The 108,499-nt window shown below is 66.4% G+C and carries 116 protein-coding genes, 1 tRNA gene, 1 rRNA gene, 1 pseudogene and 1 riboswitch; of the genes and pseudogenes, 18 read left to right on the top strand and 101 right to left on the bottom strand.

The window, feature by feature from the left end; genetic code table 11:
- Positions 1 to 483: winged helix-turn-helix domain-containing protein (locus tag M3N53_11345; GenBank protein MDP9068921.1), on the bottom strand; the 483-nt coding region annotated here is incomplete at its 3' end.
- 71 nt (positions 484 to 554) lie between these two features.
- On the opposite strand from M3N53_11345, the gene M3N53_11340 reads away from it, so the two are divergent.
- Entirely contained in the window at positions 555 to 1,556 is a 1,002-nt protein-coding gene (locus M3N53_11340) for an aminoglycoside phosphotransferase family protein (protein ID MDP9068920.1), read from the top strand.
- Between the two features lie 22 nt (positions 1,557 to 1,578).
- Here M3N53_11340 and M3N53_11335 read toward each other — a convergent pair.
- From M3N53_11335 to ftsY, 20 genes and pseudogenes are all read right to left on the bottom strand, one after another.
- Positions 1,579 to 1,942, bottom strand: a pseudogene (locus tag M3N53_11335) (hypothetical protein).
- A tRNA-Leu gene (locus M3N53_11330) sits at positions 1,916 to 1,999 on the bottom strand. The pseudogene M3N53_11335 and the gene M3N53_11330 overlap by 27 nt, the downstream one beginning before the upstream one ends.
- A 46-nt stretch (positions 2,000 to 2,045) precedes the next feature.
- Complete coding sequence (locus M3N53_11325; protein MDP9068919.1) at positions 2,046 to 3,392, bottom strand: ABC transporter substrate-binding protein; 1,347 nt, start codon at positions 3,390 to 3,392, stop codon at positions 2,046 to 2,048.
- Positions 3,389 to 5,062: a peptide ABC transporter substrate-binding protein gene (locus M3N53_11320; GenBank protein MDP9068918.1), complete on the bottom strand. Its 1,674-nt coding sequence runs from the start codon at positions 5,060 to 5,062 to the stop codon at positions 3,389 to 3,391. Before M3N53_11320 ends, M3N53_11325 begins: the two co-directional genes overlap by 4 nt.
- 12 nt (positions 5,063 to 5,074) lie before the next feature.
- Entirely contained in the window at positions 5,075 to 5,251 is a 177-nt protein-coding gene (gene secG / locus M3N53_11315; GenBank protein ID MDP9068917.1) for a preprotein translocase subunit SecG, read from the bottom strand.
- A gap of 121 nt (positions 5,252 to 5,372) precedes the next feature.
- On the bottom strand, positions 5,373 to 6,665 hold the full coding sequence (locus M3N53_11310) for an alkaline phosphatase family protein (GenBank protein ID MDP9068916.1): 1,293 nt from the start codon (positions 6,663 to 6,665) through the stop codon (positions 5,373 to 5,375).
- The gene (tpiA, locus tag M3N53_11305) at positions 6,655 to 7,431 is read right to left on the bottom strand and encodes a triose-phosphate isomerase (GenBank protein ID MDP9068915.1); all 777 of its coding nucleotides are present in this window, start codon (positions 7,429 to 7,431) and stop codon (positions 6,655 to 6,657) included. Before tpiA ends, M3N53_11310 begins: the two co-directional genes overlap by 11 nt.
- Complete coding sequence (locus M3N53_11300; GenBank protein ID MDP9068914.1) at positions 7,431 to 8,624, bottom strand: phosphoglycerate kinase; 1,194 nt, start codon at positions 8,622 to 8,624, stop codon at positions 7,431 to 7,433. Before M3N53_11300 ends, tpiA begins: the two co-directional genes overlap by 1 nt.
- A 79-nt stretch (positions 8,625 to 8,703) precedes the next feature.
- Positions 8,704 to 9,714: a type I glyceraldehyde-3-phosphate dehydrogenase gene (gap, locus tag M3N53_11295; protein MDP9068913.1), complete on the bottom strand. Its 1,011-nt coding sequence runs from the start codon at positions 9,712 to 9,714 to the stop codon at positions 8,704 to 8,706.
- Between the two features lie 45 nt (positions 9,715 to 9,759).
- Positions 9,760 to 10,656, bottom strand: coding sequence for a YvcK family protein (locus M3N53_11290; protein ID MDP9068912.1), 897 nt, complete (start codon positions 10,654 to 10,656; stop codon positions 9,760 to 9,762).
- The gene (gene rapZ, locus M3N53_11285) at positions 10,653 to 11,549 is read right to left on the bottom strand and encodes an RNase adapter RapZ (GenBank protein MDP9068911.1); all 897 of its coding nucleotides are present in this window, start codon (positions 11,547 to 11,549) and stop codon (positions 10,653 to 10,655) included. The genes M3N53_11290 and rapZ overlap by 4 nt, the downstream gene beginning before the upstream one ends.
- Positions 11,546 to 13,420 (bottom strand): excinuclease ABC subunit UvrC, encoded by a 1,875-nt coding sequence (gene uvrC, locus M3N53_11280; protein MDP9068910.1) that lies wholly within the window; start codon positions 13,418 to 13,420, stop codon positions 11,546 to 11,548. Before uvrC ends, rapZ begins: the two co-directional genes overlap by 4 nt.
- Before the next feature lie 64 nt (positions 13,421 to 13,484).
- Positions 13,485 to 14,156, bottom strand: a complete 672-nt coding sequence (gene trmD, locus M3N53_11275) for a tRNA (guanosine(37)-N1)-methyltransferase TrmD (protein MDP9068909.1) — start codon at positions 14,154 to 14,156, stop codon at positions 13,485 to 13,487.
- A 3-nt stretch (positions 14,157 to 14,159) separates the two neighbouring features.
- Positions 14,160 to 14,660 carry a ribosome maturation factor RimM gene (gene rimM, locus M3N53_11270; protein MDP9068908.1) on the bottom strand — a complete coding sequence of 167 codons (501 nt, stop codon included), beginning with the start codon at positions 14,658 to 14,660 and terminating at the stop codon, positions 14,160 to 14,162.
- Positions 14,661 to 14,663: 3 nt separating this feature from the next.
- Positions 14,664 to 14,900 (bottom strand): KH domain-containing protein, encoded by a 237-nt coding sequence (locus M3N53_11265; protein ID MDP9068907.1) that lies wholly within the window; start codon positions 14,898 to 14,900, stop codon positions 14,664 to 14,666.
- Positions 14,897 to 15,349: a 30S ribosomal protein S16 gene (gene rpsP, locus M3N53_11260; protein ID MDP9068906.1), complete on the bottom strand. Its 453-nt coding sequence runs from the start codon at positions 15,347 to 15,349 to the stop codon at positions 14,897 to 14,899. Before rpsP ends, M3N53_11265 begins: the two co-directional genes overlap by 4 nt.
- 85 nt (positions 15,350 to 15,434) lie before the next feature.
- On the bottom strand, positions 15,435 to 16,790 hold the full coding sequence (ffh, locus tag M3N53_11255) for a signal recognition particle protein (GenBank protein MDP9068905.1): 1,356 nt from the start codon (positions 16,788 to 16,790) through the stop codon (positions 15,435 to 15,437).
- A 4-nt stretch (positions 16,791 to 16,794) separates the two neighbouring features.
- Positions 16,795 to 17,100 carry a hypothetical protein gene (locus M3N53_11250; GenBank protein ID MDP9068904.1) on the bottom strand — a complete coding sequence of 102 codons (306 nt, stop codon included), beginning with the start codon at positions 17,098 to 17,100 and terminating at the stop codon, positions 16,795 to 16,797.
- Positions 17,097 to 17,999, bottom strand: coding sequence for an NAD(P)H-binding protein (locus M3N53_11245; GenBank protein ID MDP9068903.1), 903 nt, complete (start codon positions 17,997 to 17,999; stop codon positions 17,097 to 17,099). Before M3N53_11245 ends, M3N53_11250 begins: the two co-directional genes overlap by 4 nt.
- Positions 18,000 to 19,136, bottom strand: a complete 1,137-nt coding sequence (gene ftsY / locus M3N53_11240; GenBank protein MDP9068902.1) for a signal recognition particle-docking protein FtsY — start codon at positions 19,134 to 19,136, stop codon at positions 18,000 to 18,002.
- Positions 19,137 to 19,235: 99 nt separating this feature from the next.
- Here ftsY and M3N53_11235 point away from each other — a divergent pair, with 99 nt between their 5' ends.
- Positions 19,236 to 20,582: a hypothetical protein gene (locus tag M3N53_11235; GenBank protein MDP9068901.1), complete on the top strand. Its 1,347-nt coding sequence runs from the start codon at positions 19,236 to 19,238 to the stop codon at positions 20,580 to 20,582.
- Here M3N53_11235 and M3N53_11230 read toward each other — a convergent pair.
- From M3N53_11230 to rsmD, 9 genes are all read right to left on the bottom strand, one after another.
- Positions 20,572 to 23,646 carry an AAA family ATPase gene (locus M3N53_11230; GenBank protein ID MDP9068900.1) on the bottom strand — a complete coding sequence of 1,025 codons (3,075 nt, stop codon included), beginning with the start codon at positions 23,644 to 23,646 and terminating at the stop codon, positions 20,572 to 20,574. The genes M3N53_11235 and M3N53_11230 overlap by 11 nt on opposite strands.
- Before the next feature lie 66 nt (positions 23,647 to 23,712).
- On the bottom strand, positions 23,713 to 23,988 hold the full coding sequence (locus M3N53_11225) for an acylphosphatase (protein MDP9068899.1): 276 nt from the start codon (positions 23,986 to 23,988) through the stop codon (positions 23,713 to 23,715).
- Between the two features lie 39 nt (positions 23,989 to 24,027).
- Positions 24,028 to 24,873 (bottom strand): hypothetical protein, encoded by an 846-nt coding sequence (locus tag M3N53_11220; GenBank protein ID MDP9068898.1) that lies wholly within the window; start codon positions 24,871 to 24,873, stop codon positions 24,028 to 24,030.
- Positions 24,857 to 25,465, bottom strand: coding sequence for a ribonuclease III (gene rnc, locus M3N53_11215; protein MDP9068897.1), 609 nt, complete (start codon positions 25,463 to 25,465; stop codon positions 24,857 to 24,859). Before rnc ends, M3N53_11220 begins: the two co-directional genes overlap by 17 nt.
- 100 nt (positions 25,466 to 25,565) lie before the next feature.
- Positions 25,566 to 25,742 carry a 50S ribosomal protein L32 gene (gene rpmF / locus M3N53_11210; protein MDP9068896.1) on the bottom strand — a complete coding sequence of 59 codons (177 nt, stop codon included), beginning with the start codon at positions 25,740 to 25,742 and terminating at the stop codon, positions 25,566 to 25,568.
- Between the two features lie 32 nt (positions 25,743 to 25,774).
- Positions 25,775 to 26,290, bottom strand: a complete 516-nt coding sequence (locus M3N53_11205; GenBank protein ID MDP9068895.1) for a DUF177 domain-containing protein — start codon at positions 26,288 to 26,290, stop codon at positions 25,775 to 25,777.
- Positions 26,291 to 26,407: 117 nt separating this feature from the next.
- Positions 26,408 to 26,935: a hypothetical protein gene (locus M3N53_11200; GenBank protein ID MDP9068894.1), complete on the bottom strand. Its 528-nt coding sequence runs from the start codon at positions 26,933 to 26,935 to the stop codon at positions 26,408 to 26,410.
- 73 nt (positions 26,936 to 27,008) lie between these two features.
- Positions 27,009 to 27,491 (bottom strand): pantetheine-phosphate adenylyltransferase, encoded by a 483-nt coding sequence (gene coaD, locus M3N53_11195; protein MDP9068893.1) that lies wholly within the window; start codon positions 27,489 to 27,491, stop codon positions 27,009 to 27,011.
- Positions 27,488 to 28,042, bottom strand: a complete 555-nt coding sequence (gene rsmD / locus M3N53_11190; protein MDP9068892.1) for a 16S rRNA (guanine(966)-N(2))-methyltransferase RsmD — start codon at positions 28,040 to 28,042, stop codon at positions 27,488 to 27,490. Before rsmD ends, coaD begins: the two co-directional genes overlap by 4 nt.
- 232 nt (positions 28,043 to 28,274) lie before the next feature.
- Here rsmD and M3N53_11185 point away from each other — a divergent pair, with 232 nt between their 5' ends.
- A complete protein-coding gene (locus M3N53_11185; protein MDP9068891.1) occupies positions 28,275 to 28,769 on the top strand; it encodes a GNAT family N-acetyltransferase in 495 nt (164 codons plus the stop codon).
- Between the two features lie 85 nt (positions 28,770 to 28,854).
- On the opposite strand, the gene recG is transcribed toward M3N53_11185, so the two are convergent.
- A complete protein-coding gene (gene recG, locus M3N53_11180; GenBank protein ID MDP9068890.1) occupies positions 28,855 to 31,086 on the bottom strand; it encodes an ATP-dependent DNA helicase RecG in 2,232 nt (743 codons plus the stop codon).
- Positions 31,087 to 31,146: 60 nt separating this feature from the next.
- Between recG and rpmB the strand changes: the two genes are divergently transcribed.
- The 5 genes from rpmB (at position 31,147) to M3N53_11155 (ending at position 33,705) form a co-directional block, all read left to right on the top strand.
- The gene (gene rpmB, locus M3N53_11175; protein ID MDP9068889.1) at positions 31,147 to 31,338 is read left to right on the top strand and encodes a 50S ribosomal protein L28; all 192 of its coding nucleotides are present in this window, start codon (positions 31,147 to 31,149) and stop codon (positions 31,336 to 31,338) included.
- Positions 31,339 to 31,381: 43 nt separating this feature from the next.
- Positions 31,382 to 32,314 (top strand): YihY/virulence factor BrkB family protein, encoded by a 933-nt coding sequence (locus M3N53_11170; GenBank protein ID MDP9068888.1) that lies wholly within the window; start codon positions 31,382 to 31,384, stop codon positions 32,312 to 32,314.
- The gene (locus tag M3N53_11165) at positions 32,292 to 32,756 is read left to right on the top strand and encodes a phage holin family protein (protein MDP9068887.1); all 465 of its coding nucleotides are present in this window, start codon (positions 32,292 to 32,294) and stop codon (positions 32,754 to 32,756) included. The genes M3N53_11170 and M3N53_11165 overlap by 23 nt, the downstream gene beginning before the upstream one ends.
- A complete protein-coding gene (locus M3N53_11160) occupies positions 32,729 to 32,920 on the top strand; it encodes a DUF3618 domain-containing protein (protein ID MDP9068886.1) in 192 nt (63 codons plus the stop codon). The genes M3N53_11165 and M3N53_11160 overlap by 28 nt, the downstream gene beginning before the upstream one ends.
- 170 nt (positions 32,921 to 33,090) lie before the next feature.
- The gene (locus tag M3N53_11155) at positions 33,091 to 33,705 is read left to right on the top strand and encodes a hypothetical protein (protein ID MDP9068885.1); all 615 of its coding nucleotides are present in this window, start codon (positions 33,091 to 33,093) and stop codon (positions 33,703 to 33,705) included.
- On the opposite strand, the gene thiD is transcribed toward M3N53_11155, so the two are convergent.
- From thiD to pckA, 3 genes are read right to left on the bottom strand one after another with little or no spacing between them, the layout of a single operon-like run.
- Positions 33,677 to 34,495 carry a bifunctional hydroxymethylpyrimidine kinase/phosphomethylpyrimidine kinase gene (gene thiD / locus M3N53_11150; GenBank protein ID MDP9068884.1) on the bottom strand — a complete coding sequence of 273 codons (819 nt, stop codon included), beginning with the start codon at positions 34,493 to 34,495 and terminating at the stop codon, positions 33,677 to 33,679. The two genes, M3N53_11155 and thiD, sit on opposite strands and share 29 nt — an antisense overlap.
- Positions 34,471 to 35,433, bottom strand: coding sequence for a thiamine-phosphate kinase (thiL, locus tag M3N53_11145; protein MDP9068883.1), 963 nt, complete (start codon positions 35,431 to 35,433; stop codon positions 34,471 to 34,473). The genes thiD and thiL overlap by 25 nt, the downstream gene beginning before the upstream one ends.
- Before the next feature lie 20 nt (positions 35,434 to 35,453).
- Positions 35,454 to 37,034: a phosphoenolpyruvate carboxykinase (ATP) gene (gene pckA, locus M3N53_11140; GenBank protein MDP9068882.1), complete on the bottom strand. Its 1,581-nt coding sequence runs from the start codon at positions 37,032 to 37,034 to the stop codon at positions 35,454 to 35,456.
- Positions 37,035 to 37,145: 111 nt separating this feature from the next.
- Here pckA and M3N53_11135 point away from each other — a divergent pair, with 111 nt between their 5' ends.
- Positions 37,146 to 37,385, top strand: a complete 240-nt coding sequence (locus M3N53_11135; GenBank protein MDP9068881.1) for an Lrp/AsnC ligand binding domain-containing protein — start codon at positions 37,146 to 37,148, stop codon at positions 37,383 to 37,385.
- 102 nt (positions 37,386 to 37,487) lie between these two features.
- Positions 37,488 to 38,591, top strand: coding sequence for an aminotransferase class I/II-fold pyridoxal phosphate-dependent enzyme (locus tag M3N53_11130; GenBank protein MDP9068880.1), 1,104 nt, complete (start codon positions 37,488 to 37,490; stop codon positions 38,589 to 38,591).
- Here M3N53_11130 and M3N53_11125 read toward each other — a convergent pair.
- Together M3N53_11125 and M3N53_11120 are read right to left on the bottom strand one after the other, a co-directional pair.
- Entirely contained in the window at positions 38,588 to 39,628 is a 1,041-nt protein-coding gene (locus tag M3N53_11125) for an NAD(P)-dependent glycerol-3-phosphate dehydrogenase (GenBank protein ID MDP9068879.1), read from the bottom strand. The two genes, M3N53_11130 and M3N53_11125, sit on opposite strands and share 4 nt — an antisense overlap.
- Entirely contained in the window at positions 39,625 to 40,302 is a 678-nt protein-coding gene (locus M3N53_11120; GenBank protein ID MDP9068878.1) for a 1-acyl-sn-glycerol-3-phosphate acyltransferase, read from the bottom strand. Before M3N53_11120 ends, M3N53_11125 begins: the two co-directional genes overlap by 4 nt.
- 157 nt (positions 40,303 to 40,459) lie before the next feature.
- Here M3N53_11120 and M3N53_11115 point away from each other — a divergent pair, with 157 nt between their 5' ends.
- The gene (locus tag M3N53_11115) at positions 40,460 to 40,669 is read left to right on the top strand and encodes a hypothetical protein (GenBank protein ID MDP9068877.1); all 210 of its coding nucleotides are present in this window, start codon (positions 40,460 to 40,462) and stop codon (positions 40,667 to 40,669) included.
- Here M3N53_11115 and M3N53_11110 read toward each other — a convergent pair.
- Positions 40,666 to 41,823, bottom strand: a complete 1,158-nt coding sequence (locus M3N53_11110; protein MDP9068876.1) for a Coenzyme F420 hydrogenase/dehydrogenase, beta subunit C-terminal domain — start codon at positions 41,821 to 41,823, stop codon at positions 40,666 to 40,668. The two genes, M3N53_11115 and M3N53_11110, sit on opposite strands and share 4 nt — an antisense overlap.
- Positions 41,824 to 41,846: 23 nt before the next feature.
- Here M3N53_11110 and cofC point away from each other — a divergent pair, with 23 nt between their 5' ends.
- Positions 41,847 to 42,491: a 2-phospho-L-lactate guanylyltransferase gene (gene cofC / locus M3N53_11105; protein ID MDP9068875.1), complete on the top strand. Its 645-nt coding sequence runs from the start codon at positions 41,847 to 41,849 to the stop codon at positions 42,489 to 42,491.
- Here the strand turns inward: cofC and M3N53_11100 are convergent.
- From M3N53_11100 to M3N53_11080, 5 genes are all read right to left on the bottom strand, one after another.
- Positions 42,488 to 42,877 carry a hypothetical protein gene (locus M3N53_11100; GenBank protein MDP9068874.1) on the bottom strand — a complete coding sequence of 130 codons (390 nt, stop codon included), beginning with the start codon at positions 42,875 to 42,877 and terminating at the stop codon, positions 42,488 to 42,490. The genes cofC and M3N53_11100 overlap by 4 nt on opposite strands.
- Before the next feature lie 150 nt (positions 42,878 to 43,027).
- The gene (locus tag M3N53_11095; GenBank protein ID MDP9068873.1) at positions 43,028 to 43,312 is read right to left on the bottom strand and encodes an HU family DNA-binding protein; all 285 of its coding nucleotides are present in this window, start codon (positions 43,310 to 43,312) and stop codon (positions 43,028 to 43,030) included.
- Positions 43,313 to 43,432: 120 nt separating this feature from the next.
- The gene (locus M3N53_11090) at positions 43,433 to 43,855 is read right to left on the bottom strand and encodes a pilus assembly protein TadG-related protein (GenBank protein MDP9068872.1); all 423 of its coding nucleotides are present in this window, start codon (positions 43,853 to 43,855) and stop codon (positions 43,433 to 43,435) included.
- A complete protein-coding gene (locus tag M3N53_11085; protein ID MDP9068871.1) occupies positions 43,852 to 44,274 on the bottom strand; it encodes a hypothetical protein in 423 nt (140 codons plus the stop codon). The genes M3N53_11090 and M3N53_11085 overlap by 4 nt, the downstream gene beginning before the upstream one ends.
- Positions 44,271 to 44,615, bottom strand: coding sequence for a hypothetical protein (locus M3N53_11080; GenBank protein MDP9068870.1), 345 nt, complete (start codon positions 44,613 to 44,615; stop codon positions 44,271 to 44,273). The genes M3N53_11085 and M3N53_11080 overlap by 4 nt, the downstream gene beginning before the upstream one ends.
- A 158-nt stretch (positions 44,616 to 44,773) precedes the next feature.
- Here M3N53_11080 and M3N53_11075 point away from each other — a divergent pair, with 158 nt between their 5' ends.
- Entirely contained in the window at positions 44,774 to 44,971 is a 198-nt protein-coding gene (locus M3N53_11075; GenBank protein MDP9068869.1) for a helix-turn-helix domain-containing protein, read from the top strand.
- Here the strand turns inward: M3N53_11075 and M3N53_11070 are convergent.
- A complete protein-coding gene (locus M3N53_11070) occupies positions 44,949 to 45,443 on the bottom strand; it encodes a hypothetical protein (GenBank protein MDP9068868.1) in 495 nt (164 codons plus the stop codon). The genes M3N53_11075 and M3N53_11070 overlap by 23 nt on opposite strands.
- Positions 45,444 to 46,122: 679 nt before the next feature.
- Here M3N53_11070 and M3N53_11065 point away from each other — a divergent pair.
- The gene (locus tag M3N53_11065) at positions 46,123 to 46,356 is read left to right on the top strand and encodes a LysM peptidoglycan-binding domain-containing protein (protein MDP9068867.1); all 234 of its coding nucleotides are present in this window, start codon (positions 46,123 to 46,125) and stop codon (positions 46,354 to 46,356) included.
- A 256-nt stretch (positions 46,357 to 46,612) separates the two neighbouring features.
- Positions 46,613 to 46,909, top strand: coding sequence for a hypothetical protein (locus tag M3N53_11060; protein MDP9068866.1), 297 nt, complete (start codon positions 46,613 to 46,615; stop codon positions 46,907 to 46,909).
- Between the two features lie 19 nt (positions 46,910 to 46,928).
- On the opposite strand, the gene M3N53_11055 is transcribed toward M3N53_11060, so the two are convergent.
- From M3N53_11055 to tyrS, 3 genes are all read right to left on the bottom strand, one after another.
- The gene (locus M3N53_11055; GenBank protein MDP9068865.1) at positions 46,929 to 48,161 is read right to left on the bottom strand and encodes a type IV pilus twitching motility protein PilT; all 1,233 of its coding nucleotides are present in this window, start codon (positions 48,159 to 48,161) and stop codon (positions 46,929 to 46,931) included.
- A 366-nt stretch (positions 48,162 to 48,527) separates the two neighbouring features.
- Positions 48,528 to 50,058: ribosomal RNA gene (locus tag M3N53_11050) — 16S ribosomal RNA — on the bottom strand.
- A gap of 545 nt (positions 50,059 to 50,603) precedes the next feature.
- Positions 50,604 to 51,812, bottom strand: coding sequence for a tyrosine--tRNA ligase (gene tyrS / locus M3N53_11045; GenBank protein ID MDP9068864.1), 1,209 nt, complete (start codon positions 51,810 to 51,812; stop codon positions 50,604 to 50,606).
- Between the two features lie 55 nt (positions 51,813 to 51,867).
- Between tyrS and M3N53_11040 the strand changes: the two genes are divergently transcribed.
- Positions 51,868 to 54,459, top strand: a complete 2,592-nt coding sequence (locus M3N53_11040; protein MDP9068863.1) for a transglycosylase domain-containing protein — start codon at positions 51,868 to 51,870, stop codon at positions 54,457 to 54,459.
- 20 nt (positions 54,460 to 54,479) lie between these two features.
- Here the strand turns inward: M3N53_11040 and M3N53_11035 are convergent, their stop codons facing one another.
- The 9 genes from M3N53_11035 to infC form a co-directional block, all read right to left on the bottom strand.
- Positions 54,480 to 55,082, bottom strand: a complete 603-nt coding sequence (locus M3N53_11035; GenBank protein ID MDP9068862.1) for a DNA-3-methyladenine glycosylase — start codon at positions 55,080 to 55,082, stop codon at positions 54,480 to 54,482.
- Between the two features lie 10 nt (positions 55,083 to 55,092).
- Positions 55,093 to 56,007 carry an ornithine carbamoyltransferase gene (argF, locus tag M3N53_11030; protein ID MDP9068861.1) on the bottom strand — a complete coding sequence of 305 codons (915 nt, stop codon included), beginning with the start codon at positions 56,005 to 56,007 and terminating at the stop codon, positions 55,093 to 55,095.
- A 14-nt stretch (positions 56,008 to 56,021) separates the two neighbouring features.
- Positions 56,022 to 58,409, bottom strand: coding sequence for a phenylalanine--tRNA ligase subunit beta (pheT, locus tag M3N53_11025; protein MDP9068860.1), 2,388 nt, complete (start codon positions 58,407 to 58,409; stop codon positions 56,022 to 56,024).
- A complete protein-coding gene (pheS, locus tag M3N53_11020; GenBank protein ID MDP9068859.1) occupies positions 58,406 to 59,461 on the bottom strand; it encodes a phenylalanine--tRNA ligase subunit alpha in 1,056 nt (351 codons plus the stop codon). Before pheS ends, pheT begins: the two co-directional genes overlap by 4 nt.
- Positions 59,454 to 60,143 carry a HAMP domain-containing histidine kinase gene (locus M3N53_11015; GenBank protein MDP9068858.1) on the bottom strand — a complete coding sequence of 230 codons (690 nt, stop codon included), beginning with the start codon at positions 60,141 to 60,143 and terminating at the stop codon, positions 59,454 to 59,456. The genes pheS and M3N53_11015 overlap by 8 nt, the downstream gene beginning before the upstream one ends.
- Complete coding sequence (locus M3N53_11010; GenBank protein ID MDP9068857.1) at positions 60,136 to 60,831, bottom strand: RNA methyltransferase; 696 nt, start codon at positions 60,829 to 60,831, stop codon at positions 60,136 to 60,138. The genes M3N53_11015 and M3N53_11010 overlap by 8 nt, the downstream gene beginning before the upstream one ends.
- A 115-nt stretch (positions 60,832 to 60,946) precedes the next feature.
- A complete protein-coding gene (rplT, locus tag M3N53_11005; protein ID MDP9068856.1) occupies positions 60,947 to 61,312 on the bottom strand; it encodes a 50S ribosomal protein L20 in 366 nt (121 codons plus the stop codon).
- Positions 61,313 to 61,327: 15 nt separating this feature from the next.
- On the bottom strand, positions 61,328 to 61,522 hold the full coding sequence (gene rpmI, locus M3N53_11000; GenBank protein ID MDP9068855.1) for a 50S ribosomal protein L35: 195 nt from the start codon (positions 61,520 to 61,522) through the stop codon (positions 61,328 to 61,330).
- 4 nt (positions 61,523 to 61,526) lie between these two features.
- Positions 61,527 to 62,159, bottom strand: a complete 633-nt coding sequence (gene infC, locus M3N53_10995) for a translation initiation factor IF-3 (protein ID MDP9068854.1) — start codon at positions 62,157 to 62,159, stop codon at positions 61,527 to 61,529.
- Positions 62,160 to 62,395: 236 nt separating this feature from the next.
- On the opposite strand from infC, the gene M3N53_10990 reads away from it, so the two are divergent.
- Entirely contained in the window at positions 62,396 to 62,890 is a 495-nt protein-coding gene (locus M3N53_10990; protein MDP9068853.1) for a hypothetical protein, read from the top strand.
- Positions 62,891 to 62,939: 49 nt separating this feature from the next.
- Here the strand turns inward: M3N53_10990 and M3N53_10985 are convergent, their stop codons facing one another.
- The 26 genes from M3N53_10985 to pyrR form a co-directional block, all read right to left on the bottom strand.
- Positions 62,940 to 63,140 (bottom strand): cold-shock protein, encoded by a 201-nt coding sequence (locus tag M3N53_10985; protein ID MDP9068852.1) that lies wholly within the window; start codon positions 63,138 to 63,140, stop codon positions 62,940 to 62,942.
- Between the two features lie 141 nt (positions 63,141 to 63,281).
- On the bottom strand, positions 63,282 to 64,157 hold the full coding sequence (gene hisG, locus M3N53_10980; protein ID MDP9068851.1) for an ATP phosphoribosyltransferase: 876 nt from the start codon (positions 64,155 to 64,157) through the stop codon (positions 63,282 to 63,284).
- Positions 64,158 to 64,643, bottom strand: a complete 486-nt coding sequence (gene ribE / locus M3N53_10975; protein ID MDP9068850.1) for a 6,7-dimethyl-8-ribityllumazine synthase — start codon at positions 64,641 to 64,643, stop codon at positions 64,158 to 64,160. It abuts the gene before it with no gap.
- Positions 64,643 to 65,890: a bifunctional 3,4-dihydroxy-2-butanone-4-phosphate synthase/GTP cyclohydrolase II gene (locus tag M3N53_10970; GenBank protein MDP9068849.1), complete on the bottom strand. Its 1,248-nt coding sequence runs from the start codon at positions 65,888 to 65,890 to the stop codon at positions 64,643 to 64,645. Before M3N53_10970 ends, ribE begins: the two co-directional genes overlap by 1 nt.
- Positions 65,887 to 66,480, bottom strand: a complete 594-nt coding sequence (locus tag M3N53_10965) for a riboflavin synthase (GenBank protein MDP9068848.1) — start codon at positions 66,478 to 66,480, stop codon at positions 65,887 to 65,889. The genes M3N53_10970 and M3N53_10965 overlap by 4 nt, the downstream gene beginning before the upstream one ends.
- Before the next feature lies 1 nt (position 66,481).
- Positions 66,482 to 67,549, bottom strand: a complete 1,068-nt coding sequence (ribD, locus tag M3N53_10960) for a bifunctional diaminohydroxyphosphoribosylaminopyrimidine deaminase/5-amino-6-(5-phosphoribosylamino)uracil reductase RibD (protein ID MDP9068847.1) — start codon at positions 67,547 to 67,549, stop codon at positions 66,482 to 66,484.
- A 57-nt stretch (positions 67,550 to 67,606) separates the two neighbouring features.
- Entirely contained in the window at positions 67,607 to 68,566 is a 960-nt protein-coding gene (locus tag M3N53_10955) for a response regulator (GenBank protein MDP9068846.1), read from the bottom strand.
- Between the two features lie 5 nt (positions 68,567 to 68,571).
- On the bottom strand, positions 68,572 to 69,252 hold the full coding sequence (gene rpe / locus M3N53_10950; GenBank protein MDP9068845.1) for a ribulose-phosphate 3-epimerase: 681 nt from the start codon (positions 69,250 to 69,252) through the stop codon (positions 68,572 to 68,574).
- A 10-nt stretch (positions 69,253 to 69,262) separates the two neighbouring features.
- Complete coding sequence (gene fmt, locus M3N53_10945; GenBank protein MDP9068844.1) at positions 69,263 to 70,183, bottom strand: methionyl-tRNA formyltransferase; 921 nt, start codon at positions 70,181 to 70,183, stop codon at positions 69,263 to 69,265.
- Complete coding sequence (gene def, locus M3N53_10940) at positions 70,180 to 70,716, bottom strand: peptide deformylase (protein ID MDP9068843.1); 537 nt, start codon at positions 70,714 to 70,716, stop codon at positions 70,180 to 70,182. Before def ends, fmt begins: the two co-directional genes overlap by 4 nt.
- Before the next feature lie 9 nt (positions 70,717 to 70,725).
- On the bottom strand, positions 70,726 to 72,705 hold the full coding sequence (priA, locus tag M3N53_10935; GenBank protein ID MDP9068842.1) for a primosomal protein N': 1,980 nt from the start codon (positions 72,703 to 72,705) through the stop codon (positions 70,726 to 70,728).
- A complete protein-coding gene (metK, locus tag M3N53_10930; GenBank protein ID MDP9068841.1) occupies positions 72,680 to 73,876 on the bottom strand; it encodes a methionine adenosyltransferase in 1,197 nt (398 codons plus the stop codon). The genes priA and metK overlap by 26 nt, the downstream gene beginning before the upstream one ends.
- A gap of 63 nt (positions 73,877 to 73,939) precedes the next feature.
- Positions 73,940 to 75,157 carry a bifunctional phosphopantothenoylcysteine decarboxylase/phosphopantothenate--cysteine ligase CoaBC gene (gene coaBC, locus M3N53_10925; protein MDP9068840.1) on the bottom strand — a complete coding sequence of 406 codons (1,218 nt, stop codon included), beginning with the start codon at positions 75,155 to 75,157 and terminating at the stop codon, positions 73,940 to 73,942.
- 24 nt (positions 75,158 to 75,181) lie between these two features.
- The gene (gene rpoZ / locus M3N53_10920) at positions 75,182 to 75,430 is read right to left on the bottom strand and encodes a DNA-directed RNA polymerase subunit omega (GenBank protein ID MDP9068839.1); all 249 of its coding nucleotides are present in this window, start codon (positions 75,428 to 75,430) and stop codon (positions 75,182 to 75,184) included.
- 16 nt (positions 75,431 to 75,446) lie between these two features.
- Positions 75,447 to 76,025 (bottom strand): guanylate kinase, encoded by a 579-nt coding sequence (gmk, locus tag M3N53_10915; protein MDP9068838.1) that lies wholly within the window; start codon positions 76,023 to 76,025, stop codon positions 75,447 to 75,449.
- Between the two features lie 4 nt (positions 76,026 to 76,029).
- Positions 76,030 to 76,347, bottom strand: coding sequence for an integration host factor (locus M3N53_10910; GenBank protein MDP9068837.1), 318 nt, complete (start codon positions 76,345 to 76,347; stop codon positions 76,030 to 76,032).
- Between the two features lie 157 nt (positions 76,348 to 76,504).
- Positions 76,505 to 77,089: an orotate phosphoribosyltransferase gene (pyrE, locus tag M3N53_10905; protein MDP9068836.1), complete on the bottom strand. Its 585-nt coding sequence runs from the start codon at positions 77,087 to 77,089 to the stop codon at positions 76,505 to 76,507.
- Entirely contained in the window at positions 77,086 to 77,793 is a 708-nt protein-coding gene (pyrF, locus tag M3N53_10900) for an orotidine-5'-phosphate decarboxylase (GenBank protein ID MDP9068835.1), read from the bottom strand. The genes pyrE and pyrF overlap by 4 nt, the downstream gene beginning before the upstream one ends.
- Entirely contained in the window at positions 77,790 to 78,713 is a 924-nt protein-coding gene (locus tag M3N53_10895; GenBank protein ID MDP9068834.1) for a dihydroorotate dehydrogenase, read from the bottom strand. The genes pyrF and M3N53_10895 overlap by 4 nt, the downstream gene beginning before the upstream one ends.
- Positions 78,713 to 79,636 (bottom strand): dihydroorotate dehydrogenase electron transfer subunit, encoded by a 924-nt coding sequence (locus M3N53_10890; protein ID MDP9068833.1) that lies wholly within the window; start codon positions 79,634 to 79,636, stop codon positions 78,713 to 78,715. Before M3N53_10890 ends, M3N53_10895 begins: the two co-directional genes overlap by 1 nt.
- The gene (carB, locus tag M3N53_10885; protein ID MDP9068832.1) at positions 79,633 to 82,899 is read right to left on the bottom strand and encodes a carbamoyl-phosphate synthase large subunit; all 3,267 of its coding nucleotides are present in this window, start codon (positions 82,897 to 82,899) and stop codon (positions 79,633 to 79,635) included. The genes M3N53_10890 and carB overlap by 4 nt, the downstream gene beginning before the upstream one ends.
- 11 nt (positions 82,900 to 82,910) lie before the next feature.
- The gene (locus M3N53_10880) at positions 82,911 to 83,315 is read right to left on the bottom strand and encodes a VOC family protein (GenBank protein ID MDP9068831.1); all 405 of its coding nucleotides are present in this window, start codon (positions 83,313 to 83,315) and stop codon (positions 82,911 to 82,913) included.
- Positions 83,316 to 83,422: 107 nt separating this feature from the next.
- Entirely contained in the window at positions 83,423 to 84,628 is a 1,206-nt protein-coding gene (gene carA, locus M3N53_10875) for a glutamine-hydrolyzing carbamoyl-phosphate synthase small subunit (GenBank protein MDP9068830.1), read from the bottom strand.
- On the bottom strand, positions 84,625 to 85,938 hold the full coding sequence (locus M3N53_10870) for a dihydroorotase (protein ID MDP9068829.1): 1,314 nt from the start codon (positions 85,936 to 85,938) through the stop codon (positions 84,625 to 84,627). The genes carA and M3N53_10870 overlap by 4 nt, the downstream gene beginning before the upstream one ends.
- Positions 85,935 to 86,864, bottom strand: a complete 930-nt coding sequence (locus M3N53_10865; protein MDP9068828.1) for an aspartate carbamoyltransferase catalytic subunit — start codon at positions 86,862 to 86,864, stop codon at positions 85,935 to 85,937. Before M3N53_10865 ends, M3N53_10870 begins: the two co-directional genes overlap by 4 nt.
- Positions 86,864 to 87,379 carry a bifunctional pyr operon transcriptional regulator/uracil phosphoribosyltransferase PyrR gene (pyrR, locus tag M3N53_10860; GenBank protein ID MDP9068827.1) on the bottom strand — a complete coding sequence of 172 codons (516 nt, stop codon included), beginning with the start codon at positions 87,377 to 87,379 and terminating at the stop codon, positions 86,864 to 86,866. Before pyrR ends, M3N53_10865 begins: the two co-directional genes overlap by 1 nt.
- 229 nt (positions 87,380 to 87,608) lie before the next feature.
- On the opposite strand from pyrR, the gene M3N53_10855 reads away from it, so the two are divergent.
- Positions 87,609 to 89,702, top strand: a complete 2,094-nt coding sequence (locus tag M3N53_10855; protein MDP9068826.1) for a hypothetical protein — start codon at positions 87,609 to 87,611, stop codon at positions 89,700 to 89,702.
- Between the two features lie 6 nt (positions 89,703 to 89,708).
- Here M3N53_10855 and nusB read toward each other — a convergent pair whose 3' ends face one another.
- The 20 genes from nusB to gspE all read right to left on the bottom strand — a co-directional run bounded on the left by nusB (position 89,709) and on the right by gspE (position 108,483).
- Positions 89,709 to 90,188, bottom strand: a complete 480-nt coding sequence (gene nusB, locus M3N53_10850; protein MDP9068825.1) for a transcription antitermination factor NusB — start codon at positions 90,186 to 90,188, stop codon at positions 89,709 to 89,711.
- Positions 90,189 to 90,198: 10 nt separating this feature from the next.
- Entirely contained in the window at positions 90,199 to 90,756 is a 558-nt protein-coding gene (gene efp, locus M3N53_10845) for an elongation factor P (protein ID MDP9068824.1), read from the bottom strand.
- Positions 90,757 to 90,766: 10 nt separating this feature from the next.
- The gene (locus tag M3N53_10840) at positions 90,767 to 91,846 is read right to left on the bottom strand and encodes a Xaa-Pro peptidase family protein (GenBank protein ID MDP9068823.1); all 1,080 of its coding nucleotides are present in this window, start codon (positions 91,844 to 91,846) and stop codon (positions 90,767 to 90,769) included.
- Complete coding sequence (locus M3N53_10835) at positions 91,846 to 92,280, bottom strand: 3-dehydroquinate dehydratase (GenBank protein ID MDP9068822.1); 435 nt, start codon at positions 92,278 to 92,280, stop codon at positions 91,846 to 91,848. Before M3N53_10835 ends, M3N53_10840 begins: the two co-directional genes overlap by 1 nt.
- The gene (aroB, locus tag M3N53_10830; protein MDP9068821.1) at positions 92,277 to 93,854 is read right to left on the bottom strand and encodes a 3-dehydroquinate synthase; all 1,578 of its coding nucleotides are present in this window, start codon (positions 93,852 to 93,854) and stop codon (positions 92,277 to 92,279) included. Before aroB ends, M3N53_10835 begins: the two co-directional genes overlap by 4 nt.
- Positions 93,851 to 95,008 (bottom strand): chorismate synthase, encoded by a 1,158-nt coding sequence (aroC, locus tag M3N53_10825; protein MDP9068820.1) that lies wholly within the window; start codon positions 95,006 to 95,008, stop codon positions 93,851 to 93,853. Before aroC ends, aroB begins: the two co-directional genes overlap by 4 nt.
- Before the next feature lie 39 nt (positions 95,009 to 95,047).
- Positions 95,048 to 95,461, bottom strand: coding sequence for a type IV pilin protein (locus tag M3N53_10820; protein ID MDP9068819.1), 414 nt, complete (start codon positions 95,459 to 95,461; stop codon positions 95,048 to 95,050).
- A gap of 96 nt (positions 95,462 to 95,557) precedes the next feature.
- Positions 95,558 to 96,208 (bottom strand): hypothetical protein, encoded by a 651-nt coding sequence (locus tag M3N53_10815; GenBank protein ID MDP9068818.1) that lies wholly within the window; start codon positions 96,206 to 96,208, stop codon positions 95,558 to 95,560.
- An 8-nt stretch (positions 96,209 to 96,216) separates the two neighbouring features.
- Positions 96,217 to 96,840 (bottom strand): type 4a pilus biogenesis protein PilO, encoded by a 624-nt coding sequence (locus M3N53_10810; GenBank protein MDP9068817.1) that lies wholly within the window; start codon positions 96,838 to 96,840, stop codon positions 96,217 to 96,219.
- A complete protein-coding gene (locus M3N53_10805; protein ID MDP9068816.1) occupies positions 96,837 to 97,487 on the bottom strand; it encodes a PilN domain-containing protein in 651 nt (216 codons plus the stop codon). Before M3N53_10805 ends, M3N53_10810 begins: the two co-directional genes overlap by 4 nt.
- Positions 97,484 to 98,545 carry a type IV pilus assembly protein PilM gene (gene pilM / locus M3N53_10800; protein ID MDP9068815.1) on the bottom strand — a complete coding sequence of 354 codons (1,062 nt, stop codon included), beginning with the start codon at positions 98,543 to 98,545 and terminating at the stop codon, positions 97,484 to 97,486. Before pilM ends, M3N53_10805 begins: the two co-directional genes overlap by 4 nt.
- A complete protein-coding gene (locus tag M3N53_10795; GenBank protein MDP9068814.1) occupies positions 98,545 to 98,694 on the bottom strand; it encodes a helix-turn-helix domain-containing protein in 150 nt (49 codons plus the stop codon). Before M3N53_10795 ends, pilM begins: the two co-directional genes overlap by 1 nt.
- A 206-nt stretch (positions 98,695 to 98,900) precedes the next feature.
- Positions 98,901 to 100,412 (bottom strand): pilus assembly PilX N-terminal domain-containing protein, encoded by a 1,512-nt coding sequence (locus M3N53_10790; GenBank protein MDP9068813.1) that lies wholly within the window; start codon positions 100,410 to 100,412, stop codon positions 98,901 to 98,903.
- Positions 100,409 to 101,068 (bottom strand): prepilin-type N-terminal cleavage/methylation domain-containing protein, encoded by a 660-nt coding sequence (locus tag M3N53_10785; GenBank protein MDP9068812.1) that lies wholly within the window; start codon positions 101,066 to 101,068, stop codon positions 100,409 to 100,411. Before M3N53_10785 ends, M3N53_10790 begins: the two co-directional genes overlap by 4 nt.
- Positions 101,065 to 102,867, bottom strand: coding sequence for a type II secretion system GspH family protein (locus M3N53_10780; GenBank protein ID MDP9068811.1), 1,803 nt, complete (start codon positions 102,865 to 102,867; stop codon positions 101,065 to 101,067). The genes M3N53_10785 and M3N53_10780 overlap by 4 nt, the downstream gene beginning before the upstream one ends.
- Positions 102,864 to 103,427 carry a prepilin-type N-terminal cleavage/methylation domain-containing protein gene (locus M3N53_10775; GenBank protein MDP9068810.1) on the bottom strand — a complete coding sequence of 188 codons (564 nt, stop codon included), beginning with the start codon at positions 103,425 to 103,427 and terminating at the stop codon, positions 102,864 to 102,866. Before M3N53_10775 ends, M3N53_10780 begins: the two co-directional genes overlap by 4 nt.
- A 190-nt stretch (positions 103,428 to 103,617) precedes the next feature.
- The gene (locus tag M3N53_10770; GenBank protein ID MDP9068809.1) at positions 103,618 to 104,049 is read right to left on the bottom strand and encodes a type IV pilin protein; all 432 of its coding nucleotides are present in this window, start codon (positions 104,047 to 104,049) and stop codon (positions 103,618 to 103,620) included.
- A gap of 110 nt (positions 104,050 to 104,159) precedes the next feature.
- A riboswitch (cyclic di-GMP riboswitch) is annotated at positions 104,160 to 104,234 on the bottom strand.
- A 68-nt stretch (positions 104,235 to 104,302) separates the two neighbouring features.
- Complete coding sequence (locus M3N53_10765; GenBank protein ID MDP9068808.1) at positions 104,303 to 105,520, bottom strand: type II secretion system F family protein; 1,218 nt, start codon at positions 105,518 to 105,520, stop codon at positions 104,303 to 104,305.
- 3 nt (positions 105,521 to 105,523) lie between these two features.
- Complete coding sequence (locus M3N53_10760; protein MDP9068807.1) at positions 105,524 to 106,852, bottom strand: type IV pilus twitching motility protein PilT; 1,329 nt, start codon at positions 106,850 to 106,852, stop codon at positions 105,524 to 105,526.
- Positions 106,853 to 106,863: 11 nt separating this feature from the next.
- Positions 106,864 to 108,483, bottom strand: a complete 1,620-nt coding sequence (gene gspE, locus M3N53_10755; protein MDP9068806.1) for a type II secretion system ATPase GspE — start codon at positions 108,481 to 108,483, stop codon at positions 106,864 to 106,866.
- Positions 108,484 to 108,499: the final 16 nt, after the last annotated feature.

Below are 108,499 nucleotides of genomic sequence, written 5' to 3'. Positions count from 1 at the left end.
CGCGTCGTCCGCCCAAGCTGCGTCGGGTTCCTCAGCGAGGAGCTCTCCCGCGCCCAGGAGCCGGGTCGCGCGTTCCGCCGCCACGCGCGCCAACGTCGGCTCCGAGCGCGCCAGGCGCGCCTCGCTCTCGGCGGCCAGGCGCTCGGCCTCACCGAGGTCGACCTCCAAGAGCGGTCCGAGCACGAGCGAGTAGGCGTGACGTCCCCCCTCGATCGCGCCGGCCCCGATGACCGCGCGCAGCCGGCTGACGAGGGTCGCGACGTTCTCCTCGGCCCGCGCAGGAGGCGCGCTCGCCCACAGCGCATCGACGATCCGATCCACCGGGACCGAGGTACCTGCATTCACGGCAAGCAGCTTGAGCAGGGTGCGCCCCTTCTTGCTGCCGATCTGCTTCTCGGGCACCGCTTCGCCGTCGCGGAGAAGCTGGAAACGGCCCAGCAGATGGATCCGGAAGCGGGGCGGGCTGGTGCTCGCTACGCGCACGAACGGTCCCTTGGAGCGCGCGGCACGAGCCTGCAACGGCACTGCAATGACCCCCCGCTATCTTGCTGCGTATGAGACAGACTCACGAGAGCCTCACAGCCGAGATCGTAGACCGGCGCCCGTTGGGCGCCGGGGGTGCCTCCGGGAACAAGCTCGAGCGGGTGACCCTGCGCGACGGACGCGAGCTCGTCCTCAAACGGGTGTCGCCCCAATGGGACTGGATTTCTAGGGCGACCAACGACCGCGGCCGCATCGTGTCTATGTGGACCGACGGCATCATCGAGCGCCTGCCGCCGGTCATCGACCACGCCACCGTGGCCGTGGAAGCGGGTGACGACGGCTCCTGGAGCGTCTTCATGACCGATGTGTCCGACGTCTTGATGCACGACGGCGAGCAGCTCGACCGTGCTCGGCTGGAACGGCTGGTGGGCGCCCTCGCCGCGCTGCACGCGACGTTCTGGGAAGAGAGCTTCCCGGCGCTGTGCTCGCTGGAGGAGCGGTACAACCTCCTCTCGCCTGAGACCGGCCGGCGCGAGGCCGAGGAGGGCGATACGTGGGTTGGGAACACCATCGCTGGATGTTGGGAGCTCTTCCCCAAGCTCGTGCCTGCCGACATCGGTGACGCGATCCTGAAGCTGGCCGAGCAGCCTCAGCCTTTGGCAGACGAGTTGAGGAAGTGTTCCCAGACCCTCGTCCACGGGGACGTGAGGCTTGCGAACCTCGGGTTCACCGACGAGCGCGTCGTGCTGGTCGACTGGGGTGAGAGGACGGGGACGGCGCCGGCGGCCGTCGATCTCGCGTCGTTCCTGGTCTTCGAGGGGTCTGTCATCCACGCCCCATACGACGACGTGATCGAATTGTTCCGCGCCTACTCCGGCGACCGCCACGACGAACGCGCGCTGCAGCTCGCCCTCATCGGAGGACTCGTGCAGTTGGGCCCCAACTTCGCTTTGGAGATCGTGATAGCGAGGGACGAGGCGAAACGAGCCGCGGCGCAAGCGGCATCGGAGACAGCCTTGTCCTGGTGGATCCCGACCATCGACAAGGCATTGCAGGCCTGGTCACCGATCTGACATCCCCGGCGGCCTGAGGTCGCTAGCCGTGGAGCGGCTTTCCTGCTAGCTCGAGGAACGTCTCGCCGACCGCCTCCGAAAGCGTCGGGTGCGGGTGGATGATCTCGGCGAGCTCCGCCGGGTACGCCTCCCACGACGTAACCAGCATGGCTTCCGAGATGAGGTCGGAAGCACGCGGCCCGAGGATGTGGATCCTACGATCGCACCGCCTTGTCGGCCACCGTCTTCACGAACCCCCGGCCGCCTCCCAGCATGAGCGCGCGCGCGTTCGCCGAGAACGGATAGAGCTTGGTGAGGACGTCGCGTCCTCGATCGCGCGCCTGCTGCTCGGTCAGCCCGACGGCGCTGGTAATCCTGGGTGTCGGAGGGGGGACTTGAACCCCCACAGCCTTGCGGCCACTAGCCCCTCAAGCTAGCGCGTCTGCCAATTCCGCCACTCCGACGTAAGAAAGGCCCCGGGTGCAGGGCCGGGGCGATTATATCGGGCGCCTATCCTCCGGCCGGCGCCAGGTACCACTCGTGGGCGCGCGACAGCGGCCCCTCAAACGTCGGTACGACGCTGATACCGCCGACGCCGGCGCGCCACGCGATCACCGACTCCACCTGGAACAGGGGGATCGTGTCCAGCGAGCGCACGGCGGCGGCTTCAGAGCCCGCGGCCGGTCCCCCGGCGACCCGGCGGATGGCGATATCGACCGGGTCGTCGCGGCGCCACTCACCGTAGAACGTGCGCGCGTCGAGGTTGATCAACTCGACATCGAAGCCGGCCCGGTCGAGTTGCACCTGAACGAGGCGCTGGATCAACTCGACCAGCTCGTCGCCCGAAGGGGTCCCGATCTGCACCGAGGTCCCGTTGCCGCGGCCCTCGCCGCGGAACACCTCCGCGAATGGGCCGGTGCTCTCGGCGTCACCTGGGTCCGCGTACAGGCTGTCGATGATGTGGCCGTCCCGCCGCAGGAAACCGGTCGCGATGGCGCGGCGATCTATCGCCTCCGCCACCTCCTCGCGCTGAGCAGGAGTGAGATCGCTACCCTCCATGTCGAGCACCACCCGCTCCCATCCCGGGACGTCTGCGTGAAGCAGACCCAGCTCCTCCATCCTTTGATCGAGGTTGATCGACGAGGGGATGACGGCGACGTCGAGATCACCCGCTCGCAGCAACGCGAGCAGGAACTCGACGCCTTCGGTGAAACGAACCGTCACCTCGTCCAGGAGTGGCGCGTCGACTGCCGCCAGGTTGGGGCGCAGAACGACCTCGAGTCCCTCCGTTCGCGACGCGATCGAGAAAGGGCCCGAGTACAAGCCACCGCCCTTCTCGGGAAGGACGAACGAGATCCTCGCGAGCGTCTGCGGCCAGTCCTCCACCCGTCCCGTGAGGACCAGGCGCTGCGGCCCGTGTCGCTGGACGGAATCGATCTCGGTCAATCCGGACGGTGGCGTGGCGCGAGCGATCGTGGCGGCAACGTCTGCTGATGTGATGGGGCTCCCGTCGCTCCACCTCGCGTCCACGAGCGTGACCGTCGCGACCTCACCGGAAACGTCCAGCGACTGGACGAGATCCGGGACGGAGGCCCCCTCTTGATCGAACCGGTACAGACTGCGGTACACGGGCGCCGCCAGCGCGTACGTGAGGTCGGAGGCGACCGGCGAATAAGGGTCGAGAGTGGCGGGCTCGCCGAACACACCGACGACCACCGCTCCTCCGCGCGGAAGCTCCGCCGGGACCGAAGGAGCCGCCGGGACCGGGGCCCCCACCTCTGCGTCCCGGTCGCACGCGACGATCGTGAGAGACAGAAAGAGGCAACCGGTGACAACGCGGTGCCGCCGCCGGATCAACCCTCTTGGTCTTCGGCTTCCAGGAACACGTTCACAGCATCAAAGCCGCCCATCACATCGAAGCGCAGGTCCTTCACCCGAGACTGCGTGGCCCAGTGGGTGACGAACGATCCGATCGGCGCGACGGGCACCTGCTTCAAGATCTCCTTCTCGGCCTGGATGTAGAGCTGCACCCTTCGCCCGTCCGACGGCTCGGCGTGAGCCTTCGTCAACAGCGTGTCGACCTTCTGGGACGAGAACCCGGAGTGGTTGTCGGGAGAGTCGGAACGGAACAGAGGTGACAGGAAGACGTCCGGAACGGGGAACTCAGCTATCCAACCCAGCCTGTAGACGCTCTGTTGCTGATCGCGAAGCCGGCGCAGGTACTTGGAGAAGGGGAAGGACCTCACCTTCACCTGCAGACCCACCTCCTCGAGGTCGCGGCGCACGAGGCGGGCCACGTCGTCGTGTGGATCGCCCTTCGTGAACTCGACGACGACCTTCCTCTCTTTCTTCGACAGCGACTTCACCAGCTTGCGGGAGACGCCCGGGCTGTAGCGGCACATGACCGCGCAGATGTTCTCTTGGAACCCGGGCATCCCCGCGGGAACGATGCCGCGCGGCGGGGTCATGGTGCCCTTGTAGATCGAGGTGCTGATCTCGTTGCGATCGATCGCGCGGTTGATCGCTTTGCGGAGCCGGATGTCGCCGAGCGCCTTCGAGCGGAGGTTGAAGCCGTAGTAGTAGGAGGCCAGGAACGGCTGGAACCCCCCGGTGCCGTATGCCTGCTCGGCGTCTTCTATCTGCCCTGCGGGGACCTCCGCCACGTCGAGCTCCCCGTCCCGGAACCGCAGCCACGACGCGGCGGCGTCCGGGTGAGGGAGGAACCGGATCCCGTCGAGCTCGGGGGTCTCGATGAACCCGGGGAAAGCCTCGAGGATCACCGGCTGTCCCGGCGACCACTCTTCGGCGATCTGGAAGGGGCCGTTCCCTATGGGCGCGGAGAGGAACCGGTCGATCTTGTTCACGATGCGCTGCGACAGCGGCACCAGAGCCGGGTGCGTGAGCAGTGCGGGCAGGTCGTAGAACGGTTCGGAAAGCGTGATCTGGAAGACGAGGTCGCTCGGCGTCCTGAGGCCGGATAGGTGCTGCGACTCCCCTAGCTGGTTGACCTCCGTGAACCCCTCGACCCGGTCCAGCGTGTATGCGAGATCCGAAGCGTTCTCCTTCAGTGCGATGCGATCGAAGGCGTAGCGGAAGTCCCTGGATGTCACCGGCGACCCGTCGTGGAAGGTCATCCCCTGGCGCAGCTTGAACGTGAACGTGCGCCCACCGTTCGAGACCTTCCAACCCTTCGCCGCTGCCGGGCGAACGCGCTCTTCTATCGGGTCCCACCGGGTCAGGCCCTCGTAGAGCTGCCGCGCCACCAAGACCGACCCCGGGTCCTGGATCCGAAGGGGATCGAGGCTCGCCGGCTCGGGGATCGCGACGTTCAACACCTCGTCCGTGGGATCGAACACGGCCGAGGTCGCTTGAGGATCCGGAGGGGTGACGTCGTCTTCGGGCCCTACGCCCGTTTCGCTCTCGGTCGCCTCGGGAACCCGATCACCGCCCGCCTCCGTACATGCGCCGGCGAACAGCACGAACGCGAAGAGCAAGCAGAAGAAGGCGCGCGCGTTCCGGCTCGGCATCGGGGCGTCCGGCTAAGAGAGCCGGGAGGCGAGAAGGATGGTGGTGCCGGCGAAGACGATGGCGGTGATAACGGTGATGCGGTCGAGGTTCTTCTCCATCACGGTGGATCCCATCGCCTGGCTCTGCATGCCGCCACCGAACATCTCGGAGACACCTCCGCCTCGTCCCGCGTGGAGCAGGATCAGCATGATGAGGGCGCCGCAGGCGGCCAGATGGATGACGATCAAGATGTTGGTCAGCACGGGCGAGGCTCCTGTGGGCTAGCGGGTTCAGCCCCTACAGCGTAACGGCCGCGCCGCGCTAACGGGTTCACGACCGGGCAAGCTCGACGAGGTTCGGCATGATCTGGGGGCCGAGCAGGTGCCCGATCGCTCCCCGTCTCGAGGCCGATTCTCCGTATGTGTCGACCGCGTCCGAGCTGACTCCGCCCCCGGAGACCAGCAACGGCACGGGCCCGTCGGTATGAGCCTTCCGGGCGCAACTCGTGGAGTGGTCTGCCGTGACGGCCAGGATCGAGCGATCGAGATCGAGCGACCCCAGCAGCCGCCCGAAGAAGATCGAGTCGATCTCCTCGATGCTGGCGATCTTGGCCTCGTGGTCGCCGTCGTGGGCGGGCACATCCGGGCCTTTGATGTGGATATAGAGACCGTCGTAGCCCTCGTTCGCCTCGAGCGCCAGGTCGGCCCACAGCTCGTACTGCTCGGCGGCAGGGATCCCGGTCGGCGCCTCGACGATGCCCATCCCGGTGAGTCGAGCGATCCCGAGCTCTACCGGCATCTCGACGAAGCAACCCATCTGAGGCCCGAACTTCTCCTTGAACGACATGAGCTTCGGGAGGTGGTCACCGCCGTCCCTGGTCAAGATGAAGTTGCCGGCGAGCTTCCCCGCCTTCCTCCTCCGCCCGTTCACCTCGGATGCATCGAGCACGGCGAATGACCCGCGCAGCCACTCGTTCGTGAGATCGGCGGCCCGGCGGGCGGCGGGATCTCCCTCGTGACCCGACACGGGCGAGACGTGCACGACGTGGTTGTCGAAGGTCTCGCGCGCCACACCCAGCGCCCCTTGGCGGCCATAGGCGGGATCCGAGTTCTCGACCTCGGCCGAGAGCTCGCCTTCGTCGGAGCGCAGGACCACGATCCCGCGGTGCCCGACGGTCGCCTTCAGCTCGAACGTTGCACCGGGTAGCGACACCTTCTCGTTCACCTCGGCCGCCAGCTCGTGAGCCTCCTCGGAAGAGAGATCACGGCCGACGCGGCGGTCGACGATGGCCCACCGGTCCCCCTCGGGCTCCACCGTTGCGAAGTTGACGCGGTAGGCCAGGTCGCCATCGCGCACCTCGACGCCAGCGCCGACCGCCTCGAGGGGGCCACGACCGGTGTGGTGCTCGTGGGGGTCGTAGCCGAGTATCGAGAGGACCGCGATGTCGGACTCGGGGGCGATCCCCTCGCCGACCGTCGTGACGTACCCGTTGCGGCCGTCGCGGGCGAGACGATCCAGGTTCGGGGTCGCCGCCGCCTCGAGAGGGGTGGCGCCGCCGAGCGGCTCTAGCGGGTCGTCGCCGAGACCATCAAGGATCACGTAGACGATGTTCTTAAGAGCCACCGGCCACCGCTTTGACCATCGCCGCGAACTCGCCCGCATCCAAGGAGGCTCCGCCGACCAGACCCCCGTCGATATCGGCCTGCCGCACGAGTGCGGCCGCGTTCCCCGCCTTCATGCTGCCCCCGTACAGGATCCGGATCCCGGTGGCCACATCGTCGGAGAAGAGATCCGTCAGGACCCCCCTGATGAACGAGATCGTCGTCTGCGCATCTTCGGGAGTAGCCGTCTTCCCGGTGCCGATCGCCCAGATGGGCTCGTACGCGACGACGACCTCACGCGCCTGCGCCTCGGCCAGACCCGACAACCCCTCTCGCACCTGGGCTTCCACCTTTGCCTCGGTTCGCGCGTTGGTGCGCTCCATATCGGTCTCGCCGCAGCACATGATGGGGATGAGCCCGTGGGCGAACGCGGCGCGCACCTTCTGGTTCACGCTCTCGTTCGTGTCGCCGAACATCTCCCGCCGCTCCGAGTGTCCGAGGATCACGTACTTCACGTGCAGAGCCTTCAGCATCAACGGGGAGACCTCGCCGGTGAAGGCGCCGGAGTCTTCGAAGTGCATGTTCTGCGCGCCCAGCCCGAACGTCTGGTGCCGGTCGTCGATCGTCGTCTGAACCGAACGAAGCGCGGTGGCGGGCGGGCACAGCACCACCTCCACCCGGCGAGCGTCGTGATTCGCGAGCTCGTGACCCAGCTGCTCGACGAAGTGGATCGCCTCGAGGTGCGTCTTGTTCATCTTCCAGTTCCCCGCGATGAGCGGCGTCCTCATCAGGACTCTCCTTTCTTCCGCAACACAGCCACGCCCGGCAGGTCGCGCCCCTCGAGAAGCTCGAGCGACGCGCCGCCACCGGTGGACAGGTGGGATACGGCATCTGTCATGTCCATCTGCGCGAGAGCGGCCGCAGAGTCTCCCCCGCCGGCGACCGTGTAGGCGCCGTTGCGCGTCGCGGTTGCCACGGCCTCTGCCACGGCGCGGGTCCCGTGCGCGTACGGCTCCAGCTCGAACATCCCCATCGGGCCGTTCCACAGGACCGTCTTCGCGCCCGCGACGACCTCTGCGAATCGAGCCGACGAGCCGGGCCCGATGTCGAGGCCCATGCGGTCGCCGATCACGCCGAGCGGGACCGCCTCGTACTCGGCACCCGCGTCGGGAGAAGTGGCTGCAACCACATCGATCGGCAGGTGGATCTCGACGCTTCGCTGCCGCGCCCTGGCGAGGACTCCCTGGACCTCTTCCACCCGGTCGACCTCGACCAGCGAACGGCCCACTTCACGTCCCTCTGCCACTAGCAGCGTGAACGCCATCGCCCCGCCGATGCACATCGCGTCGACCTTCTCCAAGAGGTTGCCGATCACGCTGAGTTTGTCGGACACCTTGGCTCCGCCCAGGATCGCCACGAACGGCGGCTCCGGCGCGTGAAGGAGGCGTTCGAGCTTCTGGACCTCGTCTGCCAAGAGGTATCCGGCGGCCGAAGGCAGCCGCTCCGCCACCCCGACGATCGAGGCGTGCGCGCGGTGGGCGGCGCCGAAGGCATCGTTCACGTAAACATCCGCCAGCTCGGCAAGCTGCTCCGCGAGCCGCGGGTCGTTCGATTCCTCACCGGGCTCGAAGCGCAGGTTCTCGAGCAGGACCACCTTCGCGTGGGACGCACAGGCGGCTCGGGCCTTTTCACCCACGACCTCGTCGAGGGCGTCGACCTCGACCCCGAGCAACTCCGACAGACGCTCCGCGACCGGAGCCAGCCGCAGCTCCTCCACGATGCGACCCTTGGGACGGCCCAGATGGGAGCAGACCGCAAGCGACGCGCCGCGCTCCAACAGCGCCTGCAACGTCGGCACCGCTGCCCTCACCCGAAGGTCGTCGCTTACCTGTCCGTCCTTCAATGGCACGTTCAGGTCACAGCGCACCAGCACGCGTCGATTCTCGACCTCGAGCCGGTCGAACGTGGGAAGGGCGGGCATGGCGGCAGAGTCTAGAGGCTCAGCCTCGCCGCCCTCGGTAGCATGCGACGTGCGCTGTTCTACAGCGCGGTGCAGGCTCCTACAGCTTGGACGCTACGAGCTCCGTGAGGTCGACCAACCGGTTCGAGTAGCCCCACTCGTTGTCGTACCAGCCGAGCACCTTCACCATGTTCCCGTTCGCCATCGTCGAGAGGCCGTCGATGATGCAGGAGTACGGATTGCCGACGATGTCCGACGAGACGATGGGGTCCTCGGTGTACTGGAGGATCCCCTTCATCGCGGCGCTCTGCGCCGCCTCGCGGTAAGCGTCGTTCACCTGGTCCTTCGTGACCTCTTCGTTCAGGACCGCAACGATGTCGGTGATCGAGCCGTCGGGCACCGGCACGCGCAAAGCCAGACCGTCCAGGCGCCCTTTCAGCTCCGGCAGCGACAGCGACGCGGCCTTGGCCGCGCCCGTCGAGGTAGGAATGATGTTGATCGCGGCTGCTCGCGCGCGACGGAGGTCGTCCTTCGCCAGGTCGAGCGTGTTCTGGTCGTTCGTGTACGCGTGACAGGTCGTCATGAAGCCCTTGTCGATCCCCCAGTTGTCCTGCAGGACCTTGGCCAGGGGCACGACGCAGTTCGTGGTGCACGAGGCGTTGGAGATGATCGTGTGGCTGTCGGCGTCGTAGTCCTCGTGGTTCACGCCCATGACGATCGTGATGTCCTCTTCCTTCGCGGGGGCTGAGATGATGACCTTCTTCGCGCCGCCCTGCTCCACGTGCTTCGCGGCATCCGCGCGCTTCGTGAAGAAGCCGGTCGACTCGATCACCACGTCCACACCCAGATCACCCCACGGGAGGTTCGCGGGGTCCCTCTCCGACAGGAGCTTCAGGTCCTTGCCGTCGACGCTGAAGCCGCCGTTCTGGACCTTCACCTCTCGTCCGAGCCGGCCGTGGACCGAGTCGTACTTCAAGAGGTGGGCCATCGTCTCCGCGTCTCCGAGGTCGTTGACGGCCACGAGCTCGAGGTCGGATCCCTTCGCCTCGAGGGCGCGGTAGAAGTTGCGGCCGATCCGCCCGAAGCCGTTGATGCCGATGCGCGTCGCCATTGACGATCCCTCCCTGGAGGATTGTTGGTTAGTGAAACCAGTGTACTAACGGAGCGATCCGAGCACCCCAGCGAGTTTTGGCGGGTCATGTCCGCCCGCGGGGTCAGAGACGTCGGCCTCGACCACGGCGGCTCCGCTGCGCGACAGCTCGGCCACCTCGTACCGGACGCCGTCGGGATGCAGCAGCGGCGCCTGCACGACGATCGCATCCACGCGTCCCGTTCCGAGGTGCGCCGTCAGCGCATCGAAGTGCGCAGTCGCATCGAGCCCCTCGGTCTCTCCCTTCTGGATGCGGTTGTTGCAGACGAAGACCATCCGGGCGCTCGACTCGAGCAGAGCCGCGCGGATCTCCGGCACCAGCAGCGTCGCGATCAGGCTCGTGAACAGGCTCCCAGGACCTAGAACGACCTGGTCTGCCGCGCGGATCGCGTCCACCGCCGCGGGGAACGCGGCCGGGTTCGGCGGATCCAGGTAGACCTCGTGGATGCGTCTCTTCGACTGGGCGACGGCGACCTGGCCGCTGACGGTCCCGCCGTCGACCCGCGCCCCGAGCTGCACGCGCTCGGTCGTGGCGGGGTACACGGCGCCCCGGCTCCCGAGAAGCTCCCCGGCCTGCCGCACCGCCTGGGCGAAGTCCCCCGTCATCTCCGTCAGAGCCGCGATCAACAGGTTCCCGACGGTGTGACCCGTGAGCGCACCGGCGGAGAACCGGTGCTGGTAGAGATCCCCGAGCGCGGAGCCATCGGCGAGCGCGACGAGGCAGTTGCGGATGTCACCCGGCGGCGGGATCCCGAGCTCGCGGGACAACCGGCCCGACGAGCCGCCGTCGTCGGCGACGGTGACGACCGCGGCGATCTCGTCCGCGTATAACGAAGCGGCCCGCAGTGTCGCGGCGAGACCGTGCCCACCGCCGATCCCCACCACCTTCACCTTCTTGCTCATGAGGCCGCGGCCGCGCGCCCGACGTCGCGGTGGATCACCTTCACTCCGTAACCCTTCTCCTCGATGAAGTCGCCGATGGCCTGCGCGAGGACCACGGAGCGGTGTCGTCCACCCGTGCAACCGAGCCCGATCGTCAGGTAGTGACGGCCCTCGCCCTGGTACCCCGGCAGCAACACCGCCAGGAGGTCGGTCGCCCTTACCAGGAAGTCCTGCGTGACGTCCTTGCCCATGACGTAGGCCTTCACGCGGTCGTCGAGCCCGGTAAGTGGTCTCAGCTCCTCCACCCAGTGAGGGTTCGGGAGGAACCGAACGTCGAGGACCATGTCGGCGTCCAGCGGAAGCCCGTGCTTGAAGCCGAACGAGATCACGGTCGTCTTCAACCCATCGGAAGCCGAGCCGGGATGGAAGAACGCCGAGAGCTTCGTCCGCAGCGCGCGCACGGAGAGATCGGAAGTGTCCACTATCAGGTCCGCGCCCTCGCGGAAGCGCGCCATCACCTCGCGCTCGCGCTGGATCCCCACCTCCACGCGGTCCTCGGTCGCAAGAGGGTGCCGTCTGCGGGTGGCATCGAAACGTCGCACCAGCGCGTCGTCGGAAGCCTCGAGGAACACCATCCGGAAGTTCGCGACGTCGCGGCGGAGCTTGGACAGCTCCGCGGCGGCTTCCTCGAAGAAAGCCCCACCGCGCGCATCGATAACGAGGGCGATGCGGTTGATGTCGCCGGCTGCGAGCGCCAGGGTCAACATCTTTCGGATGAGGGCCGGCGGGAGGTTGTCGATCACGAACCAGCCCAGATCCTCGAGAGCTTTGGCGGCCTCGGAGCGACCAGCTCCGGACAATCCCGTCAGGACGGTGACCTCGACGTTCGCGGTGGAGCGGCGCGAGAGGCTCACGAGGCCCGCCTCCCCGAGCCGTCCGCATGCAGCGCGTCGTAGACGGCCGCGGCGACCGCTCGCGGGAGCCGCGGGGTCGCCTCCAGCTCCTCCAGCGACGCCTCACGCACCTTTTTGACGGAGCCGAAATGCTTCAACAGCTGCTTGCGCCGCGTCTCCCCGAGACCTGGGATTCCGTCGAGGGCGGAGCGCGTCATGCTCTTGCCTCTCTTCAGACGGTGATAGGTGAGGGCGAACCGATGGGCCTCGTCCCGGATCTGCTGCAGGAGATACAGAGCGTCGGCTCCGCGCGGGATCTGGATCGGCTCGGCGCGCCCCGGCAGGAAGACCTCCTCCATCCGCTTCGCCAGCGACACGACGGTCACCCCGGTCACGCCGAGCTCGTCCATCACCTCGACAGCCCGGTTCAGCTGGCCCTTGCCTCCATCGATCACCACGAGGTTAGGCGGGTACGCGAAGCGTCTGGATCTGGCCGCATCTTCCGACTGCTCGTCCAAGAAGCGTAAGAAGCGTCTGCGGATCACCTCGCCCATCATCGCTACGTCGTCCGGACCGCTGGTCCACTTGATCGCGAACCTCCGGTAGTCGGAGCGCTTCGGCAATCCGTCCTCGAACACGACCATCGAGCCCACCGCCTCGCTCGGGCCGGTGTTAGAGATGTCGTAGCACTCGATACGCAGGGGAGCTTCGTCCATCCCGATGAAGCCCTGGAGCTCGTTGAGCTGTTTGGAGCGGGCCGCGAAGTCACTCGCGCGCTTCAAGCGATGCCGCGAGAACGCTTGGCGCGCGTTCTCGGTGACGGTCTCCAATAGCGCGCGCTTCTCTCCCCGCTGCGGTACCCGCACCTCTACCTTGGAGCCGCGCAAGCGCCACAACCACGTCTCGATCAGCTCGCGCTCGCTGGGATCAACGGGAACGAGAACCTGGCGAGGTACCTCGGCGTCGGCATAGATACGCTCCAGGAACTTGGCGATCAGCTCGTCGGCCTCTAGATCCTCGACCTTGTCCACGATGTAGCCCTTGCGCCCGGTGACGCGGCCCCCACGCACGAAGAACACCTGGAAGGCCGCCTCCAGCTCGTCTTCGGCCACCCCGATGACGTCCATGTCCTCCGCCTTCGAGGACGCCATCTGCTGGCGCTCGATCACCTTGCTGACGTTCGTCAGCTGATCTCGCATCTTGGCCGCCACTTCGTATTGCTGCTCCGCGGCCGCCTTCTTCATCTCGCGCTCGAGACGCTCCACGACCGGCTTGGTGTCCCCCGCGAGGAACTCGCACATCTCCAGCGCGATCGCCCGGTGCTCCTCGGGAGTGACCGCTTTCACGCACGGCCCGGCGCAGCGCTCGATGTCGTAGAGGAGACAGGGGCGGTTGCGACGGCGGCAGCGGTCGAAGACGCCTTGCGAGCACGTCCGCATCGGGAAGGTCCGCAGCAGGAGGTCGAGCGTGTCGCGGATCGCGTACGCATGGGCGAAGGGGCCGTAATAGCGGACGCCCTTCTTCTTCGGCCCCCGCATCACGCGAGCCCGCGGATACTCCTCGTCGAGCGTGATCGCCAGGTACGGATAGCTCTTGTCGTCCCGGTACCGGACGTTGTAGCGGGGCCGGTGCTGCTTGATGAGGTTGACCTCGAGGTGCAGGGCCTCTACCTCGTTATCGGTAAGGATCCACTCGACGTCCGTCGCGGCCTCGACCATCGCCCGCGTGCGCGGGTGCAGATCGCTCGCGAAGTAGTTGGACAGGCGACTCCTGAGCGACTTCGCCTTACCGACGTAGATGGGTCGGCCCTCTCGGTCGCGGAAGGTATAGACGCCGGGGCTCGTCGGTATCGAGCCCGCCTCGGGACGGGCTATGCGCGTGCGGGTGGCCACGCCTCCATTGTCTCCCCCGCTGACGTTGTGGCCCGGCAGCCCCGCTCCCGCACCGTGGCCGCACTCATTCCTTCGCCAGGTCCGGCCTGCGAGCGGCGGTCAGGGCGCGGGATCGCTCCCGTCGCCATCGCGCCACCTCCGCGTGGTTCCCCGACACGAGGACGTCGGGAACGCTCCAGCCCCGGTACTCGGCGGGCCGCGTGTATTGCGGGTACTCCAGGAGACCGGCGGCGTGCGACTCGGAGTCCAGCGACATGGGGTTACCGACCACGCCCGGGACCAGCCTCGTGACCGCTTCGACCACGGCTAGTGCGGCGACCTCTCCTCCGGCCAGGACGAAGTCGCCGATCGAGATCTCCTCGTCGCAGAGGTGCTCGGCCACGCGCTCGTCGACGCCCTCGTAGCGGCCGCAGATGAGGATCAGGTGGTCGAGCTCCGACAGCCGTTGCGCCACCTCGTGGCGGAACAGCGTGCCGCGCGGCGACAAGAGAACCGTGTAGCTGTCGCGCGTCTGCAACGGCTCCACCGTCTCGAAGATGGGCTCGGGCCGCATCACCATGCCGGCGCCGCCGCCGTAAGGAGCGTCGTCGACCGAGCGGTGCGCGCCGAGCCCCTTCTCCCGCAGGTCGTGGACCTTCACCGAGATGCTGCCCTTGGCGATCGCCTTTCCGAGCAAGCTCGCATCGAGGTGCGGGTTAACGAGCTCCGGAAAGATCGTGACGAGGTCGATGTGCATCGTCTAGTCGAACAACCCCGCAGGAGGATCGACGAGGACGCGGCGAGCGTCGAGGTCCACCTCCTTGACGATCGCTTGAACGAACGGAACGAAGCGCGTTCCGGCCGGGGTGTCCACCTCGAGCAGGTCCTGTGCGGGGCGCACGATCACGTCGCTCACGGTTCCGACCTCGTTCCCGTCGGCGAGCTCCACCGTGCAGCCGACCAGGTCCTGCTCCCAGTACTCCGACTCCTCGAGCTCGCGTCGAGCCTCGGCGGGGACGTAGAGCGGCCCTCGCAGAGCCTCGGCCTGCTCGCGCGTGGCCACACCTTCGAAGCGCACGAGGAACCGGTCGCGGTGGACGCGGGATGACTCCACGACCAGCTCGCGGCCGTCTTCGTGGGTCAACACCGCGCCGGGGTCGAAGCGGTTCGGGTCGTCGGAGATGCGAACGACGTAGACGTCGCCCGCGGTGCCGTGGGGCTTCCCGATCTCGCCGGCGAGCAGCATGCCGGGAGGGGTCATCCTCTAGTCGACGACCTCGACGAGGACGGTTTCGCCGCCGACTTGCCCCGCGGCGCGCGCCAGAGAACGGATCGATCTGATGATGCGGCCGCGCTTGCCGATGATCTTGCCCATGTCCTCGGGGTTCACCGTCAGCTCGAGTACGAGCGCGCCCCGTTCACCTTCGGCCTCGTGGATCTCGAGCTCATCCGGATGATCGAGCAGCCACGGCGACAGGTACTCGACGACGCGACGGGTCAAGCCTGGTCGTCCTCACCCTCGGCCGCCTCGGAGCCTGCGACCTCGCCGGTGTCGGCCTCGGGAGCCGCCGCGGCCTGATCGACGGCCTCCGGGAGCTCCGCGGCGCCGGCCTCGTCGTCCTCTCTGGCCTCGTCGGCAACCGACGCGGCCGGGGTCGCCTTCACCTTCGCCGGAGCCTTCTTCGGCTGCTCGGCGGCCGCGGCCTCCGCTCCACCGGAGGACGCGATGGTGAGGAGCTTGCGGACCTGGTTCGAGGGCTGCGCGCCCCGGTCGATCCAGTACTGCGCGCGGTCGGTGTCGATGGAGACGCCGGACGGCTCCAGGCGCGGCTGATAGTGCCCGATGGCCTCGATGATCCGGCCGTCGCGCGGGCTCCGGGAGTCAGCCACCACCACTCGGTACGACGGCTGCTTCCTCTTGCCGACGCGCATCAACCTGATCCGAACCATGTCTCTCCTAAGGAAAAAGGACGGGGAGGCTCGATATTAGCAGCCAGGCCTGCCGAACCGCCGCTCGGCCGCCCGCCGATGCGCCCTAGAAACCCATCCCCGGCGGGAGCTTCATGCCCGCCGGCAGGCGCATCTTGCCCGCCTTGCCGCCGCCAGACATCGCCCTCACCATCTTGCGGACCTGGTCGAACTGCTTGACCAGCTTGTTGACCTCCTGGATCGAGGTGCCGGAGCCGGCCGCGATCCGCGCGCGGCGACGACCCTTGATGATCGAAGGATCGTTGCGTTCCTGCGGCGTCATCGACCGGATGATGGCCTCGATCTTCGGCAGCTGGTCGTCGACCTGCATGTCTGCGACGGGGAGCTTCGACATCCCCGGGATCATCCCCATGACCTGCGACAGCGGTCCCATCTTCTTGAGCGCCTGCATCTGGTTCAGGAAGTCCTCGAAGGTGAAGTCGGCCTTCCGGAGCTTCTCCTCCATCTTGCGGGCCTCGGCCTCGTCGAAGGCCGATTCCGCCTTCTCGATCAGCGTGAGAACGTCTCCCATGCCGAGGATCCGCGAGGCCATCCGGTCCGGGTGGAAGGGCTCGAGGTCGGCGAGCTTCTCGCCCACACCCGCGAACTTGATCGGGCGCCCCGTCACGTAGGCCATCGAGAGGGCCGCGCCGCCGCGGGCATCACCGTCCAGCTTCGTGAGCACGATCCCCGTGACGTCGACCTCTTCCAGGAAAGACTGCGCGACGTTGACCGCGTCTTGACCGGTCATCGCGTCGCACACCAGCAGCGTCTCCGTTGGAGCCACCGCCTTCGCCACGCTCCCCAGCTCGGCCATGAGGTCGGGGTCCACGTGCATCCGACCCGCGGTGTCGACGATCAGGTCCGTCGCCCCGTCATCCCGCGCCCGGGTGAGCGCCCGCGCCGCCACCTGTGGCGCGTCGTCGGCGGATGCGTCCGGCTCCGCGTACACCGCGACCCCCGCCTGCTCCGCCAGCAGCTGCAGCTGGCGGATCGCCGCGGGCCTGCGCAGATCGCACGCCGTCAGCAGCGGTTTCCGGCCCTGGCTCTTCAGGAGCCGCGCGAGCTTCGCCGCCGCGGTGGTCTTTCCCGAACCCTGCAACCCCGCGATCAAGATCACGCGGGGCGGGGCGGGCGAGGGCTGCAACCCCACGGTCTCGTGCCCCAGCACGTCGATCAGAGCCGCGTGCACGAGCTTGATCACCTGCTGCGCCGGGGTCAGGCTCTTGTGGATCTCGGCCCCCTCCGCCCGCTCCTTCACGTCGCGCACGAAAGCCTTCACAACCTTCAAGGAGACGTCTGCCTCCAGCAGCGCGAGCCGGATCTCGCGCAGGACCTCGTCGATCTGCTTCTCCGACAGGCGCCCCTTCGAACGCAGGCGCGTGAAGATGTCGTCGAGACGCCCGGAAAGTGAATCGAACATCTAGCTAAGTTACCGGGCGCATGTCGGTTGCCGTCACGTAAAGGAAGATCCCCAGGCCAAGCAGCCCCACGCCCAGGATGGTCTTGCCGACCTGCATCAGGCCCGATCGGTCGCGCCGCCTCAACGTCCACCTGTCGATCAGACCGAGGGCCAGGAGCAACGTTCCGAGCCCGACGAGGGCAGCAGGCGCCGTGTGCTCGCGGCTGAGGAAGAAGTACAGCGCGTAACAGGCGAAGATCGCGACCACCCGAAGCGTCATCCGGTGCTTCTCGTCTATGGGCGGCGGCCCCTCCTCGCCGTGCATGCTCATCGCTTCATGTAGAGCGCGAGGCCGTCGCGGAAGGACAACGGCTCGAACCCCAACAGCTGCACAGCCTTCGAGATATCGACCAACCCCTCCTGCGTGGCGAACTCGATCCCCTGCGGGGTCATGGGAGGAGCCGGCAATACCTTCAGCGGCGCGGTCGCGACCTTCAGCAACCCCGTCGGAATCGGAACGACGGGGCGCTTCTTCCCCATCACATCGAGCAGCGTGCGGACAACCTCGTTCATCGTCATGACCTCGCGCGAGCCGATCTCGTAGATCTCGTTCCACGCCTCGCGTTCGAAGATGCGCGCGACGACCAGGGCGACGTCTCCCACGTAGATCGGCTGGATGCGCTGTGGCGTCGCGCCGGGCTGCGGCACCACCGGAGAGAGCCGCGCTATCTGGACGAAACGATTCAGAGCGCGATCCTCCGGTCCGTACGCCCACGACGGCCTCACGATCGCGTAGTCGATGCCGCTGGCGAAGATCACTTGCTCGGCCAGCCCCTTCGCCCGGTACCACGGCTTCTCGCTCACCGCATCGGCTCCGGCACCACTGATGTAGACCAACCGCTGAACGCCGGAACGCCGCGCCTGGTTAAGTACGTTCTCGGTCCCCTGCCGGTCGTAGCGGTCATAGGTGAGGCCCCTGCGCGGAACCTCGATCGGGTGGTTGGGGAACTGCACCGCCTGGACGACGGCGTCCGCGCCTTCGAAGCGTCCGACGAGGCTTGCGGGATCGGTCACGTCGCCCCTGGTCGCGTTGGCGCCCTGGAGCTCCGGGATGGACGCGACCTTGTCGGGGTTGCGCCCGAGGACCGTGACGTCGTGACCGCCCCGCAGGAGCGCCTTGCAGATGTGGCGCCCGAGGAATCCGGTGCCGCCCGCGACGACAACTTTCATCTATGAAAGGAGCGCGTCGACGAACGTCTTCGGGTCGAAGGGCTCTATGTCGTCCGCTCCTTCGCCGACCCCGATCAACTTGATCGGGATGTCCAGGGTCCGTTCGATCGCGAGAGCGATGCCGCCTTTGGCGGTCCCGTCCAGCTTCGTGAGGACGATGCCCGTGACCCCCGCCGCTTCCGCGAACTCACGTGCTTGCACCAAACCGTTCTGACCGGCGGTCGCGTCGATCACGAGCAACGCCTCGTCGACGCGGCCCTCCTTCTCCACGACCCTCCGGACCTTTCCGAGCTCGTCCATAAGGGGAGTCTTCGTGTGGAGTCTTCCGGCCGTGTCGATCACGAGAACATCGAGCTTCCGCGCGCTCGCGAAGCGATATGCATCGAACGCCACCGCGCCGGGATCCGCTCCCGGCTGGTGCTTCACCAGGTGTGCTCCCGCCCGCTCGGCCCACACCCCCAGCTGTTCGTCGGCGGCGGCGCGGAAGGTGTCGGCGGCGGCGAGGGCGACGCTCCGGCCGCGCTCGGAGAGGTCGCGCGCTAGTTTTCCGATCGTCGTGGTCTTGCCGGTGCCGTTGACGCCGACGATCAGCCACACGGTGGTGCCCTCCGGCGCGAAGGTGAGACCGCGGTCGCGCTCGGTGTCGAACAAGGAGATCAGCTCCTCGGCGAGGAGACCGCGGACCTCTTCAGGAGAGGTGATCCGCCGCTCGCGCGCCTTCGACCTCAGATCGTCCGTCACCTGCGTTGCGACGTCCACACCGACGTCGGCCTGTATCAGAACGGCCTCGACGTCGTCCCAGGTGTCATCGTCGGGTCCGGTGCCCAACGCCTCGGCCAAGCGATCGCCCAGGAACCTGCGGCTGCGACCCAGCCGCTCGCGCAACGACGGTCGGGGGGCCTTCTCGACCACGGGCGCGGGAGCCTCGGTGACGATGGGCGCAGCGGCCTCGGGTGCGACAAGCGCCGTGTCACCGGGGGTCTCGGCGCTCGTGGCCGTGGCGGCAGTAGCGCCGTGGTCGGGGTCCGCCGGCGGGAGATCCGCGGGTGGTTTCCGTCGCGCCAGCAGGAAGACGCTGCCGACGATCGCGATCAGGACCGCGAACACGATGAGCTCTGTAGTGATCCCCTCCGGCATGCCGCGAGGCTAAACGACCTCACGTGCCGCGGCGCCAGGCGCCGCAACGAATGAAGCCGCCCCTGGTAACGAGCACGTCCTAGATGTAACGTCCCCGGGATGCGGGCCAAGGTCGTTCTCGCGCTAACGGCGGTCGCGCTTCTCGGCAGCGCGCTGCCGGCCACGGCCTGTACCTGCTTCTCCGGCGATCCTTACGACGCGCTCGAGGCGAGCGACGGCGCCTTCATCGGAGAGTTCCTGTTTCGGCGGCTCGCGCCCGACGGTTACTCGGCTGTCTATACCTTCCGTGTTGACGAAGCGATAAAGGGCGACCTGGGCGACCGGATCCAGGTCCACAGCTCTGCGGGCGGCGGTAGCTGCGGCCTTGCCGTCACCAGAGGGCGCGACTACGGCCTTCTCCTCGAGGGGTCTAGTCAGGAGGGATGGAGCTCGGGCCTGTGCTCACAGATGAGTCCGGGGAAGCTACGCCAAGTCGCACGAGGTCTTCCCCCTCCCGACGGTGAGGGACCGATCGAGTTGCTCGTCGGTGGATCGCTCGGGCCAGCGCGCGTGATCGCCCTCGATGCTCAGGGGCGAACTCTCGCCTATGGCTTCGGCCAGGGTCGGGCGATAGGTATCGACGCATGCCCAGGATCCAGGCGCTTCGTCGAGATCCATCTCGAGCGCCGACGGCCGCGGCTGGCCGTAAGAGAGACCGCCTCGATGGAGATCGTACGCGAGCAAGAGCTCACCTTCGAGCACTCCGCTTGGTGGGGCCAATCCGTTACCGGATTGCGCTGTAGTGATCCCGAAGCCGACGAGATCGTCCTCACTTCCGCCGACTATCAGGAACGGTACGCGCAAAGCTTCATCTGGTTGCTGCGCAACAACGAGACGTCATTGCTGTACGCCGGGACTGCGCACGTAGACGCGTTCCGCGCTGATCGCGTGTACATGCGCGAGGGCAAGCGCGGCCGCGTCTTGTCGTACTTCGATCTGACGGAGCGGGTGCGCGTCCGGGTGGCGAGGAACCTCCCACCGGGAACCGGACTTTCCCTGAGCCCAGACGGGACGAAGCTCGCAGACGTGACCGGCGGCGATGTCGGGAAGTTGAAACTGATCGACCTATCTGTCGACCCGCCGACCGTGAAGGAGAAGCGACTAGGGCCCGGGGTCGCGGGCTCGATCGTGTGGCTGGACGACAACACGATGGTGTTGCTGCCGGGCACCTACGACAACAGCAAGGTCCTGCTGTTCGATCTCGCGCTTCGCCCTACGAAGACGGTCCCGGGCCACTGGTACACGCTTAACAACGTCCTCGTGGGAGATACGGCCTACGGCGCGGGTTGGGGCGACGTCTACCGGGTGAGGCTCCCCGACGGACCGGCGGAGTTGCTGCGCAGCTTCATCAGCCCCGAGATCTTCGCCTTGGATGTCCTCGACGCTGATGTGACGCCTACGCCCTAGTCGGTCCCAAGACGGTCACTTCTTCCATGCGCTTCGCGATCACGTGGGAGACCCCGTCCTTCGCCATCGAGACGCCGTAGAGAACGTCTGCCGCCTCCATCGTGCGTTTCTGGTGCGTGACGATCAGGACCTGCGCCCGTTCCTCGAGCTCGTCGATGAGGCCCAGGAAGCGCAACAGGTTGATGTCGTCCAGCGCCGCTTCGACCTCGTCCAGTAGGTAGAACGGCGACGGCCGCGAGCGGAAGATCGCGAACAGGAACGCCAGCGCGACCAGAGACCTCTCGCCACCGGACAGCAGAGAGAGCTTGCGGACGTTCTTGCCCGGGGGCCGTGCCTCGATGTCGATACCCGAGGTCAGAACATCGTCCGGGTCGATCAGCTTCAGACGCCCCGTCCCACCGGGGAATAGCCGCTGGAAGACGGACTCGAACTCGCGCGCCACGTCTTCGAACGCCTCACCGAAGACCTGGACGATCGTCTCGTCCACCTCCCGCACGACCTTCATCAGATCTCGTTTCGAAGCGCGGAGGTCTTCGATCTGGTTCTCCAGGAACGTCTCGCGCTCTGCGAGCTCTGCATACTCATCCGACGCGTTCGGATTGACGGCGCCGAGGCGGCGCATCATCCGGTCCAGTCTCTCGACCTCTTCGCGCGCCTCCTGCTCGCCGACCGGGTTCAACCCCTCCAGCACGATGACCTCGTCGACCGAGAGCCCCCACTCCTCCATGGCCCGCTCCCCAAGCGCAATCGTGCGGGCCCTCGTCTCGGCGCGCCGTACCTCCGCCTCGTTCCTGCGCCGTCCCACCTCGTCGAGCTTCTCCGTGAGCTCTCGCTCGCGGGCGCGCATCGCCGCCAGCTTCCGCTCCGCCCCATGCGCTTGCGCTCGGGCTTCCCCTGCGCGGTGCTCGGCGTCCCGCGCCCACGCCGACGCGCGTTCGGCTGCGAGCAGCGCCGCCTCCCGGACCTGCTCCGTCCTCTGGCGAGCCGACCGCAGGCGCGACCGCAAATCCTCGAGTCCTTCGAGCGCGTTCTGGGCGTCCGCGATGCCGGCCTCCGCTTCCTCCAGTCGCAGCTGCGCGGCAAGCGACCGTTCGGTCGCCGCCCGCTCCTCCAGCTCCATCTCCGAGAGAGCCGCCGCGGCAACCTGCGTCGCGTCCCGGTTCTGAACGACCAGCCGCTCGGCCTCCTCCCGCAGACGCGTCATCTCCTCGAGCTGAGCGCGACGCTCCGGGAGAGCGGCCCGTTCCTCGATCGCTCCCCGTTCGGCCTCCGCCAGCGCTTCGCGTGACCGCGCGAGCTCCTCGTCCAGCGCCGCCAGCTCGATCTCGCGGGATTCCCGGCGCCGTCGTGCACCGGCGAGACGCTCGGCCGCTCCCGACATCAGAGCGTCCAGGCGGCGGAGCTCGTCGTCGAGCCGCGCTACGTCCTGCCACAACCTCTCCACCTCGGAGTCGGCGCGCGCGACGATCCGCGCGGCATCCTCTTCGGCCGCTCCCGCGACACGAGCGCGGTCCCGGGATGACTCGAGCAGGGGGCGGAGGCGGTCCACCACCTCCGGCCGATGCGCGAACAGGTCCTGCACCTCTTCGAGTGCCTGGACGCGAGCCAGCGCAGCCGCGAGGTCGGCATGAGATGCGCCCAGAGAAGCTCGGAGCCCGTCGGCGAGCTCCCGCGCCTGTTCGACCCGGGTCTCGGCCGCGGCCGCGGCTTCCGCGACCGCATCCAGCTCCGCCTCCAGCGTCCTCACGTCCTGCTCGGACGCAACCACCGCACTCGCGTCTGCCGTGAGCGAGCTCGCCGCTGCCTCTCGCCGCTCCAGAGCGGAGCTGACCCTGGCCTCGATCGCACCCACGGTTGCGCGTCCCGCCGCCTCGCTCCCCTCCGCCCGCACCAACGCCTGGGCCGCGACCGTCTCGTCGGAGCGAGCGGAACCCAGCCCGTGTTCGGCTTCGTCGAGCGCTGTTCTCGCCGACGCCGCCCTCTCCCGCGCGGCCTGGACCCGCGCGCTCGCCCTCCGCGCTGCCTCCTGGAGCTGTCCGGCCTCGCCCGACCAGCGTTGTTGCTCGGCCTCCAGCAACCGGATCCGCTCCCGGTAGCCCTCCTCTGTCTCGGCCGCGAGTCGTCCCGCTATCCGGGCCGCTCGTTCGTCCGCCAGCCTCGCCAGTGACGCGAACCGGTCGTCGCTCCGTCCGATGCGGTTCGCGACCTGTTGCGTCCGTTCGGCGGTCGTGGTGAACACCTCTCGCTCTTCGGCCGCGGGCACGAGCTGAGCGCGGAGGGTGGCGAGCTCCTCTGCCAGCAGCGCCCCGCGGTGTGCGTCGGACTCGAGATCCAGGGTCGCGTCCTCGCTTTGAAGCCGCTGCAGCTCCGTTGCCGTCAACCGCTGTCGGAGCTCGCGGTGACGCCCGACCAGCTCGGAGTACTGCGCCGCCGCGGTTGCCTGACGTTTGAGCGGCTTGATCGCGCGGCGTAACTCGACCAGGACGTCGTTCAGTCGCAACAAGTTGTCGTCGACGCGCTCGATCTTGCGAACGGCCCGATCCTTGCGCCGGCGGAACTTACCGATCTGCGCCGCCTCTTCGATGAAGTGGCGACGGTCCTCCGGCCTTGCTTGAAGAACGGCGTCGAGCTGCCCTTGTCCCACGACGGTGTGGATGCTCTTGCCGATGCCGGTGTCGGACAACAGCTCGGCGATATCCAACAATCGACAAGCCGCCCCGTTGATCCGGTACTCGGTCGCGCCGGTGCGGTCGGTAGACCGCGAGATCGTCACCTCCGAGAGATCCAGCGGCAGGATCCCCGATGAGTTATCCAGCGTGAGAGAGACCTCCGCGATACCGAGCTTCGGCTTGCTCGCCGACCCGGCGAAGATGACGTCTTCCATCGACCCGCCGCGGAGTGTCGACGGAGCCTGCGACCCCAGCACCCACGAGAGCGCGTCGGCGATGTTGGATTTGCCAGAGCCGTTCGGGCCCACGATGACGTTCACGCCCGGCTCGAACTCGAGCATGGTCGGGTTGGCGAACGACTTGAAGCCCGACAGCCTCAAAGCCTTTACGTACATCGGCTCAACCTATGCGCGGCCTCGGTGCCGACCCCGGAAATCCGGCTGCGGATATCGGCCGCCGCCCTACTTGATCTTGAAGGACTTCTCGTTCTTGGGGGGCTCGCGATCGACCTGGACGCCTTGGACCTTGGCGCCCTTCGGGCCGGCGCGGCAGAGACCCACCACGCGGTAGACCTCGTCGCGCGGGCCCTCGAGCACCGCCTCGACGCGGCCGTCCCGGAGGTTGCGGACCCAGCCGGTGACTCCTTGCTCGTTGGCCTTGTCGGCGATGGCCTGGCGGAAGCCCAGACCCTGGACCTCCCCGGACACGAACACATGCACTCGCGTCCTATCTTCCAATTCGGCTCCTCCTGCTCATGGGGTTAAGGGCGGGATCCATCACGATTGACACTGCGGACAGAAGTAGGCGTCGGTACCGTCCATCGAGACCTTCTCTATGTGGTGGCGGCAGCGCGGGCAGAGCTCGCCGTCACGCTCGTAGACCTTGAGTTCCAGCTGGTACGTCCCGCTCTCGCCCTGGAGGTCACGGAACGGCAGCTCTCCGACGCTGGTCCCGCGCGCTTTGATCGAATCCTGAAAGGTCTCCATCAAAGCTCGGTAGAGGCGGCGGACGTCCTGCGAAGACAGCTTGTTCGAGGGGCGGTCCGGCCGGATCCCGGCGGTGAACAAGATCTCGTCCGCGTAGAGGGGGCCGAGCCCACAGATGAAGGAGCCGTCGATCATCAGCGCCCTCATCGGCGTCTCCTTGTCCTGCAGAACACCCGAGAAGTGGTTCCACGTGAACTGGTTGGTCAACGGGTCGATCGCGAAGGGCGGGTTCTCGCGCAGCGCTGCCACAGCCTCACCGTCGACCACCTGGACCTCGCTGGACAGCTTCGGGTCGATGATGCGGAGCTCGCCGCCGATCGTGAACGAGAGAACCACGTGCGTGTGCGTCTCCATCTCGGCGGACCCGCTCGTCTTCAACAACAACGCGGAACCTCCGAGGTTGACGGCGAAAGTGTTCCCCGTATCTAGCTCCATCAGCAACACCCTGCCGACGCGGTCCACCTTCTCGACCTTCGCCCCCTCGAGCAGATCCTGAAACTCCTTGCGGCGGCCGTGTCCCTTCACGATCTTCATCGCGTTGCGGTTGGCGCGCACCTCGACCGACTTGAAGCGCCGCCCCACGACTTCCTTCTCGAGGTCTCGCTTGAGCACCTCGATCTCAGGAAGCTCGAGCATCGCCCTGCTCCTTCTCGGCGGCCGCGAAACGTTCCAAGGCCTCGCGCGCTGCGGCCTGCTCCGCTTCCTTCTTGCTGCGCCCCGCGCCCGTGCCGTAGAGCTCGGGCCCTACGTAGACGTGGGCCGTATAACGGCGATCGTGATCTGGGCCGCTCGCCGCGACGCGGTAGGTCGGGAGCTCCGAGGTCGCCCGGACCACCACTTCCTGCAGAGCGGTCTTGGAGTCATAGCGGAACTCCGCCCCGAGAGCCACCTCGATCCTCTCCTCGAAGATCGGGACGAGGCATCGCCGCAACTCGTCGATCCCGCGCTCGAGGTATACCGCGCCGACGATGGCCTCGAACGTGTTCGCGAGGAGCGACGGTTTATCGCTGCCGCCCGAGACATCCTCACCCTTCCCGAGGCGGATGTGCTCTCCGACGCCGTGAGCGCGGGCGAGCTCGGCCAGAGCGGCCGTATTCACCACCGACGCCCGGAGGCGCGCCATCTCTCCTTCAGAGAGGTCGGGGTGATTGCGGTAGATCAGATCCGTCACGACCGCGCCCAAGATCGCGTCTCCCAGGAACTCGAGCCGCTCGTTGTGCGCAACCATCTCAGGTTGCTCGAAGGCAAACGATCGATGGGTGAGCGCCAGCTCGAACGTGTCACCCAGCTCGGCGGGAACCCCAAGGGCTTCGAGTCCCGCTCGAGGCTTACTCTGTCTCGACAGCCTGACGCCCCGCGTAGTACCCGCAGTTGCCGCAGACGCGGTGAGGCATCTTCGGCTGACGGCACTGGGGACAGGCGGAATAGGTCGGCGCCTCCGTCTTCCAGTGGGCGCGCCTCATCCGCATCTTTGATCTCGTCTTCCGCCGCTTCGGTACCGCCATGATCTCCTCCGCTTTCTGATCTAGTCCGCCGCCTACTGGGCGAGCTTGTCGCGCAACGCGTCCAGCGCAGCCCAGCGCGGATCGGACTCTGGTTCGGTGCAGGTGCAGTCATTCAGGTTCAGGTCCTTTCCGCAACGTGCGCAGAGTCCCTTGCAGTCCTCGTCGCACAACGGATTCAAAGGGAGCGCCAGCGTCAGCGCGTCGCGCAGCATCGGCTCGAGGTCCATCTCCAGCCCCCCCACGACGTAGGCATCCTCGTCCGGGGGTGGCTCGTGGCCGGGGGCGTAGAAGAGCTCGCACACATCGGCCGACACCCGCGTCGGCAGCTGCTTCAAGCAGCGGGCACACTGCAGGACGGCGGGTCCGGTGGCCCGACCCGTCACCAAGACGCCCTCCACCACGCTCTCGAGCCTCAGCTCCGCATCCAGGTCCTTCTGCAGGCGAGCGAGCGCGGTTCGTACCCCCGGCAGGGGCTTTGAGATGTGGATGTCCCGGTATGCCCCGGGGCGCCCCAGGATCTCGGCTACCGAGACCGATAGTTCATGCACGCGCGCGTCCCCATCCGATCGACCAAGTGGACCCGTCACGCCGGGCGCGAGGGGCGATTGATATTAGCAGACCTGCACGTTTTCCCAGGTCACAGGGGGTTTTCCGACAGGAAGAGCCTACAGCGCTTGGCCCGTCAGCTCCGCGCCATCGTACGGTCCCGGCTCGTTCACCGGCTCCTCCTGGGGAACCGCCACGACCTGAGCCTCGCCCTGCAGCTGCTCGCGGCCTCTGGCGACGACGGTGAGCGTCTTGTTCAGGAGGATCTCGAAGGCCGCCAGCTTCTGGTCGATGTAGTCCTCCGCCTCCAGCCGCATCCGCGCGCACCTCTCCTTGGCCTCGTCCAGCAGTCGCTCCGACTCTCGCTGCGCCGCGTGGACGATCTGCGTCCGGGATAGCAGGCGGTCTCTCTGCTCGGCGGCCTCGGTGACGATCCGCTCGGCTTCCTTGCGGGCTCGAGCCATGAGCTCGTCCCGATCGCGCGACATCCAGCGGGCCTCGCGGACCTCCTCGGGAACCGTTTCCTTCAATTGAGCCAAGAGCTCCAGGAACTCCGTGCGGTTGATCACCGCGCTGGATGAGAGAGGAACCGCTTTCGCCTCCTCGACGAGCGCCTGGAGCTCGTCGAGACGTTCGATCAGGTCCATCAGGGTGTCACCTTTCCTAATCCCGCTACTCAGCACAGCATCAGTGTCGCGCCGCAGCCGCCGCGTGTCTTTGCTATCCGGCCGCGAAACGTTCCTTCAGCGCGGCCGCGACCCTCTCGGGAACCAGTCCCTCCACAGCCCCGCCGAACCGCGCAACCTCCTTGACCAAGCTGGAGGACAGGAACGCCCAGGCAGGTTTCGCAGTGACGAACATCGTGTCGAGACCGGGCGCGAGAGCGGCGTTCATCTCGGCCATCTGGAGCTCGTACTCGAAGTCCGACACCGCCCTCAATCCCTTGACCACGACGGTGACGTCCTCGCGCCGCGCGAAGTCGACCAGCAGCCCGTCGAACGAATCGATCTCGACGTTCGCGAGATGCGAGAGCCCATCCGCCAGCATCTCCTGGCGTTCGGCCAGAGAGAACAGCGGCTTCTTCGACGGGTTGGCGATCACGGCCACGACGACGCGCTCGAAGTGTCGGGAGGTTCTCTCGATGACGTCGATGTGGCCGTTGGTGGGAGGGTCGAACGATCCGGGGCAGAGAGCCGCCGTCACTCCTCTTCCTCTTCGTGGCAGAACACGAGGATGCGCGACTGCCCGTACTCGCGCTCCCACAGGAGTTCGAGGCCGAACGGCTTCAGCTGTGCCTCCTTCACCGTCCGATGTACCACGATCCTGCCCTCGTCGGCCAGCCATCCGCCCGTGACCAGCGCCTCCAGGTCCGAGCGCACCTGGGCCAGGGGCATGTTGTAGGGCGGGTCCAGGAACACGAGGTCCATCCGGTCGTCCGCCGGCAGTCGGAGCGTCGTCTTGACGTCCGCCCACATCACCTCGGACGCGGCTTCGAAACCCGTCGCTTCTATGTTCGCCTCGAGCTTCACGATCGCCTCACGAGCCGTCTCCACGAAGATCGCTTGCTTGGCGCCCCGCGAGAGGGATTCGAGCCCGAGGGCGCCCGAGCCCGCGTAAAGGTCCAGCACCTTTACACCGCCGAGGTCTCCGAGGGCGGAGAAGACCGACTCCTTCATCATGTCGGTCATGGGTCGTGTGCCCATCGTCGGCGCCTTCAACCGGCGACCCTTGGCCGTCCCCGCGATAACCCGCATCCCTCAAATTTACCGGACGCTCACGCGCCCCGCTCGGCCGCCGCTACCTAAGCGCCTAAACGCCCGCCGTGGGGAGGTCGGACGCCCGAGGTCGCTCATGAGGCCGCGTCGACAGAGTCCTAGGCGACAGCCTCGGTCGGGCGGAGTGGCTAGGTCCGCAGCAGCGCCGCCCCTCGACGCCTGACGTAGGTGTCCTCGGTCCAACGATCGGAGAGTTAGATACTCAACCGGAATGACTGCAGACAGTTCCGAACCAGCGAAGATCAAGCTGCGGCGGCTCAGACGCGACGACTCTGACTTGGCTGAGGTAGCCGGTCAGTTGAACCGCACAGAGGAATGGGAGGACTTCGACAATCGATTCTCCGCTCACTCGCTGAGTGAGTTCCTGCAAGACGAAGATCACATATACCTGCTGGCGTACGTAGGTTCTGATCTGGCAGGCGCCGCTCACGCCTATCTGCTGCAACACCCCGCCGGCCACCTGGTTGTGTACATCGACGAAGTCGACACGGCTAAGCCGCATCGCCGACAAGGAGTGGCTACCGCTCTCATGAACGAGCTCCTGCTTTGGAGCCGCAAACGCGGAGCTAAAGAGGCTTGGCTCGGAACCGAGGATGACAACGAGCCGGCTAAAGCGCTCTACAGAAAACTGAATCCGCATGAGGAAGAGCTCGGGTGGATCTTCACGTACAACACCGAGCCTGAATCCAGCGTTCAGCGCCGCTGAGGCTTTCACGGCGACGCACGGATCCCGACGTGAGCTGCCGAGTGACGCTTGTAAGGAGCCACGCGCTCGGTCGAGGGTGTGCGCGTCAGCCGCTTTGGACGACGTCCAACGACTCCTCCGGGAAACGGTCCCGCATCTCCCGGGCCAGAGCGATGTGCTCGTACGCCCGCAGCTCGGGGTCGTAATCGAGCAGCTCCTCCGCCAGCGCGCGGGCTGTGGCGATCTCGTCTCGATGCTGCAGCACCCGTGCGAGCTTCAGCTCGGGCATCCCGGACTGTCGCGCACCGAACAGCTGGCCCTCCCCGCGCAACTCCAGATCCGCCTCCGCGAGCTCGAATCCGTCCGCGCTTGCGGCGACGGTGGCGAGTCGACGCGACGCGACCGCCACGTTCTCCTGTTGATCCGCCAGCGAGAGGTCGAGATCGGTCGCGAGAACGCAATAGGACGGGTGTCCCCCGCGCCCGACGCGCCCGCGCAGCTGGTGAAGCTGCGCCAGCCCGAACCGCTCCGCGTCCTCGATCAACATGACCGTCGCGTTCGGGATGTCGACCCCCACCTCGATCACCGTCGTAGCGACGAGCACGTCGGTCTTGCCGCTCCTGAACGCGGCCATCTCCTCTTCCTTGTCGGCGCTCTTCATGTCGCCGTGCACCAGACCGACGCGCAGGTCCGGGAACACGTCCGTTGCCAGTGGCGTCGCTTCTCCCTTGGCGCTGCGGAGCTCGACCTTGTCTGACTCGTCTCGCAGCGCGTACACGATGAAGGCCTGGCGGCCTTTGCTCACCTCGTTACGGATCAGGTCGTACGCCCGTGCGCGCTCTTTGTCGCCACAGACGATGGAGGTCGTGATCGGTTGCCGTCCCTTCGGAAGCTCGCGCAAGATCGATAGATCGAGGTCGCCGTACACGGTCACGGCAAGCGTCCGGGGGATGGCCGTAGCCGTCATCACGAGGATGTCGGGCTCCCCCGCCACGCCCTTCTCCCGCAGGCGCTTGCGTTGATGCACACCGAAGCGGTGCTGCTCGTCCACGATCGCCACCCCGAGGTGCTTGAACTCGACCGCGTCCTGGATCAGCGCGTGCGTCCCCAGCAGCAGGTCGACGTCGCCACGGGCGACCTCCGCCAGGATCTTCTCCCTCTCGGCGGCAGGCGTAGATCCCGTCAACAGCCGGACGACCGGCCGACGCGAGATGGACGCGAACAGGTTCCGGGCCTCATCGGCGCCGAAGGCGCGGTCGAGAAGCTCCGTCACCGTCAGGTGGTGTTGTTCCGCCAACACCTCGGTTGGGGCCATGAAAGCCGCTTGATGTCCACCGCCGATCGCGATCAGACACGCGTACAGCGCGACCACCGTCTTCCCCGAGCCAACCTCGCCTTCGACGAGACGATGCATCGGGTATCCCATGTTCATGTCGTGCGCAACGTCGTCGCATGCACGCCGCTGATCGCCCGTCAACTCGAACGGCAGCTGCGAGACGAAGACCTCGGCGACCGAGTCGGGGACAGGCAGTGGGTGCGGGATGCCCTGCACCGTGCGCTCGAGCTTCCTCTTGCGATAGACGAGGCCGAGCTGCAGCGTGAAGAGCTCGTCGAACACCAACCGGCGGCGGGCGGCCAGCACGTCTTCCTTGGCGTCCGGGAAGTGGATGATCCGCACAGCTTCGTCCCTCGTCATCATCCGAAGACGCGCCCTGAGCGACGGGGGCAGCGGGTCCATGATGCGATCGACCGCCTGCAGCGTCTCCCACATCACCCCACGCAGCTGGTCGCTGCTCATCTCCGCCGTTGCCGGATAGATCGGGATGATGCGTCCCACGTTGAACGGCTCGCTCCCATCGCGGATCCGCTCGAAGCGAGGCGCCGTCATCTCGAGCTTGCCCCTGAACTGGCTGAGGCGACCGTAGAAGAACGCTTCCGTCCCCTTCCGAAGCGCCTTCCCCACCCATTCCTGGTTGAACCAGGTGACGCCGATGCGGCCGGTCTCGTCACCGATCGTGCCCTTGATCATCGTTCGCTTCTTCGCCTTCGGATTCTTGCTGGGGATCTGGAACGGGGGCTTCATCTCCAGCACCCGCGCGTGCACCTGGATCTCTCCCAGCTCGCCCGACGCGGCGTCGCGCTTCAACTCCGCGACGGTCCGGAGTTGGGTTCGATCTACGTGGCGCCGGGGGTAGTGCTGGAGGAGGTCCTGCACGGAGAAGACACCGATCTTGCGCAGCGCTTCGGCACGTTTGCCCTGTATCCGAAGCGGCGTCCGGCGCCCGGGCGCGGCGAATAACTCGAGTCCTTTGGGGGGTGCAGCAACGGTCTCTTGCACACAGTCAACCCTAGTGGCGGCCCCGAACCGGGGCACGCATTTGGTAGCCTTGTCCGCCTTATGGCATCCGTATGCGACGTCTGCGGCAAGACCCCTGGGTTCGGGAACAACATCTCGCACTCCCACAGGCGGTCCCGCCGGCGCTTCAACCCGAACATCCAGAAGATGCGCGTCGTCGTGAACGGCGCGCCGAAGCGCGTCGCGGTGTGCACGAAGTGCCTCAAAGCGAACAAGGTCAGCCGCGCCGGATAGCCGCCGTCGTCAACTAGCTCGGTCTGCTGGGTAACGTCGGCAGGTGCCGAGCCTCCAGCAACTAACCGGTCGCGCCAAGACCCTCCTGGCGCGAGCGCGCCGGCGTTACGCCTTCATCGACATCGTCGCCGGGACGTTCGAGCGTTTCTCGGCCGACGACGCCGGCTCCTACGCGGCCGGGCTCACCTACTACACCTTCTTTTCGATCTTCCCGTTGTTGTTGCTGGCGGGGTCCCTCCTGGGTTACCTGACCGCCGACGACCCGGAGCTCCGCAGGGAACTGATCCGCAAAGGGGTGAACACGGTTCCCATACTGCGCGATGCCTTCAAGCCTGACGGCATCGACGCGATCATCGAGAACCGGCGCAACCTCGCGCTGTCCGGGCTCGTCCTTGCCCTCTATTCCGGATCCGGTGCGGTCGTTGCCTTGGAGCACGCGCTGAACAAGCTTCACAAGGTCGAGCAGGAGCCGGGCTTCATGAGCAAGAGGTTGCGCTCGCTGAAGTGGCTCGCGATCCTCGGCGTCCTCTCGGTCGCTGCCCTCGGCGCAGGCTCCGTCGCGGGGTTCGCGGAGGAGGTGCTGGGGCGAGGACCGCTGGTGACCGTCCTCGTTACGGTCGTCGCGGTAGGTCTGGCTGTGGCCGTGAACACGCTGGTGTTCGCTACGGCCTACAGGTTCCTTCCTGCCGTCCGGCACTCGTGGAGACAGGTGCTGCCGGGCGCCGTGGTCGCGGCGGTGTTGTTTCAGGGGCTCAACATCGGGGGAACGGCTTACCTGGCACGAGGTGAGACCGCCAGGAACGACACCTTCGGCACGTTCGCCGCTGCGGCTACGCTGCTGGTGGCTTCTTACTTGATCTCTCAGATCACGCTGCTGGCGGCAGAGGTCAACCTCGTGCTGGCGGACAGAAGCGGAGCAGGAACGACGGACGACGTGGATCGAGGAGGAGACGATGGGTCAATCACCAACGAGTGAGTCGGCACGGGGTCCGTCCTCTATCGGTTCTCGCCCGGGCGGCGGCGCGAGCTCAGACGGAGGTTCGGGCAAGTCCGCCGGGCAACTGATGAAAGAGGTGACGGAAGACCTGTCGACGCTGATCCGCAAAGAGATCGAGCTCGCGAAGCTCGAGGTCGGGGCGTCGGTGAGTGCGAAGCTGAAGGGAGTCGCGATCATCGGGATCGCCGCGGTTCTCGGGTTCTTCGCGCTGATCTTCCTGTTGCTGGCCATCCGCGACGGCCTGGACAACGCGATGGGCACCTGGCTTGCGGACCTGATCACAGCCGTGATCCTCATCGGGGCCGGAGCAGCGGGCGCTCTGATGGCAAAGAAGAAGCTGACGGCTCCTCTGAAGACGGACCTCACGAAGCAGACGATCAAGGAGGACGTGGAATGGGCCAAGACCCTCGGCAAACGGTAGACGAGATCGAGCAGACGCGCGAGGAGCTTGCGCGCAAGGTAGACGAGCTCGTCGACCGGGCGAAGGTCGAAGCCGGCGAAGTAGGGAAGAAGTTGACGATCGCCGGCGCCGCGCTGCTGGGACTCCTCCTCGTCGGTTACATCGCCAAGCGCCGCGTCGGCTAGGAAGTGCCGGCGTAGACACCGAGAAGAACGACTCAGGTCTCGCAGAGGGGCCGGCGAGGTACGGCTTCGGCCAACTGCTCGGCGAGTCGTGGGCCCTCCTGCGGGCGAACGCCCGCTGGTCCTTCACGATCTTCTGCGGTGTACATCTCGCTGCGGCGGCCGTCTCGTTCTTGATCCTGCTCGCGCTGAGATCGCCCGCTCCAGCCGCGGTGTTCGCCAGCCGGCTTGTGTCGGGCGTGATCGTCCCCACGTTCGCGGGGAGCATCTGTGTCGCGCTGCTCACGAAGTTCCTCCTCGCGAGCCGAGCGCGATCTCTGGGCGAAGACCCTCCGGCCCGTGTGACGAACGGGGCCGTCCTCGTCATGGCCTCGGTCGCTTCGGGAGTGGCGCTGGTCGCGGTGATCTTCCTCGGCGGGTACGGCGTCGTGCTTCTGCCTTTCTTCTATGGCCCCCCTGTCGCCATGCAGATCCTGATCGCCGAGAAACGGCCGCCGGGCGAGGCGGTCAGCGCCGCGCGCGAACGGCTGCGCGGCAACTGGCACACGATCGTCTACCTATTCGGCGTCGCCGTCGCCTCGGGGATCCTGGCGCTGGTTCCGGTGGGCGCGCTCTTCAGCCTTGCTGCGGACAGAGGCGACCTCCCGACGGTCGGCGCCGTAACCCTGGGCCGCGGCGCGCTGGTCGGCCTGTTCGCTACCTTCGCCGGAGTCATGCAGGTGACGCTCTACCTGCACCTCCGCGATACGCACGCGGTTCCTACCGATGGAGCTCCCATCCCGGGTTGACCGGGCCGAAGCCGGAGCCCAACCGCAACGACCGCCGGATAGCTCCCGAAACGAACGTCTTGCCGCGTTCCACGGCTTTCGGGAGCGCGTCGCCGGTCGCGAGATAGGCGCAGATCGCGGCGGAGAGGGCACACCCCGTGCCGTGCGTGTCTTCGGTGTCGTAGCGCGGCGCCGCGATCTCGCTGATCGCAGTGCCGTCGTAGAAGACGTCGATGGCGTCCTCCTCGCCGAGATGCCCGCCTTTGACCAACACGGCTCGCGAGCCGAACCGGCGCAGTTCCCGCGCGGCCTCCCTCACGTCCTCTAGCGTCCGGACCTCGGTTCCCAGCAGAGCACCCGCCTCAAAAGTATTCGGCGTGATGAGTGCGGCAACCGGGAACAACTCGCTCCGCAAGGCCTCCACTGCATCTTCCGCAAGCAGACGACTCCCGTGCTTCGACACGAAGACCGGGTCGACCACCAGTTTCTTTATCTCGTGAGCGCGAACCGCCTTGGCGACCGCGGTCACGATCTCGGCCGACGAGAGCATGCCGGTCTTCGCCGCGTCGATGCCGATGTCTGAGGCGACCGCCTCGATCTGCTCGGTGACGAAATCCGCCGGGACGTCGTGGACCCCGGTGACACCGACGGTGTTCTGCGCGGTCAAGGCCGTGACGGCGCTGGTCCCGTGACACCCGAGCGCGAAGAAGACCTTGAGATCGGCCTGGATCCCAGCGCCTCCGCCCGAGTCCGATCCCGCGATCGTGAGCGCACGCGGCAAGCCGGTCACGGACTCTGCAGGTGATCCCATCCTTGCTCCTTCAAACGACTCAGAGGGCGGCCTCCGATAAGGGCCTCGTCCTCTGTGATGACACCGATCTCAGAGAACCGCGTACCCAACGACTCCAGTGCGGACGCGGCCGCCGTCACATCTTCTCGACGCAGCGTGAGCAGAAGCTCGAAGTCCTCGCCCCCGAACAAAGCTGCGGTCCGATCATCCCCCACGCTGAGCGCAGGATCGACCGGGATCCGCGTCGGGTCGACCTCACAGCCCTTACCACTGGACACGAGCAGCCGATCGAGATCGACGACCAGGCCATCCGACACATCCATCATCGCCGACGGGCGCAGCTCTCTCAGAACCCGAGCCTCCGCCAGGCGCGGGCGCGGACGCTTGTGTCTCGTCACCAGGGGACCCTCTGCTGTGGGATCTTGTTGGAGAAGGGCGAGCCCGCCACTGGAGCCTCCGAAGCAACCGGTAACGCAGATCGCATCACCCATACGTGCGCCTGAACGTGGGATGGCCTGGTCGGTGGTTCCCAATGCCGCGGCCCCGACCACGATCCGGTCGGCCTCGCTGAGATCACCGCCCACGATCTCGACGTCCATAGCTTCGGCGGCCGCCACCACTCCGTCGATCAAGTCTTGTACGAAGCCGGTGCGCGTCGAGCGCGGCATGCACAGGGTGATCAGGGCCTTCCACGGGTCGCCACCCATGGCGGCGATGTCGGAAGCGTTGATCGCGATCACCTTCCAGCCCACATCGGACCCGGAGAAGTAACTCAGCTCGAAGTCGACCCCTTCCACCATCGAGTCGGTGGTGAAGACGATGCGGGGGCCGCGCGGCGCGAAGACGGCAGCGTCATCACCGATCCCGAGCTCGCCGGGGGCCGCAGGGAACCGCTCCTTCAGAAGCGCCACGAGCGCGTTCTCGCCAAGGTCCGAGACCGGAGCGTCGGAGGAAACCATCGCTTGCTGAGAGCCGAGCCCTATTCCTGGACGGGACCCGCCTGCGTCACCTCGGCCGGAACGGAGTCCGCGAAGCGTTCGAAGTTCTTGACGAACATCCGCGCTAACTCCCTCGCCTGCTCGTCGTAGGCAGCCGGGTCGTCCCACGTCCCTTGCGGATCCAGGACCTCATCCGGCACCCCCGGACACGAGACGGGCACGTCGAGGTTGAAGATCGGGTGCCGCCTCGTCTGCACCTGCACCAGCGCACCGCCGGTCGCGGCCTCGACCATGGCTCGCGTCGCGGGCAGATCCATCCGCTTGCCGACGCCGAACGGGCCACCGGTCCAACCCGTGTTCACGAGGTACACGCTCGCGCCATGCCTCGCCACGCGCTCGCCGAGCATCTGCGCGTAGACCCCGGGCCGCAGGGGCAGGAACGGTGCGCCGAATCCAGTGGAGAACGTCGCCTCGGGTTCGGCTCCGAGACCAGCCTCGGTGCCCGCGAGCTTCGCGGTGAAGCCGGAGAGGAAGTGATACATCGCGGCGTTGTGATCGAGACGAGATACGGGTGGCAGCACGCCGAAGGCGTCTGCGGTCAGGAACACGATCGTTTGCGCGTGCCCCGCGCGCCCCTCGGGGATGAAGCCATCGATGAACTCGAGCGGGTAGGCGACCCGGGTGTTCTCGGTGATCGACGAGTCGGTGTAGTCCACCTGCCGGCTGTCTGGATCGACGACCACGTTCTCGACGACCGATCCGAAGCGGATCGCGTTCCAGATCTGGGGTTCGTTCCTCTGCGAGAGGTTGATGCACTTCGCGTAACAGCCGCCCTCGAAGTTGAAGATCCCGTTGTCCGACCAGCCGTGCTCGTCGTCCCCGATCAGGCGGCGGCGCGGGTCGGCCGAGAGCGTGGTCTTGCCGGTGCCGGACAGCCCGAAGAACAGCGCGACGTCGCCGGCCTCTCCGACGTTCGAGGAGCAATGCATCGGAAGCACGCCCTGCTGTGGGAACAGATAGTTCGCAGAGGTGAAGAGGGATTTCTTCATCTCACCCGCGTAGCGGGTTCCGCAGATCAGGATCTGCTTCCGCTCGATGTCGATGCCGATGAAGGTCTCTGAGTTGGTGCCGTCGCGTTCCGGCACAGCTTGGAAGCTCGGCGCGCCGACAAGCGTGAAGTCGGGCTCGAAGGAGGCGAGCTCTTCACGACTGGGCCTGCGGAACAATTGCAGGGCGAACAACGCGTGCCACGCGAGCTCGCTGATCACCCTCAGGTGGATCTGGTTATCCGGATCCGCGCCGACGATGCCGTCTACGACGAACAGGTCGCGACCCTCGAGGTGGTGGCGGACCCGATCGAACAGAGCGTCGAAAACCTCTGGCTCAACCGGCTGATTCGTCTGGCCCCAATCGATCTTGCTCTTCGAGTCGCCGTGAGCGACGAAGAATCGATCCCGAGGCGAGCGGCCGGTTCGTGGCGTCGTGTTCGTCACCAGGGCACCCGACCGGGCAAGCACGCCCTCGCCGCGGGCAACGCTCATCTCGATCAGCTGAGGCGGGCTCACGTTCCGATAGACGTTCCCCGGCCGCGCGATACCGGCCATTCCCTGCGGTCGCATCATCTCTCCTTGCTGGTGAGACATATGAGGAAGATGCGAGCTTACCCGGCGGCCTCCTAGGGGCCCTTTGCTACACTCCGCACACTTTTCCAAGACCTTTTCGAGGAGGACGAGGTGGCTGACGTCCAGGCATACATCCTGATCCAGACCGAGGTTGGCAAAGCCGCGCAGGTCGCGAAAGAGGTGCGAGAGATCGAGGGTGTCGACGCGGCCGAAGACGTAACCGGTCCCTACGACGTCATCGTGCGCGCGAGCGCGCCCAACGTCGACGACCTCGGGAAGTTGGTCGTCGCGCGCATCCAAGCTGTCGAGGGGATCACCCGTACCTTGACTTGCCCCGTCGTTCACCTCTGATACCGGCTGAACGTCAAGCGTGACCCGGCGGGCGCGGGCTTAGGCACGCGCTCCGTCCATCCCCCGAGACCACCACGCCAGCCCGGCGAACCGATAGCCCCGGTGCTGGAGCCGTCGACCACCTACGCTTTCTCGGACACAGACGAGTTCGCCCTGGCGACGGAGGCGAAGACCGGCTCCGGTTACGTCTACACCCGCTGGGCGAACCCGACGATCGACGCGTTCGAAGCCGCCGTCGCCGGTTTGGAGGGTGCGCCCGACGCCGAGGCGTTCTCGTCCGGGATGGCGGCGATCTCGGCCGTGTTCTTGTCGCTGTGCTCGTCGGGTGACCGCATAGTCGCGGCACGCCAGCTCTACGGCGGGTCCTACTCCGTGCTGTCCCACACGCTGCCGCGGTACGGGATCACCACCACGTTCGCGGACGTGTCGGATCTCGACACGCTCGCGGCTGCATGTCGCGGGGCGAAGCTGCTGTACTGCGAGACGATCGGCAATCCAGTCGTTGAAGTAGCGGACCTCCCCCGTCTCGCAGCGATAGCCGAAGACGCCGGGATCCCGCTGGTAGTCGACAACACCTTCGCGAGCCCGATCCTCTGCAGACCGATCGAGCACGGCGCCACGATGGTGGTGCACTCGGCGACGAAGTTCCTCGGCGGCCACCACGATCTGACCGGCGGCGTCCTCTGCTCGTCGCGCGAGGCACTCGAACCGGTGAAGGAGCTAGCGCGCGAGCTTGGGCCGACGCTGGCCCCGTTCTCCGCGTGGCTCGCGCTGCGCGGGCTGGCGACGTTGCATCTCCGCGTCGAGCGCTCCTCCGATAGCGCTCTTGCCGTGGGGCAGGCACTGATTGGCCGCGACGACGTGGAGTCGGTGAACTACCCCGCTCTAGAGGACGACGCCGCTCACGAGCTAACGGCCAAGCTCTTGGGGGGCCGGGGGGGCGGGACACTGGGGTTCTCGGTGGCGGGCGGAAGAGAGCGGGCAGCGCGGTTCCAGAGCGCGCTCCGCCTGATCCGCCCCGCCGCGTCGCTAGGCGGCACTCACTCGCTGATCGTCCACGCCGCGACGGTCACGCACACGCAGCTCTCGAAAGAGGAGCTGGAAGCCGTCGGTATCTCGGAAGGCTTCTGCCGGCTGTCGGTCGGGCTGGAGGACGTGGACGACATCTTGGACGACCTCGAGCAGGCCCTGGAAAGAAGCCGCTAGGTAACCTTCGTCTCGAGGTACTCCTCTATCCCGGCCAGCTCGGACCGGATCTCGCGCGACAGGAGATCGGCGACGACATCGTTGAGGCTCTGGCCCTCGTGACAGATCTTGACGACGTTCTCGGTTATCGGCATCCACACGTCTGCCTCGAGCCCCAGCTCCAGGATCGGCTTACAGCTCTTCACGCCCTCCGCGACCATGTTCATGGAGCCGATGATCTCGTCGATCTTGCGTCCCTTGCCCAGCTCGATCCCGACGGAGTGGTTGCGGGACTGTGGGCTCGCACAGGTCGCCATGAGGTCGCCTACACCTGCGAGGCCTAGGAACGTCAGGGGCTGCGCCCCGAACTTGACGCTGAAGCGGGCCATCTCCGCGAGCCCTCGTGTCATGACCGTCGCCTTGGTGTTATCGCCGAAGCCGAGCCCGTCCGCCATACCCGCTGCGATCGCGATGACGTTCTTGAACGCGCCGCCCAGCTCGCAGCCGACGACGTCGGTGCTGGTGTAGCAGCGAAACGTGGGCGCGTGGAAGATGTCCTGCAATCTGCGCGCCGTCGTCTCGTCGCGGCACGCAACGGTGGAAGCGGCCGGGAACCCTTGCACGACCTCCTTCGCAAGGTTCGGCCCCGTCAACATCGACACGCAGGCCTCCGAGATCCCGTCTACCTCCTCCTCCAGCACCTGAGACATCCGCTTGCGCGTGTCCACCTCTAGACCCTTCGTAAGACTCGTGTAGCACGGACGCGCTCCGGCGATCGTCCCCACCTCCCTCAGCACCTTCCGGAAACCGTGAGAGGGAACTCCCATCACAACCACGTCGGCGCCGACCACTGCCCTCTCCAGATCGGCAGTCGCCACGAGCGCCTCCGGCAGCCGCACGTTCGGCAGGTACTCGGGGTTCTCGTGGTAGAGGTTGATGGTCTCCGCCAGCTCGGGTCGGCGCGCCCACAGTACGGTTTCGTACTGGTTCTTCGCGGCCACGAGGGACGCGGTCGCGGTCCCCCACGAACCGGCGCCGATGAACGCGATCTTGGTCATGCAGCCCTCTTCCTCGTGCGCCTGCGGTCCGGAACCGCGGGGCGGAGGCTCGCGACCAGCCGCGCGATCTCCCCCATCACGATCTCGCCGCACCGCCGCCAGTCATCCGTCGAGCTCGGGTCCCCCGTCATCTTCATAGGTTGCCCTACGCGAACCATGATGTCTTGCTTCGGAGGCCACCACCTGGTCGCGAAGTCCTTCGGCCAGATGTTCGCCGTCCCCCACAACCCGCAAGGGGTGACGTCGATACCGGACGCGAGCGCGAGTCGCGCCATGCCCGTCTTCGCCTCCATCGGGTTCAGATCGGGATCGGACGTGATCGTCCCCTCGGGAAAGATCACGATCACCTCGCCCCGCTCAAGAGCGCGAAGTGCCGTGTCCAACGCCATAGGCGCCTGCGCGGTCCCCCGCTGAACGGGGATCTGGCCACATCCCTTCAAGATCCAGCTGATGCGTGGGTCGTCGAACAGCTCGGCCTTCGCCAGGAACCGCGGCCGCCGGCCCGCTAGGTCTACCGCGTACGCGGCCGCGAAGGGATCCAGGAAAGCTATGTGGTTGAAGGCGAGGATCGCCGGCCCGTGATCCGGGATCCTTTCCAGGCCCTCGATGCTCCACCGGAACCAGCTCATCCACGGCTTGACGATGCTCTTCGCCAACCAGTAGGTGAAGTCCATCTCCCTCCGGGCGCAGCAGTGACGTCTGCTCTCTTGTGGGTCGAGCATCATACGTAGAGGCCCCGTGAAGCCGATGCCGGCGCGCGTTGCAGGCGGTCGAATAACGTCGTCTAGCTGGCTGTTTGCATGGCGAACGTTTGTTCGCTACCATAGCCGGGTGAGAAAGCTGACCGAACCCCAAGCACATCGCGGCCGCGTCGCCATCATCGAGGGAAACTTCCCCGAGGGGATGCAGGCTCGTTGCGCCTGGTGTCGTGACGTTGCACCCGTCAACGAGGGTGAGTTCGTCGCGTCCACCCGGCCCGGCAACGGCCCTTCGCGACTCTTTCGTTGCTCCGACTGCGTGGACAAGGAGAGCGCGGCTTAGCTGCCGGCGCCATCCGCTGCCTCGGCTCTAGCCGCCTGCAGCAACTGTTCCGTCGGCCACGTGGCCGATGCATGAGGATCGAACGGGTCAATACGTGCGCGCTGTTTGCGCGCCAAACGGTCCATGACCTCCAAGGCACCGGGTTCCTCGGACGCCTCGCGGGTCTCGACCACTCCGGCGGCGACCGCCCGCTCTAGATAGTCGCGCCCGATCTCCGAGCGCACCAAGACCATGGTCCATCCCTCCATCCCCAAGCCGCCGCAGGAGAGGTCGGCGTGCTCGGCCGCGAAGTCCGGGCAATGGTGGCACCACTCGTTGGCGTAGGGGCGAGCGTCGCGCAGGGGGATGTCCACGTCCCGCCCGTCCTTCAGGCTGACGATGACCTTGCCCTTCACGTTGACCTTCGTGATGTCGGTCAGCGGGATCTGCTTCTCCTGCTCGACCTTGCCGACCATGAAGGCCTCGTAGTCGAACGTCTCGCAGCACATAAGCCCGATCACCAGCTTCACCGGCCGGGTCCAGCGCTTGATGCCCTCCGCCGCGAGCTGCCTCACCGCGGTGGACTCACAGGACACCCCCACCAGAGCCACGTTCTTGCACTTGGCGGCGACCGCCTTCTTCAGGCCGAGCGGCGTCGAGCAGTACGTGTAGCGCGAGCCCGCCGTGGCCAGAAGGTCTGCGGAGGTCTGCACCAATTTCGGTTCGTCGAGCCACGGCACACCTTCAGAGGGGGCCGCCACCACCGCTCCGTCGAGCTCGCCCCGGTCGAGTCCCCATGCCAACAGCGCCGTCACCACCCCTCCGTCCTGCCCGCGCTCCAGGATCTTCGGGTCGGCGGCGCGAGCAAGGGTCTTGTAGATGTAGGTCCCCTCGGGCTGCTCGGGCTCGCGTCTCTTGCCGTGCACCACCTGCTCGATCACGTCGAGCGAAGGGTGGAGGCGCAGACACGCCATCGCGCAGAGAGAGCATCCCTCTTCGCCGTGGATGCAGTTGTCGAAAGGCGATCGAGCGTCGACTTGTACCGGATCGAAGTCCTGGAACTCGAGGACCTTGTGGGGACATGCAACGATGCACGCGGAGCATCCACAGCAGATCTCGGTCGCCACTATCTCTTCGTAGAGATGCTTCCAGTGCTTCCTGTCGGAGGTGACCACGGCGCCGACCTTAACCTTGCGGCATGGACGCAGGATTGCTTCCGGTGAAGAGGTTGGACCGTGCGAAGCAGAGACTCTCGACGCACCTCAGCGGGGACGAACGAAGGCGCGTTGCGGAGGCGCTTCTCGAGGACGCGCTGTCGCTGTGCGGAACGGTCGAGTTCCTCGAGTGGTGGGTGGTAAGCGATGACCCATACGTCTTGAGTGAGGCGAACGGGAGGGGTCTCGCGACGTTCGAGGACCCGGGCGAGGGGCTCAACGCGGCGGTCTCTGCGGCGGTCGTGGCCGTCGCGGCCGCGGGGGCGGAGAGCGTCACCGTCATCCCATCGGACGCTCCGCTGGCGTTCCGCGGTGATCTGGTTGACCTCCTGGACACCGGCGCGACGAGCGAGATCGTGTTGGTTCCGTCGCAGCGGGATGGAGGGACCAACGGCATGTACATCACTCCGCCCGAGCTACTACGGCCGACCTTCGGGGAGGGCAGCTTGAGGCGCCATCTCGAACAAGCCGAGAGAGAGTCGCGGCGTTGCGCACTGCTCTCTCTGCCACGGCTCGCGCTGGACATCGACACGGTCGAAGACATCAGAGAGTTCCTTTCGAAACCGAAACACGCGCCCAGCCGGACGGCCGAGGTGCTCGAAGAGCTGCGGTATCGCGTGGCGGACTAGCCGCTCGTGCCGGCGGAGCCGGACGCGGACTCTTCGGCCCTCTGCACCGCCACGGACTCGGCTCGTCCAGCGAGGTCCTCAAGCCGAGCGGGTGTCGGTAGGCGCACCGTTCCGCCGCCGTTCAGGAGGAATCCCCCCCCTAGCGCGACACCGCCCAGCACCAGCAGGACGATCGCCTGCACCACCGACGGATCGCGCGGCGCGTCGAATCCCCCCGCGCGGCGGCCTTCGTCGAAGCCCGCGGCTCGACCGAATGCGTAGCCGCTGAAGACGAAGAACGCGATGGCTGCTGCGATCAGAAGCCCTTGGACGAACCTGATCGTCCGGCGTTGCCGCGTCGGCGCGACGGGACCGCGGTGAGCTCCTCCAAGAGCGGCTCTCTTCACGCATCCAACATACGTGCCCCGGGCGGCAGCCGCAGTCCGCGAGGCCGCCGGGAACGAAGCGCCCCCACGGTCAACCGCCGGCTGCCGGTGCTCCAGGCCGAAGAAAAAGGCCCCGGTCTCCCGGGGCCTGTGTTGCTGTATGTGAAGGATTTACTTCTTGCCTCCGCCGACCGCATCCTTGAAACCGGCGCCCGGCTTGAATGCGGGAACCTTCGTCGCCTTGATCTTGATCTCTTCACCCGTACGCGGGTTGCGCGCGGTGCGGGCCGAACGTGCGCGGCGCTCGAAGGTGCCGAAACCCGGCAGCTGAACGCGCTCGCCTTTCTTGACCTGGGTCGTGATCGTGTTGATGGTCGCGTCGAGAACCTCTCCGACGACGCGCCTGTTCTCGCCGGTCGAGCCCGCGATGGAATCGATGAGTTCCTTCTTGTTCAAACCTGCTCCTCCTTGTCGGGAAACCAGTCCTGGATGGGCCGCGGGCTACCCTATAGGCCGGGGCGTCGGGCACCGAGGTTTCCCACCCACTCCGCCACCTTTCTGGTCGTTTCGGCGGCCCTACCGCTCCCCCGCCACGGGTTCGGCCGCTGCCTCGGCCGCCACTCGAAGCTGTTCGACCCCCACCAGCCGCAAGAACGACGCATCCACATGCGTCTGAAGCCTCGTCAAAACCACGTTCCGATCCACCGCGATCTCCACCCGCCCGGACACTCCCCGCTGCTGCAATACCGCGACCGCTCGAGTCCGCGCCGCCTGCGGATCCACACGCATGGCGCTTCCCTCCGTCGCGTATAACGCCTTCACGTCAACCTCTCCCGCGGCCGCAATCGCCGCCGCGTCCACCGCGTTCTGCAGGCTCCGCCGCATCAGGAACAGCCTCGTTCCGTCGACGGCAACTCCCGCCACCATGAACGAGACGAGACAGAGGCCAACCACCAACAACATGACCTGGCCGCGTTCGGCGGCGCCTCCGCGGGTCAACTGCGGCTCCTATAAGGGTCGATCCTCGCCACGTGACGAGCCCGGACCGTCACCGACGGCTGCGATCCGGCGCCCAAGAACGGGAGGCTCAGAACGCGGACCGGAACGCTCACCCGCACCTCGATGGGAGATCCCCTTTGGAACGACCCGAGCCCCTGGACCTCTGCATCGGCGCGCGAGCTAGACACACCGTGCCCCTGGAAAGCCGCGGCGACGGCGGCGTCCGCAGCGCGAACCGCCTCGGTGGCGTCGGCCGCTCGTGCCGCAGCGAACCCACCATCTCGAGCCGCGGCGGTCGCCGCGAGCGCCGCCCGGTGAAGTTGCGCCAGAGACCCAAGCATCAGTGCAACCGGAACCAAGAGCACGAGGCCCAACAGGATCGGCTCGAGCAGCGCAGACCCCTCTTCGTCGACGATCACTCTGGTTCTCCCTCGACGAACGCCTGTGCCGCGGAGGTCACGGGGATCGAGAGCGGCAGCGGGCCGAGAGACCGCAGACGCGCCGTAACCCGGACGAGGACACGGCGACCGTCCACCGCGGTCGCGGAGACCACATCTACCTCGAGGTCCTGGACGAGTGAGCCGACCGAATCCTGGACCGTTCTGGTCGCAACGATCTCCCCGACCTGTAGCGCCGCACCGCGCTCGACCATCGCGCGCAACCCTTCGTGCGCGGACGCCTGCACGACGTTCCTGCCGTAGAGGGTGAGGGCGACCTGGATCGTTCCGACGGTTAGGACCATCAGGAGCGCGATCGACATGACGGCATCCACCGGGGCGGAGCCCCGCTCTCCCAGGCTCAGCAACCCACGCTGCCGCACACGTTGGACAGCGCGGTCGTCACGATGCTCACGAGCCGGTCCCGCGCTATCCCCCAGATCGCCACGACGAGCGCCGAGCTCATCAGAACGATCAGAATGTGGCCATCTATCTGAGCGTTAGCGTCCCCCAGGTGTACTCGCTCGTCCGTTCCGGGGAGCTTCCGGCCATCAAGATCGGGGGCCGAGGTGTGTGGCGCGTCGACCGAAGGCAGCTGGACGAATACATCGAGCGGCTCCACGAGCAGACGCAGGAATGGGCACGGGCTCACCCCCTCAACCCCCGGGAACGAGCGTGACGCCGACCACGAGCCGCAGCGGGATCACACGGCGCCCGTTCCGCTGAGCGACCACTACGTGATCGCGGCCGGTTCGGATGAGACGGCCTCTGAAGCTGCACGCATCGGCCACGACCTCCACCTGCCGAACCTCCCGCGCCCAGATCCGCAGGACCTCCACGAACGACCTGCGATCGAGGTCCGGAGGAGAGCCCGCCGCCTGTAGCCACACCGTCACTCGATCGAGGCGCCAGACCGCGTCAAGCGGGGCCCCGGAGCCGCAGTAATCCGAACCCACGACCGACAAACGCGCGCTTGCCCCGCCTGGTGGAGTCACCACAGCATCACCCGCCCTGGTGACCGCGATCTGAACCGTCCGGTCCTGGAGAAGGCTCACGGCGAGATCGTTCGCAGCGGCTTCCTCCTCTCTGGCCACAGAAGCATCGAAAGTGTCCTCGAGCCTCCGGATCGTGCGCTGCAGGTGTCTCGCCACCGGCTTCTCCTCCTCGTCCGTCGGGACGCGGATGGTGCCGGACGGGTCTCACAAGGGGCAAATCAGAATGATTTCGCGCTCTGGTTGACATGCGTCCCGATGCTGCTATATCTATCCTCACGTAAACGCAGGTAACCGGCATCGAACTTACCAAAGGAGGAGCATCATGAAGAGAACGCAGCGCTCTTCCCTCCGCCGCTGGCGTGTCGTCCCAGCCGCGGCCCGCCTCATCTCCCTGCTTGGCTGCGCGATCACGCTCCAAGCCACCCCCGCTGCGGGACAGCCGCGGCGCCCGGTCCCCCCCTCCCGCGGCGCCCGGCCCGCAGCACCGCCTTGGTCTGAGGGGAGCGGGATCTCTCCTCTCCCGCTCCCCCGGACCCAGGCAACCCCGCCCGCTTCGACCCCGTCCGCACCGCAGCCGTGGTCCGACCGAGGCGAGGCGGCTCCCCTGCCGACCGCCCGGCCGCACGCCGTCCCGTCCCCGTCTCGCCCGCCCGCAGCCGAGTCCCGGTCCGAATCAAACGACACGACTCGCCTCCCCGGCCGGGCGCACACGGTCGCGGTGCCTTCGGGCCATCCCGCCATTCATGGCCGCACGTCGCAAGGCGCTTCCGCACCTCGCCGCCTCTTCCCGCGAGCAGCCGACGTCAACGAGGAGAAGCGGCGTCGCACCGAGGCGATGCAGCGGCATCCATCGGGCAAGGGGCAGCGCCCGTGCACCGGTACGCACAGGGTCCGGCGAGGCGAAACCCTGTGGGGGATCGCAGACGCGGTCACCGACGCTCCCGATGCATCCGCCGTACTCGCGGCAACGCGCGAGATCTACGCCACCAACAGGGAAACCGTTGGTGACGACCCGAACTTGATCCTCCCCGGCCAGATCCTCGCGCTGCCGAGCGACTGCGACCGGTGACGGTTCTCCTGCAGGCTGCCGTCGCGAGTCGGTTCCGGGAGCGCGGCCTATTCCGTCCAGGCGGCGGCCTGACAGGATGAACCCTCGAGTGAGAAACCTGGCTGCTGCTGCGGCTGGATGTGCGGTTCTACTCTTCCTCATGCTGCGGCCCGGCGGGGTCGGATCCAACCGCTCAGCCACCATCGCGCCGCCGGATCCTGCTGGGACCAGGTCCCACGAGGTGGTCCCTACACCCACGGCCCAGCGCCTGCCGAGAGTGAGCTCAGACCGCCGCTTGGTGTCCTACGCGGTGCCGGCCACGGAGCTAGACGGCTTGCAGCTCGGGCTCGCACCCGGCAGCACCGTGGATATCTGGGTGGCGTGGGAGCCTCCGATCACCAACGCTCCCGAGATCCACCAGCTGATAACGGGCGCAACCGTCGAGAAGATCGTGCCGCCGGTTCTGCCGGACGGCCCTCACGTCGCACTACTGCTGGTCAAACCGGAACAGGTGACGGATCTCCTCTACGGGGACCGTTACGGCGCCCTCAGCGTGACGATGCCGGGGGGATAAGACACCTCGAGAAGGTTCTCTAGACGGACAGAAGACCGGCCCGCTGGAGCGCCAACTCGAAGTCGTGCGGATTGCTCGTCGCCGACTTCGCATCCTCGAGCGTCACCTGACCCGACTGGAACAGGCCGATGAGCGATTGGTTGAAGGTCTGCATCCCGTAGAAGCCCGATTCCCCGACGATCTCGTGGATCTCGTGCGTGCGGTCGCCGTCCATGATGCAGTCGCGGATGCGGCCGTTGTTGACCATGATCTCCAAAGCCGGCGCTCGGCCGCCTCCCACCTTCGGCAACAATCGCTGCGTCATGACGCCGACCAACGAAGCGGCGAGCGCCGATCGCACCTGCTTCTGCTGATGCGACGGAAAGAAGTCGACGATCCGGTTGACCGTCTCGACCACATCGGTCGTGTGGAGTGTGGCAAGAACGAGGTGCCCGGTCTCCGCTGCCTGTAACGCAGCGCTGATCGTCTCGAGGTCCCGGATCTCACCGACGAAGATGACATCAGGGTCCTGGCGCATCGCAGCGCGCAAAGCTGCGTGGAAGCCCATCGTGTCTTGACCGACCTCCCGCTGCGTCACTACGGACATCGCGTCCGCATGGAGGATCTCGATCGGGTCTTCGATCGTGACGATGTGGCAGCGGCGCGTCTCGTTGATGAACTTCAGTATGGCTCCGCAGGTCGTGGTCTTCCCGGACGAGGTCGGGCCGGTCACCAGCACGAGGCCCCGGTGTTCCTTCGCAAGCTGCTCCACCACCGGTGGAAGCTGCAACTGACCGAAGTCGGGCGCGCCGGGCAAGATCCGCCTGGCGGCCACGCCGAGGGATCCCCGCTGGCGATGCACGTTGACGCGGAAGCGACCGAGGCGGGGCATCGAGTAAGCGAAGTCCACCTCTCCGGTTTTCTCGAGCGTCGCGCGCTCCTTGTCCGTCGTCAGAAGCGCCATCGCCATCTGGTTCGCGTGGTCTGGGTTGATCGTTGGGTAGTCCAACGGTTGCAGGAGCCCGCTGGTCCGGATGGTTGGCGGAGACCCCGCCTTCACGTGCAGGTCCGATGCCTTCACCTCGACGATGTAACGCAGAAGATCCTCAACCGTCGCCTGATCCCCGTTGCCCGTCCGCTTCAGCGGAGGGAGCTCCGCCGCCGGCTCGACGCGCGGCTCGGGAGCCTGAGATTGCTCGGGAGCCTGAGATTGCTGGGCAGCCTGAGGTTGCTGGGCAGCCTGAGGTTGCGCGCCACCAGCAGGGACCGGCACGGGTGGCGCTGCCGGCGGGGCGTGATGTGGTTCGGGGGGCGGAGGCACGACAGCGCGGTGGGCCGGCTGCAACGTTTCGAGGTTTTCCATCAGCTAGGACTTCGGTCGGGGGGACAGCGCCCTTGAGAAAAGCATGTGGATAAATGCCGCGGCGTCGCGCAGCGTCGCCGCAGGTCCATGTGGCGTCACTCTTCGCGTTCGGTTCCCCGCTCTGCTGCGATAGTTGCGTTCGGCGAGCCGACAAACGTTGCGGCGACCTCGTACAAAACAAAAGGGACCCGAAGGCCCCTCTCGCTCTTTGAGCGCTGGACAGTGTGCCTGCCATGGAAACCAGTGTCTTCAACTAGGAATCAATTGACTCCTTAGAAAGGAGGTGATCCAGCCGCACCTTCCGGTACGGCTACCTTGTTACGACTTCACCCCAATCGCGGACCCCACCTTCGACGGCTCCTTCCCAAAGGGTTAGGCCACCGGCTTCGGGTGTTGCCCACTTTCGTGGTGTGACGGGCGGTGTGTACAAGGCCCGGGAACGTATTCACCGCAGCGTTGCTGATCTGCGATTACTAGCGACTCCGACTTCATGGGGTCGAGTTGCAGACCCCAATCCGAACCACGCGCGCTTTTTTGGGATTCGCTCCACCTTGCGGTATCGCAGCCCTCTGTGGCGCGCAATGTAGCATGTGTGCAGCCCTAGACATAAGGGCCATGCTGACTTGACGTCATCCCCACCTTCCTCCGAGTTGTCCCCGGCAGTCCTTTTAGAGTCCCCGGCATTACCCGCTGGCAACTAAAAGCAGGGGTTGCGCTCGTTGCGGCACTTAAGCCAACACCTCACGGCACGAGCTGACGACAGCCATGCAGCACCTGTGCTAGCCCCTTACGGACACGGGCTTTCACCCGCTTTAACTAGCATGTCAAGCCTAGGTAAGGTTCTTCGCGTTGCATCGAATTAAGCCACATGCTCCGCCGCTTGTGCGGGCCCCCGTCAATTCCTTTGAGTTTTAGTCTTGCGACCGTACTCCCCAGGCGGAGTGCTTAATGCGTTAGCTGCGGCACAGAGCGGGTTGAAGACCGCCCCACACCTAGCACTCAACGTTTACGGCTGGGACTACCAGGGTATCTAATCCTGTTTGCTCCCCCAGCTTTCGCTCCTCAGCGTCAGGTAAGGCCCAGAGATCCGCCTTCGCCACCGGTGTTCCTCCTGATATCTGCGCATTTCACCGCTACACCAGGAATTCCGATCTCCCCTACCTACCTCTAGCTATCCCGTATCGAATGGCCTCTCAGAGTTGAGCTCTGAGCTTTCACATCCGACGCGAACAGCCGCCTACGAGCTCTTTACGCCCAATAAATCCGGACAACGCTTGGTCCCTACGTATTACCGCGGCTGCTGGCACGTAGTTGGCCGGACCTTCTTCTGCAGGTACCGTCACCCGAAGGCTTCGTCCCTGCTGAAAGAGGTTTACAACCCGAAGGCATTCATCCCTCACGCGGCGTCGCTGCGTCAGGCTTTCGCCCATTGCGCAAGATTCCCTACTGCTGCCTCCCGTAGGAGTCTGGGCCGTGTCTCAGTCCCAGTGTGGCTGGTCGCGCTCTCACGCCAGCTATGCGTCACTGCCTTGGTAGGCCGTTACCCCACCAACAAGCTGATACACCGCGGGCCGATCCCAGACCGAAAAAACTTTGCCCTGCTCTGCATGCGCAGTGCGGGGGTTATCCGGTATTAGCAACGGTTTCCCGTTGTTATCCCAGAGTCCGGGGCACGTTACCCACGTGTTACTCACCCGTTCGCCGCTTTCAGGGAGAAGGGTTACCCCTTCTCCTTTCGTCGCTCGACTTGCATGTATTAAGCACGCCGCCAGCGTTCGTCCTGAGCCAGGATCAAACTCTCCGTAGAGATTTCGACAATTTGGTCCACGCGTGCGGCGAAGCCGCCTGCGCTTCCCAAATTGTTGAAACTATGACGCTCCTAGCAGGTGGTTAACCGAAGTCATCCACCTCGAAGCGTCAAAGTTTGAAGCTGTGCATCAGCGAACGTCGACTAGTGAAAGTCATGAACGTTTGCCGAATTTATTTGTGGTACTTGATCGCCGAAACTCTCATTCCGACGAGGGTCCACTGGTTTCCGTTCGAACATCTCCTTGCGAAGGAGACGTTCTCTCGGCAGGCACACTGTTCAGTTCTCAAAGAGCGCTACTTCGTCCATCAGGGCAAACAAAAACGCCGGGCCAAAAGCGCACCGGCGAGTCACCAAGCATCCTGGTCTTGCTAGATCAGGTGCCTTATAGGCGACTCCTCCTGTCTCTTCGAGCACGGTCCTGGCAGGAGGGCCGGGATCCGTACGTGCCAAAGTTCTTGCCCCTCGGGGCCTGTGTAATTTAGCAGACCCGTAGCGAGACGTTCAACCCCCTGCTGCGCAGGCGTATTCCCGCGTCCACGCCCCTAGATCACCTTTACGAAACGCCGTTTTCCGACCTGCACGAGGGCGCCTTTCAGCTCGGACAAGGGGAACTCCTCGCCTCTCGTCTGCTCACCGTTGATCCGGACGCCACCCTGCGTCAGCAGCCGGCGGGCCTCACCTCGAGACGCCGCCAGCCCGAGCTCGGCGAGGACCCGCGGGAGGTACACGATCTCACCGTCGATCGAATCCGGGGGAAGCTCCGCCTCCGGAACCTCCTCCGGTGCCCGGTGCTCCTTGAACTGGCGGTCGAAGGCTGTTTCGGCGGCAGCGGCGGCGGCCTCGTCGTGGTAGATCGCCACCACACGCCCCGCCACCAGGCGCTTTGCGCGCCCGGCATCGGGCCCCCCGAGGCGAACGGCGGTCTCGACGTCCGCCACCTCGTCGGGAGCCATGTCCGTTGCGAGGACCGCATAACGCGGGACGAGCGCGTCCGGGATGCTCATCAGCTGACCGAACATGACGTCCGGCTGCTCGCGTATGGAGACGTAGTTCTTCAGCGACTGCGACATCTTCTGGACGCCATCTAGCCCCTCGAGCAGGGGAAGCGTCATCGCTATCTGCGGCTGCTGCCCGTAGGCGCGCTGTAGGTCCCGCCCCACCAACAGGTTGAACAGCTGATCGGTGCCGCCCAGCTCTACGTCCGCCTGGACCGCAACAGAGTCGTATCCCTGAAGCAAGGGATACATGAACTCGACGAGCGAGATGGGGCGGTTGTCCTTGTACCGCTTGGCGAAGTCGTCGCGCTCGAGCATCTTGGCCACCGTGTACCTCGCGGTCAGCCGCAGGATGTCGGTCATGTCCATCGGCTCGAGCCACTCAGAGTTGTAGCGGACCTCGAGGTTGTCGGGGCTCAGGATGTTCATCAAGGATGCGACGCAGGACTCCGCGTTCGCCTGCACCTCTTCTTTGGTTAGCTGTGGCCGCGTGTCGGACTTGCCCGAGGGATCCCCGATCCGAGCCGTGAAGTCACCGACGATCAGGACCGCGGTGTGCCCGAGGTCCTGGAAGTCGCGCAGCTTCCGCAAGGGGACGGCCCACCCCAGCGTCACATCGCGCGCCGTAGGGTCGAGCCCGAGCTTCACCCTCAACGGTCGTCCTGCTTCGAGCCGCTCGGCGAGCTCCTCGCCCGGCACCACGTGCTCCGTCCTTCTGATGAGGACGTCGAGCTGGCTGTCCTCTCGCGCCGCCATAGCGGGTGATGCTAGACGAGAGATAGGACCGCCACCGCCTTAGAATCCAGTGCAGATGCGGCGCCCTCACAAGATCCTGCTCGCCCTGATCCTCCTCCTCGCTCTGGTAGGAGCGTCATGCGCGCGCTTGACCGACCAGCTCGCCGACCTCCCGAAGCTCCAGCGGAAGGATCTGCGGTTCACCCTCGCCCAGTCCTCCAAGGTCTATGACGCGAACGGGGGGCTGATCACCACCCTTCACAAGACCGAGAACCGCACCGTGATCCCCCTGTCCCGGATCCCGAAGCGCGTGCGAGACGCCGTGATCGCGATCGAAGACGAGCGCTTCTACGAGCACCAGGGGGTTGACCTTCGGGCGGTGCTTCGCGCTCTGCTCGCGAACGCGCAGAGCGGAGAGATCAAGGAGGGCGGGTCCACGATCACTCAGCAGCTGGTCAAGAACCTGATCATCGCCCCCGGAGCGATCGCCGACAAGACGCTCGAGCGGAAGATCACCGAAGCGGCCCTCTCGCGGCAACTGGAGAAGAAGCTCACGAAGAAGGAGATCCTGGAGAGCTACCTCAACACCGTCTACTTCGGCAACGGCGCCTACGGGGTCCAAGAGGCGGCAAGGACCTACTTCGGGCGCACCGCGGCGAGGCTGAGCCTCGCCGAAGCGGCGACGTTAGCTGGACTCATACAAGCGCCCGAGGACTACGACCCGTACGACGATGCGAAGGCGGCGACCGAGCGGCGAGATCTCGTGCTCACGAAGATGGAGCAACTGGGATGGGCGAGCCCGAAGAAAGTCGAGCGGGCGAAGAAGGAGAATCTAAAGCTTCAAAAGGCGTCGAAAAAGGACCGTTATCCCGCCGCCTACTTCATGGACTACGTCCAGCGGCTGATCACGTACGACCCGCGCTTCGAAGCCGTCGGCGAGACCATCTCCGAAAGGACGAAGCGCCTCTTCAAGGGCGGATTGCGCATCCACACCACGGTCGACCTGGACATGCAGGCTGCAGCGGAAAAGGCCGTGGCGTCCGTTCTTTCGTACGAGGGGGACCCGGCGGGGTCGCTCGTGGCTATCGATCCGAAGACGGGCCACGTGAAGGCCATGGTCGGGGGCCGCGACTACTTCGCCACCCCGAAGGAGGATCCGCGCGCCAAGCTGAACCTCGCGATCGTGAACGAGCCTGGCCTCGGCCGAGTGAAAGACGTAGAAGACCCGCCGGACGAGAACGACGTAGAACTGCGCGCACCGGGAACCGGGCGTCAAGCCGGGTCCGCCTTCAAGGTCTTCGCTCTCGCCGCCGCAATCGAAAAGGGGATCCCGCTTGCGAAGACGTATCAGGCGGGCTCCGAGGTCGTCTTCCCCGGACTCGGCGAGAACGGCACCGACTACAAGGTCCAGAACTACGAGGGCGGGAGCTTCGGCAGCAGCCTGTCGCTCCTGGACGCGACGGTCAACAGCGTGAACGTCGTGTACGCCCAGTTGGTCATCGACGACATCGGCGAGGAGGCCGTCACGGACGTCGCCGAACGGATGGGGATCAGTGGTTACGACCCGCTCCTCGCGGTCCCGTCGGCCGTCCTCGGCACGAACGTCGTCAACCCGTTGGACATGGCGTCCGCATACGGGACCCTCGCAGCCAACGGCACGCACCATCCACCGGTCGCCATCACGAAGATCACGGCTCCCGACGGCGAGGTGATCTACAAGGACGAGACCGAACCCGAGGAAGCGCTCGAGCCCGCCGCCGCGTACATCGCGACGACCGCTCTTCAACAGGTGATCGAGCGCGGAACGGGTGCGACCTATGGCGACATCGGCCGTCCCGCCGCCGGAAAGACCGGAACCGCACAGGAGTATCGCGACGCATGGTTCGTCGGCTACACGCCGGATCTCGTCGCGTCCGTGTGGGTCGGTTATCCCGAGGGCTCGATCGAGATGAAACCGGACTGCACCTACTCGACGCAGCCGTGCAAACCCACGCGCACGATCACGTCCGGAGGCGTCACGGGCGGCTCGTTCCCGACGCAGATCTGGGCTGCGTTCATGTTGCAGGCCCTTTCAGATGTTCCCGCGTCGCAGTTCGTCGCTCCTGAGGCCGGCACGGTCACGGTAAAGATCGATTCGCGCACCGGCTGCCTGGCGACGAAGCTGACACCCGAGCAGTTCGTCACGGAGGCGACCTTCGCCGAGGGGACGGAGCCCGAGGAGTCCTGTCCTTACGAGGGCGAGGACACGGAGGTACCGGACGTGGTGGGCTTCCCCGCCGACGCGGCCGAGGGCATCGTGGAGCGCGCGGGGTTCACAGTGGTCCGTCAGGCGGTGGGAAGCTCGAGCTACCCACCCGGAACGGTGGTCGCACAGACCCCGAGCGGCGGATCTACAGCTACGGAAGGCTCCACGGTCACGCTTTCGGTAGCGACTCCCGGAGCGAGTGGCGGCGGCGGGGCGACCGCCGTGCCCGACGTTCTGGGACAGTCCGAGTCGTCCGCGGAGTCCGAGCTGCACGCGGCGGGGTACGACGTTCGCGTCGTCTACCAGAGCGAATCGAGTCCAGGCCAGGCGAGGAAGAACCGGGGCAAGGTCTGGAAGCAGTCGCCTCCCTCCGGGACCTCGGCCGAACCCGGCTCGCTCGTGACGATCTGGGTGAATCCCTAGGGTCCATCCTTTCCCGCGGGTCAACATCGTCGCGACGCGTGCGGATGCTCCGGTACCACATACCTCCAAGGGATCTCATCGCCGCGGCCCTTCGCCAAGCCGATCCGGTTCGTTCGTGACACGTCTCCATCTCGTAACGCGGCTGTGCTGGCGTCTTCCGCGCAGAAGAAGGAGCCGCCGCGCAGCAACGTCATGCCGTCGTGCATCTTCGAGATGCCCATCGCCTGAGCGAGGCGCGCGGGCCCCGACGCGATCAACCGGTCGTTCCCGACTCCCCCACGGTTCGCCCTCATCGCCGCGATCCCGGACACGGGCTCGCCCGCTCTTAGGAGCACCGCCTCGCACACCCCTTCCGGCGCGCAGACGATGTTCACACACCAGTGCATGCCGTAGGTGAAATAGACATAGAGGCGGCCGGGGGGGCCGAACATGGCGCGGGTCCGCGGCGTCACCCCGCGGAACCCGTGCGATCCGGGATCCTGGGCGCCGCGGTAAGCCTCGGTCTCGACGAGCCGAACCGCCATCCTCCCTTGCGGCCCGTCGTGAACGAACAGACAACCGATCAGATCGCGCGCCACCGCGAGGGCGTCGCGGTCGTAGAAGCTCTTGAGCAGCCGCTGCAACTTGGCTTCGTTAAGCGTTCAACAACCAGGCCAGCAGCGCCTTTTGTGCGTGCAATCTGTTCTCGGCCTGGTCCCACACAACCGAACGCGGTCCATCCATGACGTCTGGCGTTATCTCCTCGCCCCGATGGGCCGGAAGGCAGTGCATCACGATCACGTCATCACTCGCGAGGTCGACGACCGAGGGGCCGAGCTGGTACGGAGCGAGCGCCTGCCGTCGGTCGGACTCTTCCTGCCCCATGCTCACCCACACGTCGGTGTACAGCACGTCCGCGCCGGCCACAGCTTGTTCCAGGTCATCCGTGACGGCCAGCGTTCCGCCGGATTCATCAGCCAGCTCCACCGACCTCTCGACCACCTGGGGGAACGGCTCGTATCCCGGCGGGCAGGCGACCCGCACGTCCATCCCCAACTTCGTCCCGCCGAACATCAGGGAATGCGCCACGTTGTTGCCGTCGCCGAGATAAGCCAGTGACAGGCCCCGCAGCTCACCCTTCTTCTCGCGGATCGTCTGAAGGTCTGCCAGGCACTGACACGGGTGCGAGAAGTCGCTGAGGGCATTCACAACCGGGACGCTGGCAGCGTCCGCGAGCCGTTCGAGTCGGTCCTGCCCGTACGTCCGCACAACGATCGCATCGACGTAACGCGACAGGACGCGGCCCGTGTCTTCGATCGTCTCTCCTCTCTCGAGTTGGAGCTCGTCACCGCGGAGCACGGTGGCGTGACCGCCCATCGACGTCACGGCCACCTCGAACGAAACGCGGGTGCGCGTGGAGGCCTTCTCGAAGATCAGCGCCACCTGCTTGTCTCGAAGGCGGCTGGACCACTGCGCCGGATCGCGCTTGACGGCGGCCGCGTCGTCTAGAAGATGCTGTAGCTCGGCGCGCGACAGGTCGTCGATCGACAGGAAGTCCCGCTCGGACAGACCCGCTCTGTCGCTCATCGGCGGAGCCCGGCCCCCAGACGCGCGGCCAGGGCAGCGACGATCCTGTCCCTTACCGTCGCGGCGACCGCGTCCGTCACCGTCGCCTCCTTGGACCTCAGTTCCAAAGCGAAAGCGAGGCTCTTCTTGCCTTCCGGGATCTGGTCGCCTTCGTAGACGTCGAACAGCCGCACGTTGACCACCTCGGGAGCACCGACCTCGCGGATGATGGCCTCGACCTCCGAGGAGACGAGATCCGCGTTCACGACCACCGCGATGTCGAAGAAGTTGCTCGGGAACCGACCCAACTCCTGCACCTTCGTTCGCTCCGGCAGAGCCGCGAGCACCGGAGCTAGCGCCAGCTCGAACGCGATCACCGGACGCTCGATCTCCCACGCCGTCAACACCTCTGGATGCAATTCCCCGACCGCTCCCGCGGCTGTGCCGTCGACGGTCACCGCCGCAGCTCTCGTCGGGTGGAAGGGCAGCCCCTGCACCTGCGAGAACGCGGGTGCGGGCAGCCCGAACGAAGCGAACACCGACTCGACGATTCCCTTCGCGTGGAAGAAGTCCCACGCCTGCTCCGGCGCGCTCCAAGCCGCTAGCCTTCTCGCCCCCGACACCACCCCCGCCAGCACCACCGCCTCCTGCGGCAAACGCTCTCCCGACGCCTCGTACACCCGCGCCAGCTCGAAAAGAGCGACGCCCGGCGCACGCTGTCGCTCGTTCAGCGCGACCGAGCGGAGGAGGCCCGGCAACAGTGTCGTGCGGAGGCAGCGTGACTCCTCCGACGTCGGATTCGCGAGTCGCACCGCGCGCGCGGCCGGGTCAGCGGCAGAGACGCCGAGCCGCGTCAGCTCTGACTCGGCCATGAAGGAGCTGGTCCACGCCTCGTGGAAACCAAGGGCCGCGAGCAGCCGTCGAAGGGCCCGTTCCGCCACCTGAGACCGATCGAGCCGCCCCGTTCGCCCGGGAGGCAGCGTGTTGGGCAGGTGATCGAACCCGGCGAGCCGCCCGACCTCTTCCACCAGATCTATCTCCCGGACTAGATCGGGCCGGAAGGTGGGGACCTCGACCTGCAGGAGACCGTCCGACTCCGTCACCACCAGCTCTAGCGACCGCAGGTAGGTCATCTGCTGATCGGCGGCAACGCGCGAGCCCAGGATCTGCTCGACCCGCCGCGGGCGGAGCGAGATCGTCGCCCGCCGGATCGGCGACGGGTAGCGGTCGACGAGATCCCCCGCCACTCGGCCGCCCGCCAACTCGGCGATCAGCGAAGCGGCCCGGTCGGCGGCGAATGTCACCATCTCGGGATCCGTTCCGCGCTCGAAGCGTGCGGACGCCTCGGTTCTCAGACCATGCCGCCGGCCGGTGAAGGAGATCGATTCGGGTTGGAAGTATGCGGACTCGAGGATGACGCTGGTGGTCTGGTCGGAAACCTCCGAGTCGCCTCCACCCATCACCCCGGCGATACCAAGAGCCGCCTTCTTCTCCGCGATCAGGAGATCGTCGGGATGCAGCCTCCGCTCGTGCCCGTCCAGCGTCGTCATCCGCTCGCCGCGGCGACCGCGCCTGACCACGATGTGCGCGTCGCTCACCTTCGCGGCGTCGAACGCGTGGAGAGGCTGGCCGAGCTCGAACAGGACCAGGTTCGTGACGTCGACGACGTTCGACACCGCGCGCACACCGACGCTCAGGAGCCGCGCGGTCACCCACGCGGGAGACCTCTCGACCTTCACGTCCTCGATATAGCGGGCGAGGTAACGGGGGCACCCGACCGGATCCTGCACGTCCACCGACACGGGGTTGGTGACCGCGGCCGTACCGAGCTTCACCTCCGGCCGCCTCAGGTCGTTGCGCAACAGAGCCGACACCTCACGCGCCACGCCGAGGACGCTCATGCAGTCGGGCCGGTTGGGGGTGATCTCCAGCTCGAGGATCGTGTCGTTGAGGCCCAGAAGGCCCACCACGTCGTCGCCCGGCGCGGCGTCGCGCGGGAGGACGAGGATCCCCGAGTGGTCGGCGGAGACCCCTAGCTCGGCGGCGGAGCACAGCATCCCCCTGCTCGTCTGACCCCGGATCTTGCGTTCGGTTATCTCCATCTCCGCCAGGCGCGCCCCGACCTGCGCGAGCGGGACGAGGTCGCCGACGGCGAAGTTCTTCGCGCCACAGACGACGCGTTGCGGCTCGCCCTCGTTCGTTCGGACGTCGACGAGCGTCAACGTGTCCGCGTTCGGGTGCTGGGTTATCTCTAGTACCTGGGCGACGACGACGCCGCCGATCGAGGCACCCGGTCTGTGGATGGCCTCGACCTTCGTCCCCGACAGGTCCAGCAGCTCCGCCAGCTTCTCCACGGGCACGTCGACGTCGACGAACTCCGCGAGCCACTTCATCGGAACCCTCACGCGATCCCCCTGAACTGCGAGAGGAAACGGAGGTCGTTGTCGTAGAAGTACCTGATGTCACTCACGCCATGCGCGAGCGCGGCTATCCGCTCCACGCCCATCCCGAAGGCGAAGCCCGAATACCGCTCCGGATCGTGCCCCGCCCACTGGAACAAGGCGGGATCGACCATCCCGCAGCCCAGCACCTCGATCCAGCCCTCGCCCTTGCACATGCGGCACGAGCTGCCGGATCCGCGGCACACGAAACACTGCACGTCCAGCTCCGCGGACGGTTCCGTGAACGGGAAGTAGTGCGGACGGAGGCGCACGTCGAGGTCACCTCCGAAGATCGCGCGGGCGAACGTGGTGAGCGAGCCCTTGAGGTCTGCCATCGTTACGCCTTCGTCGACGGCAAGCCCCTCTATCTGCGCGAACTGACTCAGATGCGTCGCGTCCTCGGCCTCGCGCCGATAGGTCCTGCCGGGGACGAGCACGTAGATCGGAGGCGGCTGCGTCTCCATGATGCGCATCTGCATCGGCGACGTCTGCGTCCGCAGACACACGGCTTCGTTCGTTCCCTCGACGTAGAAGGTGTCTTGCGGCGACCGGGCCGGGTGGGCCGGTGGCGTGTTCAGCGCGTCGAAGTTGTAGAGCGACAGCTCGACCTCGGGGCCCTCCGCAACGACATAACCAAGACCAACGAAGATGTCGACGATCTCCCAGATCGTCTTGGTCAGCGGGTGCACGCCGCCCAGCGGCGGCATGGAGCCCGGCAGCGTCACGTCGATCCGTTCGCGCTCCCAGCGGCGTTCGCGCTCCGCGGCCTGGAACAGGTCTAGCTTCGCCTGCAGCGCCGCCTCGAGATCCTTCTGCACCTCGTTCGCCAACCGACCCGTGGTTCTGCGCTCGTCCTCGTCCACTTTCCCGAGGCTCGAGCGCGCTTGCGACAGCGGGGCCTTGCGGCCGAGAGTGCGGATCTTCGCCTCTTCGAGCGAGGCGAGGTCATGCGCCTCCGCTATCCGTGCCAAGCCGTCCGAGCGAGCCTGCTCCAGGCGCGCCTGGAGGTCACTCACCTGGCGCCGCCTGGGGAAGCGTGATCGTGAAGGTCGAGCCGCGGCCCGGCGAGCTCTCGACGCTGATCGAGCCCCCGTGAGCCTCCATCAGCCGCTTGCTCAGATAGAGCCCGAGCCCGGTTCCAGAAGGCGTCGCTTTCTGACCCGTCGGCCCAGGCCCCGAGAACACCGTTTGTAGCCGATCGGGCTCGATGCCGACCCCTTGGTCCGTCACCGACAGCTCGATCCCCTGACCCACCGGCCGGGCATCGACGACGATCGCGCCCTCGTCGGAGAACTTGATGGCGTTCTCGATGAGGTTCCCGAGGACATGCGCGAGCCGTTCGGGGTCAGCGTACGCGCTCACACCGTCATCGAGACGGACCTCGACCCGCTCCGACCCCGGCAGCGCAGCATTATGTCCGGTCGCGGCGGTGGCGAGCGCGGCGAGATCGACGTTCTGCTGATGGAGCTCCAAGCGCCCTGTTTCGAGCCTCGCCAGATCCAGAACCTCCGACACGATCCGCGCCATGCGTTCGGCATCGGCGTGGATCGTCTCGACGAACTGGAACTTCTGCTCGTCACTGAAGCGATCCCACCTGCGGATGAGCGTGGAAGAGAAGCCTTTAACCGAGGTGAGGGGTGAGCGGAGCTCGTGCGCGATCTTCGAGATCATCTCCGCGAAACGGGGCGCCTCATCCATGGGGTGCAGAGGATAAACGGCGCTGTCTGACGGCCTCGAAGAGAAAGATCGATCCCGCAGTGGCGACGTTCAGAGACTCGACCGCATCATCGACGGGGATCCGCGCGACCTCATCGAGAACCTCGACGACGCCCTGGGGCAGACCGTGAGCCTCGTTCCCCAGGACCACAGCGGTCGGACGACGCAGATCCAGGTCGTACAAGACGGCGTTCGAACTTCCCTCGGCCCCTACCGCTGCGAACCCGCGCTCCTTGAGCGCCAGAAGTGTCGGCACGAGCGGCGAGGATCGCGCGATCCCGATCTTGAAGATCGCGCCCGACGCGGCACGGACCGTCTTGGGACCGAAGGGATCGACCGAACCCTCTGAGAAGACGACGCATCCCGCCCCGGCGGCCGCAGCCGAACGCACCAACGTCCCGGCGTTCCCCGGGTCCCGCACCTCGGCGAGAACGAGAACCAGCTCGGACGAAGGCGGAAGGTCCCGGATGCTGAACGAAGGTATCTCCGCAACCGCGACGACGCCCTGCGGGGTGGAGGTGTCGGATACCGCCCTCAGAACGTTGTCGCCGACGTCGAGGCAGTCGACGCCCGCCTGCTCGAGGTCTTGCGCGAGCGCGGCGGCACCATCATCGTCGGCGGCCACGAACGCGTCCACCAACCGAAGCCCCGCCTCTAGAGCCTCCCGCACGACGACCGGCCCTTCGAGAAGGAACCGACCCGAGCGATCCCGCCACGCGCGCCGATGGAGCCGCCGAGCTGCTTGAACCCGCGGGTTCTGGAGGCTCGAGACGCGAGCCGTGGTTCTAGGCCTCGCCGTCGAGAGACTGCTTCGCTACCTGTGCGAGGGCAGCGAACGCCTCGGGCTCGTTCACCGCTAGCTCGGCCAGCATCTTGCGATCCACCTCGACCTCGGCCACTCGGAGTCCCGCGATCAACCGGCTGTAGGACAGCCCGTGCAAACGAGCACCGGCGTTGATGCGCGTGATCCAGAGCCGGCGGAAGTCGCCCTTGCGCGCTCTCCGGTCGCGGTACGCGTAGGTCCCAGAGTGCAGCAGCTGCTCGTTGGCGGCGCGGAAGTGCTTGCCGCGCGCCGAGTAGTAACCCTTCGCCTGCTTCAGTACTTCCTTGCGCTTCTTGCGTCCTGCGACGCCTCTCTTCACCCGTGGCATCGAAAGCCTCCTTGGCTACTCGCCGAGCATCCGGCGGATGCGCTTGACGTCGCTCTTGTCCACGGCCGTGCTCTTCTCGAGCCGGCGCTTCTGCTTCGACGGCTTCTTCCCCAGGAAGTGGTTCAGGTTCGCCTGACGGCGCCGGATCTTGCCGGTGCCCGTCGTCTTGAACCTGCTGCGCGCTCCCTTGTGGGTCTTCATCTTCGGCACTTGGTCAGCCTCCCTCTGCTCTTGTCACCTTCGGCGGAAGCTTCTTCACCGGCTTCGGCGCAGCCTCTTGCGACTGCTCCGGACCGCCGTCTTCCGGCTTCCCCGCCTTCTGCTTCGGCACGTGCACAGGCTTTGGAGTGATCGCTTCTTTGTAGGGACCGAGGACCATCGTCATGTTCCTCCCGTCGACCTTGGGAGGCGTGTCGACCTTGGCGATGTCGGCGACGTCCACCGCGAGCTTGTCCAGCAGTTTGCGCCCGAGCTCCTGGTGAGCCATCTCTCTTCCTCGGAACATGATGGTGACCTTGACCTTCGCGCCCTGCCGCAAGAAACGCACGACGTGACCCTTCTTCGTCTCGTAGTCGTGTCGGTCGATCTTGGGCCGCATCTTCATCTCTTTGACGATGATGAGCGACTGCTTCTTGCGAGCTTCCTTCTGCCGCTGGTCCTGTTCGTACTTGTACTTGCCGTAATCCATGATCCGGCAGACCGGCGGATCCGCCTGAGCAGCTACCTCGACCAGGTCGAGGTCCTGTTCGGCGGCCATATCGAGCGCCTTCTGCGTGTCGATGATCCCCACCTGCGTCCCATCGGACGCCACTACTCGCACCTGTGGAACCCTGATGCGATCGTTCACTCTCAGCTCTGTGGCGATGCGCCTCTCCTTTGTTCGACGACAGTTACATGCAACAAAAAAGCCAGCGACGCCAAGACCTCGACGCCACCGGCTCAGACGCGCCACTCGGAGCAGGCGCGGCCCCTCCAGGGACCTCCAGAACCTCCGCGGTACCCGTCGCCTCCGGGAGGTGAGGGCCCTCTCGCGAGCGGCCCTTCTTGGCGATGCTACGTACGAGGCAGTATAACGACCGTTCCATGGGCGACGAGGAGAGGCGCGAGCCGAGCCAGTTCCGGGTGGTCGACAAGAGGATCTCGGCGCGGACGGACCCGATCGGGACACCCGAGCCCCAACCACCCGACCAGCCCGCTCCAAAAGCCGTCTCTCGGGAGGCGCCGGGAGCTCCTGTCGCGGCGGGCACCGCCGAGCCGGCACGGGGCCCCGCTGCCGCCGACGAGGAGATCTGGACACCGGAACAGGAGGCGGAGGCGCAGCGCGTCGTTCAGGAGATCGCGCAGAGGCCGTCGGTCGAGTGGGTCATCAACACCGCGGTGACTCTCGCCAACGTCGCGGGCACAAAGCTGGACCTCGGTCAGGTCGCCGACGCGCAACCTGCGATCGACGCGCTCGCGGCCATCGTCGAGAGGCTCGGGCCGCGGCTCGTTCAGGCCGAACAGCCGCTGCGACAGACGTTGGCGCAGCTGCAGCTCGCGTACGCGCAGAGGGCGATGCAGTCGCCACCGGCGCCCTGACGCGAAGAAGCCCCGGGTCTCCCCGGGGCCTCTGCTGGATTGTGAAGTTCTAGACGGGGCGGACGTTCGACGCCTGCTTGCCCTTCGGCCCATCCGTTACATCGAACTCGACCGCTTGACCCTCTTGGAGGGACTTGTAGCCCTCTGACTGGATCGCCGAGAAATGCACGAAGACATCTTCACCATCGGACTGCGAGATGAATCCGTAGCCCTTCTCGTTGCTGAACCACTTCACGGTACCTTCAGCCACTACTCCACTTCCTTTCTCACAAACGGGAGCCGGCAGTGCTTTCCCTGCCCGTTTGATCACCCCCGCCCGAACAACGGAGGGAACCGTAGCACAGGACCCCGCCGCAGCCACGGAGGAACCAACACCTTCGTTAGGCCCGCATCACGGCACGATCTTCGTGATCGGAAGCTCCACCAGGTCCTCGGCCCCCGCGCCCTTGAGCTTGGGAATCAGGATGTTGATGGTCGACTTCGGCACGATGGTTTCCACGGCGTAGAACCCGTCTTCCGCGAGCGCCGAGACCGTCGGAGCGCGCATAGCCGGCAGTAGCTCCACCACGCGATCTAGATCGTTGGCAGCGACGTTCAGCTTCACCAGCACACGTCCTCTCGCGTCGACCGCGCCTCGCAACAGGAGCGTGAGCTCCTCGATCGCGCGGCGCTTCTCGGGGTCTTCGAACGCTGCCGGGTTCGCGATCAAGTGAGTCCGAGACTCCAGCAGGACATCGATGATCTCCATCCCGTGACGCCGCAGCGTCGAGCCGGTCTCCGTGAGGTCGACGATCGCGTCCACGATGTCGGGCACCTTTGCCTCCGTGGCGCCGTAGGACAGGAAGATGCGCACCGGGATGCCGAGCCCTTCGAAGTAAGACTTGGTGAGGTTCGGGAACTCGGTCGAGATCCGCGAGTCGGGCTTAATCTGCTGCGCCTCGGTGACGCCGGAGTCTCTCGGCACCGCCAACACGATCTTCACCGGACTGTCCGTCTGCTTCGAGTAATCCAAAGCCGTCACCTTGACGACGTTCGCGCCTCGCTCGGCGATCCAGTCCTCGCCGGTGACACCGACGTCGAAGAAGCCGTCCTCGACGTAAACCGGTATCTCTTGTGGTCTCAACACCGCGACCGAATCGATCCTCGGGTCGTCGATGCTCCCGCGGTATTCCCGGTCGGAGCCCCGCGACACCTTGAGGTCCGCGGCCTCGAACAGGTCCATCGTCGCCCGCTCGAGCGACCCCTTCGGGAGGACGAGCTTCAGCATCTAGAGGCCGGGAGCAGGTTTGGGGAGTGACGCGTAGAGGTTCGCCATCTCGAGCGCCGCCAGCGCGGCCTCGAATCCCTTGTTGCCCATCTTGCCGCCGGCGCGATCCGTGGCCTGGGCAACGTTCTCCGTAGTGAGGATCCCGTTGGCGATCGGGAGCCCCGTCTCCAACGCGATCGCGCCTATGCCGTTGCTCGCGTGGCTCGCGACGTAGTCGAAGTGCGCCGTCTCGCCTCTGATCACAGCGCCTAGACAAACGATCGCGTCGACCTCACCGGACGCGGCCAGACGTTTGGCGGTTGCGGGTATCTCGAACGCTCCCGGCACCCACACCAGAGAGATGTCCGCGTCCTTCACGGTGTGACGCTTGAGGCAATCAAGCGCCCCCTCCACGAGTTGCTTCACGATCGTTTCGTTGAACCGGGCCGCTATCACCGCCACGCGCAGGTTCCGGCCGTCGAAGCTGCCCTCGTAGAGCTGCGTCATCAGACCTCCTCCGTCTCGGACTCGCCTGCAGCCTCGCCGCTGGCTACCAGCGAGTCGAGGATGTGGCCGAGCTTGTCGCGCTTCGTCTGCAGGTATCTCAGGTTCTCCGGGTTCGGCTCGCTCTGGATCGCAACCCGATCGACGATCCGGAGGCCGTAGCCCTCGAGTCCGGCCCGCTTCGTCGGGTTGTTGGTCAAGAGCCTCATCGTCGAGATCCCGAGGTCCACCAGTATCTGCGCTCCCACGCCGTAATCGCGCGTGTCGGCGCCGAATCCCAGCTCCAGGTTCGCCTCCACGGTGTCAAGGCCCTCGTCCTGCAAGGCGTACGCCTCGAGCTTGTGACGCAGCCCTATCCCGCGGCCCTCGTGGCCTCTGATGTAGACGACGACCCCCTCACCCTCCAGCTCGATCTTGCGCATCGCCTCGTTCAACTGGATGCCGCAGTCACACCGCACGCTTCCGAGCACATCCCCGGTGAAGCACTCGGAGTGCACGCGGACGAGAACGTTCTGCTTGCCCGCCGGATCACCCTTTACGAGAGCGACGTGGGTTCGGCCGTCGTGAGATTCGTACGCCACCGCGTTGAAGCTCCCGAAGGCGGTGGGAATGCGCGCCTCGGTCCGCCGATGAACGAGCTTCTCCCGATGACGCCGGTAAGCGATGAGGTCGGCGATCGAGACGATCAAAAGACCATGCTCCTCCGCGAACCGCTGGAGGTCCGGCATACGCGCCATCGTCCCGTCCTCGTTCACGACCTCACACAGAACGCCCGCTGGGTAGAGCCCCGCGAGACGCGCGAGATCAACCGACGCCTCGGTGTGACCCGCGCGGCGAAGCACTCCCCCGTCCACGTACCGGAGTGGGAAGACGTGGCCCGGACGCGCCAGGTCCCACGGCTTCGTCTCTGAGTCCACGAGAGCGCGGACGGTCGCGGCCCGGTCCCCGGCCGAGATCCCGGTCGTCGTGCCGCGTCTGGCATCGACGCTGACGGTGAACGCCGTGCCCATGGATTCGGAGTTCTGCGAGATCATCAGCGGCAGATTGAGCTCTTCGAGGCGCCGGCTCTCCATCGGGACGCAGATGATCCCGGAGCAGTAGCGAACCATGAAGCTCACCTGATCGTCTGTCAGCTTCTCGGCAGCGACGACTATGTCTCCCTCGTTCTCGCGGTCCTCGTCGTCGACCACGATCACCATGCGTCCCGCTCTGATCTCTGCGATCGCATCTTCGATCTTCGCCAGTGTCATCGTTCTCCTCCTACGAGCCGCTCCACGTACTTCGCGACGACGTCAACCTCCAGGTTGACTTCGGCTCCCTTGTCGATAGATCCCAGCGTCGTGGCGGCCAAGGTGTGGGGAATCAACGCGACCTGAAACGTCGTCTCTCCCACATCCACCACCGTCAGCGACACGCCGTCCAACGTGACGGACCCTTTCCGCACCATGTAACGCAACAGCTCAGCCGGCGCCGAGAACCAAACCCGGCGGGCGCCCTCTTGCTCCTCGACCCGAACCGCCTTCGCGACGCCATCGACGTGCCCCTGCACGAGATGGCCGCCGAGGCGGTCGCTCAGCCGCGCTGCCAACTCGAGGTTCACGCTGCTCCCGCGCCTCAGCGAGCCTAAGGTGCTGCGCGCCAGCGTCTCCTCCATCGCTTCGGTCTGGAAGCGACGGCGGCCGCCGCGGGTGGCCGTCAGACAGACGCCGTTCACCGACACGGAGTCGCCGATGGCAAGCTCCTTCGCGACCCCCGGCGCCTCGACCTCCAGCTCGAGAAGGCCGCGGCGCGCTCTCGTTCTCTTGACGCTCCCCTGCTCGACCACGATGCCGGTGAACATCTCAGGGGGTCTTCCGGTAGACGGCGATGACGTCGTTCTCGGACCTGCGCGTCTCGATCAGCTCGAAGCGGGGGGCCTCCCCGATCGTCGTTACTCCCAGGTCCCCGATCGTCGGGCCGGCTCCCGTCATCAGCGCTCCGTGGTGCAGCTCCAGTCGATCCACCAACCGGCGGCGCAGGAGCTGCGTCGCGAGACCTGCTCCACCCTCGCACAGGATCTCCGTCATCCCGCGCCGTCCTGCCTCGACGATCAGACCGTCCAGATCGACGCCGTCTGCCCCCGCCGGAAGCGGGACGACTTCGGCGCCGGCCTCCTTCCATTCCAGCTGTCGCTCGTGAGGCGCGGTCAGAGAGGTCGCGACGATCACACCACCGCGCTGGAAGATCCGCGCCGTCGGCGGGATCCGGCCGCTGGCGTCCACGACCAGGACGAGGGGTTGCCGAGGCGCGTCGATCGCTCGCACCGTCAGCGAAGGGTCGTCGGCGAGGACGGTCCCGCTTCCCACGAGCACCGCGTCCGCCTCGAGCCTTCGGCGATGAACCTCCTGCCTGGTCGCCTCTCCCGTGATCCATCTTGACGAGCCGTCGGCCGCAGCCATCCTTCCGTCGAGGGTGAGCGCGAGCTTCAAGCTCACGAAGGCCCGGCCCGTCGTGCGGTGGTGAAGGAACGGCGCGTTCAGCCACGCGGCCTCTTCGGCGAGCACACCGACGGTCACCTCCACGCCACGGCGCCGGAGGTAGTCGAACCCGGATCCCCTGACCCTGTCATCCGGGTCCACCAGCGCCGCGACCACGCGAGTGACGCCCGCGTCTGCGAGCGCGGGTGCGCATGGCGGCATCTGTCCGTGGTGGTTGCACGGCTCGAGGTTGACGTAGACGGTGACCCCGCGGGCGTTCACCCCGGCGAGGGCAGCGGCCTCGGCGTGTGCCGTTCCGGCCCCGAGGTGGCTGGCCTCGGAGATGACGACGCCGTCGCGCACCACCACCGCTCCAACGCGGGGGTTCGGGGACGTGCAGGGGGGGCGGCGCGCGAGCTCCAGCGCCCTGTGCATGAAGACCTCGTCGCTCACAGCCACATCTCCTCGCAGCCGGGCACACCAGCGATCAACTTGACCGCTGGGTCAAGTTTAGTCGCTGGGCGTAGGAGCCGGCTCGGTCTCCCGACTGCGGCGGTCGATCGCGAACCGACAGCCTTGCTGCCGCTTCGCGAACTGCTTCATCTCGCTAGCGATCTCGGCGGCTTCCCAGTGGCTCGTAATCTGCTTATGGAGACTCGTCGCGATACCGATCGACAGCGTCGCCAGCTTGTAGCGGTGTAGCTCCTTGCGGCGATCGACCACGTCGATGTACCCGTTGTCCACGTCGGCAGGATCGTAGAGAGACGCCACCTCTCGGTCCCAACAGTCGATCAGCGCGGTCGCGGCTTTCTCCGCTTGCTCTGCCGCCACCACCGCTACGAAGTCGTCGCCGCCGATGTGTCCGATGAAGGGACGCGGACCACCGTGTTGCTCGACGACCTCGCAGGCGCAGCGCGCCAGCGTCTTGATCGCCTCATCCCCGCGCAGGAAGCCGTAGTAGTCGTTGAAGGCCTTGAAGTCGTCGATGTCGATGTACATGACGGCAAACGGGTCGCCCTTCTGCACCTTGCGCGTGACCTCGTCCTGGATCTGGACGTTGCCCGGAAGCTGCGTCAGCGGGTTGATCGAGCGCATCTCTTTGGACCGGCGCAATGCCGACTTGACCCGCGCTACGAGCTCGGTCGGATCGAAAGGCTTGATCATGTAGTCGTCGGCGCCCGCCGTCAGACCAACGACCTTGTCTGCCGACAACGACCTCGCGGTAAGCATGATGATGGAGATGTTCTTGGTCCGCCCGTCCGACCGCAGCCGCTGACAGACCTCGAACCCGTCCACCTTCGGCATCATCACGTCCAGGAGGATCAGGTCGGGATCCAAGTCATGAGCGTTGTGCAGCGCCTGCTCGCCGTCGTAGGCCGTGACCACATCGAAGCCCTCCAGACGCAGGTTGACCTCGACGAACCGGACGATGTCCTCGTCGTCGTCGGCGATCAGGATCGTGTTGCCCATGTCACTCACGACTCCGCCCGTTTCTCGAGCTGATCCAAACGTTCCCTCATCCTTCTGGCGGCCGCCACGGGGTCGGTCCCGTCGAATACGGCGCTACCCGCGACGACGATCTCCGCTCCCGCTTCGACTGCCTCATCGACCGTGGAGAGGTTGACCCCTCCATCTACCTCTATATCGGCATCCGCACCTGCCACCGCAACCAGCTCCCGCGCCCGGCGGATCTTCGGCACGACCTCGTGTAGGAAGCTCTGTCCGCCGAAGCCCGGTCTGACCGTCATCATAAGTAAGACGTCCAGATGGCCCAGGTGTGGGGCGACCTCGTCGACATCGACGTCGGGATGGACCGCCAGCCCGGCGCCGCCGCCCCGATCCTTTATGTGCCCGATCACCTCGGCGACATCGTCGACCACCTCGGGATGAAACGAGACCCGTTCCGCTCCCGCTTCGATGAACGAGGCCGCGTAGTGCAGCGGGTCCTCGATCATGAGGTGGACGTGCAGCGGCAGCCCGCAGGATCGCCGCACCGCCTCGACGGTCGACGGGCCGAAGGTCAGGTTCGGCACGTAGTGGCCGTCCATCACGTCGAGGTGGAACCAGTCCACGAACGGCTCGACCGACCGCACCTCGTCGCCGAGCCGGGCGAAGTCTGCGGTCAGTATCGACGGCGACAGCTTGAGGCGGGTCATGGCTGCATCACTATCCCAGAGAGACCTTCGGACCGAGCCGCAGGCCGCGAGCGAACTCTGCGCCCGTCATGCGGCGCTTGCCGCGCAGTTGGACGTCTTGAATCTCCAGAGCTCCCTCTCCCGTACCGACGACGGGCACGTTCCCCACGATCAGCTCACCGGGCGCCAGGTCGTGGCCCTCCACCGGCTCGACGCGCCACACCTTCAGGCGCTCGTCTTCGAGGAGCGTCCACGCTCCCGGGACCGGATTCATGGCGCGGACCTGATCGCGGATGTTCGATCGGGGATCGGACCACGAGATCCGTGCTTCGTCGGGCGTGATCTTTGGCGCGTACGTAGCGCGCGCATCGTCCTGAGCCTCTGCCGTCAGCGTGCCGGACACGTAGCGCGGCAACGTCTCCGCAAGTAGCTCCGCCCCGATGTGAGAGAGCCGTTCACCGACGGTGCCGGCGGTGTCGTCGGACCCGATGGTGGTTTCGCGCCGCGCTAGCACCGGACCCTCGTCCATGCCCTCCGTCAGCACCATTATCGAGACGCCGGTCTCGCGCCGGCCCTCCATGATCGCCCGCTGCACAGGCGCGGCGCCGCGATAGAACGGCAACAGCGAGAAGTGAACGTTCACGAAGCCATGTGGGGGGATCTCCAGCAGCGCCACCGGAAGGATGCTGCCGTACGCGACCACCGTGGCTACGTCGGGACGGAGTTCACGCAGCCGCTCGTGCAACGCCTGATCGCGAGCCTTCTCCGGCTGGAGGACCTCGATGCCCGCGGCCACCGCACGTTGCTTCACCGGAGACGGCTTCAGTTGCATCCCGCGTCCGGCGGGTCGGTCGGGGTTGGTGACGATGGCGGCGACCTCGAAGTCTGAATCCAGGAGGGCTTCGAGGCTCGGCACCGCCCACTCCGGCGTGCCGAAGAAGACGGTCCTCAGAGAGTGTCCTGCACGGGCGGTCGCGCGGCCGGTGCCGACGGGAGCCCGAGCGCTTCGTTCCTCAGTCTCTCGAGCGCTTCTCGCCGCAACTCCTCGGGCAGGTGATCGATGAACAGCACCCCGTCGAGATGGTCGATCTCGTGCTGGCACACGCGCGCCAACAGATCATCGGCTTCCAGTCGCACCCGGTCCCCCTGCTCGTCCAGGCCCTGGACCACGACCGCTGTCGATCGCTCCACCGGGTAGTAGAGCCCGGGCAGTGACAGACACCCCTCTTCCCCCTCGACGGTGTCGCGGGAGCGAGACGTGATCACCGGGTTGATCACGACGCCGTGGCGTTCGTCGACCTCCCAGACGAAGATGCGTTCGAGCACGCCCACCTGAGGGCCGGCCAGCCCGACGCCAGGGGCTTCCCGCATCGTCTCCAGCATGTCGCGCGCCAGGCGGCGGTGCATCTCGGTGACGCCGTCGGCGTCGCGTGCGCGCTGGCGCAACACCGGATCGCCGAACGTTCTGATGGGAAGTACCGCCACCTAACTCCTCTACCGTGGATCTACGTCGACTCGCAAGCGGGTCGAGCGGGGGACGCGGGGCAGGATATCTCTCAGTTCCTCGGCCACCGGCTGTGCGGCGGGGCACTTCAACAACATCTGCAGGCCCCGGTCGCCACGATTCGCTACGTCTCTGCCGCCCGACGGGAAGGGGGCCGAGATCGGTCCGAGGACGCGCGCCGAGTGCGATCGGGCAACGCCCGCGACCTCTTCCATCAGGGCGGCGGCCTCATCGCCCAACGCCGACACCTTCACGAGCTCCGCGAACGGCGGATAAAGGAGCTCGCGTCGAAGATCGAGCTCCCGCTGCAGGAAGAAGTCGAAGTCGCCGCGCACCATCGCCTGGATAGCGTGATGGTTCGGGTCGTTCGTCTGGACCACGACACGGCCCCCGACCCGAGCCGGCCCTGCCCACTCGGCCATCTCCACCAGCACCTGGTGCGCTTGCTCCGCGGCTCGGAAGTCCGGGCGGCGCGTCAGCGCGTCCGCGTCGAGGACGCCGACGAGAGAGACATCGGGGCGCAGCTCGGGCTTCGTGCCGAACCAGGTGGTGACGTAGATGCCGTGGCCCGACCACGACCGGGGAGACACCTCGCGCGACGCCGCCGGCCGATCCATGTGGATCACCGGGACCCGTGGGAACGCCTTCGCCAGCTGCTCCGCGTGCCGCTCCGCGCCGCGTCCCAGGTAGAGGAAATGCGTACCGCCACACGACGGGCACAGGTCGGGGGGTGACGAGTCGAGCCCGCAGCGGCGACACTCCACCCGACGCCGCTGCCCCTCGAAGGAAAGACCGGCCTCACATCGAGGACACCTCAGGGAGCGGCGGCAGCTCGAGCACCACACGGTTCGGGCGTAGCCCCGCCGCGGTGCGAGAAGGGCGACCGAGCGTTCCGCCCGCAGCGTCTCTCGGACGCGCGCGTGCAGCTCGTCCGACAGGCCGCCCTGCACGGGAGGAGGAACGAGCTCCACCACCGGACGTTCCTCCCGCTGGACGTGGCGCGAAGGCGCGACGCGGCGGATCGAGCCGGCGGCGGCGGCCGCGCCCCACTCGACGGAGGGGGTCTCGCTGATCAAGACGCAGACCGCGCCTTGCAAGCGGGCGCGCTCGAGCGCGACGCGGCGAGTGTCGTAACGGGGCGAGCGATCCTCCTTGTAAACGGAGTCATGCTCCTCGTCCACGACGACGAGCCGCAACCGCGGACACGGCGCGAAGACGACGCTGCGCCCTCCCGCGGCGAGCCCGTGCCCCGCGGCCATCCGGGCCCACGCCGCCGATCGCTCCATGTCACCCGCCGACGTGTCGACGCGCTCCAGCGACGGATAGACCCCTTGCAGCTCCCGGACGACGCGGGAGCCGTAGTGGACCTCCGGGACGGCGATCAACGCCGCTCCGTCCGAAGCGGCCGCCGCTGCACTTATCAGCTCCGCGATCAACCGCCCTCTGCTGTGCCCGCGCAATGGGCGCAACGAGCACGCGCCGGCCACCCCGCCGGAGATGGCGGCGGCGAGCTCGGCGCCGCCGTCGTAGCTCAGAAGCAGCTCCGGCGGGGCGGGCCCGCTCAGTCGCTCCGGCTCACGCACCTTCACCCGAACGCGCGGCGGTACCGCCCGCTCGTATGCGCGTGCCCGCGGGACGACGTAGCGGCTGGCGACCCAGTCATAGAGCGAGGGAAGAGGCGCGGGTGCCACGGGATCCGACAACGGCAGGCTCAAGATCGACTCCAGAGCGCGCTCCGGTTGCTCGCCGCCGACTGCCGTCACGATGCCGCGGACGTTTCGGCCGCCGAAGGGCACGCGCACCAGGGTGCCGACCTGGACGGAGTCCGCAAGATCGGCGGGAACCAGATAGTCGAACGTCCGATCGACGGCCCACGCCGCGACGAGCGGGAGGACCGCTGCTATAAGAGGGGGCTCCTCCGCCGCGGGAGGAGAGGGATCGCCGCTAGCCGCAGAGGCGGCGGAGGTCATCGGCGCGGTCGGTTCGCTCCCAGGTGAAGTCCTTGTCGGATCTGCCGAAGTGCCCGTAGGCCGCGGTGTTGCGGTAGATCGGCCTGCGCAGGTCGAGGTCGCGGATGATCGCCGCGGGCCGGAGGTCGAACACCTCGTCGATCGCGCTGGCGATCCTCGCCAGGTCTGTGGTCTCCGTTCCGAACGTGTCGAACGAGACCGATACCGGGTGCGCGACGCCGATCGCGTACGCCACCTGCATCTCGAACCTATCGGCGAGGCCCGCTGCCACCACGTTCTTCGCCACGTATCGAGCGGCGTACGCCGCGGAGCGGTCGACCTTCGTCGGGTCCTTCCCCGAGAAGGCGCCACCGCCGTGTCGCGCCATGCCCCCGTAGGTGTCGATGATGATCTTGCGCCCGGTCAGGCCCGTGTCCGCCCGCGGCCCGCCGATCTCGAAGAGCCCGGTCGGGTTGACGAGGACCTTCAGATCCTCGGCGTCGAGGTCGGGCGGGACTAGCGGGTCGATCACGTGCTGGATCAGGTCGGGCTGGAGCAACGTCTCGATATCCACGTTGGGCTGGTGCTGCGACGACACGACGATGGTGTCGAGCGTCGCCGGCTTGCCGTCGCGGTAGCCGACCGTCACCTGCACCTTCCCGTCGGGCCGCAGGTACGGGATCACACCGGCCTTGCGTACCTCCGACAGCCGGTGGGCGAACCGGTGGCTCAGCCAGATCGGCATCGGCATCAGGTCCGCGTTGTCCCGGCAGGCGAAGCCGAACATCATCCCCTGGTCCCCCGCGCCCTGAGTGTCCAGCTCGTCACCCGCCTCGCCGCGCTGCTCCTCGTTCGACTGCGTGACTCCGCGATCGATGTCCGGCGACTGCTCCTGGATCGCGACCGCCACGCCGCAGGTCTCGCCGTCGAAACCGATCTTCGAGCTCGTGTAGCCGATGTCGGTGACGGTGCGGCGGACGACCGCGGGGATGTCGACGTAGGTGGAGGTCGTTATCTCCCCGGCGACGACTACCAGGCCGGTAGTGATGAGGGTCTCGCAGGCGACACGCCCGAAGGGGTCGTCCGAGAGGATCTCGTCCAGTACGGCGTCCGATATCTGGTCCGCCATCTTGTCGGGATGACCCTCGGTGACGGACTCTGACGTGAAGAGGGACAGCTCGTCGCTGGGCATGGGCGGCATCCTAATCCGACGCCGCCGGCGTCCCGGTGGAGGTCTACCTGCCTGAGCGCGTCCTCACGAGTCCCCCAAGGATCTAACGACCCGGTCGATCAACGCGGCCGCCAGCGCCTTCTTCGTGACCAGACCCACGTCGTCGGTTCCCGCAGCGGACGCGATGACGGCCCTGTTCGTCGGCACCTCGAACCCCGAGTCGTGGCTGGAGACGTCGTTGGCGACGATCAGGTCGGCGCCCTTGGAGACTCGCTTGGCTTCCGCCAGATCGGCGAGCTTGGCCGGGTCGGGCTCGGTCTCGGCGGCGAAGCCGACCAGGATGCTCGCGTCCTTCCGCAGCGAGCGGTCCGCTCCCAGCTCCATGAGGATGTCGGGGGTAGGCACCAGGTGGATCGGAGGGGGCCCGGCCGCCTTCTTGAGCTTCTGGTCCGCTCGGGTATCGGCCTGCCAATCGGCCACCGCGGCCGCCTTCACGATCGCGTCGGCGTCGGAAGCGCGCTCCAGCACCGCCTCCCGCATCTGCTGCGCCGTTCGCACACTCACCACGTCGATACCGGGGGGGATGGGCACGTTCGTGGGACCTACGACCAGCGTCACCTTCGCGCCTCGCCGCGCCGCTTCGGCCGCTATGTCGATCCCCATGCGCCCCGACGATCGGTTCCCGATGAACCGGACGGGGTCGATCGGCTCCTGCGTCCCTCCCGCCGTCACGAGGACGCGGCGTCCGGCGAGGTCTTGTGTAGCGCCGACCACAGCCGCGGCGGCCGCCACGATCTCGTCCGGCTCCACCATCCGCCCCGGTCCGTGGTCTCCAGAAGACAGCGGCCCGCTGACGGGTCCCACGAGGTGCACGCCGCGTGCCGCCAGCGTCTCGATGTTGGCGCGGGTGGCGGGATGCTCCCACATCTCGGTGTGCATGGCCGGAGCCACCAACACGGGACACCGGGCGGTCAGAAGCGTTGCAGAGAAGAGGTCGTCGCTGATCCCGAGGGCCATCTTCGCCAGCGCGTTGGCCGTCGCGGGAGCGACGAGGACGAGGTCGGCACCGCGGGCGAGCTCGACGTGGGGGACGTCGGAGCCGGAGCCGAAGAGCTCCGTATAGACGCTGCGCCCCGTGAGAGAGGCGAACGTCTGGACGCCGACGAAGCGCTGGGCGGAGCGCGTCATGACGACGCGGACGTCCGCACCTAGCTCCGTGAGACGGCGCGCTACGACGGGGACCTTGTAGGCGGCGATACCGCCTGTGACGCAGAGGATGACCTTCTTGCCCTGCAGGCTCATGTCACCTCCGGAAGAAGAGGGGTGCTACTTGATCCCGTCGGCCGTGCGTTCGAAAGAAACGACGCCCTCTGCGATCTCTTGCAACGCGATCGACAGTGACTTAGGAGCCTGATCCGCACCGAGGGGGACCTGTGGCGGGGTGTACTCGGCGACTCCTTCACCCAGCTGGCTGAAGTAGGAGTTGATCTGGCGGCTGCGCTTCGCCGCGAGGATCACGAGCGTGTACTTCGAGTCGGCGCTTTCGATCAGCGTTTCGATCTTGGGTTCGATCATCAGGATTCCTTTCTGTTCAGCCGTCCAGTATACGGAGCAGGTGATCTACGGCGTCCTCCAAACGGTCATTGATCACGATGTGGTCGTAGAGCTCCTTGCGCTTGATCTCGGCGTAGGCGGCATCGATGCGGCTCGACATGTCGTCGGGGCTCTCGGTTCCCCGGTTCCGCAGGCGGGTGTGCAGGTCCTCCATCGACGGCGGCTCGATGAAGATCAAGATGGCCTCGGGCTTGGCCCGCTTGACCGACTCCGCTCCCTGGATGTCCAACTCGCAGATCACGTCCCTCCCGCCGGCCAGCGCCGCCTCGACCGCCGGACGAGGGGTCCCGTAGAAGTTGCCGTGCACCCGTGCCGACTCGAGGAGATCGCCGCGGTCGCGCATCGCCTTGAACTCCGGTTCACCCACGAAGTTGTAGTGCACCCCCTGGCGTTCCTGGCGGCGTGCGGGGCGGGTGGTCACCGACACGCTCAATACGATCTCTGGGCGCCGCCGCAAGACCTCCTGGATCACCGTCCCTTTCCCCGCGCCGGAGGGACCGGACACGACGAACAAGCGGCCGCGGTTCCCACCGCCGTCTCCAGAGATCGGATCCACCCGGCTATCGCCGAGCGAACTCTTGGAGAAGATTCTTCTTCTGCTTCTCTCCGAGGCCCCGCATGCGACGCGACTCCGAGATGTCGAGTCGCTCCATCAGCTTCCGTGCCCGCACGCGGCCGACGCCGGGAAGCGACTCCAGCACCGTCGAGACCTTCATCTTGCCGACGATCTCGTCGCTCGTGCGGTCCAGCAGATCGCGCAGGCTGGTTCGCCCGCTCTTCAGCTGCTCCTTGAGCTCCGCCCGCTTCCGCCGCGCGATCGCCGCCTTCTCCAGTGCCTGGCGTCGCTGCTCCTCTGTGAGGGGCGGGGGCAGGGGCATGCAGCATCCTCCTTCGATGATCTGGTTCGGTGAAGCCGAGGCCGTCGCCGCGTGCGCAGAAGCCCTGGGCCAGCGGATTATAGGCACCGTCGCGGTCGGTGGCAAAGGCACGCGCTGGCGATCGTTGGTACGGGATGGTGCTCTTCGTGCTGAAGCGCTAACGTCCCAGGCGCCGGCTCCCAGGGTCCTCTAGAGGTTCGTTCGCCGCGCACAAAGGACACGCCGACGGCTCCCATGAGCGCGCCTCGAGCTTCATGAGCGCGCGCAGCGGGACGCCGAGGGAATCGGCGGCGCGCGATGGGTCGCTTCGGTCCAACAACGCGCCGACCCCGACGACGGTGCCGCCCGCGGCCTTCACCAGGTCCACCACCTCACGCGCCGAGCCCCCGGTCGTGACCACGTCTTCGACCACCAGAACCCGCTCGTGTGGCGCGACCTCGAACCCTCGGCGGAAGGACATCTCTCCGTCCACCCTCTCCGCGAAGATGCTGCGCGCGTCGGCTCCGAGAGCGGTCGCGAAACCGAGAACCACCGCGCCGACCGCGGGGGCCGCGACCACGTCGAACCCTTCGTCGAAGAGCTGGGCGATGGACTCTCCGAAGCGTTGTGCCAGGCGCGGTTGCTCCAGGACCCGGAACTTCTGCACGAAGAGGTCGGAGTGTCTGCCGGATGACAGCTCGAAGTGGCCGTGCAGGACGGCGCCGCGGCTCTCGAGAACCTCCAGGATCTCGGCGGGGTTCACAGCGAGCGGGCGATGTCGCGAGCGGCGGCGGCGGGGTCGGGCGCCGCTGTGATCGGGCGTCCGATCACGAGGAGATCGGCGCCCGCATCCAGGGCCTGTCTCGGCGTGAGGGTGCGACGCTGATCGCCGGCGTCGGCAGCTTCGGGCCTGATCCCCGGCACCACCAGGTACGGACCGCCCGCGTCGTGCCTGCCGAACCGTGCGCGGATCGGCGCGACCTCGAGTGGCGAGCAGACGATCCCGCGGACCCCCGCGCGCAAGCTCAGCTCGACAAGCCGCAGCACCGAGGATTCAGGATCACCAGCGAAGCCGATGTCGCTGAGCTCTTCGCGGTCGAGGCTGGTCAGCACCGTCACCGCGAGAACGTTGACCTCGTCGCCCGCGGCCTCTGCGGCCGCGGCCAGCATCGCGCGGCCCCCCGACGCGTGAACCGTCGTCAGGTCTGCGCCCAGGTGGCGGACGGCCGACACCGCTCCCGCGACCTGCACCGGGATGTCGTGGAACTTCAGGTCGAGAAACACGCGTTGCGTCTCCGCGATCGAACGAACAAGGTCGCCGCCTCCGGTCGCGAACGCGGTGAGGCCGACCTTCACCGCACCGACCGAATCCCGCAGCGTGGTCGCCATCTCCAGCGCGCCGCTCGGAGAGGCCGTATCGAGCGCGACGCAGATCGCGTTCTCCACCGCGACCTCCGACGTGCTCATCCTTCGACCTTCAGTGCGCCGACGAGCTCGGCCAGGTCCGCGACCTTGTGACGCTGCATGTAAGCGGCGATGCCTTCGGCGACGTCGACCGACGCGCGCGGGTTCACGAAGTTCATCGTGCCCACCGCAACGGCGGAAGCTCCGGCGAGGATCAGCTGCAGGGCGTCCGTCGCGTTGGCGATGCCGCCCTGGCCGATGATCGGCACATGCGGGAAGTGGCGGTGGATGTCGTGTACCGCCCGCACCGCGATCGGGTGGATAGCCGGTCCCGACAGACCTCCGACCACCCCCGCCAGCTTCGGACGTCTGGTCTCTACGTCGATCGACATCCCGAAGACCGTGTTGATCAACGAGAGCCCGTCCGCGCCCGCGTTCAGCGCAGCATCTGCTATGTCCGAAAGAGAAGTCACGTTCGGTGACAGCTTGGGGAAAACCGGCACCCGCCTCAACGCCGCCTTGACCTGCCCCACCACTGCCGCCGTCGAACGCGTCGAGTGCGAGAACATGTTGTTGCGGTCCTCGAGGTTCGGGCACGAGATATTGACCTCCACGGCTGCGATGCCGCGGGCGGTGCGGAGCTTGTCCGCCACGCGGACGAACTCCTCCACCGTGTTGCCGGCGATCGAGGCGAACACCGTCGCGTTCTGTTTCACCAGCCACGGCAGGTCCTCGGTGATGAAGTGATCCACGCCCTTGTTCTGGATGCCGATCGCGTTCAGCATCCCCGACGGGGTCTCGCACATGCGAGGCGTCGGTTTCCCCGTCCACGGGGTGATCGTCATGGACTTAACGATGATCCCGCCCATCTGCGCGAGGTCGACGAAAGCGGCTCCCTCGCGGCCGGCGCCGAAGGTGCCGGATGCGACGAGCACCGGGTTGTGCAGCTCGAGGGGGCCGAGCTTCGCGAGGATCCTGGTCATCAGTTGCCCGGAGGCGCGTGCTCGTCGGAAGGCTCATCGATGCCCCCGTGACGGCTCGCGACCCCTGCCGGACTCAGCTCCGTCTGATCGGCGGCGACCAGGTCGGCGTCCCCGTTCCACACCACCTGCGCGCCGTTGAAGACGGGGCCTTCGGTACAGGAACGTGCGTAGACCGTCTCGCGCTGTCGCGAGCCTTCGCCTCGAAGCGGCATCACGCACGTCATGCAGACGCCGTAGCCGCATGCCATCAGCTCCTCCACCGCAACCTGGATCGGCACCCGCTGTTCGATGCATATCTTCGAAACCGCGGCCAGCATCGGGTGTGGACCACACGCATAGACGATCTCGGTCTCACAGCGACGGATCGTGTCGACCAACACGTCCGTCACCCGACCGGTGTCTCCCGTGCTGCCGTCTTCGGTGGTCGTGCGACAGACAGACGCGAAGCGGCGTGCCTCTATGGCACCGAGCAACAGACCCGCACTGCGGGCTCCGAGGATCACGTCCACGCGATGCCCCTCGTTGCGCAGCTCGTCCGCCAAGAAGAACAGTGGCGCGGCCCCGATACCACCCCCGACGAGGAGACAGTGCGCTCGTCGCTTGGGCAGTACGAAACCGCGTCCCGTCGGTCCCATGAGGTCGACGCTCGAGTGCGGGCGGAGCTGTGAGAGATAGGTCGTCCCGGGCCCCCGGATGTCGAAGACGATCTCGATCGTCGAGGCCCACCCTCCGCGCTTGTGGACCCTGAAGACGGAGAAGGGCCGCCGCAGGATGTTTCCTCGATCCTCGCCGCAACGGATGTTCACGAACTGGCCGGGCCTGACCCGCGCCCCCACATCTGGGCTCACGATCGTGAGCGAGTGATAATGCTCGCCGTACTTCTTGTGCGTCAGCACCTCCCCCGAGGCAAGCACCAGGCTCATCGCCGCTGCTCCTGCGAGATCCGCAGGTGCTCCTGGAGAGACCGGACGTGGGGCTCGCCCGCCACGAGCTCCTCGATCGCCTGGACCGCCGCCGCCATACCCGACATCGTCGTGATGCACGGAACGCCGGCGTCCACCGCCGCCGTGCGGATGAAGTAGCCGTCGGAGCGAGCCTTGCGGCCGAACGGTGTGTTGAAGATCATGTCGATCTCGCCCGCCGCGATGCGCTCGATCACGTTCTTGGCTCCGCCGTCAGCCGCGGCGGACACCTTTGGCGCCATCTCCACGTCGACGCCGGCTCGCTTCAGCAGCTGCGCGGTCCCCCCCGTCGCCACGAGGTTGAACCCGAGGTCGTGCAGTCTCTTGGCGGGGAAGATGACGCTGCGCTTGTCCCGGTTCGCTACGGAGATGAAGACGGTGCCCTTCACCGGCAGCCGTACGTTCGCGGACCGCTCGGCCTTCGCGAAGGCGAGGCCGAAGTTCGAGTCGATCCCCATGACCTCGCCGGTCGACCGCATCTCGGGCCCCAGCGTCGTGTCGACGCCGCGGAACCGCTCGAACGGGAGCACGGCCTCCTTGACCGCCACGTGCTTGAGCCCGTCGTGACCGACCGTCCGGTCCGGCACCAGCCCCTCGTCCCGCAGTTGCGCCAGGGTCGCGCCGGTCATCACCCGCGACGCCACCTTGGCCAGCGGCACCCCCGTAGCTTTGGAGGTGAAAGGAACGGTCCGTGAAGCGCGCGGGTTCGCCTCCAGGACGTAGACCTCCTCGTCCTTCACCGCGAACTGGATGTTGATCAGCCCCTTCACGCCCAGGGCATGCGCAAGCAAGCGCGTGTGCCGGATGACCTCGTCTATCTGGTCGTCCGTCAGCGTGAAAGGTGGCAGGGCGCAGGCCGAGTCGCCGGAGTGGATCCCGGCCTCCTCGATGTGCTCCAGCACGCCGCCGATGTAGAGGTCGCTGCCGTCGTACACGGCGTCGCAGTCGACCTCGACCGCGCCCTCGAGGAACTTGTCGACCAGAACGGGGTGAGAGGGCGACACCTGAGCGGCGGTACGCATGTAGCCCTCCAGCGACGACTCCTCGTAGACGATCTCCATGGCCCGGCCCCCGAGCACGTAGCTGGGACGAACCAGGACCGGGTACCCGATAGATGCGGCAACAGCGCGGGCTTCCGCAAGAGAGCGCGCCATCCCGTTCGGCGGATGCGGGAGCGCGAGGTCCGCCAACAGTGCGCCGAAGCGCTCCCGGTCCTCGGCGCGATCGATAGCGTCCGGAGAGGTCCCGAAGATGGGTACGCCGGCCTCGTGCAAGGGCGTGGCGAGCTTGAGGGGCGTCTGGCCGCCGAGCTGCACGATCACGCCTGCCGGCTGCTCACGCTCGACCACGTTCATCACGTCTTCGAAGGTGAGCGGCTCGAAATAGAGGCGGTCGGCCGTGTCGTAGTCGGTCGAAACGGTCTCGGGATTGCAGTTGAGCATGATGGTCTCGTAGCCGGCGTCGCCGAGAGCGAAAGCGGCGTGCACGCAGCAGTAGTCGAACTCGATGCCCTGGCCGATCCGGTTCGGCCCCGACCCCAAGATCAGCACCTTCGGCTTCGTCGAGAAGCGGACCTCGTCTTCCTCCTCGTACGTCGAGTAGTGATACGGGGTCTCGGCTTCGAACTCGGCGGCGCAGGTATCGACGGTCTTGTAGGTGGGCCGCACGTCGAGCTGGAGCCGTCGCGCGCGGACCTCCGCCTCGGTGGAGCCCACGAGCCGCGCCAGCTGCACATCCGAGAATCCCAGGCGTTTCGCGGCCAGCAGCGTGTCCCGGTCGAACGCGTCCAGCGTCCCGAGCGCAGAGAGCTCCCGCCTCGCCTCGGCGAGGCGCGCGATCTGGTCGATGAACCACGGGTCGATCGAGGTCACCCGAGCCGCCTCCTGCGTCGACAGCCCCTGGTAGAGCGCCTCCTCGAGGAGCAGCAGGCGGTGCTCCACCGGCTGCCTCAGCTGTTCGATCAGCTCGGGAAGCGGCACCTCCGGGGCGTTGCCAGTGGCAAGGCCCGGCAGATCCTGCTCGAGCGAGCGGAACCCCTTCTGCAGCGCCTCGACGAAGGTGCGACCGATCGCCATGACCTCGCCGACCGACTTCATCTTCGTCCCGAGGGTCCTGTCCGCGTTCGGGAACTTCTCGAACGTCCAGCGCGGGATCTTCACAACGACGTAGTCGATGGTCGGCTCGAACGACGCGGGGGTCTTGCGGGTGATGTCGTTGGGGATCTCGTCCAGCGTGTAGCCGACGGCGAGCTTCGCCGCGATCTTCGCGATCGGGAATCCCGTTGCCTTGGAGGCCAGGGCGCTCGAGCGAGACACGCGCGGGTTCATCTCGATCACCACCCGCCGGCCGGTCGCCGGATGCACCGCGAACTGGACGTTCGACCCGCCGGTCTCGACGCCGATGGCGCGCATCACGCGCACCGCGTCGTCGCGCATCCCCTGGTATTCGACGTCGGTCAGCGTCATCGCGGGAGCGACCGTGATCGAGTCACCGGTGTGGACCCCCATCGGGTCGAGGTTCTCGATCGGACACACGATCACGACGTTGTCGTTGCGGTCGCGCATGACCTCGAGCTCGAACTCCTTCCACCCTGAGATCGCCTCTTCGACCAGCACCTCGCCGATCGTCGAGAGCCGGATCCCCTCGGCAGCCACATGCGCGAGCTCCTCCGGGCTATGCACAACGCCGGATCCGCCGCCGCCGAGCACGTAGGAGGCGCGGATAACGACCGGAAAGCCGATCCCTGCAGCCGCTGCCTGCGCCTCGTCGACCGAGTAAGCGAAGGTCGATCGAGGAAGATCGATGCCGGCCTCCCCCATCACCTGCTTGAAGAGGCGCCGGTCCTCGGCGCGCCGGATCGACACTGCATCGGCGCCGATCATCTCGACGTCGAAGGCCTCGAGAACTCCCGAGGCGGCCAGGTCCATCGCGACGTTGAGGCCGGTCTGCCCCCCCAACGTCGGCAGCACCGCGTCCGGGCGCTCCTTCTCGATGATCTTGGCGACGTACTCGGGCGTGATGGGCTCGACGTAGGTGGCGTCGGCGAACTCAGGGTCCGTCATGATGGTTGCCGGATTGGAGTTCACCAGCACGACCTCGTAGCCCTCGTCGCGCAAGACCTTGCATGCCTGGACGCCGGAGTAGTCGAACTCGGACGCTTGGCCGATCACGATCGGCCCGGACCCGATGACGAGGATCTTGTGGAGGTCGTCTCGCCGCGGCACTAGAGGTTCACCTAACCCGACTCCTCGCTCACGATGTGCGCGGTCGGCTCCTCCAAGAAGCCGATCTCGATCCTGTTGCCGGCCGGGTCGCGGGTGTAGCAGCGACGCCTGCCCGGGAGGGTCGCCGCCTGCTCCAGATGACATCCCGCGCCGCGCAGTCGCTCGACCACCGCGTCGAAGTCGTCGACGAGGATCCCAACGTGGGCCGTGTGGTGCGGGTTGTGCTCGTCGATCGAGACGTGAAGCTCTTGAGGGCCGAGCTCGAACCAGGCGCCGCGCGGGCGCGTCCCGGCGGGCTTGTTGACCCGCGTCAGCCCGAGACAGTTCTGATACCAGTCCACGACCTCGTTCTCCAGCTCCTCTGGAGCGGTCACGTCCACGTGATCGAGGCCGAGCACGCTGAAATGTGCGCTCATTACCTGCGGGTCGCTCCCTTGGCCTCGGCCTTGCGGCGCTCTCGCTCTCTCTTCTTCTTCTGGCGATCCTTCGACCAGCGCGTGCGCTTGCGGTCGCCTCGTCCCATCTATGCGTTCACCTCCAGCTCCAGCTCGATTGGTTCGAACGTCTCGATCAGGCCCCTGAACCTCGAGAAGAGGTACCGGGAATCGTGGGGGCCGGGGCCCGATTCGGGGTGGTACTGAACACTGTAGGCGACGCCCGGCACCTCGAGCCCTTCAACGGTCTCGTCGTTAAGGTTCACGTGCGTCAACCGCGCGGTCGTGTTGCCGATGCTGTTCAGTTCGACCGCGAAGCCGTGGTTCTGGCACGTGATCTCGATCGTCCCTTCGTCGAGACGCTTCACGGGGTGGTTCGCACCGCGGTGACCGAAGGGGAGCTTGTAGGTCTCCGCGCCGAGGGCAAGCCCGAGGATCTGGTGACCGAGGCAGATGCCGAAGATGGGCATCTTCCCGAGGAGGCCGCGCACGGCCTCGATCCCGTAGGTGACGGGCTCGGGGTCGCCCGGGCCGTTGGACAGGAACACGCCGTCGAAGCCGCCCTGCAAGATCGTCTCGGCCGGCGTTTCTGCGGGAACGACCGTGACCTCTGTTCCGCTCGAGACCAACAGGTCCAGGATGTTCTGCTTCATCCCGAAGTCGTAGGCCGCGACCCGCAGAACGTCTCCCCGCTGCCGGTCGAGCAGCTCGGCGGTCGCAGGCGCGCTCTCGGCCCCCGCCGCGAATCCGTCGCTTCGCCTGCCAGCAACGTCTTCGGCCGTCCAGGTGTAGGAGCTGGCCGTCGTGACCTCGCGAGCGAGGTCGAGCCCCACCATGCTCGGCGCGGAGCGCGCGATATCCACGAGCTCGTCGGCGTTGGTCACCTCGTTCGAGAGCGCGCCGCGCATGGCACCGCGGTCGCGTAGGTGCCGCGTGAGACGGCGAGTGTCGATGTCTGCCAGCCCGGGGACGTCATGTCGCGCGAGGTACGCGTCCAGCGATCCCTGCGCACGCCACGATGAGGTCAGGCGCGAGAGGTCCCGCACGATGAACCCCGCGACCCACGGACGCCGCGATTGATCGTCGTCGTCGTTGACGCCGGTGTTGCCGATCTGAGGGCTCGTCATCGAGACGATCTGCCGGTGATAACTCGGGTCGGTGAGGACCTCCTGGTAGCCGGTCATCCCGGTGTTGAAGCAGATCTCGCCGGTCGCGGTACCGGGGGCGCCGAAAGAGCTTCCGGCGAAGACGGAGCCGTCTTCCAGCGCCAGCAGAGCGCGCTCGCGGCGGCTCATACCAGCGCCTCGGTGCGGAGCCGTCCTTCGACGACCGTCCGCTGGCCGTTGAAGAACGTGTGCAGTACCCGCCCGCTGACCTCGTGGCCCCCGAAGGGCGTGTTGCGGCTCTTGGAATGGAACCGCATCGGGTCTACCGTCCAGGTCGCGTCGGGGTCGAGGACGACCACGTTCCCGGCAGCGCCGACGCGGAGCGCGCCGTGGCGCTCGAGGCCGAGGATGGCGGCCGGTCTCGTGGACAGGCGTTCGATCGCTTGAGTCAATGTGAGGTGCCCCGGCCGGACAAGCTCGGTGAGCGTCAAGGGCAGGGCCGTCTCGAGGCCCAGCAGACCCGGTGGTGCGTACGAGAGCTCCTGGTCCTTCTCCTCCTGGGCGTGCGGAGCGTGGTCGGTGGCGATCGCGTCGATCGTGCCGTCCTGCAGGCCGGCGATCACAGCCTCTCTGTCCGTGTCGGTCCGCAGCGGCGGGTTCACCTTCGCCATCGGGTCGTAGTCGTCGAGCGCCGCGTCCGTGAGCGTGAAGTGGTGCGGCGTCGCCTCCGCCGTGACCCTGAGCCCGTCCGCCTTCGCCCGCCGAACCAGCTCTACCGTCCCCGCCGTCGAGATGTGAAGGAGATGCAGGCGGCACCCCGTCATCTTCGCCAGCGCGATGTCGCGGGCCGCCATCAGCTCCTCGGCCTCCGCCGGGATCCCGCGCAAGCCGAGCTTGTGCGAGCGGACACCCTCGTGCATCTGTCCTCCGGCCGCGAGCGCCTCGACCTCGCAGTGCTCGGCGTACACAGCGTCGAACGCCACCAGGTACTCCATCACCCGCCGGGCGAACAACGCGTCCTGCACGCCGTGACCGTCGTCGGTGAACAGCCGGACCTGCGCGTAGGACTGGGCCATCTCACCCAGATCGGCCATCTTCTCGCCCTTCAACCCCTTGCTCAGAGCGCCGGACGGGACGACGTCCACGAGCCCCGCCTCGCGCCCGAGCGCCCACACCTTCTCCACCACTGCGGCTGTGTCTTGCACTGGGTCGGTGTTCGGCATCGCGCACACGGCTGTGTATCCACCGGCAGCGGCCGCCGCCGAAGCGGTCGCGATCGTCTCTTCGTCCTCACGGCCGGGCTCGCGCAGGTGAGTGTGCATGTCCACTAACCCCGGAGCGACCACCGCGCCACGGGCCTCGACGACCTCTGCCCCGTCTGCCGCGAGGTCCGGCCCGATCGCAGTCACTGCTCCGTCCGTGATCAGAACATCGGCGACGGTGTCTGTAGAGGAGGCCGGATCGACGACGCGGCCGCCTCTGATCAGGAACGAGCTCATTCCTCGCCTCCTTCGCCGCCGCCGAGCATCAGATAGAGCAGGCTCATCCGCACGGCGAGGCCGTTGGCTACCTGATCGAGGATGATCGAGCGGGGGGATTCCGAGACGTCCGCGGCGATCTCGACGCCGCGGTTCATGGGGCCGGGGTGCATCACCAGCGCGTCGCGCTTCATCTTCGCCATGCGCCGTGAGTCGAGACCCCAGAGCTTTGCGTACTCGCGCAGGCTCGGGAAGAGCTGCTCGTTCTGGCGCTCCTTCTGGACGCGCAGCAGATAGCAGACGTCGAGGTCGCCGAGGAGCGGGTCCAGCTCGTGCGAGATGGTCGCGCCCCACGAGGTCGCCTCCCGCGGGATCAGCGTCGGAGGTCCCACCAGGATCACCTCGGCCCCCATCGTGACGAGGCCCTTCACGTTCGAGCGCGCCACGCGCGAGTGGATGATGTCGCCGACGATGGCGACGTTCAGTCCCTCGAGGTCTTTGAAGCGCTCCCGGATCGAGAAGAGGTCCAACAGCGCCTGGGTCGGGTGCTCGTGCGCGCCGTCGCCGGCGTTCAGGACATGCGCGTTCACCCACTTCGCCAGTTGGTGAGGCGCTCCTGAAGAGCCGTGACGGACGATGATCGCGTCGACGCCCATCGCCTCGAGCGTCCATGCAGTGTCCTTGAAGCTCTCGCCCTTCGCCACGCTCGACTTGGAGTCCGCGGAGAAGTTGATGACGTCTGCCGACAGCCTCTTCGCGGCCAGCTCGAAAGAGATGCGGGTGCGGGTGGAGGCTTCGTAGAAGAGGTTGCAGACGGTGCGGCCGCGCAGCGTCGGGAGCTTCTTTATGGGCCGATCGGTCACCTGGCGCAGTGACTCGGCGGTGTCGAGGATCTGGGTGATGTCGTCTGCGTTCAGCTGATCCATGCTCAACAGGTGTTTCCCGATCATCGGAGCTCCCCTATCAGGACGGCGTCCTCACCATCTATCTCTTCCACAAGCACCTTCACGACCTCATCCGCGCTCGTCGGGAGGTTCTTCCCGACGTGGTCGGCGCGGATCGGGAACTCCCGGTGGCCCCGGTCGACCAGGACCGCCAGCCGGATCGCCTTGGGACGGCCCATGTCCAAGACCGCGTCGAAGGCGGCGCGGATCGTGCGGCCGGTGTAGAGGACGTCGTCCACCAGGACGACGACGCGCCCGTCGATGTCGCCGGGGACGGTGGTCGCCTCGAGGCTGCGGGGGCCGCGCAGGGCCACGTCGTCCCGGTAGAGGGTGACGTCCAGCGCGCCGCTCCGAAGGTCGACGCCTTCGAAACCGGCTATGGCGGAGGCGATGCGGTCCGCGAGGGGCGCTCCCCGGGTGCGGATGCCCACGATCACGAGGTCGTCGGTACCCTTGTTGCGCTCAACGATCTCGTGCGACACGCGGGTGAGGGCTCGGCGGACGTCGTCGGGGCCCATCACCTGGGCCTTCAGCGAGAACTGTCGTTCGGGTGCTCGCGCCACTAAAAAACGCCTCCCCACCAGGGGGAAGCGCTCGTGTTCGGGTATGGCAAAACCGTTCTCCTTCCCGGACTCACGGGCCCGGCTTTAAAGGACGTTCTCGAAACCTTATCTCGCGCGCGCGACGGATGCAACGAGCGCTCCCGTTTGTCTGGTAGCCAGGGCGCGGCGGGGTGATAATCGGTCGGTGTCCAGGACCCCGGCCGACGTCGACCCGGCCAGCGGCGTCGACACCCCCCAAACGCCCCCAGTTGCGCAGGTCGCGATGCGGTGGACGCTCCTCGCGCTGATCGTAGCGATACCCGTGACGGTGATGCCGGGCTTCACCTACGACGTCTTTAACGTCCCGAAGCTCGGGCTGCTTGTCATAGGTGTCTCTATCGCCTTCGCGCTGTACGTCTTCACGCTCGCTATCGGATCAGCACCGCGGATCCCCCGCGCCGCGTGGGTCGTGCCCGGCGCGATATTCACGCCGCTGCTGGTGTCTTGGTTGTTCTCGCCCTACCGGGAATGGGCACTGTTCGGCCAGTACTCGCGCTTTCAGGGCCTGCTCCCCTACGGCCTGTTCGGGATCTTCTCCGTCTTGACGGCGATGAGCTTCCGCGGCAGGGAGCGCCAACTCGCGTGGGCACTTGCGGCTGCCGGAGGCTTGGCGGGAGCAGCGCTGCTCCTCGGGATGATGGGGATCTCCGCGGCCGGAGGCGCAAACCAGGCCGGGACCCTCGGTAACAGCAACTACGTCGGCGGGTTCCTGGCGATCACTCTGCCCTTGGCACTGCACCTATGGCTCACCGCAACGGGCCGGAGCTACCCCGCGATGACAATCACTGCCGTCACCGCGGCTGCATTGATCCTTTCGTACAGTCAGGGCGGTCAGGTCGCCGCCGTGGCCGGTAGTGGCCTGGTGATCGGATCCCATAGGGGAACGGGGCGGGCGCGGCGGCTCTCCTTGTTCGTCGCCACCGGTCTGGCCGCCGCCGTGATAGGCGTCGTCGCGCTGAGCTCGGTGCGGCCGTGGGGGGGATACACGGCGGCGACACGCAGCACCATGTGGAGGACCGCTCTGGCGATGGGGAACGACTCTCCGCTCATCGGATCCGGCCCCAACGCCTTCGCCATCGAGGGACCACGCCACCGCTCCCTCGAGGATTCTCTCAACCTCGGGGGGTACGTAGGCGGGTTCGTCCCGGTTGGGATCGAGTACCAGACCTCTGACGACCCCCACTCGGTCCCGCTCAGCTTCTACGCCAACGCAGGCCTCCTCGGCCTGCTCGGCATCTTGCTGGCGTGGGGCTGGACGATAGCGCGCGGCTTGAGCCATCCGACCGCCGCCGCGACCGCGTTCTTGGCAGCCACCGTCGCCTACTTCGTGCAGGCACTGATCAGCATCGACGAGATCACGCTGCGGTTGGGCTTCTGGGCCGCGCTGGCTGGGCTCGTCGCGGCGACCCTGCCGCCGCGTGACCTCGAAACGCACGTACCGCGCCGCAGCTCGCTGGCGCGGGTGCTGACCGGGAGCGGCTTGGCGCTACTGCTCGCGCTCGGCGGGAGCTGGTACGGGCTCAGGTTCATCGACGCGGATCATCAAGTCAGGCGCGGAACGGTGCTGTTCGAGGATCACTATCAAGCTGGTGCGGCCGCGATGACATCTGCCTTGGCCTTTAGAGACGAGGCGCTCTACCGCGAAGTGCTCGCGGGAAATCTCGGTCTGGCGGCTCTAGAGACGGGCGAGGGTGGTGCGCCTCTCATCGAGGAGATGAAGGACGTAAACACATATCTGGCGGGGCTTCCCGACGTTGGCGCGATCCACGCCTACGCCCGGATCATGAGCTACTGGGGTCATTACGACGCGTCCGGCTACGGGCTCGCTCTCGACCTTTATCGCTGGGCCCAGCGACTCGATCCCGTCAACCCACTGATCAAAGCGGAGACAGCCCAGGTACTGATCGATCTCGGTCGAGCCCAGGATGCGGTTTCCCTACTCGAGCCGCTTGCGGACCGCTTGGATGGACGGGTGCCGGAGTACTGGGCAGCCCTCGCCACGAGTCGATGGGAAGCCGGCGATGTCGAGGGAGCTCGGGAGGCTCTAGCGGAAGGGACGGCAATCGACCCGGGAGACTGTCGAGTGGGGTTTGCCCAAACCCTCTTCCGAGCGGGCGACGAAACTGCAGCGGAAGAGGCCGCCAGGAATGTCCTGAACCTGAGGCTCAACTGCGATCCCGGCCTTTACGACATGTTCTTGCGCCGCCTGCCTCCAGAGGCGAGATCCCGCTACACCTAACTAGTCCTAGGAAGGCTCCTCTGGTGCAGGAGCATTCTGCTCCGCAAGGCGCCCGAGGACGCCGTTGATGAAGCGGCCCGATTCCTCGGTCGAGAGCGACTTCGCGAGTTCGATGGCCTCGTTGATGACGACCGCGGTGGGAACACCCGGCGCCCACAGAAGCTCGAACACCGCGACCCGCAAGAGGTTGCGGTCCACCACCGGCATCCGTTCGAGCGCCCACCTCTCCGCGTACCTGTCGATGAGCCGGTCAATCTCGGCCGAGTGCTCCTGCACCCCTTCCACGAGCTCGCTCGCATACGACACGGCCTCTTCGGTCGGAGGTTCCTGGGGTCCCTGATCGGCATCGCCCAGAGTGACGCTCCAGCCCTCACGCCGCTGGAGAGACAGGGCTTCCGCCGGCAACTGGTCGCGGATCTCGGCCTGGTACAAGACGTCCAGCGCCAGCTGACGTGCGAGCCGGCGGTCCTTTATCAGAGAGACCAACTCAGCAGGCTCAAGCCCTCGAGATGTACTCGCCGGAACGGGTGTCGACCTTGATCTTCTCGCCCTTCTCGATGAAGAGCGGCACCTGGACCACCGCGCCGGTCTCGAGCGTGGCCGGCTTCAGTGCGCCGGAGACGCGATCTCCCTTCAACCCTGGCTCCGTCTCCGTGATCTCGAGCACCATCGTCACCGGCAGGTCGACCCCCACCGGATTGCCCTCGTGCACCGGCACCATGCAGACGGTGCCGTCCTTGAGGAACTTCCTCGCATCGCCAAACAGGTCGGTTGGAACGTGCAGCTGCTCGTAGCTCTCGTTGTCCATGAAGACGAGACCCGCGTCGTCTTCGTAGAGGAACTGCATCTCGCGCTTGTCGAGCACGGCGAGGTTCACCTTCTCGTCGGCGCGGAACGTCTTCTCGGTGACCGCGCCGTTCTTGAGGTTCTTGAGCTTGGTCTTGACGAAGGCCTGGCCCTTGCCCGGCTTCACGTGCTGGTAGTTCACGATCGTGAAGAGGTTGTTGTCGATCTCGAGCGTCTGGCCCGGCCTCATGTCGTTCGTCGAGATCATGCTCGTCCTTTCACAGCTCGATCAACTCGTCCTTGGGGGCGGTTCCGAGAACCTCCGGACCGTCGGGCGTCACGTGGACGCAGTCCTCGATGCGGATGCCGCCGGCGCCTTGAACGTACACGCCCGGTTCGACGGTGACCACGTCTCCCGCTCGCAGCGTGTCCTCGGAGATCTTGCTGAGGCGCGGGGCTTCGTGGACCTCGAGGCCAACGCCGTGACCGAGCCCGTGGGCGAAGAGCGCGCCCGAACCCGCATCTTCGACGACGCCGCGGGCCTGCGCGTCGACGGCCTGGCCGTGAGCGCCCGCTCGCACACCATCTATCCCGGCGCGCTGTGCGCGCAGAACGAGGTCGTACATGTCTCTCTGTTCATCCGTCGCAGGACCCAGCACGACCGTCCGGGTCAGGTCGGAGCAGTAACCCGCCCACCTGCAGCCGAAATCCAGCAGCACGAGGTCGCCCTTCTGCAGCTCGCGGTCGCCCGCGGTGTGGTGGATGTGGGCTGACAGCGGCCCGGAACCCACGATCGGCGGGAACGACACTTCCTCGGCACCCCATCCCCGCATCGTCATCTCGATCTCCAGGGCAACCTCGCGCTCGGTGACTCCGGGAACCAGCCGCTCGAGCAGTTGTTGAAAGGCGCGGTCACCCAGCGCTACCGCTTCCTTGATGAGATCCACCTCTGCGGGCTCCTTCGCGCGGCGCATCTCCTCCACCAACCCGGCCGTCGCGACGAGGTCCATGCCCGCCAGCCGCTTCTGTAGGTCGTCGCGCTCGTCGATGGTGATCGTCTTCCCCTCGACCCCAAGCATCTTCACGGGCGAGGTCTGGCCGACCATCGGAAAGAGCGCGTCGGTGAGACGTGCCGGGTAGATCACGACCTCGGCGTCCTGCACGAGCGCGGCGGCGCGCGCCTCGTAGCGCGGGTCGGTGAGGAAGATCCTGCGTTCCGGAGTCACCAATAGCTGTGCGTTGGTCCCGGAGAAGCCGGTGAGGTAGCGGACGTTCGTGAGGTTCGTCACCAGGAGCGCGTCGACCTGATGCTCCCCCAGCCTCGACTGCAGCCTCTGCAACCGTCCGTCGAAGTCCATCAACCCTCCAGCACCGCCTTCAAGGCGTGGAGACCGAGGACGTAAGAGTGCGCTCCGAAACCGGACACGATCCCTGCCGCGGCTTCGGCCGTCACCGATCGCCGTCGCCACGCCTCGCGCGCATGGATGTTCGAGAGATGCACCTCGACCACCGGAAAGCTCACGGCCCGGATCGCATCCGCGATGGCGCGGCTGGTATGGCCGTAAGCGGCGGGGTTGAGCAGCGCGCCGTCGACCGAACCGATCCCGGAATGGAGGAGCTCGACGATCTCGCCCTCGCGGGCGGTCTGGTGGATCGCGACCTCCCAGCCGAGGTCGCTCGCCTGCTTGCTGATGAGGTCGTTCACCTCGGCGAGCGTGCGGGAGCCGTAGACCTCGGGCTCGCGCGTGCCCAGCAGGTTCAGGCTTGGGCCGTGGATCACCAGCGCTCTCATCCAGACATCCTCTCTAGGGCCGCACGGATCGCATCACGCGGTGCCTCGATCCCCGCCTCGGGATCTCCGATCGCATTCAGAAGCACGAACCGCGTCCCTCCGTGATGCTTCTTATCGTGCTGCCAAGCCTCCTCCATGTCCTCTAGCACCAGATCGGCAGTGACCGCGAGCCCCACCTCCTCCAGCACACGCCGATGCAGCGCGACGCCGGAGTCGTCCAGCCGCCCCAGCTCGTGCGAGAGGTGGGCCGCCGCCATCATCCCGAGCGCAACGGCCTCACCATGCCGGATGCCCCTGAACCCACCGAGCTTCTCGACCGCGTGGGCGAAGGTGTGACCGTAGTTGAGGAACGCACGTTTGCCCTCGTCGCGCTCGTCGGCGGCGACGAAAGAGGCCTTGATCGCTGCGCAGCGGGCGACCAGGTCGACCAAGGTGCTGCTGTCTCCGTCGTGACCCCGTCGAACCCTCTCCCCCAACCCCTGCAGCAGATCCGGTTCCGCGATGAGCCCGTATTTGACGACCTCGGCCATCCCGCTGCGGAGTTCCTCCCGAGGGAGGCTCGTCAGGAGATCCACATCGCAGACCACCGCGCGCGGTTGATAGATGGCGCCGATCAAGTTCTTTCCCTCGGGGATGTTCACGCCGCATTTCCCTCCGATGGCGGCGTCGACCTGCGCGAGAAGGGTCGTCGGGACGTGGATGAGCGGCAAGCCCCGCACATAAGTGGCGGCGACGAATCCCGCCACGTCGGAGATCACCCCGCCGCCGACGCCGACGATCGGATCCCTCTTGTGGACCTTGCGTGTAGCCAGCTCGTGCCACAGCGCCTCGACGGTGGACAACGACTTGGAGGACTCGCCTTCCTCGACCATCACGTGCTCGATCTCCAAACCTGCGCCCGCGAGAGCGTCCCCCACCTCCTTCGCGAACCGCTCGACGGACGCGTGCGTTACGACGACCGCTTTCTCGGCACCGGCCAGTGGAGGCAGGAGCGTGGGGAGTTTGCGCAGCAGGTCCGAACCGACCACGACCTCGTAGGCGCGCTCACCGAGCGGAACGACCACGCGACGAGGTGCGTCGGTTTCCGGCCGCTGCCCCGCAACGTCCGTCACCTGCGCCGCGACCTGCTCGGGAGAGCGACCGTCCGTCGACACCGTCACCGTCGCCACGCTCTCGTAGATCTGCCTGCGACCCTCGAACAGCGCCTGCGGGTCTTCGGTCTGTAGCAGTGGGCGGTCCAGATCGCTCCCGACCCGGCGGCGGACCTCGTCCCACGACACGTCGAGATGGACCACGACTTTTCCCCGCAACGCGTCGGCCACGACGGGGTCCGCGGGCGCGCCCCCTCCCAGCGACACCACCGCTTCCGGCCCCGACAACACCTCCAGGACCACCTGGCGCTCCAGCTCCCGGAAGGCGGCTTCACCCCTGGTGCGGAATATCTGCGCGATAGACGCGTCCGCTCGGTCTGAGACGACGGTGTCCGTGTCGATGAACGGGAGCCCGGTTCTAGCCGCGACCAGCCTGCCGACGGTGCTCTTCCCGGCTCCCATGAAGCCGATCAGCACGATCATCGGGGGCGCCTCTCCTCCACCCGCTCGAGGTAGCGGCCGTGAGCTGCCTTCAGGTCGTCCACGGTGTCGCCGCCGAACATCTCGAGCACGGCGTCCGCCAGGACCAGCGCGAGGACCGCCTCGCACACCACTCCCGCGGCCGGCACCGCGCAGGCATCCGTCCGCTCCTGGAACGCCTCGGCCGGCTCGCCGCTGGCGAGATCCACGGTTCGCAATCTCTTCTTCAAGGTCGACAGCGGCTTCATCGCGGCCCGCACCCGCAGCACCCCACCTATCGTCATCCCACCTTCGGTCCCGCCGGCGCGGAGGGTGGAACGGGAGAGATCGCTCTCGATCTCGTCGTGCGACCGCGAGCCCGGCTGGCCCGCGATCGCAAACGCGTCGCCGAACTCCACGCCCTTGATCGCAGGGACCGCCATCAAGGCACCCGCGATATGCCCGTCGATCTTCCGGTCCCAGTGAACGTGCGAGCCCAAGCCCGGGGGCAACCCGAACGCCAGCACCTCCACGACACCTCCGAGGGAATCACCCTGCGCCTGCGCCTCGTCGATGGCGCGCACCATCGCTTCGCTGGCAGCGGGGTCGAGACAGCGCACGGGTGAGGCATCGATCGCATCGGCGTCGTGCGGCCGCGGGAGGTCGACGCTCTCTGCGGTGGCCGCGCCGATCTGGACCACGTGGGACAGGACCTCGACGCCGATCTCGCGCAGCAGAGCTTTGGCCAGAGCGCCGATAGCCACGCGGGCCGCGGTCTCGCGAGCGCTGGCGCGCTCCAGGACGTTGCGGGCGTCCTGGAAGTCGTACTTCAGCATCCCTACGAGATCCGCGTGCCCTGGTCTCGGCCGGGTGAGCTCGTTGCCCGCGGGCCGGTCCTCAACCGGCATCACGTGGCGCCACTTCTCCCACTCGGTGTTGTTGATGACGATCGCGACCGGGCTCCCGAGGCTCGCTCCGCCTCGAACACCTGACACGATCTCCAGAGCGTCTTTCTCGATCTTCATGCGGGGGCCGCGCCCGTAGCCGTGACGACGGCGAACCAGCTCGTCTTCGATCGCCTTCACCGACACGGGAAGCCCCGCAGGGAGGCCTTCCAGGATCGCAACGAGGGCGCGTCCATGCGACTCTCCCGCCGTCAGGTACCGCAGCCTTCCCATCGCCCTATCCTCGCACCGCCGGGCGACGGCGCGGAGGGTCTACGGGCAGCTGTTGGGCGTGGGCTGCGGGCTGCCGACCTCGCTCCGATACGTCGCGTCGTACCAGGCGTTGCTGCTGGCGAGGCCAGCGTGCCGAGCCTCTATGCAATAGCTGCTCGCGTTCGACTTGACCGCGAGCTTCCCCGGCGACGTCGCCCACGAGGGCCACGGGAACCCCTGGGCCGCTAGCTTCGTCTGCAGGTGGGGGTCTGCATTGAGTCCCTCATAGCTTCCGTGGTCCAGGTAGTAGCTCTCGATCGCCGTAGCAGCGTTCTTGAGCGCTGCCTGGACCTGGGCCTCCCGGCCCTTGTCCCGCTGGTTCAGGAAGACGGGAATCGCTATGGCCGCAAGTATCGCGATGATCAGGATGACGACGAGCAACTCGATCAGCGTGAAGCCGTCTTCCCGACGCATTAACCACTCCCTTTGGGCTAGTTCTCCCGTTGTCCATCGGCCGCTAAGCCCGAAAACCTGAGGGTAGGGAGACGCGGGTGCCTGAAGAAGGAGGAGCTACTTGAGGATCTCTTCGCCCTCGCAGAGGGTGAACTCGTCGTCGCCGAAGAGCATCGTTGCGCACTGCGCTGAAGTCGACAACAGTTCGAAGTTGTTCGCGAAACGCTCGCCCTCATCGACAGTGTAGACGGTGCCGTCGACCTGCACCTGCGCTCTGCGGCCGTTGCGAGAAGCAAACACGTCGATCACGCGCACCCGGCGCCCCCCCACAGCCTGACCACCGCCACCACCGCCACCCGCCGCGGTTCCGGTTCCTGTGGTGGTGGTGGTAGTGGTCGCACCGTTGGCCCCCGTCGTCGTGGTGGTGCCTTGGCCGGTGACGCCGCCGGGTCCGGCAGCCGCCCCACCACCGGTTGCTCCGCCGGCAGTCGCAGGTGAGATCAGAGGATCGAACGGGTCCTTGGGGGCGAAGACCTCGAAGGTCTCTACAGGATCGTTCTTCTTCGCCGGACTCACCGTCTGCTGCGGTTCTGGAGCGGCGGCCGCGGGTGCCGGCGCCGGAGCGGTCGCCTCGACGTCGACCTCGTCAGCCCGGAGGAACACGAACCAGACCAGGAAGAGAAAGAGCATCACGCCGGCGGCGATGAGAAGGGCGCGCACGGGAGTGATCCTCCTGTCGGTCCCTACAGCATCTGGTGAGGTGGCCATCTCGTCTCCTATTCCGCAGGAACCGGCGCCGGCGTAGCAGCGGGCTGGCCTGTAGCGGGAGCCGCCGCGCCGGTAGCCCCGCCGCCGGGCGCTTCGAAGAAGATCCGGGCGGCCGCCGCCAGGGTGATCTCTACCGTTCCCGTCTCGGCATCTTCCGCTCCGGTCAACGTTAGGTTGTCGATCCGGACCGCCCGATCGAGTGCGTGCAGACGCCGAACGAAGTCTTGGACCGCGAAATAGCCTCCTCCGGCTCCGATCTGGGAGCGTATCTCCGCCAGAGCGGCGCCCTCGGGTGGTGGCTTCGGGAGCTCCGGGGTGATCGAGACGAAGTCAACGCCGGCAGCGTTCGCGGCATCCTGGACCAAGAAGAGGAAGTTCGGGACCTGATCGTCCTTGGGGACGAACCCTCTGATCGTGGCCAGCTCCGCCTCCAGCTCCGGGGCATTAGCTTGCAGGTCCTGTAGCCGCGCCAGCTCGGTCTGCAGCTGCTGCGTTCGAGCTTGCTCCGTCACGATGGTCTCCTCCACCTGAGCCAGCCTCTGCTGGCGCGGACGGATGAACAAGAAGAAGAACGCCAGCAAGACGGCCAAGACCGCCACCACCGAGAGGATCATGCGGACGCGGGGGTTCATCGGATCCGTCCCTGGAAGCGACCGCTCGCGGCCTTGTTCCCCAACTCCAGGGTGCTGTCGAAGTTCACCACGTCCACGCCAGTGGCGTCGTCCGCCTTCGTGGCCGAGTTGAGGTAGACCGCGAAGAACTCCCGAACTGTCTCGAGACGCAGCATCCATTTTGCGACTCCCGGCATCGAGAGGGACCGGCCGGTAAACGCGATGCGGCCAAAGGGCTCACGTGAGTCGATCCTCACGGGAGCCGTCTCCGTGCCAACTGGGGACGCGCCTTCGGTCTGCCCCGCCGACGCCGTGACGTTCGTCAACCACACTTCGCCAGGAATCACCATCGCAATCTCAGTCATCAGCGCGGGCCAGTCCACGTCTCCGGCGAAAACCGTCTGCAGGGCGGTCCGCTTCGCCTCTACCTCGGCCGCGAGCTGCGCGAACCTCTGCAATTTCGCGATCTGATCCTGGAGCGCCGCATTCTCGGTCCGAACCTGTGCAAGTTCGTCTTCCGCATCGTTGACCTGCATACCGAGGAAGAACCACCACCCGAGGAGCAGCAATAGGGCGAGCAGTCCGGCTATCAATACCGAAGTGACGTTCCGGCGTTGTCTCCGCCGTTGCTCGTAGACGGAGGGGAGTAGGTCGATCCGGCGCATCATCTCCGCGACGCTCCCAAAGCGAGTCCGACCGCGGCCGCAGCGACCGGTTGCACCTGGGCGACCTGCTCGGGGGTGAGGCCCGACTTGGATGCGTTCACCTGCGACAAGGGAGCACCGAGCTGGACCTGCGTCCTCAACGCCTGCTCGAGTCTCGGTGCGAGACCGGCGGTGAGGGAGCCGCCTCCCGTCAGGATGACTGAAGAAACCGGCTCGCTGTCCTCCTGCGAAAGGTAGTAATCCAAAGAACCTCTCACTTCATCCACCAGCGTCGCCACCTGCCGCTCCATCAACCTGCGGGCGTCGACCGGACCGACGCCACGGCCGAGATCAAGCTTCATCGCCTCTGCCTCTTCGAACGAGATGCCCAGCTCTTGAGACAAGGCACTGGTCGCGTCGTCGCCGCCGACGAGCAAGATCCGGACGAAGCGCGGCTCGCCGTTGTGGTGGATGAGGATGTTCGTGGTCGCGGCGCCGACGTCGATCACTGCTTCTGAACCGGCCACACCTATCTCTCCCCTTGCCGACGGGCTCACGGCGCGAGCGATCGCGAAGGGTGTGAGATCCACCCCCGCCGCCTCGACCCCCCCTGAGGACGCCGCCGCCACGAACGCGTCCACCATGTCGGTGGCGGCAGCGATCAGCAGGACGCGCATCATATGGTCCTGCGCGTCCGTCATGTAGTCCTCGATGACGATGAAGTCCAGCTGCGCATCTTCGACCGACATAGGGATGTGATCGGCGGCCTGGAACCTCAGCGACGAACGGAACTCCTTGTCTTCGAGGTACGGAAGATCGACCTGCCGGACGACGACACGCTGGTTCGCGACCCCAAGGACCGCCGACTTCGCCCGCACCTTGGCGCGCTTGAAGACCTGTGCTATGGCTTCCGCGACCGGGCCGGCATCGCGTATCTCGCCGTCTGTGACCGCGCCGTGCGGCAGTGGCGCCGAGGCGAAGCTGAGCAGCGATGCGCCCCCGCGGCCCGCGCCAACCTGAGCGACCCGCACCGCGCTCGCGCCGATGTCGAGGCCGATAGCGGCCGAAGAGCCGAATGCCATCAGGGGGTTACCTGTACGTTGACGGAGCGTTCGGTCAGGTAGCGCTCCACGTCACTTCGCCGCATGCGGTAGTTCTTGCCGACGCGGATAGCGGCGAGCTGCCCGGACTTGATCAGCCGGTAGACCGTCATGTTGGAGACGCGCATCATGTTTGCAACCTCGCCCACCGTCAGGAGGGGCTCTCCGAAGTCACGCTGCAAGTGCTCCGCCTTTCGGTCGCTCGTGAGGATGCCGATGGCAACAACAGTGCACAATAACGTCACTACTCAACCGGATTCATCGTCCCGCGTACAGGGACCCTTTAGAACTACAACCCTGTACTTAGAGCCGCTGCGCCGAGCATCGTGGAGACGGGTCAGCGGTCGAGCTCCCGCCAGAGTGCGGGGCTGACCTTCAGGAACGGACCCGGCATGTTCCCGATCCAGCAGTCGGTCATCGAGAAGGTCGCGCTCCCGAGGTTCCTGAACTCCCTGGCGATGATCGTGCCGTTGAAGAGCAGCTTTCCCTGGACGTCGAATGCCCCCTCGGGGATGAAGGCCGCCCCGTTGACCTGTGTGTCGCCTTCCATCTGGAGACTGCCGTTGCGGACAACGATCACAGCGGACTTGTTTTCGCTGGCGGTCGTACTGCAGGGCCACACATTGGCGCCGTTCCAATGGATGAGGTTGGAGGTGAAAGCGCCTGTAGGACTCTCGTACTCGAAATAGGCCACAAAGTTCCGCGGGAGCCCGGTGAGGTCGGTCGCCCCAACGGTGCCGCCGAACGTCCACGTCTGCCCCTTCGCCGTGCAGGTCTTCGTGCCGCTGCTCGCGATGAAGCAGTAGAGGCCGGTCTGCTTCGCGGAGTCGCGCAGCGTCATGTAGTCCTGGTCGGACAGCGCCGGTTGCGGCGAAACCCGCGTAAGGTCCGCAGCGGTGAAGTCCGATGTCGGCGGGGGTCCCGCAGGGGTGCCGGCCCAGATCCCGCTACAGTTGCTCGGACTTAGCCCTCCGGGGATCGCGCCGCCGGGGCCGCTCTGGTCCCACTGCGACTGTCCCTCTGCGCCACCGATGCCGTTGGCGGTGCAGTTGAGGTGCTGGCTGTTCGCTACGTGCTCCTGCGCTGCGAGACCGCCGGTCTTCTTCAGGTAGATCGTGCCAACAGCGTGTGCTGCGGCGGGAACATTCGTTGCAGAGTCCTGACCGGGCCAGAAGTCGTTCAGTGTGTGGTACGGGTCCGTGTTCTTGAAGGCGATCTTCTCCCGCCCGGTCACGTCGCCAGGCGTCAGTAGGCTGACTCCGTCCATGGTGACGTTTCCGTTGGCGTTGATGGTGTCGGCGTAGATGCCGATGGGCAACCCGAGGAGGCCGATCTGGAGACCCTGTAGCACCGCCCGCTTCGCCGTAGGGTGGCTCCCCACCGCGGTTACCGCAAACCACTGGTTCGAGCGGGGGCTGGTGGGCCGGTTGGTTCCATTGGCTTGCGTGCAGGGCCTCTGCGCGTCGTTCGTCTCCTTCACCCAGGGCGACGGGGGGAGCTGCTGGGCGAGCGGCGCGCTCGGGTCGAACACCGTGAGCTGAACGGAATAACTGCCGTTCCCCACGTTGCCGTCGGTGAGCGTGAGCGGCGCTGTAGCGCAGCCGGCTTCGCGGATGTCGCCCCAGGTGAGCTTCCCCGTACGCAGCTCGAGGATCAACCTGTCGATCCCGGCCTCGGCGTAAGCGAGCGCCTCGCTGGCCTTCCGATCGTCCCTGCCGGCACGCAGCTCCTCGATCGTCGTGAAAGCGGCCACCGAGGCAAGCACGCTGAGGGCCGAGCCGACGAAGAGGACGGTGACCATCGCCACTCCCGCTTCGCTGCGCAGTCGTTGCAGGACTCTCTTCCTCATCGGGTGTTCCTTAGCTGTGCCTGGCTGTAGAAGACCGTCGTCCTGCCTCCTGACGCCACGTTGAAGGCGTAGTCGATGTTCGACAGATGACGTAGCTCCAGGTCCCCGTCGAGGACGCCGTCCTTGTCGCCGATACCTGTGAGACCAGTCGCATCAAGCTCTTGCCACGTCGTCATCCCGTCGCTGTTGGCGTCGTACTCGAGGCGGTTGCTCGTGTAGGTGAAGATGTCCTTTCCGCTGATGGGCGTCACGCCGGCTACCAGGACCTCGCCGTTCAGCGCGATCACTCCGCGGGTCGAGTCGTAGGCGAAGGTCAGCTTCTCGTAGTCCCCCTGTGGGTTCGGGTTCTCGAACTTACCGTCCGAGTTGAAGTCGATGCGCACGCTGTAAGAGGTCCGCGTTGGACACGCGGTAGTCGATGCGCCATCATACGTTTCGCACCACAGGGTCCCCTCCCGGGTGTCGCGGATCATGCGATTAAGGCCCAAGCGAGCCTCCTCGGAGATCTTCACGACGGCGCGGCTCGTATCGGATCCGCGGGCGTTCGAGAACAGGACCTGGTAGAAGCCAACCGCCAGAACCGAAAAGAGCGACGCCGTCACCAACAGCTCGATCAGCGTGAACCCGGCCTCATCGCGACTCCGTCTCGGGGTCATCGGCGGTCCACCGCCTCGCAGGACAGCTTCGCGATCGAGATGTTCAACCCAGTCTGCGGGATGGTCGGGTTGCTGGGCCGAGTATTGATCCGGATCGCGCCGTCGATGCGAGCACGCGAGACACGCCCTGCATCCTCGGAAGTGAAAGTCGTCGGGATGTTCTGCCAGTCGGTTAAGTAGCCGGCGTGCTTATGCGTCACGGTGCCGAGGACGGGGTCGCTGTGCTCGTGAGGCACTGGGAAGAGGTAGACATCCAGCTCGCTGCCATACGAGAGCGCGCTGACTGGGTCCTCGTACACCATCGGGTTCCCGACGCCCGGCAAGTTGTCCGTCGTGCCGCTCAGCGTCACCGGCTGATAAGACCCTTCCTGGATCCCGTCGTTCTCGTTGGTCTCCTTCCAGTACCTGAGCGACGCGGAGTAGCTCGCGTCCTGCGTTGCGCCCGTCGCGCTCGCGCTACAGCTCACCGACGACGTGACGTTGTCCACCACGATCACCGACTTCTCGCCCGTCAGGATGAACGTCACCGGGAAGAGCCTGATCTGCCCCAGCTCCGCCGACGCCGCGGCATCGACCTTCTTGGTTGCCCCCCCTACCGTAGTCGCCGACGTCCCGCCGCTGAGGACCTTCGTAGCGAGGTCTTCTTCCGCGGCGGTACGCGGACGCACGGAGAAGACCGGGCTCGTGGGATCGAGGCGAAGGAGAGCGCCCATGGTGGTATCCGCCTGGTTGTTGACCCACAGGTCGTAGGTGTCGAGGCTGGCGAGATCGTTGAGGTTGAACGTCCCGGACGCTAGGGGAAGGTCGTTCGCGGTCTTCACCCTCAGCGGCCCGCCCGTCCCAGATGTCGAGAGATAGGCGATCTGAGGCTTGAGGTCCAACTCGGGGTGGTTCAGCGTCTGCGCGACACGCGTGGATCCCGCGGCGGGATCCTGATCGGGAGCGGCGTGGATGAACGAGTTCGCGCCCAGCAGCGACAGGTTCAGACCGGTATCCGTGGCGGAGCCGGCGTCCGGTGGCCGGGCCAGACGCAGCGCCGCAGATCGCACCGTTTGGTCCGCCTCGGAGAGCGTGCGCGTCTGGACGCGTGACTCGGCGCTGCCGGCGTTGACGACGAGGTCACTCACCCTTCCCGCGGGATCGTTGTCGACGTAGGACGTCAGCACCTCGACCGCGTAGTCGACCCGACCGACACCGCGGATCTTCTCCTCCGCGAGATTGCGCTCGCCGAAGAAGCTCGTCAAGGCATAACGGCGCGCTGCACCCGTCGCGTCCCAGGTGGTTTCGACCTTGATCCGGACCAGACGTGTGGGCGGGATGTCCGCCGGCGAGGACGTTCGGGTGTAAGTGGACGGCGGAACGACGTTGACGAAAGTCTCCTTACCGGCAGCGTCGAGTGGACCGGGAGCGATGAACTCAGCCGCGTACGTGACGGTGTAGCCCGCGCCGATGTTGTCCGGGCAGGCCGGATTGTCGGTGGTCGCCGACGTGCAAGTCGTCGTGAAGACGCCGGTCACGGCACCCGTTGCGTTCGGGTAGTAGAAGTCGAGGACGTCCACCAGCTTCGGTTGGTTTGCGTACGAGACGAAGTACGGGAGGCCGCGCACGCGCTCCATCGCCTGGAGCGACAGGTTCTTGCCGACGGTGAACGAGCGCGAGAGGGTCGCGCCGCGTGTCGCGGACAGGAGCAGCGGCACGACTCCGAGCGTCACGAGTGTGAAGACAAGGAGAGACGCCAGCGTCTCGACGAGTGTGAACCCGCGGTGGGTGCGGTCCACCTGTCGAGCTCGCCGGATCATCTCGTCACCCGGCCTGTGATCGCCGTCACCGTCACCGTCTGCGTCCGTCCCAACGCCGGCTGGCTGAGCACGAGCGATCCGGCCGTCGCCGTGCCGCGGGGGTAGAACAGCGCGACCTCGTCGGAGGTCTGCGATCGGCATTTATCGGTCACCCCCGTCACGTCGGAGAAATCTACGCTAGCGACAATGACACCCGCGTCGAAGGTCCTGGGGGAGCCGAGCTCCGTGCACACATCATCGGTAGAGTCCGTAGGGATCTTGGGGTCGAACTTCACCAGCGTCCATTCTGACGAGCCCGCGCGGAAGCGCGCGCCGAAGATCAGGGGGTGGCTCTCGGCCGCCGACTGCGCCTGCATCCGGCGTAGCTGGCTGACCGCCGCATCGGCGCCCGCGTCGAGGGACCGCACCAGCCAGAACTGGCGCGCCGCGCCCGCTCCCAGCGTGGCCAACACCGCCAGCAAAGCGGTGGCGACGAGCAACTCTATGAGGGTGAAGCCTTCTTCTTTACGTATCACGACCGTTCCGCTTCGTATGTGGATGTTCATTCCATCGGCCGCCACGCCAGGGCCCTTGAGGGGCGGACGAGCAGCTTCCTCCGGCGACACGCGCCGGACCACCAAACCCGGCGCCGATCTGGCCTCATCTTTGGGCTGGACAGTAGAAGAGGCGGAGGTTTCCCTCCGCCTCTTCTACTGTCGGGGCGGGACGCCGTCGCGGCCCTTGCCGAGCTGGTTCTTAAGCAGTCGTTTCTTAAGTCGTAGGACCAGGACAGGTGGTGGAGGCGCGAGGCCTACCGACCTGGCTGTTGTAGACGTAGTCGACGCCCGCGCCATTGATCTGGCTGTGGTCGGCGGTCAGACAGTAGCCAGCCGAGCTGCTGCTCGCGATCGCGATCGTGACGTTCGGAACGGCACGGAATCCCTCTGAGACCAGAAGCGTGTAACCGGCTGCGTCCGCAGTGGGGTAGTTCCCGTTGTTCGAGGTCGCGTACGACTCCATGTTGGTCGCTGCGTTCTTCAGGGCGGACTCGGCCTGAGAAACGTAACCCTTGTTGCGCTGGTTCAGGAACACCGGGATCGCGATCGCCGCCAGGATGGCGATGATCAGGATGACAACCAGGAGCTCGATGAGGGTGAAGCCCTCTTCGCGCTCCTTCAACTTCTCGTGGAACTTCCGGAACATATAGTTCCCCTTTCCTTTCCGCCCCTACAAGCCGTTTAGGGACTACCGACGAAGACGAATACCTAAACCCCACCTCGCCTGCATCGGAACGGTCATACCGACCGTCCCCTGCAGGTAACCCGGCTGGCCTCGGGGGCCCCGTGGTTTTGCGTCCCCGCCTCGCGGCGGGTTTGCCTTTAGCTGCGTTGCTCTCTTTCGGCTTGCATCTCCTTCTTCGACCGGTGACTAGACCGTCTTGAGTACCTGATGCGAACTATTTGATGAGGTCGAAGATCTTGAACATCGGCATGTAGAGGGCGATGATCATCGAGCCCACGATGCCGCCCAGCACGGCGATCATGATCGGCTCGATCAACGACGTCAGCGCCTCGGTAGTCGACTCGACCTCTTGGTCGTAAAAGTCCGAGACCTTGTCGAGCATCTCGTCGATCTGTCCGGTGTCCTCACCTACGGCGATCATCTGCACGACCATCGGCGGGAAGACCGGGTGACGGGCGAGAGGTCCGGCCATCGACTCCCCGCTGCGGACGCTGTCCTTGACGTCGCTGGTCGCTCTGGTCAGCACCTCGTTGCCGGTGGTGTCCGCCACGATGTCGAGCGCCTGAAGGATCGGCACGCCCGCCCGCAGGAGCAATCCGAGGGTGCGGGTAAACCGCGAGATCGCGACCTTCAGGAAGAGGTCGCCGAAGATCGGGATCTTCAGCTTGATGCGGTCCGCCCGCAGCCGGAAGTCTGCGCTCGCCTTGCGGGCCCTCTTGTAGGCGACGTAGCCGACGATGCTCAGAACGACCATAAGAGGAACGAGCCACTTCGCGGCCTGGCTCAGCTTCAAGAGGATGAGGGTGGGAAGCGGCAGCGTGCCGCCGAGGCCCTCGAACATCGCGGCGAAGGTGGGCACGACGAACAGCAGCATGACCGTCACGAGCAGAACCGCGATGCCGGCCACCACGATCGGATAGGTCATCGCGGACTTCACCTTCTGTCGCAACTTGTAATCCGCTTCGAGGTTGTCCGCGGTACGCGTGAGGACCACGTCCAGCTGGCCCCCGGTCTCCCCCGCACGCACCATTGCGACGTACAGCTTGTTGAAGACCTTCTCGTGCTTGGACATCGCGGCGGACAGGCTCGAGCCTCGTTCGACGTCGTCGCGCAGCTGCGTGATCGTCTTCGCCAACGTCTTGTTCTCGGTCTGCTGGCCCAGGATGTTCAGCGTCCGCAGGAGCGATAGCCCCGAGTTGATCATGGTCGCAAACTGCCGCGAGAAGACCGCCAGGTCCTTTAGCTTGACCTTCTCGGGCAGAATCGTGATGTCTTTCTTGAGACCCTCGCCCGCCTCTTTCGTTATCTGTACCGGGACGAGGCCCTGCGCCCGAAGGCGCGACGCAACCGCCGCCTCTCCGTCGGCATCCATCTTTCCTGCGATCACCCGGCCCTCTTTGGTGCGGACCCGGTACGCATAGGAATCCGCCATCTGCTACCCCCTCCCCGTCAAACGGTTGTATTCCTCGACGTGATGGGCGCGCTCGAGGCCCATCTCGTAACTGACCTTGCCCTTCTTCACCAGCTCCGCCAGGTGCTGGTCCATCACCTGCATGCCGAACTTCCCGCCGGCCTGCATGGACGTGTAGATCTGGTGCGTCTTGCCCTCACGGATCAGGTTGCGCACTGCGGGAGTCGCGACCAGCACCTCTGCGGCGACGGCTCGTCCCTTGCCGTCGGACGTGGGGATCAGTTGCTGTGACACGATCCCTGCCAGGGTGCCGGCGAGCTGGACCCGGATCTGCTCCTGCTGGTGCGGTGGGAACACGTCGATCACGCGGTCGACGGACTGCGGCGCGTCCTGCGTGTGGAGCGTGGCGAACACCAGGTGACCGGTTTCCGCTGCCGTCAGCGCCATCGAGATCGTCTCGAGGTCGCGGAGCTCTCCGACCAGGATCACGTCGGGGTCCTGACGCAGGACGTGCTTCAGAGCGTTGGCGAACCCATAGGTGTCCGTCCCGACCTCGCGCTGGTTGATGATCGCGGTCTTGTGGCGGTGCAGGAACTCGATCGGGTCCTCGACGGTCATGATGTGCTCCGGCCGCGACGAGTTGATGATGTCGATCAGTCCCGCCAGGGTCGTCGACTTACCGGAGCCGGTGACCCCCGTGACGAGCACGAGGCCACGGCGCATCCTGGCGAACTCGTGCACCGACTGCGGAAGCCCCAGTGTCTCAAGGGTCTTGATCTCGAACGGGATGAGTCGCATGACGGAGCCCAGCGCGTCGCGCTGCTGGAAAACGTTCACGCGGAACCGCGCCTTGCCCGGCAGCGAATAAGAGACGTCCAGCTCGAGGTCGGTCTCGAACCGCTCCCGCTGGCGCTGCGTGAGGATCGAATAGATCATCGTCTGCAGGTCTTGCGGGAAGAGCTTCCGGTAGCCCTTGATGGGGCGGAGGTCACCATGCACGCGCACCATCGGCGGAAGCCCCGACGTCAGGTGGAGGTCGGAGCCGCCGAGATCGATCACGGACTCGAGGAATGCGGCGAGGTTCGGCTCCCGCTCCTCTTCCTCCACAACCTCGACGGCGGCCGTTGCGACGGGGGCGGCCTCCCTCATCGGGAAGTCGTCGGGCCCGAACGAGGCTGTCCCGGGCTGAGGCGGTGGAGACGTGGCGTGGCCGACAGGAGGTGGCGCCCCGTAGCCCGGAGGCGCCTGAGGCGCCTGCGGAGCTTGCGCGGCCTGCGGCACCTGAGGAGCCTGTGGCACCGAGGTCGCGAACGGGGACTGCTCGGTTCCAGAACCTTCACCTGTGTAAGTCATCTTCAGCTCCTTTAGACGATCACTCGCATGATCTCTTCGATAGAGGTCAATCCCTGACGAACCTTCTCCATGCCGTCGTCGCGCAGGAACGCCATCCCTTGCGACGTCGCTATCTTGCTGATCTCATCGGCCGAAGCCCTCTCCACCGTGGCGCGCTCGATCTCCTCGGTCACGCTCATGACCTCGTGCACCGCCATACGGCCCTTGTAGCCGGTCTTGCCACACGAGGTGCAGCCGACGGGGCGGTACAGCTTCGGAAGCTCTTCGGTGTCGGGGTCGAACGGGAACTTCGCCCTCAACAGCTCTTCCTCGGTCGGCACGTAGGGCTCCTTGCACCTTTCGCACAACTTGCGCGCCAGTCGCTGTGCCAGCACCGAGTCCAACGCGGACGACACGAGGAAAGGCTCGATTCCCATCTCCGTGAGGCGGGTCATGGCCGACGCGGAGTCGTTCGTGTGCAACGTCGACAGCACGAGGTGACCGGTCAGCGCCGCTTCGACCGCGATCTGCGCAGTCTCGCGGTCGCGGATCTCGCCGATCAGCACGATGTCCGGGTCCGAACGCAGGATCGAGCGCAGCGCCGAGGCGAAGGTGAGGCCCGCCTTCGGGTTCACCTGCACCTGGTTGATCCCCGGAAGCCTGTACTCGACCGGGTCTTCGACCGTGATGACGTTCACGTGCGACTGGTTCAGGATGTTCAACGTCGCGTACAAGGTGGTCGACTTACCGGAACCGGTCGGGCCGGTGACCAGGATCATCCCGTAGGGCTTCTTGTACGACTCCTGATAACGCTGGAAATTCTCGGGCTGGAAGCCGAGGTCCTGCAGTTCCAACAGCACGCTCGACTTGTCCAGCAGACGCATGACGATCTTCTCGCCGTAGACGGTTGGGAGCGTCGCCACGCGGATGTCGATCGCCTTGTTCGAGACCTTGAGGCCGATGCGGCCGTCCTGGGGTATGCGACGCTCGGCGATGTTGATGTCGGCCATGATCTTCAAACGGCTGGTGATGCCGTTCTGGACCGACTTCGGCGGGCTCATCACCTCGTGCAGAACGCCGTCGATGCGGTAACGGACCCTGAGGTTGCGCTCCCCCGGCTCGATGTGGATGTCCGAGGCGCGGTCGTTCACCGCCTGGGTGATCAAGAGGTTGACGAGCTTGATGATCGGGGCGTCGTCGGCGCTCTCGCCCGCCATCTCCTCCAACGTCTGCTGCTCGGGACCGGCCGCCTCCGCGGCCTCCTCCGCGAGCGATTCCGCAGCGCTGTCGAGGCGGTAGTGGCGGTTGATGGCGGCGACGACGTCGGCCTTTGTGGCTACGACCGTACGAACGTCGCGCTTGGTCATCGCACGGATGTCGTCGAGCGCCACTACGTTCGCCGGATCCGCCATCGCGAGAACCAACCGGTTGCCGTCCTCGAACCGCAGCGGGATGCAGTTGTGCCTGCGCGCCGTCATCTCCGGAACGAGAGCGATGGCAGAGCCGTCCACGTGGACCTCGGTTAGATCCACGAAGTCGAGGCCCAGCTGCTCGGCCAGGATCGACACCAGGCCGGCTTCGGCGACGAAGCCCATCTCGATGACGGTCCGGCCCAGCGAGCTGCCCCGCTGCGACGCCTGGTGGCGAGCCATGTCGAGCTGCTCTTCG

Source organism: Actinomycetota bacterium (genome assembly GCA_030776625.1).
Classification (GTDB): domain Bacteria; phylum Actinomycetota; class CADDZG01; order CADDZG01; family WHSQ01; genus MB1-2.
This window is presented reverse-complemented; position numbering and strand designations above follow the sequence as displayed.

What these genes read in the sequence shown, in the direction of transcription:
- M3N53_11340 (MDP9068920.1), top strand. Translation starts at nt 555, where the DNA reads ATGAGACAGACTCACGAGAGCCTCACAGCCGAGATCGTAGACCGGCGC.
- M3N53_11320 (MDP9068918.1), bottom strand. Translation starts at nt 5,062, where the DNA reads ATGCCGAGCCGGAACGCGCGCGCCTTCTTCTGCTTGCTCTTCGCGTTC.
- secG (MDP9068917.1), bottom strand. Translation starts at nt 5,251, where the DNA reads ATGCTGATCCTGCTCCACGCGGGACGAGGCGGAGGTGTCTCCGAGATG.
- tpiA (MDP9068915.1), bottom strand. Translation starts at nt 7,431, where the DNA reads ATGAGGACGCCGCTCATCGCGGGGAACTGGAAGATGAACAAGACGCAC.
- M3N53_11300 (MDP9068914.1), bottom strand. Translation starts at nt 8,624, where the DNA reads ATGCCCGCCCTTCCCACGTTCGACCGGCTCGAGGTCGAGAATCGACGC.
- gap (MDP9068913.1), bottom strand. Translation starts at nt 9,714, where the DNA reads ATGGCGACGCGCATCGGCATCAACGGCTTCGGGCGGATCGGCCGCAAC.
- M3N53_11290 (MDP9068912.1), bottom strand. Translation starts at nt 10,656, where the DNA reads ATGAGCAAGAAGGTGAAGGTGGTGGGGATCGGCGGTGGGCACGGTCTC.
- trmD (MDP9068909.1), bottom strand. Translation starts at nt 14,156, where the DNA reads ATGCACATCGACCTCGTCACGATCTTTCCGGAGCTCGTTAACCCGCAC.
- rimM (MDP9068908.1), bottom strand. Translation starts at nt 14,660, where the DNA reads ATGACCCCTCCCGGCATGCTGCTCGCCGGCGAGATCGGGAAGCCCCAC.
- rpsP (MDP9068906.1), bottom strand. Translation starts at nt 15,349, where the DNA reads ATGGTTCGGATCAGGTTGATGCGCGTCGGCAAGAGGAAGCAGCCGTCG.
- ffh (MDP9068905.1), bottom strand. Translation starts at nt 16,790, where the DNA reads ATGTTCGATTCACTTTCCGGGCGTCTCGACGACATCTTCACGCGCCTG.
- M3N53_11250 (MDP9068904.1), bottom strand. Translation starts at nt 17,100, where the DNA reads ATGAGCATGCACGGCGAGGAGGGGCCGCCGCCCATAGACGAGAAGCAC.
- M3N53_11245 (MDP9068903.1), bottom strand. Translation starts at nt 17,999, where the DNA reads ATGAAAGTTGTCGTCGCGGGCGGCACCGGATTCCTCGGGCGCCACATC.
- ftsY (MDP9068902.1), bottom strand. Translation starts at nt 19,136, where the DNA reads ATGCCGGAGGGGATCACTACAGAGCTCATCGTGTTCGCGGTCCTGATC.
- M3N53_11235 (MDP9068901.1), top strand. Translation starts at nt 19,236, where the DNA reads ATGCGGGCCAAGGTCGTTCTCGCGCTAACGGCGGTCGCGCTTCTCGGC.
- M3N53_11230 (MDP9068900.1), bottom strand. Translation starts at nt 23,646, where the DNA reads ATGTACGTAAAGGCTTTGAGGCTGTCGGGCTTCAAGTCGTTCGCCAAC.
- M3N53_11220 (MDP9068898.1), bottom strand. Translation starts at nt 24,873, where the DNA reads ATGCTCGAGCTTCCTGAGATCGAGGTGCTCAAGCGAGACCTCGAGAAG.
- rnc (MDP9068897.1), bottom strand. Translation starts at nt 25,465, where the DNA reads ATGGTTGCGCACAACGAGCGGCTCGAGTTCCTGGGAGACGCGATCTTG.
- rpmF (MDP9068896.1), bottom strand. Translation starts at nt 25,742, where the DNA reads ATGGCGGTACCGAAGCGGCGGAAGACGAGATCAAAGATGCGGATGAGG.
- M3N53_11200 (MDP9068894.1), bottom strand. Translation starts at nt 26,935, where the DNA reads ATGGACCTGATCGAACGTCTCGACGAGCTCCAGGCGCTCGTCGAGGAG.
- rsmD (MDP9068892.1), bottom strand. Translation starts at nt 28,042, where the DNA reads ATGCGGGTTATCGCGGGGACGGCCAAGGGTCGCCGGTTGAAGGCGCCG.
- M3N53_11185 (MDP9068891.1), top strand. Translation starts at nt 28,275, where the DNA reads ATGACTGCAGACAGTTCCGAACCAGCGAAGATCAAGCTGCGGCGGCTC.
- rpmB (MDP9068889.1), top strand. Translation starts at nt 31,147, where the DNA reads ATGGCATCCGTATGCGACGTCTGCGGCAAGACCCCTGGGTTCGGGAAC.
- M3N53_11165 (MDP9068887.1), top strand. Translation starts at nt 32,292, where the DNA reads ATGGGTCAATCACCAACGAGTGAGTCGGCACGGGGTCCGTCCTCTATC.
- M3N53_11160 (MDP9068886.1), top strand. Translation starts at nt 32,729, where the DNA reads ATGGGCCAAGACCCTCGGCAAACGGTAGACGAGATCGAGCAGACGCGC.
- thiD (MDP9068884.1), bottom strand. Translation starts at nt 34,495, where the DNA reads ATGGGATCACCTGCAGAGTCCGTGACCGGCTTGCCGCGTGCGCTCACG.
- thiL (MDP9068883.1), bottom strand. Translation starts at nt 35,433, where the DNA reads ATGGTTTCCTCCGACGCTCCGGTCTCGGACCTTGGCGAGAACGCGCTC.
- pckA (MDP9068882.1), bottom strand. Translation starts at nt 37,034, where the DNA reads ATGATGCGACCGCAGGGAATGGCCGGTATCGCGCGGCCGGGGAACGTC.
- M3N53_11125 (MDP9068879.1), bottom strand. Translation starts at nt 39,628, where the DNA reads ATGACCAAGATCGCGTTCATCGGCGCCGGTTCGTGGGGGACCGCGACC.
- M3N53_11120 (MDP9068878.1), bottom strand. Translation starts at nt 40,302, where the DNA reads ATGGACTTCACCTACTGGTTGGCGAAGAGCATCGTCAAGCCGTGGATG.
- cofC (MDP9068875.1), top strand. Translation starts at nt 41,847, where the DNA reads ATGGACGCAGGATTGCTTCCGGTGAAGAGGTTGGACCGTGCGAAGCAG.
- M3N53_11080 (MDP9068870.1), bottom strand. Translation starts at nt 44,615, where the DNA reads ATGTCGATCGCGCTCCTGATGGTCCTAACCGTCGGAACGATCCAGGTC.
- M3N53_11065 (MDP9068867.1), top strand. Translation starts at nt 46,123, where the DNA reads ATGCAGCGGCATCCATCGGGCAAGGGGCAGCGCCCGTGCACCGGTACG.
- tyrS (MDP9068864.1), bottom strand. Translation starts at nt 51,812, where the DNA reads ATGGCGGCGCGAGAGGACAGCCAGCTCGACGTCCTCATCAGAAGGACG.
- M3N53_11040 (MDP9068863.1), top strand. Translation starts at nt 51,868, where the DNA reads ATGCGGCGCCCTCACAAGATCCTGCTCGCCCTGATCCTCCTCCTCGCT.
- M3N53_11015 (MDP9068858.1), bottom strand. Translation starts at nt 60,143, where the DNA reads ATGGATGAGGCGCCCCGTTTCGCGGAGATGATCTCGAAGATCGCGCAC.
- rplT (MDP9068856.1), bottom strand. Translation starts at nt 61,312, where the DNA reads ATGCCACGGGTGAAGAGAGGCGTCGCAGGACGCAAGAAGCGCAAGGAA.
- M3N53_10990 (MDP9068853.1), top strand. Translation starts at nt 62,396, where the DNA reads ATGGGCGACGAGGAGAGGCGCGAGCCGAGCCAGTTCCGGGTGGTCGAC.
- hisG (MDP9068851.1), bottom strand. Translation starts at nt 64,157, where the DNA reads ATGCTGAAGCTCGTCCTCCCGAAGGGGTCGCTCGAGCGGGCGACGATG.
- ribE (MDP9068850.1), bottom strand. Translation starts at nt 64,643, where the DNA reads ATGACGCAGCTCTACGAGGGCAGCTTCGACGGCCGGAACCTGCGCGTG.
- M3N53_10970 (MDP9068849.1), bottom strand. Translation starts at nt 65,890, where the DNA reads ATGACACTGGCGAAGATCGAAGATGCGATCGCAGAGATCAGAGCGGGA.
- M3N53_10965 (MDP9068848.1), bottom strand. Translation starts at nt 66,480, where the DNA reads ATGTTCACCGGCATCGTGGTCGAGCAGGGGAGCGTCAAGAGAACGAGA.
- M3N53_10955 (MDP9068846.1), bottom strand. Translation starts at nt 68,566, where the DNA reads ATGGGCAACACGATCCTGATCGCCGACGACGACGAGGACATCGTCCGG.
- rpe (MDP9068845.1), bottom strand. Translation starts at nt 69,252, where the DNA reads ATGACCCGCCTCAAGCTGTCGCCGTCGATACTGACCGCAGACTTCGCC.
- priA (MDP9068842.1), bottom strand. Translation starts at nt 72,705, where the DNA reads ATGACCTCCGCCGCCTCTGCGGCTAGCGGCGATCCCTCTCCTCCCGCG.
- metK (MDP9068841.1), bottom strand. Translation starts at nt 73,876, where the DNA reads ATGCCCAGCGACGAGCTGTCCCTCTTCACGTCAGAGTCCGTCACCGAG.
- coaBC (MDP9068840.1), bottom strand. Translation starts at nt 75,157, where the DNA reads ATGAGCCTGCAGGGCAAGAAGGTCATCCTCTGCGTCACAGGCGGTATC.
- rpoZ (MDP9068839.1), bottom strand. Translation starts at nt 75,430, where the DNA reads ATGATCGAACCCAAGATCGAAACGCTGATCGAAAGCGCCGACTCGAAG.
- M3N53_10910 (MDP9068837.1), bottom strand. Translation starts at nt 76,347, where the DNA reads ATGCCCCTGCCCCCGCCCCTCACAGAGGAGCAGCGACGCCAGGCACTG.
- pyrF (MDP9068835.1), bottom strand. Translation starts at nt 77,793, where the DNA reads ATGAGCACGTCGGAGGTCGCGGTGGAGAACGCGATCTGCGTCGCGCTC.
- M3N53_10895 (MDP9068834.1), bottom strand. Translation starts at nt 78,713, where the DNA reads ATGACCAGGATCCTCGCGAAGCTCGGCCCCCTCGAGCTGCACAACCCG.
- M3N53_10890 (MDP9068833.1), bottom strand. Translation starts at nt 79,636, where the DNA reads ATGAGCCTGGTGCTTGCCTCGGGGGAGGTGCTGACGCACAAGAAGTAC.
- M3N53_10880 (MDP9068831.1), bottom strand. Translation starts at nt 83,315, where the DNA reads ATGAGCGCACATTTCAGCGTGCTCGGCCTCGATCACGTGGACGTGACC.
- carA (MDP9068830.1), bottom strand. Translation starts at nt 84,628, where the DNA reads ATGAGCCGCCGCGAGCGCGCTCTGCTGGCGCTGGAAGACGGCTCCGTC.
- M3N53_10870 (MDP9068829.1), bottom strand. Translation starts at nt 85,938, where the DNA reads ATGAGCTCGTTCCTGATCAGAGGCGGCCGCGTCGTCGATCCGGCCTCC.
- pyrR (MDP9068827.1), bottom strand. Translation starts at nt 87,379, where the DNA reads ATGGGCCCCGACGACGTCCGCCGAGCCCTCACCCGCGTGTCGCACGAG.
- efp (MDP9068824.1), bottom strand. Translation starts at nt 90,756, where the DNA reads ATGATCTCGACGAACGACATGAGGCCGGGCCAGACGCTCGAGATCGAC.
- M3N53_10840 (MDP9068823.1), bottom strand. Translation starts at nt 91,846, where the DNA reads ATGGACTTCGACGGACGGTTGCAGAGGCTGCAGTCGAGGCTGGGGGAG.
- M3N53_10835 (MDP9068822.1), bottom strand. Translation starts at nt 92,280, where the DNA reads ATGAGAGCGCTGGTGATCCACGGCCCAAGCCTGAACCTGCTGGGCACG.
- aroB (MDP9068821.1), bottom strand. Translation starts at nt 93,854, where the DNA reads ATGATCGTGCTGATCGGCTTCATGGGAGCCGGGAAGAGCACCGTCGGC.
- aroC (MDP9068820.1), bottom strand. Translation starts at nt 95,008, where the DNA reads ATGGGAAGGCTGCGGTACCTGACGGCGGGAGAGTCGCATGGACGCGCC.
- M3N53_10820 (MDP9068819.1), bottom strand. Translation starts at nt 95,461, where the DNA reads ATGCGTCGGGAAGACGGCTTCACGCTGATCGAGTTGCTCGTCGTCATC.
- M3N53_10815 (MDP9068818.1), bottom strand. Translation starts at nt 96,208, where the DNA reads ATGGCCACCTCACCAGATGCTGTAGGGACCGACAGGAGGATCACTCCC.
- M3N53_10810 (MDP9068817.1), bottom strand. Translation starts at nt 96,840, where the DNA reads ATGAACCCCCGCGTCCGCATGATCCTCTCGGTGGTGGCGGTCTTGGCC.
- M3N53_10805 (MDP9068816.1), bottom strand. Translation starts at nt 97,487, where the DNA reads ATGATGCGCCGGATCGACCTACTCCCCTCCGTCTACGAGCAACGGCGG.
- pilM (MDP9068815.1), bottom strand. Translation starts at nt 98,545, where the DNA reads ATGGCATTCGGCTCTTCGGCCGCTATCGGCCTCGACATCGGCGCGAGC.
- M3N53_10795 (MDP9068814.1), bottom strand. Translation starts at nt 98,694, where the DNA reads ATGATGCGCGTCTCCAACATGACGGTCTACCGGCTGATCAAGTCCGGG.
- M3N53_10790 (MDP9068813.1), bottom strand. Translation starts at nt 100,412, where the DNA reads ATGAGGAAGAGAGTCCTGCAACGACTGCGCAGCGAAGCGGGAGTGGCG.
- M3N53_10785 (MDP9068812.1), bottom strand. Translation starts at nt 101,068, where the DNA reads ATGACCCCGAGACGGAGTCGCGATGAGGCCGGGTTCACGCTGATCGAG.
- M3N53_10780 (MDP9068811.1), bottom strand. Translation starts at nt 102,867, where the DNA reads ATGATCCGGCGAGCTCGACAGGTGGACCGCACCCACCGCGGGTTCACA.
- M3N53_10770 (MDP9068809.1), bottom strand. Translation starts at nt 104,049, where the DNA reads ATGTTCCGGAAGTTCCACGAGAAGTTGAAGGAGCGCGAAGAGGGCTTC.
- M3N53_10765 (MDP9068808.1), bottom strand. Translation starts at nt 105,520, where the DNA reads ATGGCGGATTCCTATGCGTACCGGGTCCGCACCAAAGAGGGCCGGGTG.
- M3N53_10760 (MDP9068807.1), bottom strand. Translation starts at nt 106,852, where the DNA reads ATGACTTACACAGGTGAAGGTTCTGGAACCGAGCAGTCCCCGTTCGCG.
- gspE (MDP9068806.1), bottom strand. Translation starts at nt 108,483, where the DNA reads ATGGCTCGCCACCAGGCGTCGCAGCGGGGCAGCTCGCTGGGCCGGACC.